The organism is Enterobacter sp. 2VL (assembly GCF_005503595.1).
GTDB classification, from domain to species: Bacteria; Pseudomonadota; Gammaproteobacteria; order Enterobacterales; family Enterobacteriaceae; genus Enterobacter; species Enterobacter cancerogenus.
The window spans coordinates 517,631-632,729 of record NZ_SCNE01000002.1 but is presented as its reverse complement, the minus strand read 5'-3'; the positions used below and the strand labels follow the sequence as shown (position 1 = coordinate 632,729).

At 57.0% G+C, this 115,099-nt stretch carries 108 protein-coding genes, 1 tRNA gene, 1 pseudogene and 1 other annotated feature (1 of these 111 only partly in view); of the genes and pseudogenes, 50 read left to right on the top strand and 60 right to left on the bottom strand.

Going from position 1 to position 115,099, the window contains the following annotated elements:
• Positions 1–43: 43 nt before the first annotated feature.
• From FFS28_RS07395 to FFS28_RS07355, 9 genes are all read left to right on the top strand, one after another.
• Complete coding sequence (locus tag FFS28_RS07395) at positions 44–421, top strand: DUF454 family protein (RefSeq protein WP_006176946.1); 378 nt, start codon at positions 44–46, stop codon at positions 419–421.
• Between the two features lie 151 nt (positions 422–572).
• A complete protein-coding gene (apt, locus tag FFS28_RS07390) occupies positions 573–1,124 on the top strand; it encodes an adenine phosphoribosyltransferase (protein ID WP_006176947.1) in 552 nt (183 codons plus the stop codon).
• 88 nt (positions 1,125–1,212) lie between these two features.
• The gene (gene dnaX / locus FFS28_RS07385) at positions 1,213–3,138 is read left to right on the top strand and encodes a DNA polymerase III subunit gamma/tau (RefSeq protein WP_137849186.1); all 1,926 of its coding nucleotides are present in this window, start codon (positions 1,213–1,215) and stop codon (positions 3,136–3,138) included.
• Positions 2,468–2,532: a sequence feature (DnaX frameshifting element), on the top strand. (Overlaps the previous gene by 65 nt.)
• A 53-nt stretch (positions 3,139–3,191) precedes the next feature.
• Positions 3,192–3,524: a YbaB/EbfC family nucleoid-associated protein gene (locus FFS28_RS07380; protein ID WP_003858972.1), complete on the top strand. Its 333-nt coding sequence runs from the start codon at positions 3,192–3,194 to the stop codon at positions 3,522–3,524.
• On the top strand, positions 3,524–4,129 hold the full coding sequence (gene recR, locus FFS28_RS07375) for a recombination mediator RecR (protein ID WP_006176950.1): 606 nt from the start codon (positions 3,524–3,526) through the stop codon (positions 4,127–4,129). Before FFS28_RS07380 ends, recR begins: the two co-directional genes overlap by 1 nt.
• Positions 4,130–4,240: 111 nt before the next feature.
• Positions 4,241–6,115, top strand: a complete 1,875-nt coding sequence (gene htpG / locus FFS28_RS07370; protein WP_137271698.1) for a molecular chaperone HtpG — start codon at positions 4,241–4,243, stop codon at positions 6,113–6,115.
• A 218-nt stretch (positions 6,116–6,333) separates the two neighbouring features.
• Entirely contained in the window at positions 6,334–6,978 is a 645-nt protein-coding gene (gene adk / locus FFS28_RS07365; protein WP_006176952.1) for an adenylate kinase, read from the top strand.
• A 124-nt stretch (positions 6,979–7,102) separates the two neighbouring features.
• Positions 7,103–8,065, top strand: coding sequence for a ferrochelatase (hemH, locus tag FFS28_RS07360; protein ID WP_006176953.1), 963 nt, complete (start codon positions 7,103–7,105; stop codon positions 8,063–8,065).
• Between the two features lie 62 nt (positions 8,066–8,127).
• Positions 8,128–9,432 carry an inosine/guanosine kinase gene (locus FFS28_RS07355; RefSeq protein ID WP_006176954.1) on the top strand — a complete coding sequence of 435 codons (1,305 nt, stop codon included), beginning with the start codon at positions 8,128–8,130 and terminating at the stop codon, positions 9,430–9,432.
• Positions 9,433–9,512: 80 nt separating this feature from the next.
• On the opposite strand, the gene ybaL is transcribed toward FFS28_RS07355, so the two are convergent.
• Both ybaL and FFS28_RS07345 read right to left on the bottom strand, forming a co-directional pair.
• A complete protein-coding gene (ybaL, locus tag FFS28_RS07350; protein WP_006176955.1) occupies positions 9,513–11,189 on the bottom strand; it encodes a YbaL family putative K(+) efflux transporter in 1,677 nt (558 codons plus the stop codon).
• Between the two features lie 232 nt (positions 11,190–11,421).
• The gene (locus FFS28_RS07345; RefSeq protein ID WP_006176956.1) at positions 11,422–12,642 is read right to left on the bottom strand and encodes an MFS transporter; all 1,221 of its coding nucleotides are present in this window, start codon (positions 12,640–12,642) and stop codon (positions 11,422–11,424) included.
• A gap of 164 nt (positions 12,643–12,806) precedes the next feature.
• On the opposite strand from FFS28_RS07345, the gene ushA reads away from it, so the two are divergent.
• A complete protein-coding gene (gene ushA, locus FFS28_RS07340) occupies positions 12,807–14,459 on the top strand; it encodes a bifunctional UDP-sugar hydrolase/5'-nucleotidase UshA (RefSeq protein ID WP_137849185.1) in 1,653 nt (550 codons plus the stop codon).
• 90 nt (positions 14,460–14,549) lie between these two features.
• Here ushA and ybaK read toward each other — a convergent pair whose 3' ends face one another.
• The 10 genes from ybaK to FFS28_RS07285 form a co-directional block, all read right to left on the bottom strand.
• Complete coding sequence (ybaK, locus tag FFS28_RS07330; RefSeq protein WP_058609274.1) at positions 14,550–15,029, bottom strand: Cys-tRNA(Pro)/Cys-tRNA(Cys) deacylase YbaK; 480 nt, start codon at positions 15,027–15,029, stop codon at positions 14,550–14,552.
• Positions 15,030–15,229: 200 nt separating this feature from the next.
• Positions 15,230–16,024: a TraB/GumN family protein gene (locus tag FFS28_RS07325; protein WP_137849184.1), complete on the bottom strand. Its 795-nt coding sequence runs from the start codon at positions 16,022–16,024 to the stop codon at positions 15,230–15,232.
• Between the two features lie 50 nt (positions 16,025–16,074).
• Positions 16,075–18,573: a copper-exporting P-type ATPase CopA gene (gene copA, locus FFS28_RS07320; protein WP_137849183.1), complete on the bottom strand. Its 2,499-nt coding sequence runs from the start codon at positions 18,571–18,573 to the stop codon at positions 16,075–16,077.
• 92 nt (positions 18,574–18,665) lie between these two features.
• Positions 18,666–19,436 carry a heme ABC transporter ATP-binding protein gene (locus tag FFS28_RS07315; protein WP_137849182.1) on the bottom strand — a complete coding sequence of 257 codons (771 nt, stop codon included), beginning with the start codon at positions 19,434–19,436 and terminating at the stop codon, positions 18,666–18,668.
• Positions 19,433–20,422: a FecCD family ABC transporter permease gene (locus tag FFS28_RS07310; RefSeq protein WP_249357429.1), complete on the bottom strand. Its 990-nt coding sequence runs from the start codon at positions 20,420–20,422 to the stop codon at positions 19,433–19,435. Before FFS28_RS07310 ends, FFS28_RS07315 begins: the two co-directional genes overlap by 4 nt.
• A gap of 49 nt (positions 20,423–20,471) precedes the next feature.
• Entirely contained in the window at positions 20,472–21,095 is a 624-nt protein-coding gene (locus tag FFS28_RS07305) for an SDR family oxidoreductase (protein WP_137849181.1), read from the bottom strand.
• A complete protein-coding gene (gene hutX, locus FFS28_RS07300) occupies positions 21,092–21,589 on the bottom strand; it encodes a heme utilization cystosolic carrier protein HutX (protein WP_137849180.1) in 498 nt (165 codons plus the stop codon). Before hutX ends, FFS28_RS07305 begins: the two co-directional genes overlap by 4 nt.
• 18 nt (positions 21,590–21,607) lie before the next feature.
• A complete protein-coding gene (gene hutW / locus FFS28_RS07295; protein WP_137849179.1) occupies positions 21,608–22,936 on the bottom strand; it encodes a heme anaerobic degradation radical SAM methyltransferase ChuW/HutW in 1,329 nt (442 codons plus the stop codon).
• Between the two features lie 18 nt (positions 22,937–22,954).
• Positions 22,955–23,770, bottom strand: coding sequence for a heme/hemin ABC transporter substrate-binding protein (locus FFS28_RS07290; protein WP_137849268.1), 816 nt, complete (start codon positions 23,768–23,770; stop codon positions 22,955–22,957).
• Between the two features lie 2 nt (positions 23,771–23,772).
• Complete coding sequence (locus FFS28_RS07285) at positions 23,773–25,923, bottom strand: TonB-dependent receptor plug domain-containing protein (RefSeq protein WP_212743969.1); 2,151 nt, start codon at positions 25,921–25,923, stop codon at positions 23,773–23,775.
• 309 nt (positions 25,924–26,232) lie between these two features.
• Here FFS28_RS07285 and cueR point away from each other — a divergent pair, with 309 nt between their 5' ends.
• On the top strand, positions 26,233–26,643 hold the full coding sequence (cueR, locus tag FFS28_RS07280; RefSeq protein WP_006176961.1) for a Cu(I)-responsive transcriptional regulator: 411 nt from the start codon (positions 26,233–26,235) through the stop codon (positions 26,641–26,643).
• Here the strand turns inward: cueR and FFS28_RS07275 are convergent.
• The 4 genes from FFS28_RS07275 to FFS28_RS07260 all read right to left on the bottom strand — a co-directional run bounded on the left by FFS28_RS07275 (position 26,640) and on the right by FFS28_RS07260 (position 30,992).
• The gene (locus FFS28_RS07275) at positions 26,640–27,092 is read right to left on the bottom strand and encodes an NfeD family protein (RefSeq protein ID WP_137849178.1); all 453 of its coding nucleotides are present in this window, start codon (positions 27,090–27,092) and stop codon (positions 26,640–26,642) included. The two genes, cueR and FFS28_RS07275, sit on opposite strands and share 4 nt — an antisense overlap.
• Positions 27,089–28,003, bottom strand: a complete 915-nt coding sequence (locus FFS28_RS07270; protein WP_006176963.1) for an SPFH domain-containing protein — start codon at positions 28,001–28,003, stop codon at positions 27,089–27,091. Before FFS28_RS07270 ends, FFS28_RS07275 begins: the two co-directional genes overlap by 4 nt.
• 157 nt (positions 28,004–28,160) lie before the next feature.
• Positions 28,161–29,015: a hypothetical protein gene (locus FFS28_RS07265; protein WP_137849177.1), complete on the bottom strand. Its 855-nt coding sequence runs from the start codon at positions 29,013–29,015 to the stop codon at positions 28,161–28,163.
• A gap of 354 nt (positions 29,016–29,369) precedes the next feature.
• Entirely contained in the window at positions 29,370–30,992 is a 1,623-nt protein-coding gene (locus FFS28_RS07260; RefSeq protein ID WP_137849176.1) for a hypothetical protein, read from the bottom strand.
• A 387-nt stretch (positions 30,993–31,379) separates the two neighbouring features.
• On the opposite strand from FFS28_RS07260, the gene fetA reads away from it, so the two are divergent.
• A complete protein-coding gene (fetA, locus tag FFS28_RS07255) occupies positions 31,380–32,057 on the top strand; it encodes an iron efflux ABC transporter ATP-binding subunit FetA (protein WP_137849267.1) in 678 nt (225 codons plus the stop codon).
• Positions 32,044–32,826 carry an iron efflux ABC transporter permease subunit FetB gene (gene fetB / locus FFS28_RS07250; RefSeq protein WP_058609956.1) on the top strand — a complete coding sequence of 261 codons (783 nt, stop codon included), beginning with the start codon at positions 32,044–32,046 and terminating at the stop codon, positions 32,824–32,826. The genes fetA and fetB overlap by 14 nt, the downstream gene beginning before the upstream one ends.
• Before the next feature lie 46 nt (positions 32,827–32,872).
• On the opposite strand, the gene FFS28_RS07245 is transcribed toward fetB, so the two are convergent.
• The 3 genes from FFS28_RS07245 to tesA are packed head-to-tail and all read right to left on the bottom strand — an operon-like array spanning position 32,873 to position 35,208.
• Positions 32,873–33,727: a co-chaperone YbbN gene (locus FFS28_RS07245; protein ID WP_137849175.1), complete on the bottom strand. Its 855-nt coding sequence runs from the start codon at positions 33,725–33,727 to the stop codon at positions 32,873–32,875.
• Between the two features lie 58 nt (positions 33,728–33,785).
• Positions 33,786–34,595, bottom strand: a complete 810-nt coding sequence (locus FFS28_RS07240) for an SDR family oxidoreductase (protein ID WP_006176971.1) — start codon at positions 34,593–34,595, stop codon at positions 33,786–33,788.
• The gene (tesA, locus tag FFS28_RS07235; protein WP_137849174.1) at positions 34,585–35,208 is read right to left on the bottom strand and encodes a multifunctional acyl-CoA thioesterase I/protease I/lysophospholipase L1; all 624 of its coding nucleotides are present in this window, start codon (positions 35,206–35,208) and stop codon (positions 34,585–34,587) included. Before tesA ends, FFS28_RS07240 begins: the two co-directional genes overlap by 11 nt.
• On the opposite strand from tesA, the gene ybbA reads away from it, so the two are divergent.
• From ybbA to FFS28_RS07220, 3 genes are all read left to right on the top strand, one after another.
• Complete coding sequence (ybbA, locus tag FFS28_RS07230; RefSeq protein WP_137849173.1) at positions 35,179–35,865, top strand: putative ABC transporter ATP-binding protein YbbA; 687 nt, start codon at positions 35,179–35,181, stop codon at positions 35,863–35,865. The two genes, tesA and ybbA, sit on opposite strands and share 30 nt — an antisense overlap.
• Positions 35,862–38,276, top strand: a complete 2,415-nt coding sequence (ybbP, locus tag FFS28_RS07225; RefSeq protein ID WP_137849172.1) for a putative ABC transporter permease subunit YbbP — start codon at positions 35,862–35,864, stop codon at positions 38,274–38,276. The genes ybbA and ybbP overlap by 4 nt, the downstream gene beginning before the upstream one ends.
• A gap of 182 nt (positions 38,277–38,458) precedes the next feature.
• Positions 38,459–39,604, top strand: a complete 1,146-nt coding sequence (locus FFS28_RS07220) for a porin (RefSeq protein ID WP_088207810.1) — start codon at positions 38,459–38,461, stop codon at positions 39,602–39,604.
• Between the two features lie 87 nt (positions 39,605–39,691).
• Here FFS28_RS07220 and mnmH read toward each other — a convergent pair whose 3' ends face one another.
• The 5 genes from mnmH to ppiB form a co-directional block, all read right to left on the bottom strand.
• Positions 39,692–40,762 carry a tRNA 2-selenouridine(34) synthase MnmH gene (gene mnmH / locus FFS28_RS07215; protein WP_137849171.1) on the bottom strand — a complete coding sequence of 357 codons (1,071 nt, stop codon included), beginning with the start codon at positions 40,760–40,762 and terminating at the stop codon, positions 39,692–39,694.
• A gap of 84 nt (positions 40,763–40,846) precedes the next feature.
• On the bottom strand, positions 40,847–41,914 hold the full coding sequence (gene purK / locus FFS28_RS07210) for a 5-(carboxyamino)imidazole ribonucleotide synthase (RefSeq protein ID WP_137849170.1): 1,068 nt from the start codon (positions 41,912–41,914) through the stop codon (positions 40,847–40,849).
• Positions 41,911–42,420 (bottom strand): 5-(carboxyamino)imidazole ribonucleotide mutase, encoded by a 510-nt coding sequence (purE, locus tag FFS28_RS07205; protein ID WP_137849169.1) that lies wholly within the window; start codon positions 42,418–42,420, stop codon positions 41,911–41,913. The genes purK and purE overlap by 4 nt, the downstream gene beginning before the upstream one ends.
• A 119-nt stretch (positions 42,421–42,539) precedes the next feature.
• The gene (gene lpxH / locus FFS28_RS07200; protein ID WP_137849168.1) at positions 42,540–43,262 is read right to left on the bottom strand and encodes a UDP-2,3-diacylglucosamine diphosphatase; all 723 of its coding nucleotides are present in this window, start codon (positions 43,260–43,262) and stop codon (positions 42,540–42,542) included.
• Between the two features lie 3 nt (positions 43,263–43,265).
• Entirely contained in the window at positions 43,266–43,760 is a 495-nt protein-coding gene (ppiB, locus tag FFS28_RS07195; protein WP_006176980.1) for a peptidylprolyl isomerase B, read from the bottom strand.
• 174 nt (positions 43,761–43,934) lie between these two features.
• Here ppiB and cysS point away from each other — a divergent pair, with 174 nt between their 5' ends.
• The gene (gene cysS / locus FFS28_RS07190) at positions 43,935–45,320 is read left to right on the top strand and encodes a cysteine--tRNA ligase (protein WP_137849167.1); all 1,386 of its coding nucleotides are present in this window, start codon (positions 43,935–43,937) and stop codon (positions 45,318–45,320) included.
• 90 nt (positions 45,321–45,410) lie between these two features.
• Here cysS and FFS28_RS07185 read toward each other — a convergent pair whose 3' ends face one another.
• The 5 genes from FFS28_RS07185 to folD form a co-directional block, all read right to left on the bottom strand.
• Positions 45,411–45,932, bottom strand: coding sequence for a metal-dependent hydrolase (locus tag FFS28_RS07185; protein ID WP_137849166.1), 522 nt, complete (start codon positions 45,930–45,932; stop codon positions 45,411–45,413).
• A 73-nt stretch (positions 45,933–46,005) separates the two neighbouring features.
• On the bottom strand, positions 46,006–47,022 hold the full coding sequence (gene malI / locus FFS28_RS07180) for a Mal regulon transcriptional regulator MalI (protein ID WP_088207805.1): 1,017 nt from the start codon (positions 47,020–47,022) through the stop codon (positions 46,006–46,008).
• An 83-nt stretch (positions 47,023–47,105) separates the two neighbouring features.
• Complete coding sequence (locus tag FFS28_RS07175) at positions 47,106–48,605, bottom strand: PTS transporter subunit EIIC (protein WP_042320878.1); 1,500 nt, start codon at positions 48,603–48,605, stop codon at positions 47,106–47,108.
• Between the two features lie 356 nt (positions 48,606–48,961).
• Positions 48,962–49,174, bottom strand: a complete 213-nt coding sequence (gene ybcJ, locus FFS28_RS07170) for a ribosome-associated protein YbcJ (RefSeq protein ID WP_088207804.1) — start codon at positions 49,172–49,174, stop codon at positions 48,962–48,964.
• Position 49,175: 1 nt separating this feature from the next.
• The gene (folD, locus tag FFS28_RS07165) at positions 49,176–50,042 is read right to left on the bottom strand and encodes a bifunctional methylenetetrahydrofolate dehydrogenase/methenyltetrahydrofolate cyclohydrolase FolD (protein WP_058609965.1); all 867 of its coding nucleotides are present in this window, start codon (positions 50,040–50,042) and stop codon (positions 49,176–49,178) included.
• 308 nt (positions 50,043–50,350) lie between these two features.
• Here folD and fimA point away from each other — a divergent pair, with 308 nt between their 5' ends.
• The 6 genes from fimA (at position 50,351) to sfmF (ending at position 56,380) form a co-directional block, all read left to right on the top strand.
• On the top strand, positions 50,351–50,914 hold the full coding sequence (gene fimA / locus FFS28_RS07160; protein WP_137849165.1) for a type 1 fimbrial major subunit FimA: 564 nt from the start codon (positions 50,351–50,353) through the stop codon (positions 50,912–50,914).
• Positions 50,915–50,982: 68 nt separating this feature from the next.
• Positions 50,983–51,525: a type 1 fimbrial protein subunit FimI gene (fimI, locus tag FFS28_RS07155; protein WP_006176988.1), complete on the top strand. Its 543-nt coding sequence runs from the start codon at positions 50,983–50,985 to the stop codon at positions 51,523–51,525.
• Positions 51,526–51,559: 34 nt separating this feature from the next.
• Entirely contained in the window at positions 51,560–52,252 is a 693-nt protein-coding gene (gene fimC, locus FFS28_RS07150) for a type 1 fimbria chaperone FimC (protein WP_137849164.1), read from the top strand.
• Between the two features lie 14 nt (positions 52,253–52,266).
• Complete coding sequence (locus tag FFS28_RS07145; protein WP_137849163.1) at positions 52,267–54,828, top strand: fimbrial biogenesis usher protein; 2,562 nt, start codon at positions 52,267–52,269, stop codon at positions 54,826–54,828.
• A 7-nt stretch (positions 54,829–54,835) separates the two neighbouring features.
• A complete protein-coding gene (gene fimH, locus FFS28_RS07140) occupies positions 54,836–55,846 on the top strand; it encodes a type 1 fimbria D-mannose specific adhesin FimH (RefSeq protein ID WP_390881727.1) in 1,011 nt (336 codons plus the stop codon).
• Positions 55,847–55,855: 9 nt separating this feature from the next.
• Positions 55,856–56,380, top strand: coding sequence for a fimbria assembly protein (gene sfmF, locus FFS28_RS07135; RefSeq protein ID WP_137849162.1), 525 nt, complete (start codon positions 55,856–55,858; stop codon positions 56,378–56,380).
• 51 nt (positions 56,381–56,431) lie between these two features.
• Here the strand turns inward: sfmF and fimZ are convergent, their stop codons facing one another.
• From fimZ to FFS28_RS07120, 3 genes are all read right to left on the bottom strand, one after another.
• Positions 56,432–57,064, bottom strand: a complete 633-nt coding sequence (gene fimZ / locus FFS28_RS07130; protein ID WP_137849161.1) for a fimbria biosynthesis transcriptional regulator FimZ — start codon at positions 57,062–57,064, stop codon at positions 56,432–56,434.
• 807 nt (positions 57,065–57,871) lie between these two features.
• Positions 57,872–58,591, bottom strand: coding sequence for a helix-turn-helix transcriptional regulator (locus FFS28_RS07125; protein WP_137849160.1), 720 nt, complete (start codon positions 58,589–58,591; stop codon positions 57,872–57,874).
• Between the two features lie 24 nt (positions 58,592–58,615).
• Positions 58,616–59,314 carry an EAL domain-containing protein gene (locus tag FFS28_RS07120; RefSeq protein WP_137849159.1) on the bottom strand — a complete coding sequence of 233 codons (699 nt, stop codon included), beginning with the start codon at positions 59,312–59,314 and terminating at the stop codon, positions 58,616–58,618.
• A gap of 277 nt (positions 59,315–59,591) precedes the next feature.
• On the opposite strand from FFS28_RS07120, the gene FFS28_RS07115 reads away from it, so the two are divergent.
• A tRNA-Arg gene (locus FFS28_RS07115) sits at positions 59,592–59,668 on the top strand.
• Between the two features lie 22 nt (positions 59,669–59,690).
• Here FFS28_RS07115 and FFS28_RS07110 read toward each other — a convergent pair.
• The 3 genes from FFS28_RS07110 to FFS28_RS07100 form a co-directional block, all read right to left on the bottom strand.
• Entirely contained in the window at positions 59,691–60,533 is an 843-nt protein-coding gene (locus FFS28_RS07110; protein WP_137849158.1) for an EAL domain-containing protein, read from the bottom strand.
• Between the two features lie 48 nt (positions 60,534–60,581).
• Positions 60,582–62,519, bottom strand: coding sequence for a methyl-accepting chemotaxis protein (locus tag FFS28_RS07105; RefSeq protein WP_249357428.1), 1,938 nt, complete (start codon positions 62,517–62,519; stop codon positions 60,582–60,584).
• Positions 62,520–62,660: 141 nt separating this feature from the next.
• Positions 62,661–63,101, bottom strand: coding sequence for a winged helix-turn-helix domain-containing protein (locus FFS28_RS07100; protein ID WP_137849156.1), 441 nt, complete (start codon positions 63,099–63,101; stop codon positions 62,661–62,663).
• Positions 63,102–63,675: 574 nt separating this feature from the next.
• On the opposite strand from FFS28_RS07100, the gene FFS28_RS07095 reads away from it, so the two are divergent.
• The 9 genes from FFS28_RS07095 to FFS28_RS07055 all read left to right on the top strand — a co-directional run bounded on the left by FFS28_RS07095 (position 63,676) and on the right by FFS28_RS07055 (position 75,031).
• A complete protein-coding gene (locus FFS28_RS07095; RefSeq protein WP_137849155.1) occupies positions 63,676–64,473 on the top strand; it encodes a winged helix-turn-helix domain-containing protein in 798 nt (265 codons plus the stop codon).
• Positions 64,460–64,924: a YqeJ family protein gene (locus FFS28_RS07090; protein ID WP_137849154.1), complete on the top strand. Its 465-nt coding sequence runs from the start codon at positions 64,460–64,462 to the stop codon at positions 64,922–64,924. The genes FFS28_RS07095 and FFS28_RS07090 overlap by 14 nt, the downstream gene beginning before the upstream one ends.
• A gap of 278 nt (positions 64,925–65,202) precedes the next feature.
• A complete protein-coding gene (locus tag FFS28_RS07085; RefSeq protein WP_137849153.1) occupies positions 65,203–66,282 on the top strand; it encodes a YncE family protein in 1,080 nt (359 codons plus the stop codon).
• A gap of 53 nt (positions 66,283–66,335) precedes the next feature.
• Positions 66,336–68,522 (top strand): TonB-dependent receptor, encoded by a 2,187-nt coding sequence (locus FFS28_RS07080; protein ID WP_137849152.1) that lies wholly within the window; start codon positions 66,336–66,338, stop codon positions 68,520–68,522.
• 100 nt (positions 68,523–68,622) lie between these two features.
• Positions 68,623–70,011 (top strand): phenylalanine transporter, encoded by a 1,389-nt coding sequence (gene pheP, locus FFS28_RS07075; RefSeq protein WP_137849151.1) that lies wholly within the window; start codon positions 68,623–68,625, stop codon positions 70,009–70,011.
• A 558-nt stretch (positions 70,012–70,569) separates the two neighbouring features.
• Entirely contained in the window at positions 70,570–71,808 is a 1,239-nt protein-coding gene (locus FFS28_RS07070; RefSeq protein WP_042321419.1) for an MFS transporter, read from the top strand.
• 15 nt (positions 71,809–71,823) lie between these two features.
• The gene (locus FFS28_RS07065) at positions 71,824–72,849 is read left to right on the top strand and encodes a sugar phosphate isomerase/epimerase family protein (protein WP_137849150.1); all 1,026 of its coding nucleotides are present in this window, start codon (positions 71,824–71,826) and stop codon (positions 72,847–72,849) included.
• Positions 72,842–73,984, top strand: coding sequence for a Gfo/Idh/MocA family protein (locus FFS28_RS07060; protein ID WP_137849149.1), 1,143 nt, complete (start codon positions 72,842–72,844; stop codon positions 73,982–73,984). The genes FFS28_RS07065 and FFS28_RS07060 overlap by 8 nt, the downstream gene beginning before the upstream one ends.
• A gap of 75 nt (positions 73,985–74,059) precedes the next feature.
• Positions 74,060–75,031 carry a LacI family DNA-binding transcriptional regulator gene (locus tag FFS28_RS07055; protein WP_006177011.1) on the top strand — a complete coding sequence of 324 codons (972 nt, stop codon included), beginning with the start codon at positions 74,060–74,062 and terminating at the stop codon, positions 75,029–75,031.
• Here the strand turns inward: FFS28_RS07055 and FFS28_RS07050 are convergent, their stop codons facing one another.
• Both FFS28_RS07050 and FFS28_RS07045 read right to left on the bottom strand, forming a co-directional pair.
• The gene (locus tag FFS28_RS07050) at positions 75,032–76,276 is read right to left on the bottom strand and encodes a mechanosensitive ion channel family protein (RefSeq protein ID WP_137849148.1); all 1,245 of its coding nucleotides are present in this window, start codon (positions 76,274–76,276) and stop codon (positions 75,032–75,034) included.
• A 66-nt stretch (positions 76,277–76,342) separates the two neighbouring features.
• Positions 76,343–77,779, bottom strand: a complete 1,437-nt coding sequence (locus FFS28_RS07045; protein WP_137849147.1) for an MFS transporter — start codon at positions 77,777–77,779, stop codon at positions 76,343–76,345.
• Positions 77,780–77,886: 107 nt separating this feature from the next.
• On the opposite strand from FFS28_RS07045, the gene FFS28_RS07040 reads away from it, so the two are divergent.
• The 4 genes from FFS28_RS07040 (at position 77,887) to FFS28_RS07025 (ending at position 80,523) form a co-directional block, all read left to right on the top strand.
• On the top strand, positions 77,887–78,756 hold the full coding sequence (locus FFS28_RS07040) for a helix-turn-helix transcriptional regulator (RefSeq protein ID WP_006177015.1): 870 nt from the start codon (positions 77,887–77,889) through the stop codon (positions 78,754–78,756).
• Complete coding sequence (locus FFS28_RS07035) at positions 78,753–79,787, top strand: glycosyltransferase family protein (RefSeq protein WP_137849146.1); 1,035 nt, start codon at positions 78,753–78,755, stop codon at positions 79,785–79,787. The genes FFS28_RS07040 and FFS28_RS07035 overlap by 4 nt, the downstream gene beginning before the upstream one ends.
• 138 nt (positions 79,788–79,925) lie before the next feature.
• The gene (locus tag FFS28_RS07030) at positions 79,926–80,264 is read left to right on the top strand and encodes a type II toxin-antitoxin system RelE/ParE family toxin (protein ID WP_137849145.1); all 339 of its coding nucleotides are present in this window, start codon (positions 79,926–79,928) and stop codon (positions 80,262–80,264) included.
• A complete protein-coding gene (locus FFS28_RS07025) occupies positions 80,236–80,523 on the top strand; it encodes a helix-turn-helix domain-containing protein (protein ID WP_137849144.1) in 288 nt (95 codons plus the stop codon). Before FFS28_RS07030 ends, FFS28_RS07025 begins: the two co-directional genes overlap by 29 nt.
• Positions 80,524–80,572: 49 nt before the next feature.
• On the opposite strand, the gene nfsB is transcribed toward FFS28_RS07025, so the two are convergent.
• The 3 genes from nfsB to FFS28_RS07010 form a co-directional block, all read right to left on the bottom strand.
• Positions 80,573–81,226, bottom strand: a complete 654-nt coding sequence (gene nfsB, locus FFS28_RS07020) for an oxygen-insensitive NAD(P)H nitroreductase (RefSeq protein WP_006177019.1) — start codon at positions 81,224–81,226, stop codon at positions 80,573–80,575.
• 120 nt (positions 81,227–81,346) lie between these two features.
• Positions 81,347–81,715, bottom strand: a complete 369-nt coding sequence (locus FFS28_RS07015) for an MmcQ/YjbR family DNA-binding protein (RefSeq protein WP_137849143.1) — start codon at positions 81,713–81,715, stop codon at positions 81,347–81,349.
• On the bottom strand, positions 81,705–82,295 hold the full coding sequence (locus FFS28_RS07010) for a TetR/AcrR family transcriptional regulator (protein ID WP_042320908.1): 591 nt from the start codon (positions 82,293–82,295) through the stop codon (positions 81,705–81,707). The genes FFS28_RS07015 and FFS28_RS07010 overlap by 11 nt, the downstream gene beginning before the upstream one ends.
• A 191-nt stretch (positions 82,296–82,486) precedes the next feature.
• On the opposite strand from FFS28_RS07010, the gene FFS28_RS07005 reads away from it, so the two are divergent.
• The 3 genes from FFS28_RS07005 to FFS28_RS06995 are packed head-to-tail and all read left to right on the top strand — an operon-like array spanning position 82,487 to position 85,590.
• Positions 82,487–83,590, top strand: a complete 1,104-nt coding sequence (locus tag FFS28_RS07005) for a RomA family MBL fold metallo-hydrolase (protein WP_137849142.1) — start codon at positions 82,487–82,489, stop codon at positions 83,588–83,590.
• Between the two features lie 33 nt (positions 83,591–83,623).
• Positions 83,624–83,965 (top strand): RamA family antibiotic efflux transcriptional regulator, encoded by a 342-nt coding sequence (locus FFS28_RS07000; RefSeq protein WP_088207746.1) that lies wholly within the window; start codon positions 83,624–83,626, stop codon positions 83,963–83,965.
• A gap of 56 nt (positions 83,966–84,021) precedes the next feature.
• Complete coding sequence (locus tag FFS28_RS06995) at positions 84,022–85,590, top strand: alpha/beta hydrolase-fold protein (RefSeq protein WP_137849141.1); 1,569 nt, start codon at positions 84,022–84,024, stop codon at positions 85,588–85,590.
• Here FFS28_RS06995 and FFS28_RS06990 read toward each other — a convergent pair.
• Positions 85,576–85,824 carry a DUF1158 domain-containing protein gene (locus tag FFS28_RS06990; protein WP_137849140.1) on the bottom strand — a complete coding sequence of 83 codons (249 nt, stop codon included), beginning with the start codon at positions 85,822–85,824 and terminating at the stop codon, positions 85,576–85,578. The genes FFS28_RS06995 and FFS28_RS06990 overlap by 15 nt on opposite strands.
• A 485-nt stretch (positions 85,825–86,309) precedes the next feature.
• Here FFS28_RS06990 and FFS28_RS06985 point away from each other — a divergent pair, with 485 nt between their 5' ends.
• The 3 genes from FFS28_RS06985 to FFS28_RS06975 all read left to right on the top strand — a co-directional run bounded on the left by FFS28_RS06985 (position 86,310) and on the right by FFS28_RS06975 (position 93,295).
• The gene (locus FFS28_RS06985; protein ID WP_102891296.1) at positions 86,310–89,018 is read left to right on the top strand and encodes a cation-transporting P-type ATPase; all 2,709 of its coding nucleotides are present in this window, start codon (positions 86,310–86,312) and stop codon (positions 89,016–89,018) included.
• A 107-nt stretch (positions 89,019–89,125) separates the two neighbouring features.
• Entirely contained in the window at positions 89,126–90,190 is a 1,065-nt protein-coding gene (locus FFS28_RS06980; RefSeq protein ID WP_006177027.1) for an efflux RND transporter periplasmic adaptor subunit, read from the top strand.
• Positions 90,191–90,199: 9 nt separating this feature from the next.
• Positions 90,200–93,295 carry an efflux RND transporter permease subunit gene (locus FFS28_RS06975; protein ID WP_137849139.1) on the top strand — a complete coding sequence of 1,032 codons (3,096 nt, stop codon included), beginning with the start codon at positions 90,200–90,202 and terminating at the stop codon, positions 93,293–93,295.
• On the opposite strand, the gene FFS28_RS06970 is transcribed toward FFS28_RS06975, so the two are convergent.
• From FFS28_RS06970 to FFS28_RS06950, 5 genes and pseudogenes are all read right to left on the bottom strand, one after another.
• A complete protein-coding gene (locus FFS28_RS06970; protein WP_088207743.1) occupies positions 93,285–94,406 on the bottom strand; it encodes a YbdK family carboxylate-amine ligase in 1,122 nt (373 codons plus the stop codon). The genes FFS28_RS06975 and FFS28_RS06970 overlap by 11 nt on opposite strands.
• A gap of 57 nt (positions 94,407–94,463) precedes the next feature.
• Complete coding sequence (locus FFS28_RS06965) at positions 94,464–94,898, bottom strand: hypothetical protein (protein WP_137849138.1); 435 nt, start codon at positions 94,896–94,898, stop codon at positions 94,464–94,466.
• A complete protein-coding gene (locus tag FFS28_RS06960) occupies positions 94,895–95,251 on the bottom strand; it encodes a tlde1 domain-containing protein (protein ID WP_014830982.1) in 357 nt (118 codons plus the stop codon). The genes FFS28_RS06965 and FFS28_RS06960 overlap by 4 nt, the downstream gene beginning before the upstream one ends.
• Before the next feature lie 10 nt (positions 95,252–95,261).
• Positions 95,262–95,753: an Hcp family type VI secretion system effector gene (locus FFS28_RS06955; protein ID WP_137849137.1), complete on the bottom strand. Its 492-nt coding sequence runs from the start codon at positions 95,751–95,753 to the stop codon at positions 95,262–95,264.
• A gap of 431 nt (positions 95,754–96,184) precedes the next feature.
• Positions 96,185–96,322: pseudogene (locus FFS28_RS06950) on the bottom strand (YbdK family carboxylate-amine ligase); the annotation flags it as partial.
• A 439-nt stretch (positions 96,323–96,761) separates the two neighbouring features.
• Between FFS28_RS06950 and FFS28_RS06945 the strand changes: the two are divergent.
• Both FFS28_RS06945 and FFS28_RS06940 read left to right on the top strand, forming a co-directional pair.
• Positions 96,762–98,270: a sensor domain-containing diguanylate cyclase gene (locus FFS28_RS06945; RefSeq protein ID WP_137849136.1), complete on the top strand. Its 1,509-nt coding sequence runs from the start codon at positions 96,762–96,764 to the stop codon at positions 98,268–98,270.
• Between the two features lie 73 nt (positions 98,271–98,343).
• Positions 98,344–98,661, top strand: coding sequence for a YebG family protein (locus FFS28_RS06940; RefSeq protein ID WP_006177030.1), 318 nt, complete (start codon positions 98,344–98,346; stop codon positions 98,659–98,661).
• Between the two features lie 109 nt (positions 98,662–98,770).
• On the opposite strand, the gene FFS28_RS06935 is transcribed toward FFS28_RS06940, so the two are convergent.
• From FFS28_RS06935 to FFS28_RS06925, 3 genes are all read right to left on the bottom strand, one after another.
• Positions 98,771–100,603 carry a glycoside hydrolase family 15 protein gene (locus FFS28_RS06935; RefSeq protein WP_227658149.1) on the bottom strand — a complete coding sequence of 611 codons (1,833 nt, stop codon included), beginning with the start codon at positions 100,601–100,603 and terminating at the stop codon, positions 98,771–98,773.
• A gap of 246 nt (positions 100,604–100,849) precedes the next feature.
• Positions 100,850–101,437 carry a DUF4142 domain-containing protein gene (locus FFS28_RS06930; protein WP_006177033.1) on the bottom strand — a complete coding sequence of 196 codons (588 nt, stop codon included), beginning with the start codon at positions 101,435–101,437 and terminating at the stop codon, positions 100,850–100,852.
• A 200-nt stretch (positions 101,438–101,637) separates the two neighbouring features.
• Positions 101,638–102,519, bottom strand: a complete 882-nt coding sequence (locus tag FFS28_RS06925) for a LysR substrate-binding domain-containing protein (RefSeq protein WP_137849135.1) — start codon at positions 102,517–102,519, stop codon at positions 101,638–101,640.
• Positions 102,520–102,622: 103 nt separating this feature from the next.
• Here FFS28_RS06925 and budA point away from each other — a divergent pair, with 103 nt between their 5' ends.
• From budA to FFS28_RS06900, 5 genes are all read left to right on the top strand, one after another.
• Positions 102,623–103,402, top strand: a complete 780-nt coding sequence (budA, locus tag FFS28_RS06920) for an acetolactate decarboxylase (protein ID WP_071599721.1) — start codon at positions 102,623–102,625, stop codon at positions 103,400–103,402.
• A 12-nt stretch (positions 103,403–103,414) separates the two neighbouring features.
• Positions 103,415–105,094, top strand: coding sequence for an acetolactate synthase AlsS (gene alsS / locus FFS28_RS06915; protein WP_042320919.1), 1,680 nt, complete (start codon positions 103,415–103,417; stop codon positions 105,092–105,094).
• Between the two features lie 20 nt (positions 105,095–105,114).
• Positions 105,115–105,885, top strand: coding sequence for a (S)-acetoin forming diacetyl reductase (locus FFS28_RS06910; RefSeq protein WP_137849134.1), 771 nt, complete (start codon positions 105,115–105,117; stop codon positions 105,883–105,885).
• A gap of 131 nt (positions 105,886–106,016) precedes the next feature.
• Complete coding sequence (locus FFS28_RS06905) at positions 106,017–106,490, top strand: cold-shock protein (RefSeq protein ID WP_137849133.1); 474 nt, start codon at positions 106,017–106,019, stop codon at positions 106,488–106,490.
• Between the two features lie 107 nt (positions 106,491–106,597).
• Entirely contained in the window at positions 106,598–107,293 is a 696-nt protein-coding gene (locus tag FFS28_RS06900; RefSeq protein WP_137849132.1) for a GNAT family N-acetyltransferase, read from the top strand.
• Between the two features lie 51 nt (positions 107,294–107,344).
• Here FFS28_RS06900 and FFS28_RS06895 read toward each other — a convergent pair whose 3' ends face one another.
• The 11 genes from FFS28_RS06895 to FFS28_RS21685 all read right to left on the bottom strand — a co-directional run.
• Positions 107,345–107,563 carry a YgdI/YgdR family lipoprotein gene (locus tag FFS28_RS06895; RefSeq protein WP_137849131.1) on the bottom strand — a complete coding sequence of 73 codons (219 nt, stop codon included), beginning with the start codon at positions 107,561–107,563 and terminating at the stop codon, positions 107,345–107,347.
• Between the two features lie 196 nt (positions 107,564–107,759).
• Entirely contained in the window at positions 107,760–108,719 is a 960-nt protein-coding gene (locus tag FFS28_RS06890; protein ID WP_137849130.1) for a glycyl-radical enzyme activating protein, read from the bottom strand.
• The gene (cutC, locus tag FFS28_RS06885; RefSeq protein ID WP_137849129.1) at positions 108,682–111,063 is read right to left on the bottom strand and encodes a choline trimethylamine-lyase; all 2,382 of its coding nucleotides are present in this window, start codon (positions 111,061–111,063) and stop codon (positions 108,682–108,684) included. The genes FFS28_RS06890 and cutC overlap by 38 nt, the downstream gene beginning before the upstream one ends.
• An 11-nt stretch (positions 111,064–111,074) precedes the next feature.
• Positions 111,075–111,398 (bottom strand): DMT family transporter, encoded by a 324-nt coding sequence (locus FFS28_RS06880; protein WP_283204941.1) that lies wholly within the window; start codon positions 111,396–111,398, stop codon positions 111,075–111,077.
• A gap of 18 nt (positions 111,399–111,416) precedes the next feature.
• Positions 111,417–111,752, bottom strand: a complete 336-nt coding sequence (locus FFS28_RS06875) for a DMT family transporter (RefSeq protein ID WP_171007392.1) — start codon at positions 111,750–111,752, stop codon at positions 111,417–111,419.
• 103 nt (positions 111,753–111,855) lie between these two features.
• On the bottom strand, positions 111,856–112,659 hold the full coding sequence (locus tag FFS28_RS06870; RefSeq protein ID WP_058610619.1) for a PhzF family phenazine biosynthesis protein: 804 nt from the start codon (positions 112,657–112,659) through the stop codon (positions 111,856–111,858).
• Positions 112,649–113,317: a helix-turn-helix transcriptional regulator gene (locus tag FFS28_RS06865; RefSeq protein WP_006177047.1), complete on the bottom strand. Its 669-nt coding sequence runs from the start codon at positions 113,315–113,317 to the stop codon at positions 112,649–112,651. The genes FFS28_RS06870 and FFS28_RS06865 overlap by 11 nt, the downstream gene beginning before the upstream one ends.
• 325 nt (positions 113,318–113,642) lie before the next feature.
• A complete protein-coding gene (locus tag FFS28_RS21950) occupies positions 113,643–114,002 on the bottom strand; it encodes a hypothetical protein (protein ID WP_058610620.1) in 360 nt (119 codons plus the stop codon).
• A 345-nt stretch (positions 114,003–114,347) separates the two neighbouring features.
• Positions 114,348–114,497 carry a hypothetical protein gene (locus FFS28_RS21690; RefSeq protein ID WP_171007391.1) on the bottom strand — a complete coding sequence of 50 codons (150 nt, stop codon included), beginning with the start codon at positions 114,495–114,497 and terminating at the stop codon, positions 114,348–114,350.
• A 107-nt stretch (positions 114,498–114,604) separates the two neighbouring features.
• Complete coding sequence (locus tag FFS28_RS06860) at positions 114,605–115,027, bottom strand: DUF2000 domain-containing protein (RefSeq protein ID WP_137849126.1); 423 nt, start codon at positions 115,025–115,027, stop codon at positions 114,605–114,607.
• Positions 115,028–115,072: 45 nt separating this feature from the next.
• Positions 115,073–115,099, bottom strand: the final stretch of a protein-coding gene (locus tag FFS28_RS21685; RefSeq protein ID WP_171007390.1) for a hypothetical protein. 138 nt of this gene lie beyond the right edge of the window; only the last 27 of its 165 coding nucleotides appear in the window; the start codon falls outside the window, past its right edge — the gene reads right to left on this strand; the stop codon is at positions 115,073–115,075.

Genomic DNA, 115,099 nt, shown 5'->3' with positions numbered 1-115,099 from the left:
TCCAGTGGTAAAGTAGCCGTTCAGTTTGATAACGATTCGCATTATGCAGCGTACTATTTTAATCATCATTGGCTGGCTCGCGGTAGTCCTCGGCACGCTGGGCGTGGTTTTGCCCTTGCTCCCGACAACGCCGTTTATCCTGCTGGCGGCCTGGTGCTTCGCCCGCTCGTCGCCGCGTTTTCACCACTGGCTGCTGTATCGCTCGTGGTTTGGCGGCTATCTGCGTCACTGGCAACAGCACCGCGCAATGCCGCCCGGGGCCAAGCCGCGCGCGATTGCGGTCATTCTTGTTACCTTCGCCATTTCACTGTGGCTGGTCAACATGCTGTGGGTGCGCATCCTGCTGCTGGCGATCCTCACCTGCCTGCTGATCTTTATGTGGCGGATCCCCGTGGTTGATGAAAAGCAACAAAAGCACTGAACCCTTATCCTGGCTGTTGCAATTATTGTCCGCAGCCAGTAAATTCGACCGTTTTCGAGCACAGGCACGCTTGGTTAAAGGTTAAACAATTGTTACCTTGACCGACTCTCTGCGCGCCGTGAGTAACACTGTTTCATTTAGGCACAAACCGATGACCGCAACTGCACAGCAGCTTGAATATCTGAAAAACAGCATCAAAAGTATCCAGGATTATCCAAAGCCTGGCATTCTTTTCCGCGATGTCACCAGCTTGCTGGAAGACCCGAAAGCGTATGCGCTCAGCATTGAACTGCTGGTCGAACGTTATAAAAACGCCGGGATCACCAAAGTCGTAGGGACTGAAGCCCGTGGCTTCCTGTTTGGCGCACCGGTTGCGCTGGCGATGGGCGTAGGCTTTGTGCCGGTACGTAAGCCGCGCAAACTGCCGCGTGAAACTATCGCAGAAAGCTACGAGCTGGAATACGGTACCGATCAGCTGGAAATCCACGTGGATGCTATCAAGCCCGGCGATAAAGTGCTGGTGGTGGACGATCTGCTGGCAACCGGTGGCACCATCGAAGCAACCGTGAAGCTGATCCGTCGTCTGGGTGGGGAAGTGACCGACGCGGCCTTCATCATCAACCTGTTCGATCTGGGTGGCGAACAGCGCCTGGAAAAACAGGGCATTACCAGCTATTGCCTGGTGCCTTTCCCGGGTCATTAATCCCGGTTCTCACAGCCTCGCTCAATGGGTGAGGTTGTGATAGCATTCCCCTCCATAAATCCACCTTCCAGCGTTGCAGAGCCTGCCCATGAGTTATCAGGTGTTAGCCCGTAAATGGCGACCACAAACCTTTGCTGACGTTGTCGGTCAGGAACATGTGCTGACGGCCCTGGCGAACGGCTTGTCGCTAGGTCGCATCCATCACGCCTATCTTTTTTCCGGCACCCGCGGCGTCGGTAAAACCTCTATTGCCCGTCTGCTGGCAAAAGGACTGAACTGCGAAACCGGGATCACCGCCACGCCGTGCGGCGTGTGCGATAACTGCCGTGAAATCGAGCAGGGACGTTTTGTAGATCTGATCGAAATCGACGCCGCCTCGCGCACGAAAGTCGAAGATACGCGCGATCTGCTGGACAACGTCCAGTACGCACCGGCGCGCGGTCGCTTCAAGGTCTACCTGATCGATGAAGTGCACATGCTGTCGCGCCACAGCTTTAACGCCCTGCTGAAAACGCTGGAAGAGCCGCCTGCGCATGTGAAATTCCTGCTGGCGACCACCGATCCGCAAAAGCTGCCGGTGACGATCCTGTCCCGCTGCCTGCAGTTCCACCTCAAGGCGCTGGACGTTGAACAGATCCGCGCCCAGCTCGAACACATTCTCGACGAAGAGAAGATCGTCCACGAGCCTCGCGCCCTGCAGTTGCTGGCGCGTGCGGCGGACGGCAGCTTGCGCGATGCATTAAGCCTTACCGACCAGGCGATCGCCAGCGGTGATGGCAAACTCTCGACCGATGCGGTCAGCACCATGCTCGGCACGCTGGACGACGATCAGGCGCTGTCTCTCATCGAGGCGATGATTGCCGCCAACGGCGAGCGCGTTATGTCGCTGGTGAACGAAGCCGCCGCGCGTGGCGTGGAGTGGGAATCGCTGCTGGTGGAGATGCTCAGCCTGCTGCACCGCGTGGCCATGCTGCAACTTTCTCCGTCGGCCATCGGGGCGGACATGGCGACCATCGAACAGCGGATGCGCGAGCTGGCTCGCACCGTGCCGCCTGCCGATGTCCAGCTGTACTATCAGACGCTGCTGATTGGCCGTAAAGAGCTGCCGTTCGCGCCGGACCGGCGCATGGGCGTTGAAATGACGCTGCTCCGTGCGCTGGCGTTTCACCCGCGCATGCCGCTACCGGAGCCGGACGTTCCGCGGCAGTCCTTTGCGCCCGTTGCCCCTACCGCGGTGATGTCGCCGCAGCAGGTGCCCCCGCAGCCGACGACGACGCCGCAAAACGTGCCGCTGTCGGATGCCACCAGTTCGGTACTTGCCGCCCGCAGCCAGTTGCAGCGTGCGCAGGGAGTAACCAAACCAAAAAAGAGTGAACCGGCAGCGCCTTCAAGAGCGCGGCCGGTGAACAACGCCGCGCTTGAACGACTGGCCTCGGTAACGGAGCGCGTTCAGTCGCGCCCTGTGCCGTCCGCGCTCGAGCAGAAAGCCCCGGTGAAAGAAGAGGCTTACCGCTGGAAAGCAACCACGATCGTGCAAGAGGTCAAGGTTGAGGTTGCCACGCCGAAAGCGCTGAAAAAGGCGCTGGAGCACGAAAAAACGCCGGAGCTTTCCGCGAAGCTCGCCGAAGAATCGATTGAGCGTGACGCCTGGGCCGCCGAGGTCAGCAAACTGCAGCTGCCGAAGCTGGTAGAGCAGGTCGCGCTGAACGCCTGGAAAGAGCAGGACGGCAATCAGGTGCGTCTGCATCTGCGTCCTGGTCAACGCCACCTCAATTCCCCTGGCGCGCAAAAAGCGCTGGCGGAAGCGCTCAGCGCATTACAGGGATCGTCGGTTGAATTGACTATCATTGAAGATGATAATCCGGCAGTAAAAACGCCGCTGGAGTGGCGACAGGCAATTTATGAAGAGAAGCTCGCGCAGGCGCGCGAGTCGATTGTTGCGGATAACAACATCCAGACCCTGCGCCGGTTCTTCGACGCGGACCTGGATGAAGAGAGTATTCGCCCCATTTGATCGTGAGTCTGACTTACGGTTTTAATCATTAATCGTGAAAGAGAGAGAAGCCTATGTTTGGTGGAAAAGGCGGTCTGGGTGGCCTGATGAAGCAGGCTCAGCAGATGCAGGAAAAAATGCAGAAGATGCAGGAAGAGATCGCTCAGCTGGAAGTCACGGGTGAATCTGGCGCAGGTCTGGTCAAAGTGACCATCAACGGTGCGCACAACTGCCGCCGCGTTGAAATCGACCCAAGCCTGCTCGAAGACGACAAAGAGATGCTGGAAGATCTGGTGGCAGCTGCGTTTAACGATGCTGCGCGCCGTATCGACGAGACCCAGAAAGAGAAAATGGCCTCTGTTTCCAGCGGTATGCAATTGCCGCCGGGCTTCAAGATGCCATTCTGATGCAAACCAGTCCGCTGCTCACGCAGTTAATGGAAGCGCTGCGCTGCCTGCCGGGCGTTGGCCCGAAGTCGGCCCAGCGCATGGCGTTCACGCTCCTGCAGCGCGACCGCAGCGGCGGGATGCGCCTGGCGCAGGCTCTGACCCGCGCCATGTCGGAAATTGGTCACTGTGCGGACTGCCGTACTTTTACCGAGCAGGACGTGTGTAACATCTGTACGAACCCGCGTCGTCAGGAAAACGGTCAGATTTGCGTGGTGGAGAGTCCGGCGGACATCTACGCCATTGAGCAAACCGGGCAGTTCTCTGGCCGCTATTTCGTGCTGATGGGCCATCTTTCCCCGCTGGACGGCATTGGCCCGGACGATATCGGTCTGGACAGGCTCGAACAGCGTCTTGAATCGGAAACGATCAAAGAGGTGATCCTCGCCACCAACCCAACGGTGGAAGGCGAGGCAACCGCTAACTATATTGCCGAGCTGTGCGGGCAGTATGGCGTTGACGCCAGCCGTATCGCCCACGGCGTGCCGGTGGGCGGTGAGCTGGAGATGGTCGATGGCACCACGCTGTCGCACTCTCTGGCCGGTCGTCACAAGATTAATTTCTGACCAAACGGAGGCGGCGTTCGCCGCCTTCGCTTGAAAATTCCCCCCCTTATCCCCATCTCTGACTCAACGTTTTTACAACCCCATTAAATGGCATTGTTGAGGTCGACTTAGATGAAAGGACAAGAAACCCGCGGTTTCCAGTCAGAAGTAAAACAGCTTCTGCACCTGATGATCCATTCCCTGTATTCCAATAAAGAAATCTTCCTGCGTGAGCTGATTTCCAACGCCTCGGATGCGGCGGACAAGCTGCGCTTCCGCGCGCTGTCCAACCCGGACCTGTACGAGGGCGACGGCGAACTGCGCGTGCGCGTCTCGTTCAACAAAGAGAACCGTACCCTGACCATCGCCGATAACGGCATCGGGATGAACCGTGACGAGGTGATCGACCATCTCGGGACCATCGCCAAATCCGGTACCAAAGCGTTCCTTGAGTCCATGGGCTCCGATCAGGCGAAAGACAGCCAGCTGATCGGCCAGTTCGGCGTGGGCTTCTACTCAGCGTTCATCGTGGCGGATAAAGTCACCGTGCGCACCCGCGCGGCAGGCGAAAGCGCTGAAAACGGCGTGCTCTGGGAATCTAAAGGCGAAGGCGAGTACACCGTTGACGACATTACCAAAGCGGATCGCGGCACCGAGATTACCCTGCACCTGCGCGAAGGCGAAGATGATTTCCTGAACGACTGGCGCGTGCGCTCGATCATCAGCAAATATTCCGATCACATCGCGCTGCCGGTTGAGATTGAAAAGCAGGAAGAGAAAGACGGTGAAACCGTTGTCTCCTGGGAAAAAATCAACAAGGCGCAGGCGCTGTGGACGCGCAACAAGTCTGAAATTAAAGACGACGAGTACAACGAGTTTTACAAGCATATCGCCCACGACTTTACCGATCCGCTGACCTGGAGCCATAACCGCGTAGAAGGCAAGCAGGAGTACACCAGCCTGCTGTATATCCCGGCGCAGGCACCGTGGGATATGTGGAACCGCGATCACAAGCACGGCCTGAAGCTGTACGTGCAGCGCGTATTCATCATGGACGACGCCGAGCAGTTCATGCCGAACTACCTGCGCTTCACGCGTGGTCTGATTGACTCCAACGACCTGCCGCTGAACGTCTCCCGTGAGATCCTGCAGGACAGCACCGTGACCCGCAACCTGCGTAACGCGCTGACCAAACGTACGCTGCAGATGCTGGAAAAACTGGCGAAAGACGACGCGGAAAAATACCAGACCTTCTGGAAACAGTTCGGCCTGGTGCTGAAAGAAGGCCCGGCGGAAGACACCGCTAACGTTGAAACGATCGCTAAACTGCTGCGCTTTGCCTCCACGCACAACGACTCCTCCGCGCAGACCGTGTCGCTGGAAGAGTACGTCTCCCGCATGAAGGAAGGGCAGGAGAAGATCTACTACATCACCGCCGACAGCTACGCCGCAGCGAAGAGCAGCCCGCACCTGGAACTGCTGCGTAAGAAAGGCATTGAAGTTCTGCTGCTGTCTGACCGCATCGACGAATGGATGATGAACTACCTGACCGAGTTCGACGGTAAATCTTTCCAGTCCGTTGCGAAAGCTGACGAGTCTATCGACAAACTGGCAGACGAAGTGGACGAAAGCGCGAAAGAAGCGGAGAAAGCGCTGGAGCCGTTCATTGAGCGCGTGAAAACCTTCCTGGGCGATCGCGTCAAAGAGGTGCGCTTCACCCACCGTCTGACCGACACCCCAGCGATTGTCACCACCGACGCCGACGAAATGGGTACCCAGATGGCAAAACTGTTCGCGGCAGCGGGCCAGGCGATGCCGGAAGTGAAATATATCTTCGAGCTGAACCCGGATCACCCGCTGGTGAAACGCGCGGCGGATACCCAGGACGAAGCACGCTTTGCCGAGTGGGTTGAGCTTCTGCTGGATCAATCCCTGCTGGCTGAACGCGGTACGCTGGAAGATCCTAACCTGTTCATTAAACGTGTGAATGCGCTGCTGCTGGCGTAACAATTTCCCTCACCCCCGCCATCTCCCACAGGGAGAGGGTGTAAAAGTTCCCTCTCCCTGTGGGAGAGGGGTAGGGTGAGAGCAACAGACCACACTCCGCCAAATAATCTCCCCCGTTAACCGTTTCAGCCGTCCCGCCTTCCTTGAGCCACATCCGTTCTGATGGTATTGTTTAGCGCTTTTGAAAAATTGAACCAACTTTTGAGGGGATTTTCGCAATGCGTATTATTCTGCTTGGCGCTCCGGGCGCGGGTAAAGGAACTCAGGCTCAGTTCATCATGGAGAAATACGGTATTCCGCAAATCTCTACCGGTGACATGCTGCGTGCCGCTGTTAAATCTGGCTCCGAGCTGGGTAAACAGGCGAAAGACATCATGGACGCGGGCAAGCTGGTCACCGACGAGCTGGTTATCGCCCTGGTGAAAGAGCGCATTGCGCAGGAAGACTGCCGCAACGGTTTCCTGCTGGACGGTTTCCCGCGCACCATTCCACAGGCTGACGCCATGAAAGACGCTGGTATCACCGTGGACTACGTTCTGGAGTTCGACGTACCGGACGAGCTGATCGTTGACCGTATCGTTGGCCGTCGCGTGCACGCTGCCTCTGGCCGCGTTTATCACATCAAATTCAACCCACCTAAGGTTGAAGGCAAAGACGACGTGACTGGCGAAGAGCTGACCACCCGTAAAGATGACCAGGAAGAGACCGTGCGTAAGCGCCTGGTGGAATACCATCAGATGACCGCGCCGCTGATCGGCTACTACTCTAAAGAAGCGGAAGCGGGTAACACCAAATACGCGAAAGTTGACGGGACTCAGCCTGTTGCTGACGTGCGTGCAGAGCTGGAAAAAATCCTCGGCTAAGTGCACTTTTCTCACCCGGCTCTCCGGGTGAGAAAAATTCTCATCCCACCTATTACAGCAATGGGTTTCGTTTACCCACATTTCCGCTACAATTGACCCCTATTCAAATGGTTAAGAGGCGTGAATGAGTCAGGCGAAAACCGGCATCCTGCTTGCCAATCTTGGCACTCCAGAAGCACCCACTCCGGACGCGGTAAAGCGTTACCTGCGCCAATTTTTAAGCGACACGCGCGTCGTGGATACCCCAAGACTGCTGTGGTGGCCGCTGCTGCGTGGTGTCATTCTGCCGATTCGTTCCCCGCGCGTGGCAAAGCTGTACCAGTCCGTCTGGATGGAAGAAGGCTCGCCGCTGATGGTCTACAGCCGTCGTCAGGAGAAGGCCCTGGCCGCCCGTCTGCCCGATATGCCCGTTGAGCTGGGGATGAGCTACGGCAAACCCTCCCTGAAAAGCGCCGTCGATGCGCTGCTGGCCCAGGGCGTTGAGCACATTGTGGTGCTGGCCCTCTATCCGCAATACTCCTGTTCCACGGTGGCTGCCGTCTGGGATGAGCTGGCGCGCATCCTGGCAACCCGCCGTCGCATTCCGGGCGTGACCTTTATTCGCGACTACGCTGATAACGAACTGTACATCAAGGCGCTTGCCAGCAGCGCGCGCGCGTCGTTTGAAAAACATGGCGAGCCGGACCTGCTGTTGCTCTCCTATCACGGCATTCCCCAGCGTTTTGCCAACGAAGGGGACGACTACCCGCAGCGTTGCCGCGATACCACGCGCGAGCTGGTTTCTGCGCTCGGCCTGCCGCCCGAGAAGGTGATGATGACCTTCCAGTCGCGCTTTGGCCGCGAGCCGTGGCTGACGCCGTACACCGACGAAACCCTCAAAATGCTTGGCGAGAAAGGCGTGAAGCATATTCAGGTGATGTCGCCGGGCTTTGCGGCGGACTGCCTGGAAACGCTCGAGGAAATTGCGGTACAAAACCGCGAATTCTTCCTTGAAGCCGGGGGGACAAAGTACGAGTACATTCCGGCACTTAACGACTCGCCGGAACACATCGAGATGATGGCCTCGCTGGTGACTCAAAGCCGCTGATCGCGCTGAAGGCCGGGTTTGTGCTACCATTCCCGGCCCATAATCCTTGCACAGTTCAGACCATGAAATTTCCCGGTAAACGTAAATCCAAACACTACTTTCCCGTCAACGCCCGCGATCCGCTTTTGCAGCAAATTCAGCCGGAAACCGAGACCAGCGCAGCCTGGGTGGTCGGTATCGATCAGACGCTGGTGGACATCGAAGCCAAAGTGGATGATGCGTTTGTCGCGCGTTACGGTCTGAGCGCCGGACACTCGCTGGTCATCGAAGATGACGTCGCCGAGGCGCTGTACCAGGAGCTGGTGCGTGAAAACCTCATCACCCACCAGTTCGCCGGGGGCACCATCGGCAACACCATGCACAACTACTCCGTGCTGGCCGACGACCGCTCGGTGCTGCTGGGCGTGATGTGCAGCAACATCGAAATCGGCGGCTACGCCTACCGCTACCTGTGCAACACCTCCAGCCGTACCGATCTGAACTATCTGCAGGGCGTCGACGGGCCGATTGGCCGCTGCTTCACGCTGATTAGCGACTCCGGCGAGCGTACGTTCGCCATCAGCCCGGGGCACATGAACAAGCTGCGCGCGGAGAGCATCCCGGAAGCAGTGATTGCGGGCGCGTCTGCGCTGGTGCTTACCTCCTATCTGGTGCGCTGCAAACCCGGTGAGCCTATGCCGGAAGCGACCATGAAGGCGATCGAGTATGCCAAAAAATACAACGTGCCGGTTGTCCTGACGCTGGGCACGAAATTTGTGATTGCCGATAATCCGCAGTGGTGGCAGACGTTCCTGAAAGAGCACGTCTCGATTCTGGCGATGAACGAAGAAGAGGCCGAAGCGCTGACCGGCGAAAGCGATCCGCTGCTGGCGTCGGATAAAGCGCTGGACTGGGTGGATCTGGTGCTCTGTACCGCCGGGCCGGTTGGGCTGTATATGGCGGGCTTTACGGAAGAAGAGAGTAAGCGTAAAACCCAGCATCCGCTGCTGCCGGGCGCGATTGCCGAGTTCAACCAGTACGAGTTTAGCCGCGCGATGCGTCACAAAGACTGCGTTAACCCGCTGCGTATTTTCTCCCACATCGCGCCGTATATGGGCGGACCGGAGAAAATCATGAACACCAACGGCGCGGGCGACGGTGCGCTGGCGGCGCTGCTCCACGACATTACCGCCAATGCCTACCATAAAACCAACGTGCCGAACTCCAGCAAGCACAAGTTCAGCTGGCTGACCTATTCGTCGCTGGCGCAGGTGTGTAAGTACGCGAACCGCGTGAGTTATCAGGTGCTCAACCAGCACTCCCCGCGCTTAACGCGTGGCCTGCCGGAACGGGAAGATAGCCTCGAAGAGGCGTACTGGGATCGTTGATTGCTAAAAGAAACCCCCGGTGGCGCTACGCTTACCGGGGCTACCTGTAGGCCTGCTAAGCGTAGCGCCACCAGGCTTTTTTAACCCGTCACCGCCTCTTCAATCGGCGGTTTCTCCAGCAGCGTGAACATCGTATTGGCAATCTCACGCTCGCCCATCACCACCTGATTAGCCCCGCGCTCGGTAATGTAATCCACTTCGTCGTCATAGTGGGCGCGCGCGATTATCTCGATGTTCGGGCATTTTTCACGGGCGGTGGCGACAATCTCACCTGCTTCATAGCCGTTAGGAATGGTCAGCAGCAGCCAGCGGGCGCAGTCCAGATGCGCCAGGTTCATGATCTCTTCATTGGCTGCATTGCCCAGCACGGCGCGGATGCCGCGCTCGCGCAGCTCATCAACCCGCGTGCGCGAGGTTTCAATCACCACCAGCGGAATGCCCTGAGCCATCAGCTTCTCGCCGAGCAGGCTGCCGACGCGGCCAAAGCCGACCAGCAGGGCATGGTTACAAATATCCACCGGGATCTGCTTCTCTTCTTCCGTGGCCTCTTCGAACGTCTGTTCTTCCAGCGTTTCGGTTTTCTCGAGGTATTTTTCGAGCAGCGCGAACAGCACCGGGTTGAGCATTATCGAGAGGATGGCCCCGGCCAGCACCAGATTTTGCCCGGCCTGCGGCAGCAGATTCAGCGCCATGCCAAGGCCGGCAAGAATAAAGGCGAACTCACCGATCTGCGCCAGGCTGGCGGCGATGGTCAGCGCCGTACGCGGCGAGTGGCCAAACATCCGTACCAGGAAGAAGGCAGCAACCGACTTGCCGAAGATGATAATCGCCAGGGTGCCGAGGACGGCCAGCGGCTGGTCAATCAGGATCAGCGGGTCAAACAGCATCCCGACGGAGACAAAGAACAGCACCGCAAACGCGTCGCGCAGCGGCAGCGTGTCATGCGCCGCGCGGTGGCTCAGCTCGGATTCGTTCAGCACCATGCCGGCGAAGAACGCGCCCAGCGCAAAGGAGACGTCGAACAATTCGACGGCACCAAAGGCAATCCCCAGCGCCAGCGCGAGCACGGAGAGGGTAAACAGCTCGCGAGACCCGGTTGCGGCGCTGCGGGACATGATCCACGGCACCAGACGGCGGCCCACGACCATCATGATGGCGATAAACGCCACAACCTTACCGATGGTAATACTCATATCCAGCGCCAGCGAGGCGAAGCCGACGTTATCTTTTTCCATCATTCCGGCGACGGCAGGCAGCAGGACCAGTGTCAGGACCATCACCAGATCTTCCACAATCAGCCAGCCAATGGCGATCTGCCCGCGCTGGCTGTCTATCAACTGCCTCTCTTCAAGCGCGCGCAGCAGCACCACGGTACTGGCGGTTGAGAGACACAGTCCGAATACAATGCCGGTCATCAACGACCAGCCAAGTACTGCCGAAAGCGCCATCCCCAGCAGCGTCGCCACCCCTATCTGGGCGATCGCTCCCGGTATGGCGATAGACTTTACCGCCATGAGATCTTTCAGTGAGAAGTGCAATCCCACGCCGAACATCAGCAAAATCACGCCCAATTCCGCCAGTTCAGGTGCCAGTTTGGTATCCGCCACAAAACCCGGCGTAAAGGGTCCCGCCAGCACACCCGCCAATAAATAACCTACAAGAGGAGAAATACGAAGTTTGTTGGCAATCATGCCAAGGATAAAAGCGAGCACAAGTCCACCTACAATGGTGGTGATAAGCGGTGTGGCGTGGTGCATTCCGTCTCCTTTCGTCGTGGGTGTTCCATTTCTGGCGTAAATACCAAAAAGCCGAGTAATAGTTTATGACAATTTTCGCGCTTATGTTTATGAATAATTGTTGAAATTTGAATAAAACAGCAATAAGCGTGAAAAAAAGCAGATTTTGATAAATTCGCCGGGGGGAGCAGGAGGGAAGCCTTACAACATCAGGAAGTGTGGCCGCCAAAGTTTAACTTTGGCGGCCGATAAACTACGCTTTGTGACGATTGTCAGGCAGGAATATGGTCAACATCCCCAGAAGTGGGAGGAAAGCACAGATTTTATAGACCAGGAAGATGCTGGTATGGTCCGCAACCATCCCCAGCACCGCAGCACCCAGGCCGCCCATACCGAAAGCGAAACCGAAAAACAGCCCGGAAACCATACCGATACGCCCCGGTAACAGCTCCTGTGCGTAGACCAAAATCGCCGAGAAGGCCGATGCGAGGATAAAACCAATGATAACGGTTAAAATCCCGGTCCATTCCAGGCTTGCGTACGGTAAAACAAGCGTAAAGGGCGCAACGCCGAGGATAGAGCCCCAAATCACATATTTACGCCCGATTTTATCGCCAACAGGCCCGCCAATTACCGTGCCGGCAGCCACCGCAAACAGGAAGGCAAAGAGGTGGAACTGGGCGTTTTGTACCGATAATCCGAATTTTTGCATCAGATAAAAGGTGTAATAGCTGCTGATGCTCGCCATATAGAAATATTTGGAGAATATCAGCACCAGAAGCACTGATACGGCCAGGATGACCTTATTGCGCGGCAGAGGGTTAACCACTTTCGCGACGGGCTTGCCCTTGTTCACGCGATGCTGAGCGGCATACCAGCGGCTGATCTGCGCCAGCACAACGATCGCCAGCAGCGCGGCGAGCACAAACCACGCCACGTTACCTTTACCGTAAGGGGCGATGATCACCGCGGCCAGCAGCGGGCCTAGAGAGCTACCAAAGTTTCCGCCGACCTGGAACAGCGACTGCGCCAGCCCGTGACGGCCGCCAGAGGCCATACGCGCCACGCGGGACGATTCCGGGTGGAAGACCGACGAGCCGGTACCCACCAGCGCTGCGGCTATCAGCACCGCCTCGAAGCTGCCCGCCATCGCCAGCAATACCAGCCCGCTTAACGTAAAGCACATGCCAATCGGCAGTGACCACGGCATCGGGTACTTATCCGTCCAGTAGCCCACCACCGGTTGCAGCAGCGACGAGGCCAACTGGAAGGTGAGGGTGATCATCCCGATCTGCACGAAGGTTAATGAGAACTCAGACTGCAACAGCGGATAGATCGCCAGAATCAACGACTGGATCATGTCGTTGAGCAGATGAGAAAGACTGATTGCGCCTAATACTTTAAAAGAGGTGCGCGAGGCTGGCGGCGACGCCGGAGCGCCCGTCGCGGGCTGGGTTGATTCACTGATTGCCATAAATACCACGTCGTTTTGTTATTAGAAATGCAGGGTGTAATTATTATCCGACTAACATACCCGTCCCCGACATTTGAAGAAAGTCGCAATTCTGAAAACATATTTGTCTATTCTGATTACTCATTGTAATTTTTGCGTTTGTCTATGGGTCAGGGAGAGAGAAGATGAAGTTTATTAAACGTGGCGTCGCGCTGGCGCTGCTTGCCGCGTGGGGCATGGCAAGCCTGCCCGCGCAGGCGTACGAACAAGACAAAACCTATAAAATTACCATCCTGCATACTAACGATCATCACGGCCATTTCTGGCGCAGTGAATACGGTGAATATGGCCTGTCTGCGCAAAAAACGCTGGTGGATGGCATTCGTAAAGAGGTGGCGGCTGAAGGCGGAAGCGTGCTTCTGCTGTCGGGCGGGGATATTAATACCGGCGTGCCGGAGTCGGATTTACAGGATGCCGAACCCGATTTCCGCGGCATGAATTTAATCGGTTACGACGCGATGGCCGTCGGTAACCATGAGTTTGATAATCCGCTGACCGTGCTGCGCCAGCAGGAAAAATGGGCGAAATTCCCGTTCCTCTCCGCCAATATTTACCAGAAAAGTACCGGCGAACGTCTGTTTAAACCCTGGGCGCTGTTCAAGCGTCAGGGTCTTAACATCGCGGTGATTGGCTTAACGACAGACGATACGGCGAAAATCGGCAATCCTGAATTCTTTACCGATATTGAATTCCGCAAACCGACAGACGAAGCGAAGCTGGTGATCCAGGAGCTGCAGCAGAACGAGAAGCCGGATGTGATCATCGCCACGACCCATATGGGCCACTACGACAACGGCGAGCACGGTTCCAATGCACCGGGCGACGTCGAGATGGCGCGCAGCCTGCCCGCCGGCTCGCTGGCAATGATTGTGGGCGGTCACTCACAGGACCCGGTGTGCATGGCATCAGAGAACAAAAAACAGGTGGATTACGTGCCCGGCACGCCGTGCGCGCCAGACCGTCAGAACGGCATCTGGATTGTCCAGGCGCATGAGTGGGGCAAATATGTGGGCCGCGCGGACTTTGAATTCCGCAACGGCGAGATGAAGCTGGTGCACTACCAGCTGATCCCGGTCAACCTGAAGAAGAAAGTGACCTACCCGGACGGGAAGAGCGAGCGCGTGCTCTACACCCCGGAAATCCCGGAAAACCAGCAGATGCTCTCCCTGCTGACGCCGTTCCAGAGCAAGGGCAAAGCGCAGCTGGACGTCAAGATCGGCACCCTCAACGGTCGCCTGGAAGGGGATCGCAGTAAGGTCCGCTTCGTGCAGACCAACATGGGCCATCTGGTGCTGGCAGCGCAAATTGCGCGGACCGGGGCAGACTTTGGCGTGATGAGCGGCGGGGGCATTCGTGACTCTATCGAGGGCGGCAATATCACCTATAAAGACGTGCTGAAGGTTCAGCCGTTTGGCAACATCGTGGTCTATGTCGATATGAGCGGCAAAGAGGTGACAGACTACCTGACCGCCGTGGCGCAAATGAAACCGGACTCTGGCGCCTATCCGCAGTTTGCCAACGTTAGCTTTGTGGCGAAAGACGGCAAGCTTAACGATCTCAAAATCAAAGGCGAGCCGGTCGACCCTGCTAAAACCTACCGTATGGCGACGTTAAGCTTTAACGCCACCGGCGGCGACGGCTATCCGCATATCGATAACAAACCCGGCTATGTGAACACTGGCTTTATCGATGCGGAAGTGTTGAAGCAGTTTATAGAGCAGAATTCACCGATTGACGTGAACGCGTACGAGCCGAAAGGCGAGGTAAGCTGGCAGTAGTTGAGATGTGTTGCCCGGTGGCGCTGCGCTTACCGGGCCTACGGGTGCAAATGTAGGCCGGGTAAGGCGCAGCCGCCACCCGGCTTTTTTTTACTCCCTGCGCGCAATATCCGCAAACTTCGCGTCGAGCATTTTTGCCAGATCGCTCGCGGCCAGTTCAATATCCAGCCCGCGCTTGCCGCCTGAAATGTAGATGGTGTCAAATTCCTGCGAAGGGGCATCGATCAGCGTGGGGAGGCGTTTTTTCTGCCCGAGCGGGCTGATCCCGCCGACCAGATAGCCGGTGGTGCGTTGCGCAACCATCGGGTCCGCCATATCAACCTTTTTGGCCCCCAGCGCTTTGGCGACTTTTTTGAGATCCAGCTGACCGGCCACCGGCGTCACCGCCACGGCGAGGTGCTTCATGTCGCCATTCATCGCGACCAGCAGCGTTTTGTAAACCTGGTCCGCGTTCAGCCCCAGTTTACGCACCACTTCATCACCAAAATTGGTTTCGTTCGGATCGTGATCGTAAGTATGGATCCGGAAAGTAATCTTGTTTTTTTCGAGTAATTTAACGGCGGGAGTCATAGCTATCCTTCTCACATCAGACATTTCATGCTGGCAGCATACGCCTGACGGTTGTCTAAAAAATAGCACCATCTTGCGCAATAGTGTTGGCAGTGATGGTCACTTTGAGCGACAATCGGCTCAACCGAAGGTCTCCTTCGGCATAATAAAAACGATGAAATTCCTCTTTGACGGGCCAATAGAGATATTGGCCATTTTTTTTATTTCAGCAGCGACGGCAAGTTTCCCTCACCGTATAAATGCAGCGCGCCGACCGCGACGACGTATCGCCCGGCGGGCAGCGCATGCAGCCTTTCGCGCCATGCCTGGTTACGCGCATTCATCAGCACATCGTACAACGACTCGCTGAAGGTCGAGGGCAGCGCCAGCGTGCTGTCCGCAGGCAGGGCATTAAGCCACCAGCCTATCATCGTTTGCAGCAGACGGGCGTTAGTGTGCCAGTGGGTCAGGGTATCATCCAGCAGCATCAGGCCATCATCGGGAAGCTGGCGAAGCAGGGCGATCTGGCTGTCCGTACCTTCCAGCTCGATAATGGCGAGACGGCGCGCGCGGGCCGCGTTCAACAGCTGATAATCGATGCCGTAATCCCCGCGCAAACCGAGACGCTGCGCCTGGGTAGCCTGAAGCACCATGGCAATTTGCCACAGCGGCAGCGTATCCAGCATCGTCAGCGACACGCCGGTTTCATTTGCGATACGCTCCAGTTCCGCCAGCTGCGTCGCATTCAGTCGCGCAGCCAGAGGGGTATCGCTTTCCAGCCCGGCAAACGGCGACTCCTGACCTGAGATATCCGCCTCAACGACCAGCGCGTCGGCATTTTTCAGCAGTTTAAGCAGGCCGGAAGGCAGGGGAGACATATCCTGCGTGCCCATATGAATACTGCCAACCAGGTGCAACAGTTGGCCGCCCGGGAGGGCAATATCCATACCGGGCCAGGCATAACGGCGGGGAAACAGGGCGCGAAACGATGCTTTTATACGATGAATCAGACTCATACGCGCTCCATGAATGGAAAGGTTCATGCTAGCGCGTACGAGTACAAGGTTCAATCCTTCGGTGTAAAACGCAGCAGCCGGTTGGCGTTGCTCACCACGGTGATGGAAGAGAGCGCCATGGCGGCCCCCGCCACGACCGGGTTCAGCAGCGTGCCGGTCAGCGGCCACAAAATCCCGGCGGCAATCGGAATGCCGAACGCGTTGTAGATAAACGCCCCGAGCAGGTTCTGCTTCATGTTGCGCAACGTGGCTTTTGATATCGCCAGCGCGTCCGCAACGCCGGTCAGGCTGTGACGCATCAGCGTAATTGCCGCCGTCTCAATGGCGACATCGCTCCCGCCGCCCATCGCAATGCCCACTTCCGCCTGCGCCAGCGCCGGGGCGTCGTTAATGCCGTCGCCGACCATCGCCACCTGACGACCCTGCGCTTGCAGCGCCTTGATAGCGTCGGCTTTGCCGTCCGGTAGCACGCCCGCAATTACCTCATCAATACCCGCCTCTTTGGCGATCGCATTGGCGGTTGTGGGGTTATCGCCGGTCAGCATCACCAGGCGATAGCCCGCGCGATGCAGGCGCTGGAGGGCTTCTACGCTGTCCGGACGCAGCGGATCGCGAACGGCAAACAGCGCCGCCGCTTTGCCATCCACCGCCAGCAGTACCGGAGTGGCCCCCTGAGATGCCTGCGCGTTCAGTTCACTCTCAAGCGCGGAGGTATCCACGCCGTTTTCATTCAGCAGGGCCTGATTACCCAGCAGCAGCGCGTGCCCCTCGGCTTCACCGCTCACGCCCAGCCCGCGCAGGGTGCGGAATTGACTGACGTCAGGCAGCGCGGCGCTTTCCGCCTTATCCAGAATGGCGCGGGCCAGCGGGTGGCTGGAGCCTTGCTCCAGCGCGGCGGCCAGGCGCAGCGCGTCTGTCTGGGCGAGTCCAGGGGTATGGACCGCCACCACCTGCGGTTTGCCCTCGGTCAGCGTCCCGGTCTTATCGAACACCAGGGTGTCGAGGGTGCTGGCGCGCTGCAGCGCATCGGCGTCACGCACCAGCACGCCAAATTCGGCGGCGCGGCCTACGCCGGAGATAATCGACATCGGCGTTGCCAGGCCCAGCGCGCAAGGGCAGGCGATGATCAGCACCGTGGTGGCGATGGTCAGGGTGTAAACAATCTGCGGAGCCGGGCCAAAGAGGTACCAGATGGCCCCGCTCAGCAGGGCGATACAGACCACCACCGGGACAAAAATGGCGGAGATTTTATCGGCAAGCTGCCCTATTTCAGGCTTGCTGCTCTGCGCCTGCCGTACCAGCCGAATAATGCGCGACAGCGTAGTGTGGTTGCCGACCGCACGGGCGCTGAACAATACGCTACCGTCCTGGACAACCGTCCCGGCGTGCACGACATCGCCCTGTGATTTTTGCTGCGGGATGGGTTCGCCGGTCAGCATGGCTTCATCCAGCCAGGCTTCTCCCTGTACGATCTCACCGTCGACGGGAACGCTATCGCCCGTAGTCAGGCGCAGCGTCATGCCGGGCTGCACCTCCGCCAGCGGTACGCTCCGTTCGCCGTCGTCGGTTACCACGCGTGCCGTCGGCGGGGTTAAATCAAGGAGTCGCTCCAGCGCTTTCGAGGAGCGCTGACGCGCGCGGGCTTCGAGCATATGGCCTAAGTTGATCAGGCCGATGATCATCGCGCTCGCTTCGTAGTAAAGGTGCCGGGCCTCCATCGGGAACCACTGCGGCCAGAGGTTAACGCTCATCGAGTAGAGCCACGCCGCGCCGGTGCCGAGCGCGACCAGCGTATCCATTGTTGCCGTACGGTTTTTCAGGCTTTTCCAGGCGCTGGAATAGAAGTGGCCGCCCGCAAAAACCATCACCGCCAGCGTGACCAGACCAATCACCAGCCATAGCGTACGGTTGTCGTCGGTGACCATCATGTTGTCGCCGAGCATGCCCCACACCATCACCGGAATACCGACCATCAGGGCGACAATCGCCTGCCAGCGGAAGCGTTTCATGGTGGCGATGGCGGTTTCCTGCTGGCGTTCGCGGCGTTCGGCATCGTCTTCGATCGCCTCTGCGCCGTAGCCCGCTTTTTCAACCGCCTGCACTAATTCTGCGGCGGAGGCACTGCCCATAACCAACGCAGTCCGCTCCGCAAGGTTTACCCGTGCCTGCGCAACGCCCGGTACGGCCTGTAAGGCATTTTGTACCCGGGAGACGCAGCTGGCGCAGCTCATGCCGTTGATCAGCAACTGCTGGCTGTCATCAACGTCATCCGCTACCGGAAGCTCAGGAGAGACCGCTGTCAGTGCTTCCGACGGGGTTGATGACTCTGTCAGCGGTTTAGCCTTTGGGTGGCTCAGCTCCGCCCCGTAACCGGCCTGTTTAATGGTGTCGATGAGCGCGTCGGCGCTGGCGCTGCCGATCACGGCTGCATGGTCGATGGTCACGTCAGCACTTTCCACATCAGGGCGCTGCTCCAGACTTTCTTTAACGCGTTTGACGCAGTGGCCGCAGGAGAGACCGTCCAGCGTCAGGTCGATTGTTTGTGACATACCCAGACTCCTTTTACCTCAGTGAATTGATTAACTGTCGTAAAGGTTAAACCTTCCAGCAACTGGAAGGTCAAGGTGTTTTGCAAAATGGATTAACGATCGAGCACGATCAGGGGAGAATTGTCGTCCTGCGGGGTGGTTACCGTCAGTTCAGCACGGTAGAGTCGGGTCAGCTGGCCCTGCGTCAACACAGTCTCTGGCGTGCCGTTGCCCACGACCTTGCCTGCCTCCAGCAGCAGGATTCTGTCCGCATAGCGTGAGGCCAGGTTTAAATCATGCAGCACGCAGCAGACGCTAAACTGCCGTTCGCGAACCAAAATACGCAACAGCCGGAATAACTGCTGCTGGTGGTGAATATCCAGCGCGGAGGTCGGTTCATCAAGGAACAGCCATTTTGGCGTGGGGTCAGGCTCCCAAAGTTGAACCAGCAGGCGCGCAAGCTGAACGCGCTGCTGTTCGCCGCCTGAAAGATGCCGGTAATCCCGCGAAGCGAGGGTCTCGCAACCGCAAAGTGTCATAATACGTTCCGTCTCATCGCGCGCATGACGTGCGCGGTGCGGATGTCGCCCCATTCGGATCACTTCCTGTACGCTAAAGGGAAACGCCATCTGGCTGTTTTGCCGCATTACGGCCCGGATTTTGGCCAGCTCGGCCGTCGGCCAGGCATGGATCGATTTGCCAAACAGCAGACACTCGCCCGCATCGGGTTTCAGGTAGCCGGTCAGTTGGCGCAGCAATGTCGATTTTCCCGCGCCGTTCGGTCCGAGGATCGCCACAATTTCGTTACCCGGAAGGGTAAACGAGACGTTATCCGTCAGCTTACGTCCCCGGATGCTATAGCTCAGCTCGCGTGCTTCAATCACATCACTCTCCTTGCGCGCAAAATCAGCCACAGAAAATAGGGGCCGCCAGTCAGGCTGGTGAGCAGGCCAACCGGCATTTCAGCAGGTTGAACCAGGGTACGCGCCAGCGTATCCGCGACCAGCAACAGGCACGCCCCGGCGAGCGTTGCGCAGGGAAGCAGCCAGCGATGGTCCGCGCCGATAGTCATACGCACAAGATGCGGGATCGCCAGGCCGATGAAGCCGATCACGCCGCTGACCGAGACCGCCGTCCCCACCAGTACCGAACTGAGCAACAGGAGCTGCTGGCGTTTGCGCCTGACGTGAATACCCAGGTAGTGCGCCTCTTCATCCCCCAGTTGCAGCAGGTTTAGTGTATTTGCCAGCCACAGCGTGCCGATAATCGTCGGCAGAATGACGCTCGACGCCACCGCCAGCGTCGACCACTGCGCCTGACCAAGACTGCCCATCATCCACAGCGTGAGTTGACGCAACTGTTGCTCATCCCCCACATAGCTCAGCACGCCAATAGTCGCCCCACAGAGCGCGTTGATGGCGATCCCCGCCAGTAACAATTGCATCATCCCGCCGTGGGTGTGGCGCAGGCCGATCAGAAAAATGACCGCGCAGACGACCAGGCTCCCGGCGATGGCGAAAATCATCTGCTCATAGAGCATCAACACGGCGGGCAAGGTGAGGGGGAAGACGACGGCGATGCCAACGAAAAGCGCCGAGCCACTGCTGACGCCGAGCAGGCCGGGGTCAGCCATCGGATTACGAAATAATCCCTGCATTAATACGCCTGACGCCGCCAGCGCACCGCCTACAACCACCGCCAGCAGCACGCGCGGCAAGCGGATATTGAGCCAGATATCGCGATACATTTCGTCCGCCAGGGACGATAAACCAATCTTCATCGCCCCCTGACTGGCGGCAACCAGCGTGAGCGCAACCAGCGTAAACGCCAGCCCGATACAGACGCTCAGCGATGAAAGTGAATCCTTCAAGTCACCCTTCTCCTTAAACGTGCGGCAGCCAGCGCTGCCGCGTGTGACATCACGCGGGCTTAAGACCCGGTTCAACGAGGCTATAAACCTGTTTATTAAGTGTGGGTTGCCCGGCAAGCTCGGCCACATGCGCGGCCACGTCGGCACGCATCACCAGACCATGCACTTCAACGCCCTGTGTGCGTTCCGCTTTGCCCGTTGGTGCGCCGTTAAGGAGGCCGCCTGGCCGGATAATGGCAAAATCCAGCGTGCTGGTCTGAAGCCAGCTCTCGGCCAGCGATTTTTCGCGCACCGCCTGACCAAACGCCGCTTTCGCTCGTTCAGACAACCAGGTCCAGCTGTCACCACAGCCCAGTGATGTCACCAGAATCATGCGGGTCATGCCGGTACCTTCAGCGGTATCGATAATCGTCCGGTTTGCCAGATATTCCGCCTGCCCGCCAAGGGTGGAGATGACCTGAGCGTGCTTTCCCGCCAGGGTACAAACTTCCTTCACGCGGTCCACATCACAGGCGTCACCGATAACAACCTGAACGCCTTGCTCCCGCAGACGCTCTGCGGCCTGCGGGTTGCGCACCAGCGCATATACTGGCCGCTGCTGTTGCAGCGCGATGTCTGCTGTCAGCGCACCGACGCCCGTACCACCCGCGCCAAAAATCAGCCATGGAGTCATACCGTTTCCTCATTAAGCGTTTGACCCAGGGCGCGAAACGCCTCCACCTGCGCTGTTAACAGCTGGCGATGGTCGTCGCGCCCCAGGAAAATTTTAAACATCGCGCTGCCTGCGGCATTAAAGAACAGAATCGAGGCGGTATCCATGGCCATAAATTTGCGTTCAACCAGCGCAATGTGTGTGCAGTTTTCCGCTTTGATATGGCCCGTCATCCCCTTTTTGCCGCGCAGGTTGAAGTAACCGTGGCGATGGAAACCGGAAGGCAGTTCGCCTGTAAATTCCAGAATCACGTCGGCGGTATGGACCAGCGTGGTCACATTTCCCCACTGGCATACGCTGTCCCACACCGCGTCGAATTTATCGCCGCTCACAAGTGTATGTGACGGCAGGTTTTCCACCACCTCCAGCAGCGTGACGCCATATTGCGATGCAATAGCTTCTAACGTGCCGTCCGGCTCGGTTTTCATGAATTCACGTAAAGAGACATGGCTCATGGACTACTCCTTTTATGGTTATTTCGCCACGGCGTGTGGCGTATTGAGTTGCTGAATCAGTTCCTGAAGGGACTGTAAAATATTGCTCGCCCAAAAACGGCCCTCACGGGTTAACCGAATGCAGTCCGAGGCATCCTTGACCAGCCCCGCCCGATGCCACTGCGCCAGCAGCGGGGCCAGTTCCTGCGCGCGCGGGGTAAGTTCACTCAGCGGGATGCGGGCGGTTTCGACGCCCGCCTGCAGAATGTGGCGCCACTGAAAACTGTGCTCTTGTGTACGCATCATCATCATGAGTGGTTTTTGCCCCGCGGCGATCGACGCATGCCAGGCCGTGAGGTTGCGCTCAACCATCCACGACCAGCCGTTAACCGACCCGCCTGCGCCTGACCCTAGCGCCAGGCAGTCTGCTCCTTGCTTAATGAGAAGATTGTAAAGATTGCGCTCGCGCGTGGTCCGCGCCCAATGGCTGTTGCTGATACAGCGCCAGCCCGCGCGGTCCATGAATTCGTAGCCCTGCAGATAGAGATCGCGTCGCTCTGTGGGCGAGGGGATGGTGACGCGTTCGGCGGCCACGGCCTTGCCGAGCGGGGTTTGTGGCAGCAGATTCAATGCGTACAGATCGACGCCGTCGAGGCCGATATCCCGCGCGATGGTGAGATCCTGTTCCCAAAGCCCGGCGTTTTGTCCGGGCAGACCAAACAGCAGATCGCACACCACCGCTGCGCGATCGCGGCGGATCAGCCCTTCCATAAAGGCTCTTGCTGTTGGGCCATCGGAGGTGCGGGCCATTTTTTTGCGGATTTGGCTGTTGAACGACTGAATGCCGATTGAAAAGCGGTTAGCTCCCGCGTCAAGACAGGCGTCAATGCGATTGTCATCGAAATTCAATACCCGACCTTCGACGGTAATTTCGCAGTCGGGAGCCAGCGGCAGTCGCTCGCGCAGCGCGGTGATAATACGGCCAAGGTCGCGCGCGGAGAGAGCAGAGGGCGTGCCGCCGCCGAAATAGACCGCGTGTACAGGCGCTGATTGATGCAACGCGCTGTCGGCCTCCATTGCAATTTCCTGCAACAGCGCGTCGGTGTAAGCAGCGCAACGGTCCTCTTCGAAACGGTTCTGGTAGAACCCGCAGAAGGTGCAGTGAGTGGCACAAAACGGGATATGCAAATACAAAAGCCGTTTGCGCGCGGGCATCTGCTGGCTGAGCAACGCCTGCCAGGTGGACTGCAGTTCTTCGCTGGCGACCGGTACCGCGCCGCGCCACGGCATAGTGGCATGACGATCGCGAAAGGGCTGCCCGCCTTCCTGCGCAAAATGCGGGGTGAGATCGAGTGGAGTTGAATTCATGACGACGTAAGATCCTTGTTACTTAAGCTGCTGATGCAGGGTTTCAACCGCGTCGGCAATGCGCGGACCCATACCCAGGATCAGCGCCTGGTCGAGGGTAATAATGCGCTGGTTTTTCCACGCGGCGGTGCGGGTGAGCCCCGCAACCGTGCTCAGGCGCTGGAGATCGCCCTGAACCATTTCGCGCGTGACGATAATGACGTCCGGATTGGCAGCGAGAAGGGCTTCCGCGCTGTAGCCTTTGTACTGCTGGTGGGTTGCCACGTTCTGCGCGCCTGCCAGTGTCAGAATGGCGTCGGCTACGCTGCCTTTTCCCGCAACCTGCGGCGCGCTGCCGCCAGCAGAGAGAATAAACATGGCGCGTACCGGCGATTTGCCCGCATTTTCCTGCCTGACCTTATCCAGCCTCTGGCGAAGGTTTGCGATCAGGGCGTGGCTTTTTTCCTCCGCGCCAAGGATATGCCCCAGCGTCTGGATATTGGCAAACATTTGCTCCAGTGTGGCGGGCACGCGTGGAAGCGTCACGACGTTGATTTTTTGCGCGCGAAGCTGCTCCAGCACCACGGCAGGGCCTGCGTCCTGCCAGGTCATAAAGGTGTCCGGATGCAGTGACAAGATGCCTTCGCTGCTAAGCTGCTTCCAGTAGCCAATGTGCGCCAGGCGGGCCGTCTGTGGCGGCCAGGAAGTCGTTTCATCCACCCCGACCACGCGATCGCCCGCCCCCAGGGCATAGATCATTTCCGTGAGCGACCCGCCGGCTACCACGATGCGGTCGCTGGTGTGGCCGACGGCGGTCACGCAGAGCAGCAGAAGTCCCGTGAGCGTTTTTTTCATCATCAGAATTTCCACGCAAAGCCAACGGCGGCGTTAAAGCCCGCAGCAGGGATGGACTCATGTGCGGTTTGATAGCGTTTATTGGTCAGGTTATTCAGCGCAAGGTTGATCAGGTACTGATCCTGCGGGCCAAACTCGGTGTTAAAGGCCAGGTTCAGTGTCGCCCAGCCGGGATAACGGGTATGGGTCTCGCTGGTGTTATCCGTGGCGCGCGAGGCGGCACGCACGAAGAGATCTGTCATGATGTTCAGGTTGTTGAACAAATGTGCGTGCTTCACGCCGACGCGGCCGTTGACCGTTGGCTCCCCGGTATCCCAGGTTTTAAGGGTGCTGCCTTCATACTGACGTCGCAGAATATTGCCGCTCAGATAAGGCGAAACAGCCCAGCCGTTGTACTCGGCGCTCAGTTCCATCCCCCACGTTTTCGCCCGGTCGACGTTATCGTAGAAGTAATACCCCGTGCGTGAGCTATTGCTGTTGCCGTTGCAAATGCGCTGACCGGAGCAGGCGACGGATGCGATGTAGTCCTTCGCTTCGGAGTAGTACACCGCGCCGTCTACGACCCACAGATTGCCGTTATAACGCGCGCCAATCTCGTAGTTGTTGGAATGTTCAGCCTTAAGATCAGGATTGCCATAGTTCACACCGCCGCCCGCTGATGTCTGCATAAAGAGCTGGCTCAGCGTCGGGAAGACGTATCCCTGGGCAAAGGCCATACGCAGCTCCAGATTATCGAATCCGGAATAACGCAGGCTGGTGGAGGTGACCAGTTCGTTATCACGGGTGCTGTCATGACCAGGCGAGGAGGTGGTTGTGCCCGTCAGCGAACTGGTGGTGGTTTCGTCGCTCCCCGTAAGCTTCGATGAAAGCCAGTACTGGCGCGCGCCCAGCGTCCAGGTCCAGTTATCGGCAAATGCCCAGTCGTTCTGGGCAAATACGGACCAGTTGGTTTGCTCCGAGCGGTTATGGGAAAGCGTGTTTTTACTGTAGTTCACCGCCGACGGGAAGCCGGTAGTGCTGGAGGCGTCGGTTGCGCTCCGGGAGGTTTGTTTTACCGTATCGCGCTGATACTGTGCGCCCAGCACCAGATTATTATTCGACGGCAGGCTGAAGTTAGACTGCAGCGTCAGGCCCTGAGTCTCCTGTTTATCTTCCGAACGCGTCTGATTTGCCACGCGCAGGTTACCGATCATCGGGCTGCCAGTGGGGGTGTTAACGGCGACGCTATTTTCAAATTTTCGTTTAATATTTTGCGTGTAGGCATCGACGTGCAGCGTTTTCAGGTACTCTCCCGCAACGTCAAAATCATAGAACAGGCCAATTTTTTCGCGCTTTAACTCGGGGATCCTGACGCTGAAATCTTCATAGGTTGGATCGTCGTACCACGTCTGTGTACTGAGATCGTAACGATCGACTGACAGGCCAAACTTGTGACGATCGACGGTATATCCCAGCCACACGCCCTGGCTGTTATTGCGAAAATGGGTATTTGGCAGGCGGCCATCCGGTGTATCACGGTTGCCCTGATCGGAGTAGCTTCCGTTGATGCGATAGTCGAACTGCCCGATGCTGCCCCAGGCGGCGGCAGACTCATCCCAGCCAGCGGTTGCCGAGTTGTAAGTGGCTTTTACCACGCCGCCCAGCGGCCTATCGCCCCCTTTTTTGGTGATAAAATTCACCACTCCGCCAATGGCCTGCGAGCCATACAGAACGGAGTAGGGACCTTTAACCACTTCTATACGCTCTAACGCAGATTCATCGATCAGCAGACCCGCGCCGTAGTTTTGCCCGGCGCGTTGATAGGTGACTTCCTGCCCATCAATCAGGATCAACACGCGGGACGATGCTTCGCCACGAATACGGATTTGCTTGCGCCCGGCCAGTGCGTTATCGGTCACCTCCACGCCGGGAATATCCTGCAAATCGTCGGCAATTGAGGTGCTGGTGGATCTCTCCAGCGTTTCACGGTCAATAACCTGAATCGTCGCCGGGCTTTTCCATAAGCTACTTTCTGAACGGTTAGCGGTGACAACCAGGGTATCGTCGTGTGTTTTATTCTGTGCTGTGGGTGAAGAGGCTGCCGTGGCAGTACCCGCCATCAAAAATGAAATTGCGGAGAGCATCACGCGCTCCTGGCAAGTTCTTCGCATCATAAACTTGAACCTTAATTTTAATGATAATTAATATCGTTCGCATTTATATAAAAGAGACGCGCCTTCGTCCACCGGCGAAGATGTAAAGCCAATGCATCTTTGATTTGAGTCAATTCGTCACGTGCGGTAAACACCAAATTGTGACGAGCATCACAGACGGAAGTCACACAAGAGAATACTAGCCATTTGAATCATATGAGATATATCTTCTAATGCGGTGCGTATGCCAGAAAGAGATGGGTTATTGCCCGGCCAGGCTTACAATATCAGAAGGCCGATGACTGAAAACACCAACAGCCGGAGGGGAAAATGAATATCAGTGATGTGGCGAAAAAAACCGGATTAACCAGCAAAGCGATCCGTTTTTACGAAGAGAAAGGGCTGGTGACGCCGCCGCTGCGCAGCGAGAATGGCTATCGCAGCTACACCCAGCGGCACCTTGACGAGCTGACGCTACTGCGACAGGCAAGGCAGGTAGGATTTAACCTTGAAGAGTGCGGCGAGCTGGTGAACCTGTTTAACGATCCGAAACGCCACAGCGCCGACGTCAAAAAACGCACGCTGGAAAAAGTGGCGGAGATCGAACGGCATATTGTTGAGCTGCAGACGATGCGTGAACAGCTGCTGCAGCTGGCGAATGCCTGCCCGGGAGATGACAGCGCCGACTGCCCGATTATCGACAATCTTTCCGGCTGCTGTCATCGCAAGGTGCATAGCTAGCAGGCCCTGACCCGCAGCGTTATCCCTTCTACTGCCATGACCTCTACCTGCGTTCCGGCAGTGAGGTCTTCATCGGCCACGACCGGCCACGAGCTGTCACCCACGCGCATGTGGCCGCGGCCATTCACCAGGGTGGTATCGAGCGTAAAACGCCTGCCGACGATCTGCTGCCCGCGCTGGTTGAGATGAGCATCCGCGGGTTTTTGCTCGCTCACCCGTTTGTTAAGCCAGCGCCACCACAGCCACGCGGCAACGAGAGTCAGAACCGCGAACAAGACGCCTTGTCCTTCCCAGCCAAACGGCAGCAGCCAGACGACAAGCCCGGTGATCACGGCAGCGATGCCGCTCCAGAGCAGATAACCGTTGCCCCCCAGCATCTCGGCGGCGAGCAATAAGCCCCCAAGGCTAAGCCAGAAGGCATGAGGATGGGCGACGATAAGCTCAATCATCTTTTACGCTCGTTTCCGCTGTCTTTGATCAGTTCGGTGATACCTGCGATAGAGCCCATCAGGCTGGTGGCATCCAGCGGCATCATCACCACCTTGCTGTTGTTCGCCGAGCCAATCTCTTTCAGCGCGTCCGTGTATTTCTGCGCAACGAAGTAGTTCACCGCCTGAATATCCCCGGCGGCAATCGCCTCGGATACCATTTGCGTCGCACGGGCTTCTGCTTCTGCCGAACGCTCACGCGCCTCGGCCTGCAAAAATGCCGACTGACGCTCGCCCTCGGCTTTCAGGATCTGCGACTGCTTTTCCCCTTCCGCTTTTAGGATTTCTGCCTGACGTACGCCTTCAGCTTCCAGGATATAGGCGCGCTTGGTACGTTCCGCTTTCATCTGGGCGTTCATGGAGGAAATCAGTTCTGCCGGAGGGCGAACGTCGCGGATCTCAATACGGGTGACTTTGATCCCCCACGGATTGGTCGCTTCATCGACAATGTGCAGAAGGCGGGTGTTGATGCTGTCACGCTGGGAGAGCATCTCATCCAGTTCCATCGAACCCAGCACGGTACGGATGTTGGTCATCGTCAGGTTGACGATAGCCAGTTCCAGGTTGCTGACTTCGTACGCCGCTTTTGGCGCATCGATCACCTGAATAAAGCAGACCGCATCGATGGTGACGTTGGCGTTGTCCTTGGAGATGACCTCCTGGGACGGAATATCCAGCACCTGTTCCATCATGTTGATCTTACGACCGATTCTGTCCATGAAAGGCACGATAAGGCTCAAACCTGGCGTCAGCGTATTGGTGTAGCGGCCAAAGCGCTCGACCGTCCACTGATAGCCCTGCGGGACAATTTTGACGCCAGCGCCGACGATGACCAGCGCAACGAAGATAAGAACTGGAATTACGATGAGCATTAAAACCTCCTGTTTTACATGCCAAAAAAAATGAAAAAAAACGCGTGTGTAGTATTCGTCAGTATATCGGCTATCGGATATAAAATCGCCTCTTTAAAGAGGTTGTTTACAGACTGGAAAAAGGAAAACGCCCCGCCGGATGGCAGGGCGCGAGAGGTCAGTTGGCGGGATGGGTATAGGTAAAATCGGCGATGAAACCGTCGCCCTCATCGGCAATGGCTTTAGAAAGCCCCTGATAGTAATTTTCAAGCCCCAGGGCTTCGATTTGCTGGATTTGCTCGCGGATAGGGGCGCAGAACAGGACCGCGTTCCCCGCTTCAACTCGCTTGTTGTTTGGTGGGAGGTCGCCTGTTATGGCTTTAAACCACGTTCTGATCCCTTGCTTTAAGTTCTGCGGGGCTTTGGCGAGATTTTCGCTGTCGGTCAGTACCTGCAGGGTCGGAAATTCATTGGCATAGACCGCGCGCTTCATGCGTTCAAAAAACTGGCTAAAAAGCTCGAATGAGTTGAGATCGGTCACGCGCGGCTTGGTGGTTTTGCCGTTTTTATTGCCCGGTTTTCGCGGCGATGTTACCGACGCCGGGTTCGCATTCACTTTTTCAAGATCAAGGCCAAACAGCAGATTGCAGTGCGCACGACGCTCTTTAAGCGGGTAGGACAGCAAAACATCAATAAACTGGGTGGCTTTTACCTTCGCGAGATTATGGTTAATCAGCCACTGTGTGCGGGAATACTCAGCCGGAGAGACGAACCAGTCCGGTATTTCGCTAAAGCGTTTCGATTTTCCCTTACTGTCAAATTCGATAAAGTGCGCGCCATCGTCGAAGGCAAAATAACAATTTTTAAAGCTGCCAATCGTGGTGTTCACGATCAGCGCCTTCTTAACAAAATCGACGACCTCTGCACCGATGACAAAACTCGTGAGTTCTGAAGAATTGATGACTTCCATTAATGTTTCAACATCAGGAACGCCTGGCTTCAGGGAAGAGAACTCATAAAAGATATGTGTCATGCCGCATACTTCCTATAGTTATAAGAGTGTCAATTTGTATGCTAAAAAGTTTAACACCGCGCAGTGGCATAGGCTATTAGCAGCGCGTGCGTGAACCTTTTAGCGATCACAAATGGAAGATATACGTTACTTTTTAATGTCAACATGTCAAATATGATTGACATTTTACTGACTAATGAAGGGTTGAATGCGTAAGGGTGGGGCAAGGGAGAGCGTAGTGTGCCTGACGCAACCCGCCAGGCTGCGGGTAATAAAGACCAGAACCGCGAACAGCGTTCATTTCATTGTGAGGTGCTAATTAATAAGAAAAAATTAACAGGCCGCTTTTAAGACGGCCCGCTGGATTAAATGAGATTAAAAATCGCCAGAAATACCCGCGCCTGCCATCCAGCCGCTGTCGAAGGAGCTTGATGCCTGCATGTTTACCGCAACGTGGCTGGTAACCCCTTTCTGGATCCCTGCTGCCAGCGCCGCCCCATCGCCGTTAGCGGTGCCGGTTGAGAGCGCCCATGCGTTATCTGAGTGATAGTGGAGGCTGGACATCGCCGCGGCGTTATTCAGGCCACGTTTCAGTTCGTCCCGGGTGTCATCAATCTCTCTCGCGTTGCGATCGATAGCCTTGCTGTTGCTCTCGATGCGCTGGCTGTTGTTCTCGATGCGCTGCGAGTTATCCGCAACCTGACGGTTATTGCTCTGGGCAACATAGTAATTGTTCACCTGATTGATCTCGGTGACGGTACCGGCAGAACCGTTTGCCTTCGCTGAAGGCTCTGTGGTCGTTGTCGTTTTCGTCGTGTTATCAATGTAAGTGACGCTACTGGTGCGAGGCGTTTGCGGATTGATCAGGGTGCTTTTTGGCAGGCCTGTCGTTGTAGTCAATACCGGGGTTTTAGCGATCAGCGTTGTAGAGGTAGACGTTCCGGTGTGAGGAAGCGGTGGTGTTTTTTGAGCAGGCAGCACGGGCTGAGGGGTTTTCTGCGACACAGACTCGACTGTCAGCACCGGGGCATTCTTCGGCTGCGGGATCGCCTGCGGCGTTGCCTGAGGAATAGCCTGCGGCACGGCCTGAACTTTCAGCACAGGGGCTTTCATCGGCTGCGGGATCGCCTGCGGCGTTGCCTGAGGAACAGCCTGCGGCACGGCCTGAACTTTTAGCACGGGGGCTTTCATCGGCTGCGGGATCGCCTGCGGCGTTGCCTGAGGAACAGCCTGCGGCACGGCCTGGACTTTCAGCACGGGGGCTTTCATCGGCTGCGGGATGGCCTGCGGCGTTGCCTGAGGAACAGCCTGCGGCACGGCCTGAACTTTCAGCACAGGGGCTTTCATCGGCTGCGGGATGGCCTGCGGCGTTGCCTGAGGAACAGCCTGCGGCACGGCCTGAACTTTCAGCACAGGGGCTTTCAACGGCTGCGGGATCGCCTGCGGAATGGCCTGAGGAACAGCCTGCGGCACGGCCTGAACTTTCAGCACAGGGGCTTTCATCGGCTGCGGGATCGCCTGCGGAATGGCCTGAGGAACAGCCTGCGGCACGGCCTGGACTTTCAGCAAAGGGGCTTTCATCGGCTTCGGGATCGCCTGTGGCGTTGCCTGAGGAATAGGCTGTGGCACGGCGTGGGATGTCGGAACGGCATCAGGGGTTGCCGTTTTTAATGCCAGACGCGCGGCGTCCAGCTGTGTTCTGCCGAATTTGTCCTCAAGGCGTGCAGCCTTGATCCGATCAATGGCATCGCTGTGTGCCTGAACGGCTGCTGTGGCCTCAGGGGAATAAACGCCGTATTGAGAAAATGCGGCATACATGGCCTGGCCGGTAACTCTCTCGGTCTGCAACGCCGTGCTATACGATTTTCTTGCGAGATGGGAGAATTGTGCAGCGCCCTGCAGATTGGTCGCGGCTTGCTCAGTACTGATGGCTAATGCCGCCGGCGCAACAAAGCACATCGCCATGCCAGAGGCCAGCATCTTAACGGTGGTTCTCATTTTTCACTTCCTGACTATCATCATTAGGCGTCATTTCACACGTAAAGTTATCGATGACTTCGTTGTGTGAGTAATAACAGTTTATTTAGGGATTAATTAAGGTTTGCATAGTCTTTGATTTGACTTTTGTGTGGCTGATTCTAGATTGTGTCTATGTGTTATTTTTTGACTTAAATCATTAAAAAGTGTTTGTTAAGTGACCGTTTACACTGCTGGTTTTTGCGATGCAGCGCGCGCTTTCGAACGAAATTTGCCATTTTTGTGATCGGAAGTGGGCTGTCATAACTGCAGGTATGCGCAGATACAGGTGTATAAAAGTCTTAATTAAAGTGTGGTTTTTGGGTTCGAATTAGACTTTTTATAGTCTTTTAAATAAAAGGGAGAATGATGGGAAACCATAACGTTCTATTGCAGATCAATGAGGTAGGCTATCGCGTGGGGGATGCCGCTATCCTGCAGCAGGTTAATTTCACGCTTTCAGCCGGGGAGTTCAAGCTGATCACCGGGCCGTCCGGCTGCGGCAAAAGCACGCTGCTGAAAATTGTGGCGTCGTTGCTCAGCCCGACAGAGGGCACCGTGATGTTTGAGGGAAAGGATATTGCCACCCTTACGCCGGAAAGCTATCGGCAGCAGGTGTCTTACTGTGTGCAAACGCCGTCGCTGTTTGGCGAAACGGTTTACGACAACCTGATCTTCCCCTGGCTGCTGCGTAACAAAACGCCCGATCCGCAGCGCTTTACCGACGATCTGGCGCGGTTCGGCCTGTCACCGGAGACGCTGACCAAATCGATTAATGAACTGTCGGGCGGGGAGAAGCAGCGCGTGTCGCTGATCCGCAACCTGCAGTTCTTACCGAAGGTGCTGCTGCTGGATGAAATCACCAGCGCGCTTGACGAGGTCAACAAACGCAACGTCAATGAAATTGTGCACGGCTACGCGCGTGAGCAGAACATTGGCGTGCTGTGGGTGACGCACGACGCAAACGAAATTACCCATGCGGATGACGTCATCACCCTTAAACCGCAGAGCGGGAAAATGCAGGAGGCAAACCGTGGGCGAGCATAACATTACCAACGAATCGCTGGCGTTTTCGATGCTGCTGGTGCTGGTGGCGATCGTGGTCAGCTACCGGGAAAAGCTGGGGCTGGAGAAAGATATTCTGTGGAGTATTTGCCGCGCGATTATCCAGCTCATCATTGTCGGCTATGTGCTGAAGTACATTTTCAACGTTAATCACGCGGTACTCACGCTGCTGATGGTGCTGTTTATCTGCTTCAACGCGGCATGGAACGCGCAAAAGCGCAGCAAGTATATTGATAAGGCATTTCTCTCGTCGTTTATCGCGATCGCCACCGGCACCGCCCTGACGCTGGCGGTTCTGGTGCTGTCCGGCTCGATTGAGTTCACCCCGATGCAGGTCATACCCATTTCCGGGATGATCGCCGGCAACGCGATGGTGGCGGTAGGGCTGTGCTATAACAATCTGGGCCAGCGCTTTAGCAGCGAGCAGCAGCAGATTCAGGAGAAGCTAAGCCTCGGGGCAACGCCCAAAATGGCGTCGGCGCGTCTGATTCGGGATAGCATTCGATCATCGCTTATCCCGACGGTGGATTCGGCCAAAACGGTCGGGCTGGTCAGTTTGCCCGGCATGATGTCGGGGCTGATCTTCGCGGGGATCGACCCGGTCAAGGCGATCAAGTATCAGATTATGGTGACCTTCATGCTGCTCTCGACGGCGAGCCTGTCGACCATCATCGCTTGCTACTTAACCTATCGGAAGTTTTACAACGCGCGCCATCAGCTGGTGGTGACGCAGTTGAAAGAGACGCGCTGAGAGAAAAGGTAGGCCCGGTAAGCGCAGCGCCACCGGGCTTTTTTTATCAGTAGAGCAGGGCATACAGCTGGCGGCGATAGGTTGATGCCAGCGCGTCGCCGGTACCCAGCGCGGCGAGGATCTCCTGGAACATCTTACGCGCCTGGCCGTCTGCGGCACCCAGATCTTGTTTCAGATGGCCGAACAGCAGCGCCAGCGCCTCTTCGTTACGGCCCACCTGATGTAACTGCAGCGCAAGCTGGCTGGCAAGCGCAGCATCGTCCGGGTTGTCGGCAACCTGCTGTTGAAGCTGCTGGATCTCAGGGGTATCTGCCGCCTGTTTCAGCAGCTCGATCTGCGCCACCAGTCCCTGATAGCGGGTATCCTGGTCCTGCAGTGGAATGGTTTTCAGCACCGCTTCGGCGTCTTCTGAACGGTGAAGGGCAATCTGCGTTTCCGCCAGCAGCAGGCCAATCTGGCTCTCCTGGTTCGATAACTGCCATGCCTCTTTCAGCAGCGGCAGCGCCTCGTCGTATTTGCCGTCCTGCATCAGCGCCATGGCTTCCTGCGCTTTCAGTTCTTCTTCACGCGGCAGCACTTTATCCAGCAGGGCGCGGATCGCCTCTTCTGGCTGCGGGCCCTGGAACCCATCAACAGGCTGGCCGTTCTGGAACAGATACACCGTTGGGATCGCGCGCAGGCCAAACTGTGAGGCCACCATCTGCTCTGCGTCGCAATCCAGTTTTGCCAGAATGAACTGACCGTTGTACTGCGCGGCGAGACGCTCAAGGACAGGCGTCAGCTCAAGGCAGTGCTGGCTGCGTTCAGACCAGAAGTAGAACAGCACCGGTTTCGTCATCGACTGTTCGAGCGTCTGGTGCAGGTTTGCTTCAGTAATATTGACGATATTCTGTACGGACATGCGGCATTCTCTTTTATCGGTTTGTACTTTACATGGGGGTCAGCGGCGACGCTTCAACTCAGCCGTGTAAAATTTTGTCCATCATTCGGCCCGGCAGCAGGCGTTTTAACCAGCCAACGGCGTGTGTCACCAGCGTTACCGGATAGCGCATTTTCGGTCTGTCACTCTCAAAAGCATGGCGCACTTTCGCGACGACCGCTTCCGGCCCGAGCGTAAAACGTGCGGCGATCCCGGGGTTTTCGACCGGTTTATCCGACTGCGTCTGGTTAACGTTATCGGTAAACCGGGTGCGGATGGGGCCTGGCTCGATCAGGCTGACCTTGATCCCGCTGTGGCGCAATTCCATGCGCAGCGCATCGGACCAGGCTTCCAGCGCATATTTGCTGGCGGCGTAGGCGCCACGTCCGGGGGTAGATATCAGCCCCATCACCGAGGAGGTCATCACGATGCGACCCTCCCCGTGCGGCAGCATTGCCGGAAGCAGGCGCATTGTCAGCTGGTGGATGCCGAAGAAGTTGGCGGAAAATTGCTGCTCGAGCTGTTCGCGGGAAATGGTCTGCAGCGGGCCGTAAACGCCGTAACCGGCATTATTGAACAGACCGAACAGACGGTTGTCGGTCAGGGCGATCACGTCATCTGCGGCACGTTCAATGCTCTCGGGGGAGTCCAGGTCCAACAGAATGCCGGTCAGTCCCATGCCTGTCATCCGTGCCACGTCCTCAGGTTTGCGGCAGGCGGCCAGCACCCAAAATCCCTGGCGCTTCAGTTCGAGCGCGCTTTCAAGGCCGATTCCGCTGGAACATCCTGTAATTAAGACCGATTTTTGCATAACTTTACCTGTCAGGATCTCCGCTGAATTAGGAGTCATGTTTAACTAAAGGAGCCAGTCGCGTTGCCATCCAGTCGGCAATAAACGGCTGAGCATCGCGATTGGGGTGAATACCGTCGTCCTGCATCCATTGGGGTTTGAGATAGACCTCTTCCATGAAAAATGGCAGCAGCGGAATATCAAACTCTTTGGCAAGCTTAGGGTAAATCGCGCTAAAGGCTTCATTATACCGACGACCGTAGTTTGCGGGCAGGCGAATTTGCATCAGCAGGGGTTGGGCGTTAGCCGCCTTGATGTCCTGCAGAATGGTGCGCAGGGTGTGTTCCGTCTGCTGAGGCTGGAAACCGCGCAGACCATCGTTGCCGCCCAGCTCCACCAGCACCCAGCGCGGCTGATGCTGTTTGAGCAGCGCGGGCAGGCGCGACAGCCCCTGCTGTGAGGTATCGCCACTGATGCTGCCGTTCACGACGGTGGTCTGACTCTGCCATTTGTCATTGAGCAGCGCAGGCCAGGCCGCACTGGCCGCCATACGATAGCCTGCGCTCAGGCTGTCACCCAGAATAAGTAATGTGTCCGCTGCCGCCGCGCGGAAGGTCAACAGAATCAAAAACAGGAAGGGCAAATGCCAGCGGAAAACATTGTTGAAGTTCATCGTCTTGAGAAGTCCGTCGGTCAGGGGGAACACGAGCTTTCCATCCTTACCGGAGTTGAACTCGTTGTCAAACGCGCTGAAACCATCGCGCTGATTGGCGAATCCGGTTCCGGTAAGTCCACGCTGCTGGCGATTTTAGCCGGGCTGGACGACGGCAGTAGCGGCGAGGTCAATCTGGTCGGGCAGCCGTTGCACCAGCTTGATGAAGAGGCGCGCGCCGCGCTGCGTGCCCGGCATATCGGGTTTGTCTTTCAGTCCTTCATGCTTATCCCGACGCTGAACGCCCTTGAAAACGTCGAACTGCCGGGGCTGCTGCGCGGCGAAAAGACCCGCGAGAGTCGCGATCACGCCAAAGCGCTGCTTGAGCAGTTGGGGCTGGGAAAACGTCTCGATCATCTTCCGGCCCAGCTTTCCGGCGGTGAACAGCAGCGTGTCGCCCTGGCGCGCGCCTTCAACGGTCGTCCGGAGGTGCTTTTTGCCGATGAACCGACCGGCAACCTGGACCGCAAAACCGGGGACAAAATTGCCGATCTGCTGTTTTCGCTCAACCGTGAACACGGCACGACCCTGATACTGGTGACGCACGATCCGCAGCTGGCCGCGCGCTGCGACCGACGCCTGCGTCTGGTGAACGGTATTCTTCAGGAGGAAGCATGATTGCCCGCTGGTTCTGGCGCGAATGGCGCTCGCCGTCGCTGCTGATTGTCTGGCTGGCGTTAAGCCTGGCGGTGGCGTGCGTGCTGGCGCTCGGCAGCGTCAGCGACCGCATGGAAAAAGGGTTAAGCCAGCAAAGCCGCGAATTTATGGCGGGCGACAGGGCGCTGCAAAGCTCGCGCCCGGTCTCCTCCGCGTGGATTGACGAAGCGCGCAGGACAGGGCTGAAGATTGGCGAGCAGCTCACTTTCCAGACCATGACCTTCGCGGGCGATACCCCGCAGCTCGCCAGCGTCAAAGCGGTGGATGATATCTATCCGATGTACGGCGAGTTGCAGACCAATCCGCCCGGGCTCAAACCGACGCCCGGCACGGTGCTGCTCGCCCCGCGCCTGATGGCCTTACTGAACCTGAAAATCGGCGACAGCATTGACGTGGGCGATGCCACGCTGACCATTGCCGGGGAGGTGGTCCAGGAGCCTGACTCCGGCTTTAACCCGTTCCAGCTTGCGCCGCGCCTGCTGATGAGCACCGCGGATGTGGCGAAAACCCACGCCGTTCAGCCGGGGAGCCGAGTCACCTGGCGCTACAAGTTCGGCGGCACGCCTGCCCAGCTTGAGGCCTATGAAAAATGGCTGTTGCCGCAGCTCAAGCCGGAACACCGCTGGTACGGGCTGGAGCAGGACGACGGGGCGCTGGGTAAATCCCTCGAACGCTCCCAGCAGTTCCTGCTGCTTTCGGCGCTGTTAACTCTGCTGCTGGCCGTCGCGGCGGTTGCCGTGGCGATGGGGCACTACTGCCGCAGCCGTTACGATCTAGTGGCGATCCTCAAAACATTGGGAGCGGGCAGGGCGCAACTGCGCAGGCTGATCGTCGGCCAGTGGCTGATGGTGCTGGCGCTGTCTGCTGTTACCGGCGGGGCAATAGGCCTGCTGTTTGAAAAGCTGCTGATGGTGCTGCTCAAACCGGTGCTGCCAGCCGCGCTGCCCCCCGCCAGCCTCTGGCCGTGGCTGTGGGCCATTGGCGCGATGACCGTAATTTCCCTGCTGGTGGGGCTGCGCCCGTACCGGCTGCTGCTTGCCACCCAACCGCTGCGCGTGCTGCGCCGCGATGCGGTGGCGAACGTCTGGCCGCTGAGGTTTTACCTGCCGGTGATCATCGCCGTGGCGGTTGGCCTGCTGGCCTGGCTGATGGGCGGCAGCACGCTGCTGTGGGCCGTTCTGGCGGGCGCGGTGGTGCTGGCGCTGCTGTGCGGCGTGGTGGGCTGGCTGCTGCTGAAGGTAATGAAAAAACTCACGGTAAAATCCCTGCCGGTGCGGCTGGCGGTTAACCGTCTGCTGCATCAGCCGTGGTCCACTCTCAGCCAGCTTTCGGCATTTTCGCTGTCGTTTATGCTGCTGGCGCTGCTTTTGGTACTGCGTGGCGATCTGCTGGATCGCTGGCAGCAGCAGCTTCCGCCGGAAAGCCCGAACTATTTCCTGATCAACATTGCCCCCGAGCAGGTGACGCCGCTAAAAGGCTTCCTGTCTGAGCATCAGATCGTGCCGGAGGCGTTCTACCCGATTGTTCGCGCGCGTCTGACGCAAATTAATGGTCTGTCGACCGACGGCAATAAGGATGAATCGCTTAACCGCGAGCTGAACCTGACCTGGCAGGATAAACGCCCGGACCATAACCCGATTACCGCCGGCGCCTGGCCGCCGAAAGCGGGCGAGGTGTCGATGGAAGAGGGGCTGGCGAAGCGCCTGAACGTGAAGCTGGGGGATCGCGTGACCTTCACCGGCGACACGCAGGACTTCAGCGCCAGCGTGACCAGCCTGCGCAAGGTCGACTGGGAAAGCCTGCGGCCCAATTTCTTCTTTATCTTCCCGACGGGTGCCCTCGACGGTCAGCCGCAGAGCTGGCTGACCAGCTTCCGCTGGGAGAATGGCAATGGCATGCTGACCCAGCTTAACCGGGAGTTCCCGACGGTGAGCCTGCTGGATATCGGTGCGATCCTTAAGCAGGTGGGGCAGGTGCTGGAGCAGGTGAGCCGTGCGCTGGAGGTGATGGTGGTGCTGGTGACGATTTGCGGCGTGCTGTTGCTGCTGGCTCAGGTGCAGGTCGGCATGCGCCAGCGGCATCAGGAGCTGGTGGTCTACCGCACGCTGGGAGCCGGTAAGCGGCTGCTGCGCGCCACGCTGTGGAGCGAGTTCGCCCTGCTCGGTCTGGTGGCCGGGCTGGTAGCGGCCATCGGCGCGGAGACGGCGCTGGCGGTACTCCAGACCAGGGTCTTTGATTTCCCCTGGGAGCCGGACTGGCGTTTGTGGGTCATCCTGCCCCTGAGCGGTGCGATCCTGCTTTCATTGTGCGGCGGCTGGCTCGGGACGCGGCTTCTGAAAGGCAAGGCGCTGTTCCGCCAGTTTGTCAGTTAGTTTAGCGTTGTGATGATTACGCACCGGTTTATATGCTGGTGCGTAATCATTTGGTAGCACGAAACGATAATACCCACGCATTTAGTAGCACAAATCATTAAAAACCTGCCCACACAGCCCGATTATTTCCGGTTAATATTCACCAGCTAAATATTTAGCAGCGTGTCTATCAAGGAAAAATAATGACTATAAAAAAATCAGCGCTGGCGGCAACGATCGGCGCGGCAGTGGCATTAACCACCTTCGCATCCCAGGCGGAAATCACCGTTCTTAAACAAGATCCTCAGGCGGGCGATCCGCTGAGCCGTCTGAACTTCACCGTGGGCGGCAGCATCCGTCCACAGTTCAACATGATGACCGGCGACGGTGACAAAGGTTCCTACAAGCGTAACGGCTTCGACGGCGGCACCCGTTTCCGCTTCGCAGCAGATTACTACCTGTTTGATGACATCAGCTGGGTAAGCTATTACGAGCTGGGCGTGAACATTCCTGCGCTGTTTAACTGGGACAACCACTACGCGGAAGGCGCGAACGACACCTCCCGCCGCATGCTTTACACCGGCCTGAAGAGTGATACCTGGGGTACGCTGACCTTCGGCCAGCAGAACAGCGTTTACTACGACGTGGTTGGCGCGAAAACCGATATCTGGGACTACGACATGATCGGTCAGGCACCGGGTAACGGTATCAATGGCGATTACGACGGCTCTTATCGTTCACGCAAAATGCTGAAATATAAGAAAACCGTTGGCGATGCGGATATCTATGCATCCTACCTGTTTGAAGACAGCGAATACCTGCCAGGCAACGGCCTGCGTTACAAACGTAAAGGCGGCGGTTCACTGGGTCTGGATTACCACCTGACCACCGACCTGACCTGGGGCGCGGCGTGGAACTATACCCGCGCAGATATGCGTAACCCGGACAACGGCGACAGCAAATCCTACGACCAGAACATCCTCGGCACCGCGCTGAGCTGGACGCCGGATAACTGGACCTTCTCCGCAGGCGGCGGCTGGTATCAGAACTTCCTGACCACCAAAAAAGTCTCTACCGATAACTATTTCGCGGGTGACGCGTGGGGTATTGAATACTTCGCAGGCTATAAATTCCCGGTCGGCCAGTATGCGGTGAAATCCATCCAGCCTTACTTCATGGGCGATCGCATCCAGTATGTGAATGGCCGCAACTACCAGCGCATCGACAACGGCGTGGGTATCAGCTTCCAGCTGGATTATGGTTTCCGCGTGGATTACGAGCACGTGTTCACCTCCAGCACCGACGACCTGGGCGATATGAACCTGGTGCGTCTGCGTTACGATTTCTAAGCCGTCTGTTCCCCGGTGGCGCTGCGCTTACCGGGGCGACAAAAGCAATCGTAGGCCGGGTAAGGCGCAGCCGCCACCCGGCTTTTTTCAGCGGTTCAACCAGTCCGCAACCTCTGCGAACGTGCCGCGATAAACAATCTTGTCCGCTTTCTTCTCAAGCTGATAGCTGTACATCGGGTCGTAATAGTCGTTAAGCAGGGGCGCAAGCCAGCTAAAGTGAACCTCAGTGCAGCCCGTCCGTTGCTGTTCAAGCAACGCGGAATCAAGCAGGGCAGTCAATTCGGCATAGCGCTGCAGCCCCAGACGACGGCGAATAGCGTAAAGGCCGTGATGCAGGTATTCGCTGTATTCTTTCCAGCCAGCTTCTTCGCCATAGGCGGCAGAGAAGTCCGCCCACATATGGTCGAAATACTCTTCGCGCAGCCGCTCAAGGCGAACATCAAACGGATCGTCCACGACGGCGATCGGGGCCTCAACCATGCGGTCGCGCAGGCACTCCGGCAGATGGTTGGAGCCAATCATCCGGCCTTCATCTTCCAGCACCCAGCGCGCGGCATCTTTTTTCAATAGCTCAACCGCAAGATGATTTTCAAAGCTCGCCTGGGAAAGCTGCGGCGTAAGGGTGCGGCCAAATGACGAGCCGCGATGATGCGCCAGCCCTTCCAGATCGATACCCTGCGCATGCTGTTTTACCAGCAGGGTTTTACCGTTTCCGGTACAGCCGCCGATAAGCACCATCAGTTTTTGTGACTGCTCGACCGTCGCCTGAATCGCGGCCTGACGCAGGGCCTTATAGCCGCCGCGGATCAGCGGGTAGTCGATACCCGCCTCTTTCAGCCAGGCCTGTGAAATATGCGAACGCTGGCCACCACGCGCGCAGCAAAAATAGCCGTCAGGGTGGGCAAGGCTGGCCTCACGCCAGGCGTTAATCCGCTCGTCGCGCGTTGCGCCCGCAACCAGACTGTGACCGAGTGCAAGCGCCGCTTCCGGCCCCTGACGTTTATAGCAGGTGCCGACGGCGGCACGCTCGTCGTCGTCCATCAAGGGCAGGTTGATGGCGGCGGGCATCGCGCCCTGGGCAAATTCGATCGGCGCGCGAACGTCGATTAAAGGGGTATCGGACGCGAGGATCGCGCGATAGTCCGTTCCATCGTTCATGGTTATTCCAGAAGAAAACTAAGCAGCAATGGGCGGGGATTGTACGCCGGGGAAGGGGAAGATCAACTCCCCGGCGCAGATGACTTACTTAAGCTTTGATTGCGCCCAGACAATGCCGCTCGCATAGTCCGTCGGCAACAGCGGGGTAATGGCTTCCAGCGTCGCGCGCAGGCGGTCTGTATCGGAATCATTAAGGTTCAGGTGACCGACCTTACGGCCCGGGCGAACCTCTTTATCGTACCAGTGCAGATGTACCAGCGGCAGCTTCAGCCAGTCGTAGTTAAGATCGGTACCGATCAGGTTGATCATCACCGAGGGGCTGTTCACCACCGGCTGCGGCAGCGGCAGGTCGGTAATGGCGCGCAGATGCAGTTCAAACTGGCTAATCGACGCGCCGTTTTGCGTCCAGTGGCCGCTGTTGTGCACGCGCGGTGCCAGCTCGTTGATCAGCAGACCGGACGGCGTGATAAAGCACTCCATCGCCATCACGCCCACGTAGCCCAGCTCGTGCATGATGGCAGAGAGCATCTCTTCCGCCTGCGCCTGCTGCCCGGCGTTAGCCAGCGGGAAGGCCACGCTGGTGCGCAGAATGCCGTCCTGATGCAGGTTATGCGTCAGCGGATAGAACACCGTGCTGCCGTCATGGGCGCGAGCCCCAACCAGCGATACTTCACCGATAAAGTTGATGCCCTGCTCAACGATGCACTCGCCGTAGCACTCTTCCGGCAGTTCAGCGGTTTCATGGGCGCGCAGTCGCCACTGGCCGCGCCCGTCGTAACCGCCCACGCGGCGCTTAACGATAGCCAGCTCGCCCAGCATCGCGAAGATGTCATTCCACTCACGTTTGTCAGACAGCAGCTGCCACGGCGCGGTCGCCAGACCGAGCTTATCGAACAGCTGTTTTTGCGTCAGACGGTCGGCGATGATCGGAAACACATCGCGGTTAACGAAGGCATTATGGCGCGCCAGTTCGCGGGTCAGGGCGGTTTCCGGCCAGCGTTCAATCTCGGCGGTAATGACGCTCTGGTGGAACGGCACGGCTTCCGGTTCGGCGTCCAGCCCGACGGGCCAGACGGAAATCCCCAGCGGCTCACCGGCCTGACGCAGCATACGGCCCAACTGACCGTTGCCGAGAACGCAAACCTGCTTCATGCCGCACCTCGTGGGTCCGGGTTATCCAGCACCTCGTCGGTCTGGGTTTTACGCCACGCAACCAGACGCTGATGCAGCGCTTTATCCTGGGTCGCCAGGATCTGTGCAGCGAGCAGGGCGGCGTTGGCCGCACCCGCTTTGCCAATCGCCAGCGTACCCACAGGAATACCGCGCGGCATCTGGACGATGGAATAGAGGCTATCGACACCGCTCAATGCCGCGCTCTGGACCGGAACGCCCAGTACCGGCACCAGCGTTTTGGCGGCAATCATGCCCGGCAGGTGTGCTGCGCCGCCCGCACCGGCAATAATCACCGCGTAGCCGTTCTCTTCTGCGCCTTCGGCGAAGCTGAACAGCTTATCGGGAGTACGGTGTGCGGAGACCACTTCAACGTGGTGCGGAACGTCCAGGATTTCGAAGATTTCGGCGGCGAACTGCATGGTAGCCCAGTCGCTTTTGGACCCCATCACGATGGCGACACGCGCCGGATTATTGCGGGAAGACATGCGTCTTAAAACTCCTGTGGTGCGGAACACACTGCTTTCGAGGGCACAGAGAATAGCATGTAATATCGGCAAGGAAAACGGTTGCGCGGGTAAACTTGCCGCAAAATTACGCGGGAAAATCAGAACGGAAAGGCGATCAGCTCAACGCCGTCGGGGGTGACCTTGACCATCGAACCTTCGCTGTGCCATGCGCCTAATACCACGCGATGCGCGGGTTCGCCGTTGGCGATAAGGTCGTGTACGTCAGGGCGATGGGTATGACCGTGGATCAACCACTGGACGCGGTGTTTTTCCATCATGTTAACCACTGCCTGCGGGTTAACGTCCATAATGGTCATCGATTTGCTGCTGTTGGCGGCTTTACTGCTCGCGCGCATTTTGGCCGCGATACGGCTGCGGATAAACAGCGGCAGGGCGAGGAACAGCGTCTGGATCCAGGGCGTATGCACTTTGGCGCGAAACGCCAGGTAGCCGGTATCGTCGGTGCAGAGCGTATCGCCGTGCATGATCAGCACCTTGCGGCCATAGAGATCGAGCACCTGCTCTTCCGGCAGCAGCGTCATGCCGGATTCACGCGCGTAGCGTTTGCCCAGCAGGAAATCGCGGTTGCCGTGGATAAAGGCGCAGGGAACACCGGAATCCACCAGCGTCTTAATGGCCTCAGCCACTTCACGGTGCAGCGGGGTGGGGTCGTCGTCGCCAATCCAGGCTTCAAACAGATCGCCCAGAATATACAGCGCATCGGCGCTTTTCGCTTCACCGCGTAAAAAACGCAGAAAACCGGCGGTGATCGCCGGTTCTTCTGTTTGCAGATGCAGATCTGCAATAAAGAGTGTCGCCACGAATTACTCGCTGACGGTCACGCTTGTGATGATAACGTCTTCTTTAGGAACGTCCTGGTGCATACCGCTGCGGCCAGTGGCAACGCCTTTGATCTTATCAACCACGTCCATTCCTTCAACCACTTCTGCGAATACGCAGTAGCCCCAACCCTGCAGGCTTTCGCCAGAGAAGTTCAGGAAGTCGTTGTCAGCCACGTTGATGAAGAACTGCGCGGTTGCAGAGTGAGGAGCCTGAGTACGCGCCATCGCCAGCGTACCACGGGTGTTTTTCAGCCCGTTGTTCGCTTCGTTTTTGATCGCTTCTTTCGTCTCTTTCTGGTTCATGCCAGGTTCGAAACCGCCGCCCTGGATCATAAAGCCGTTGATCACACGGTGGAAAATAGTGTTGTTGTAGAAACCTTCGCGGCAGTAGTCCAGGAAGTTTTTAACTGTTTCAGGCGCTTTGTCATCAAAGGTCTTGATTACGATATCGCCATGATTAGTGTGGAAAGTAACCATTTTTGCATCCTGTTCCGTTATTGTGGTACGTCGACCCGTGCTCGGGCCACATATAGGGGCTTGTTATAGCATAACCACAAGGCGCGATCACCTTGCATTGTGTGCTGCTTCGGGTTTGAATTACGGGTAGAATAGTCGGTTTTCGTCCACACACGTGTTTACATGGAATCTTCGATGTTAAAAATCTTTAATACAATGACGCGCCAAAAAGAGGAATTTAAACCTATCCATGCCGGGGAAGTCGGCATGTACGTGTGTGGTATTACGGTTTACGACCTCTGTCATATCGGCCATGGCCGTACCTTTGTTGCTTTCGACGTGGTTTCGCGTTACCTGCGTTTTTTGGGCTACAACCTGAAGTACGTGCGCAACATCACCGATATCGACGACAAAATCATTAAGCGCGCTAATGAAAATGGCGAAAGCTTTGTGGCGCTGGTCGATCGCATGATCGCCGAAATGCACAACGATTTTGATGCGCTGAACATCCAGCGCCCGGACAGCGAGCCGCGCGCAACGCACCATATTCATGAAATTATCGATCTCACCGAAAAGCTGATCGAACGTGGCCACGCCTATGTTGCCGACAACGGCGACGTGATGTTCTCCGTGCCGACCGACCCCACATACGGCCAGCTCTCCCGTCAGGATCTGGAGCAGCTTCAGGCCGGTGCGCGCGTTGACGTGGTTGACGTGAAGCGCAACCCAATGGACTTCGTACTGTGGAAGATGTCCAAAGCGGGCGAGCCAAGCTGGCCGTCTCCGTGGGGCGAAGGCCGTCCGGGCTGGCACATTGAATGTTCCGCGATGAACTGCAAACAGCTGGGCAAACACTTCGATATTCACGGCGGCGGATCGGACCTGATGTTCCCGCACCATGAGAACGAAATTGCACAGTCTACCTGCGCCCACGGCGGCGAATACGTCAACTACTGGATGCACTCCGGCATGGTGATGGTTGACCGCGAGAAGATGTCGAAATCGCTGGGCAACTTCTTTACCGTGCGCGACGTGCTGAAGTATTACGACGCGGAAACCGTGCGCTACTTCCTGATGTCCGGTCACTACCGCAGCCAGCTGAACTACAGCGAAGAGAACCTGAAGCAGGCGCGCTCGGCGCTGGAGCGTCTGTACACCGCGCTGCGCGGCACCGATAAGTCAGTACCGGCTGCGGGCGGCGAGGCGTTTGAAGCCCGCTTTGTTGAGGTGATGAACGATGACTTCAACACGCCGGAAGCCTACTCCGTGCTGTTCGACATGGCGCGCGAAGTGAACCGCCTGAAGTCTGAGGACATGGCCGCGGCGAACGCGCTGGCATCGCACCTGCGTAAGCTCTCCTCCGTGCTCGGCCTGCTGGAGCAGGAGCCAGACGCGTTCCTGCAGAGCGGTGCCCAGGCAGACGAGGGTGAAGTGGCTGAGATTGAGCGGCTTATCAAGGCGCGTCTGGAAGCACGTCAGGCGAAAGACTGGGCGGCCGCAGATGCAGCGCGTAACCGTCTGACCGAGATGGGCATAATTCTGGAAGATGGCCCGCAGGGCACGACCTGGCGCCGTAAGTAAGTTCGTCACGCCCGGTGGCGCTTACGCTTACCGGGCCTACAAATCCAGACCGTAGGCCGGGTAAGGCGTAGCCGCCACCCGGCTTTTCTTTTACCTCCGCTTCCACCACAGCACCCCCAGCACCACCGCCCCCGGCAGCCATACCCACAGCAGTTCTGAAAGTATCAACTGATGCCCGTACGGCGTGGCATAGCGCGATAGCGCAAACGGCGCGACCTTAATCACCTGCCACGGTGCGAAGAACCGTTCATCCGACCACGGCCACAGCCAGCCGACGCCTTTTCCGCCTGTGGTTATTGAATCCAGCAGGCTGTGCGACAGCAACGATACGGTGAGAAACAGCCAGCAGCGGGTCAGGCTTGCCCTGAACCAGCGTCGGCCAATGAACACGCAGAGAAGGGGCACCACAAAGGCAAACAGCAGTGAATGGGTAAAGCCGCGGTGGCCGAAGACGTTGCCATAGGCCACGCCGAACTTAAACGCCAGCACGTCGGCGTCCGGCAGCATGGCGAGGACAACACCCGCAAACAGCAGGCGCGGAGGGATAACCTTTGTTCCCAGCCCTAAGCCCAGGCACAGCGGAACGGCAGCGTGAGTGATAACGGTCGGCATCGGTATATTCCAGGCTAAAGCAGGGAAATATAGCAGCGAATGCCGACAAAAAGAGCGGGGTTAAATTCTGATTTTACGCCGATTCGCGGGCGATAAGCTGGCCGGAAAGGGTGATACGCTGGGTTTGCAGTTCCGGCTCTTTGAGCTTGCGGATCATCAGCCCGGCGGCCTGCCGTCCGGTCTCTTCGCTGGCCGAGGAAACATAGGTGAAAGACGGCGAGGTAAGGTTCACGTGCAGCATATCTTCAAAACCCACCAGCGCGACCTGCTGCGTCAGAAACACGTCTTTACCGACGGTACGCCCCACCTGGTGGATGCCGGAAACAGATCCGATCATCGCATCCGGCGAGTGGCAGAGCAGGGCGGTGATGCTGTTGTTTTTTTCCAGCAGATGACGGGTGGCGTAACCGGCCGCCAGCGTATCATCGCTGCAGGCCGGGGAGAACTCCTCCCGCCAGACCAGCCCGTTCTGCGTCAGCGCGCTGCGAAACCCGAGCAGACGCTGTTCGCGGATATGACAGCCTTCACGCCCGCCAATATAGGCAATAGCGCGATGACCACGCTCGATAAGATAGCGCGCGGCAAGGTTCGCCGCCTGGCGGTTGTCGCGCATCACCAGGTTGCATTTTTCATCCAGCAGAGACTGAGACACCACCACCAGCGGCAGCGGACACTGACGAATATGCTCCGGCAGAGCGGCGGTACGGGTATCGGAGGCAAGATAGATCACCCCCGCCACGCCCTGCTGCTTAAACGACAGCAGGCAGCGCGCCAGCCGATCGCCATCGTTCAGTGGCTGGCCGAGAAAAACCATGTAGCCCTGTTTCTCCAGCTCCTGAACAATGCTTGCCATCACCTTGATGGAAAAGCTGTCACTGAAGTCCCGCAGGATCAGGCCGATAAGATTGGAGGTGTTGGCGCGAAGATTGGCGGCAGCGACGTTATGAACATAGCCGAGCGCAGTGATGGCAGCATTGACCTTCCCGATCGTGGCCTCTGAGATTTTCCCTTTCTGGCGTAGCACCAGCGACACGGTAGAAACCGAGACCCCCGCATGCTTTGCGACATCAATAATGCTGACTTTCTTCAAAACCGCTCCCTGAAATTTACCGATTATCAGCCAGATATGACACGTCTCCCAGCGTACAGGAGACGTATCGTTCAGGCATCTTATTATTTGCCGATCATCGTGGACATGGTCTGGGCGATAAACTGTGCTCTGGCACCGAAAATCACCTGAATCCCGTTGTCGCCCACGAAGACAACACCGCGTGCGCCGAGTCCGTTCAGGCCGTCTTTATCCACCGCCTCGCTTTTCGCCACTTCCAGACGCAGGCGGGTGATACAGGATCCCACGGAGTTGATATTCTGCGCGCCGCCCAGCAGGCCGATGATATCGGTTGCCAGTTCGGAATCGGATTTGTCATCCGCATTGGCGGTCACTTCGGTACGGCCCGGCGTTTTCACGTCGAAGCGACGGATCACGAAGCGGAACGTGAAGTAGTAAATCAGGCCCATCGGGATGCCGATGATAATGGCGCTCAGGAAGTTGGTCTGGTAGCCGTTAAACGACGGCAAGATCCCGAACGACAGATAGTCGATAAAGCCCGCAGAGAACGACTTGGCAATATGGGCATGCATCAGGTACATGGTCATGTAGGCCAGGCCCGCCATGATGGCGTTAAAGACGTACAGAATCGGTGCCACGAAGATAAAGGTGAACTCGACCGGCTCGGTGATCCCCGTCAGGAAGCAGGTGAGTGCGGCGGAGAAGAGAATACCGGCCGCGATTTTCTTATTTTTGGTGTGCGCTTCGTGGTACATCGCCAGACACGCCGCAGGCAGCGCGAACAGCATCAGCGGGAATTCCCCCTGCATGAACTTACCGGCGTTCTGGTAGGTGTCGCTGCTAAAGGATTTCACCCCTTCTTCCAGCATCTTGAACCAGATGGTCTGGTCGCCGTGGATCACCTGGCCCGCCTGGGTGGTGTAATCCCCGAACGAGTACCAGAACGACGGGTACCAGATGTGGTGCAGGCCTAGCGGGATCAGCGCACGCTCCACCAGACCGAAGATAAAGGTCGAGGCCGCCTGATTATCGCCGTTTACCACCACCGAAAGCGCGTCGATGCCGGACTGGATATGCTGCCAGACGTACGGCAGCAGCAGGCCGAGCAGGAACGACAGGAACGCCGTCGCGATCGCCACAAAACGCTTACCCGAGAAGAAGCCGAGGAACTCCGGCAGTTGCATGGTGTGGAAACGGTTGTAACACCAGGCCGCGAGAATACCGCAGATAAGCCCGCCGAAGACGCCCATTTGCAGCGTCGGAATGCCGACCACCATGGCGTATTTCCCGCCCTGAGAGGCCATTTCCGGCGTGATGCTCAGCACGGTGCTGATGGTAATGTTGGTGACAAACACCGAGACCGCCGCAGATAGCGCGGCGATACCGGATTCGGACGCCAGACCCACGGCAGAGCCGATGGCAAACAGCATCGGCAGGTTATCAAAGATAACCCCGCCCGCGTTCATCATCAGCGGCAGATGAAACTTATCGCCGAAAGCCAGCAGCAGGCCCGCAGCGGGAAGCAGTGAAATTGGCAGCATTAAGGCGCGGCCAATCATCGATAACTTAGACAACGATTTAACAAACCCTGATATCAGACTCATGCTGACTTCCCCCGAGTAGCGCTTTTTTTAGCGCTGTTATTGTTAGTAGAACGTTTTAGTAGAACGTTCTACTTATCGTGAGGAAAGCCCGAAAAGCGCGCAACTTAAATTTCACAATTCGGTAAACGAAATAGTGATTCTTTGAAGTTGATCGATAATTAACCGTGATGGATGTGGGGGATAAAGTGAGAGAAGAGCGGTTTGTTCCCCTCACCCTAACCCTCTCCCCACAGGGGAGAGGGGACTGCCCGGTGCGGTCTTCTCCCTCGCCCCTGTGGGGAGAGGGCCGAGGTGAGGGGCAATATAAACTCAGTATGTAGGCCCGGTAAGCGTCGCGCCACCGGGCACCACACGGCTCAGGCGGTAACAGTCACGCTCTGGCCTTCAAAGCTCACGGTCTGGCCCGCAACGATTTTGCAGCGCTTGCGGGTTTCCACCACGCCATCGACCGTTACAAGTCCGTCGGCGATCACGATTTTGGCCTGTGCGCCGCTTTCGCTCCAGCCTTCCAGCTTCAGCAGATCGCACAGCTCAACGTGCGGGTGTTTACCTAATGAAAATGTCGCCATCTTACGCGTCCTCTACGTCGTGATACTCCTCGCAGGCCTGCAAGGTATTCTGAATTAATGTTGCTACGGTCATCGGGCCTACGCCGCCCGGAACTGGGGTAATGTATGACGCACGGGCTGCGGCATCTTCAAACACCACGTCGCCCACCACTTTGCCGCTTTCCAGTCGGTTAATCCCGACATCCACGACAATGGCGCCCTCTTTGATCCACTCACCCGGAATAAAGCCCGGCTTACCGACGGCCACGATCAGCAGGTCGGCATTTTCGACGTGATGGCGCAGATTTTTGGTGAAGCGGTGGGTCACGGTGGTGGTGCAGCCTGCCAGCAGCAGCTCCATGCTCATCGGACGGCCCACGATATTCGACGCGCCAATCACCACGGCGTTCAGGCCGTAGGTATCGATGTTATAACGCTCGAGAAGCGTCACGATACCGCGCGGGGTGCACGGGCGCAGGCGCGGGGCGCGCTGGCACAGGCGACCCACGTTGTACGGGTGGAAGCCGTCAACGTCTTTGTCCGGCGCGATACGCTCAAGCACTTTCACGTTGTCGATGCCCGCAGGCAGCGGCAGCTGCACCAGGATGCCGTCGATCGCTTTGTCGGCATTCAGGGTGTCGATAAGTTCCAGCAGTTCCGCTTCGCTGGTGGTCTCCGGCAGATCGTAAGAGCGCGAGACGAAGCCAACTTCTTCACACGCTTTGCGTTTGCTGCCGACATAAATCTGCGAGGCCGGGTTGCTGCCAACCAGCACAACGGCCAGCCCTGGCGCGCGAAGACCTGCCGCTTTACGCGCCATCACTTTTTCCGCGACCTCAGAGCGCACCTGCTGCGCAATCGTTTTACCGTCAATAATTTTTGCTGCCATCAGAGAGAGGATTCCGTCTGTAACGTTCAAAAGGGGGGATTGCCTGTATTTTGTCAGAAGCGAGCGCCGCTGTCAGTCACCCTTTGCGAGAATTCCCGATCCGCGAACAAAAGCCCTGATGACGACAGGGTCAATTTCTTAGGCGCGATTAGGATGTGACCTGGCGAAATGGCAGTGTTTTGACATGTTTTAATATTCGTTCCTCGGCTACTTTGTTTCCTCCGAAATAATCTTTCATTTGATTGATTGAGCATATTTCTTATTCCCGTTTTTGCGGGAAGGGTTATTTACATTTTAAAGGAATAGACATGAAACTTAGCAACATTGCTACGACCGTTATTGCTGCACTGGCCCTAATCGCGGGTGCCGCGCATGCAGAAGATACCACCACGCCAGTTTCCGTTAATGGCGGTACCGTGCATTTTAAAGGTGAATTAGTGAATGCGGCGTGTTCCGTAAATACCGATTCTTCCGAGCAGACGGTTAAACTCGGCCAGTACCGTACCGCGAAATTCACCAAAGTGGGTGACACCACCTCTAATATTCCTTTCACCATTGAGCTGAACGATTGCGATCCGCAGGTAGCGAAAACCGCTGCTGTTGCGTTCACCGGCCAAATCGATGCTACCGACAAAACCCTGCTGGCGGTGACATCCGGTAACAACGACAACTCCGCGAAAGGGGTAGGTATCGAAATCCTCGACAGCAAATCCACCACGCTGACCCCGGACGGTGCCACCTTCTCTGCGGCGCAGAACCTGATTGAAGGAACCAACATCCTGAACTTCACCGCGCGCTATAAAGCGACCGCCGCGGCGACCACGCCAGGCCAGGCGAACGCTGACGCCACCTTCGTGATGAAATACGAATAAGTCTTCTGCACAGGGATGTTACTGGCCTCAGGGAGGAGGCCCTCTAACGCTAACGGCGGGAATGAAGGATGAGAAGGACAGGGACACTGCTGTTAACCCTTGCGATGGCGCTGCCGGCATTCGCCCATACCGTCATCATCGACGGCGGCAAAGTGCACCTCAGAGGGGAGTTGGTCAACGGCGGTTGTGCCGTGGCACCCGACAGCCAGAATATGCGCGTAGACATGGGGCAGTATCGCACCAACGCCTTTTCCGGTGTCGGCAGTTACTCAACGGTGAATGTGCCTTTCACCGTGCGGCTGCTGGACTGCAGCGTGGATGTCTCCCGCATCGTGGGGATCCAGTTTCAGGGCGCGACCCCTGCTGAAGATCCGCAGGTTTTCCTGGCGACATCGCGGCCAGGCGAAGCCCCGATCAGCAGCGGTTTAGGGCTGGCCCTTTTCGACGAGCAACAGCGTCAGATTATCCCCAATGCAGCGGCGGTAAGCTGGCTGCCCATTAACACCAGTGAGCTGGCGTTTCATTTCAGCGCCCGCTACCGGGCTATTTCCGAACACCTCGTGCCAGGCAATATTCAGTCGGATGTCTGGTTTACGTTGATTTATCCCTAACGCCTGCGAACGCATAATTAAAGGTACGGTTGTGATGAACATCCTAATTAAACCAGGACTGATTTTATCTTTTATTTTAATGATGGTTTCCCCCTTCGCTCAGGCCTCCGGCGGTATTGCGCTCGGGGCTACGCGCGTTATTTATCCGGCGGATGCTAAACAGACGTCGCTGGCTATCACCAACAGTAATAAACAAGAGCGTTATTTAATTAACGCATGGGTTGAAAACGCCAGCGGGCAGAAAGAGAAGACCTTTGCCGTCACCCCGCCGCTGTTTGTCAGCGAGCCGAACAGTGAAAACACGCTGCGTATTATTTATGCCGGCCCGGCGCTGCCCGCAGACCGCGAGTCGCTCTTTTACATGAACGTCAAAGCCATTCCCTCGGTCAGTAAATCTCATCAGGATGGCAGCAACGTGCTGCAGCTGGCTATTTTGTCGCGCATCAAACTCTTCGTTCGCCCGGCTAACCTGGCGATGCCGCCGGAAGAGGCGCTCTCCCAACTGCGTTTTGAACGCGTCGGAAACCACCTGAAGGTCAGCAACGCCTCGCCGTACTACGTCACGCTGGTTAACCTCAGGCTGGGGGGAAAGACGCTGGATAACCTGATGATTGCCCCTAAAAATTCCGCGCAGCAGGTGTTGCCCGCAGCCGCAGGCGGGACGCTCTCCTGGCAGAGCGTGAATGATTACGGTGCGATTACCCCCGCGCGTAGCGTCAGTCTGTGAGCAGAGTCAGGGCGATGAACACTCAATGGCGTTACTGCCCGGTTGCACTGGCACTGATGACAACGCTCTGGCCGCACACCGGCTGGAGCGAAAGTTATTTCAACCCGGCATTTTTGTCCGACGACACCGCTAACGTGGCGGATTTGTCGCGCTTTGAGCAGGGTCACCAGCAGGCACCGGGCGTCTACCGCGTGGATATCTGGCGTAACGATGAGTTCATCGGCACGCAGGATGTTCGTTTTGAGCAGGCCGAGAACACGCCGCCCGTGGCGGGCGGACTGTCGGCGTGCATTACCCGCGCAATGCTCGATCGCTTTGGGGTTAACGTTGCCGCCTTCCCTGAGCTGGCTAACGTGCAGGGAGACACCTGTGTCCCGCTAACGACGGCGATTCCGGGCAGCGAAGCGGCGTTCAACTTTGCCTCACAGCGCCTCGACGTCAGCCTGCCGCAGGTGGCGATGCAGAACAGCGCGCGCGGGTACATTCCGCCAGATCAGTGGGACGAGGGGATCCCCGCCGCGCTGGTGAACTACAGCTTTACCGGCAACCGGGGAAGCGACGATGACAGCTACTACCTGAACCTGCAAAGCGGGCTGAATTACGGTGCCTGGCGCTTGCGTAACAACGGCGCGTGGCGCTACACCCAAAGCAACGGCCAGCGCCGCAGTGACTGGCAAAATATCGGCACCTGGGCGCAGCGCACGGTCATTCCTCTCAAAAGCGAGCTGGTGCTGGGCGACAGCAATACCGGCAACGATGTGTTCGACAGCCTCGGTTTCCGCGGCGGGCGGTTGTACTCCTCCGACAGCATGTATCCGGACAGCCTGCAGGGCTACGCGCCAACCGTGCGCGGTATCGCCCGTACCCCCGCCAAAGTGGTGATCCGCCAGAACGGCTACGTCATCTACCAAAGCTACGTGCAGCCGGGCGCGTTTGCCATTACCGACCTGAACCCGACATCATCCAGCGGTGACCTTGAGGTCACAGTTGAGGAGAAAGACGGCAGCAACCAGCGCTATACCGTGCCGTACTCCACCGTACCGCTGCTGCAGCGCGAAGGACGCTGGAAATACGATCTGGTGGCGGGGGATTACCGCAGCGGCAACAGCCAGCAGGATACGCCGTTCTTCACCCAGGGTACGCTGATTGCGGGGCTGAATGAGGGCTATACGCTGTACGGCGGCACGCAGCTGGCATCGCGTTACACCGCGCTGGCTATCGGCGCGGGGAAAAACCTGGGCGACTGGGGGGCGGTCTCGCTCGATCTCACCCACGCCCGCAGCCAACTGGCGGACGACAGTCGCCACGAAGGGCAGTCCCTGCGTTTCCTGTATGCGAAATCCTTAAACGGCTTCGGCACCAACTTCCAGCTGCTGGGCTATCGCTACTCAACCAAAGGCTTCTACACCCTGGACGACGTAGCCTGGCGCTCCATGGAGGGCTATCAGTACGGCGACAGCAAAGACAACGACGGCGTGCCGGATGTGCAGAGCTATCACAACCTGACGTGGAATAAAAAAGGGCGCTTCCAGCTCAATATCTCTCAGTCGCTGGGGGACTATGGCTCGCTTTATGTCTCCGGCAGCGAGCAAACCTACTGGGGCACCGATCAGTCGAACCTCTGGTATCAGCTCGGCTACTCGGGCGGGATGAAGGGCGTGAGCTACTCCGTCTCCTGGTCGTGGAATAAGGCCGTCGGTATCGACGGGACGGACCGCATCGCCTCGTTTAACGTTTCTGTGCCGTTCAGCCTCTTTACCCGCCACGGCTATCGCCGCGATAGCGCACTAGACCGCGCTTACGCCACGGCGTCTGCCAGCCGCAATAGCGACGGCGATACCAGCTGGCAAACCGGGATCAGCGGAACCTTACTCAAGGATCGCAACCTCAACTACAGCGTGAGCCAGGGCCACACCAGCCATAACGGCTCAAGCGGTAGCGCCAGCGCGAACTGGCAGGCGACCTACGGCACGCTGGGCGTTGGCTACAACTACGCCCGCGACCAGCACGACCTCAACTGGCAGCTGTCGGGCGGCGTGGTCGGGCATGCCGATGGGGTGACCTTCAGCCAGCCGCTGGGCGACACCAACGTGCTGATCAAAGCGCCGGGTGCGACGGGCGTCAGCGTGGAGAACCAGACCGGGGTCAAAACCGACTGGCGCGGCTACGCGGTCATGCCGTACGCCACCGTCTACCGCTATAACCGCGTGGCGCTGGACGTCAACTCCATGAGCAACAACACCGACATCGAAAACAACGTGTCGAGCGTGGTGCCGACCAAAGGCGCGCTGGTCCGCGCCAGCTTCGATACCCGCATCGGCGTGCGCGCCTTGCTGACCGTGAAGCGCAACGGCCAGCCGGTACCGTTTGGTGCCGTGGTGCGCGAAACGCAAAGCGGCGTGACCAGCATGGTCGGCGATGACGGGCAAATTTACTTAAGCGGCCTCCCGCTCCAGGGACAATTGCTCATTCAGTGGGGCAACGGCGCAAGCATGCAGTGCCGGGCGTCTTACAGCCTGCCGGAAGAGAGCCTGCAACAGGCGATTGCACAACAGGAGATCTCTTGTGATCGATAAACGAACTATTCGCCGCGGCCTGCTGGCGCTCGTGCTGGTAAGCCTTCCGGCTACACACGCGCTGGCGACGGTGTGTGTAAATGAAAACGGTGTGCCGACGGATATTTTTTACGACCTGACCGATACCTTTAACAGCTCAAATAACCAGGTGGGTCAGATCGTCACGCTGGGTCAAAAATCGCAGTGGGTAGGGGTAAACGCGGTGTGTCCTAAAGGCACGACGGGCACCACGACCAAGCGCAGCTATGTGACCCGATTCACCCCGACCTCGACCATTGATGGCTACAAGTATCTTAAGCTGAATGACTACCTCGACGGCGCGATGAAGATAACCGACAGCTATGCCGGGGCCTTTTATCCCCCGCAAAATTTTATCCAGATGGGCAGCCACCCTAATGTGGCTAAAAATAAGCCGTTTCCGGTAAAGGACTCCAACCTGGTGTTCCGGCTCAAGGTGACGCGCCGCTTCATCAATATGGTGGAGATCCCGCGTGAGACGATGTTCAGCGTTTACGTCACGACATCGTCATCGGACCCCATCAACGGTACGCCGGTCTACACCATCAGCTACAGCGGTACCATTCAGGTGCCGCAGAGCTGCGCCATTAACGCAGGGCAGATTGTGGAATTCGACTTCGGCGATATTGGCGCGTCGCTGTTCAGCCAGGCGGGGGCAGGCAACCGGCCGCAAAAGGTTTCGCCCCAGAGCAAAACCGTTGCCATTAAATGCACCAACGTTGAGGCGAACGCCTACCTGACGATGCGTATCGAAGCGGATAGCGGCAGCGTGAACGGTAATATGCTGGTGTCCGACAACAAGGACGTGGGGTTTATCATTGCCAACGACAGCGGTACGCCATTAACGCCTAACAGCCTGAGCAGCAAAATTCCGTTCCGTCTGGACGACAACGCGCAGGCGCAGGTGGGGATCCGCGCCTGGCCGGTAAGCGTGACGGGCAATAAGCCGGCGGAAGGCCGCTTCACCTCGCGCGGTTATCTGCGCGTGGATTACGATTAAGGAGGCGTGATGCGGAGTGTCACCCGATATGCGGCAGCGGCAGCGCTGCTGATGTTCCACGCCAGTGCAGGGGCAAACACGGCGCTGGGGGAAATTAACATCCAGCTTTACGGCAATATCGTCGATTTCACCTGCGTGGCGGAGGGCAGCGACAGCGACAAAACTGTGCCGCTTGGCACCTGGCCGACCAAACAGCTCCGAACCACCGGCAGCCGCACGCAGCCAATGCCGTTTACGCTGAAGTTGACCGGTTGCCCGCCGGGGGCGGCGTCCATAACCTTTTCGGGCAAAGCGGACGGGAGTGACAACAGCCTGCTGGGGTTAAACGAGGCGAGTGATGCCACACATGTCGCGGTGGAGATCCGCGATCGGGATAAAACGCGCCTGGCGCTGGAGCAGGCCAGCCAGCCTGTTAGTGTGGATGCGCTGGGAAATGCTGAGCTGGCGTTCTATGCCAATTATATTGCCACGGCCGATAATCCCCAGCCCGGTCGGGCGGATGCCGATGCGACCTTTATGATTAATTATAATTAGCGCTGACCGCACTCCCTGCAACTCACATAAGTTGCAGGGAGTGAATTCAGGTTACAGCAATTCGTGCGCTTTCGCGTAATCAATTAACTCAACAATACTTTGCACGCCCAGCTTGGAATAGATATTGGATTTGTGGGCGCTTATTGTTTTGTTGCTTAATAATAACTGCTCGGCAATCTCCTTATTCGATAATCCATTCGCCAGATAACGAAGTACCGTCACCTCACGATTTGATAATGGCATATCCACGGCAGCGCCGGTGCGCGAGCCCAAATGATTTATAAAGCTCAACGTCTCTGAAGGGAAAAACGAATAGCCGTTGAGGATCATTTCCACCGCGTTGTAAATCTCACCTAAGTCTTTTCGTTTACTGACAAAACCGTTTGCTCCGGCGCGAATGGCGCGACCGGCATAAAAGGCCTCGGATTTGGACGAGAGAAAAAGCACTTTGATGTTTTTGTTTAAGTTCCTGATTCTCTTAAGTAATGCGAAACCATCTGTCCCTGTAAGCTCAATGTCGAGGATCACCAGATCGATATCATGGTTACGCACGCAGTCCAGCACTTCATGGCTGTCTCCTGATTTGAGTTTGATGATGATATTACTATTCTTCTGTAGCAGGACTTCTATCGACATTCTGACGATAGGGTGTTCGTCCATAATGATAACGGATGCCGGTTTCATTTTTTATGCCTCAGATTGTTAAAAGCGTTATGCTGAGTTTTGCTAAAACTCTCGAAAAGCCGGAAGGATAAGTGTGCAGATCCTTATACGGTAGTATTTCCCTGGAAAGAGCGAAAGCATCCTTGTTAACGTAGTAGAAGAACAATTCCTCCGTGTCGGTATCTCATTTAATGGATAATGGCAAAGAGGTTTTTCTTATTCATATTTGAAACGCGTCCTATTATACCGTGTAAGTTTTCTCCGAAAAGCCTGTAAATTAATTCCGGCATATTGATGGATATTATGTTCTGGAGAGCAAGGCCAGAGATTTTAATTTTAGCGGAAATGTCCTGTTATTCCCTTTACTGCAATTTTTCATCTGTATGTAATAACAAAAAATAAAAGATACCACTATATGTTGATCGTTTGTTAAATTATCAGGTTAAAAAACAGACCCCCTCCCGCCTCCGTCAAACTCAGATTTCTTCACTTTCTGCACCGCTTACCTTCATTTGAAATAGCGAACGCCACGCCCGTAATCACGGCGCAGGGCGCAGCAGGATCTGCTGATTTGTTAATCTCCGGCTCTCCCGGTATTACGCTAAGCTGCTTGTTTTTACATCATTATCAACTTTTTAACGTTATATCGAATAGGTTAACGCATGGATTAAAATGCTCCTGTTTAACATTTTGGCAGTATTTAACAGTGTTTAAAGGCGTAGATTAGGAATAGTTGTAATTATTGCTCAATAGTTAAAATTAAACATTTTATTAACATGTGTGTTAAGTACTTTCTTAAAGGTCTTTAGGAATGAAGAGCTTAGTGCGTCAGTTAATAGTAACGTTTGTGAGGTTGTTAAGAAGATGCAAAAGCTGCTGACGGTGATTTAACCCCAGTTTTGTCAGGATGCAGCTGAGACGATAAACAATGCGGCTGTAAGGGCGATTGTGCAGGAGTGCAATCTGGCGCAGCGAAAGACCTCGCGCGAGATCCTGCAGCAGGGGCCATTCACTGCGGGAAAACCACTCTTTCTTGCTGCCGGAGAGCGGGGAAGGCTCCAGTAATTGTTTGTGCAGGGCGGTAAGCGAGAGCTGACGTTCCAGAATGTGAAAAGGGCCGGCGGCCTGGCAAAACAGACGGGCATCGTAATCATCAGCGCGGATCAGCAGGTACGGCTTAATAAAAGGCGGGTAGAGGCTCAGCCTGCGCAACGGGTCCAGTCTGTCGATAAGCGTCGAGGTTTGGCTATAAATATCCACGACCAGGCGTGCGGAAGGCCAAAGATGAAGCGCGTTCAGCGCTGCGTCCAGCGTGGTGTACTCACAGCAGTTGCTCACAGGAGACTGGCCGTGCAGAAACCCCGCGCGCAGAAAGTTATCCTCGGTGACCAGAAGCATAAAAGGGGCGTCAGTTTTGCGAGCCTGATGAATAGACTGACTCAAAAATTCGAGGCGATCGAAAAAGGGGGGAGCAAAAGGTGAGAGCGTAAATCCCAGTGAATCACTTCCTGTCCGACGACGCCTGTAGCGGCGTACTGTCATTCGCATAGCATCCCTCTCGGCGATGACCGCTTAGTCCTCCGGCCATTTCCAGGACGGCCAGCGATACCCCTGACCGAATCTCGCGCCTGCCTGTAATGCACATGCTTGATCCCTGTCTGTCTCAATCCCTTCGATAAGCACGTTGGCGGCAAGCTGCGAACACTGTGCCACCAGCGCGGCCAGCGCGGGCTTTTCCCGAAGCCGCCAGAAGGCGAATTTATCGATTTTGACGCCCTGCAACGGTAGCCGACAGGATAAAAATGACCGGACTAACGCTTCATCAACGTCATCCAGCCAAATGCGGTGGCCTAGACGCCTCAGCCGCTGCAGGCGTCGGCGGACATTCTCACGTTGCGGATCCGACAGCGTGAGGACGGTTGCCGGGTCGACGATCTCGATATTCAGGGGCGGACATCCCAGCGCGAGTAAACGCTGATATGTTTCTGCCACGGTTATGACACTTATCGGCAAATTGACGAAAAGATTGTGACAGCCGACCGCGTTTTTTAGCGCCGTCAGCTGCGCTTCCAGCAGCATAAGCGACTGCTCTGCGGTTTGATCGCGAAAAAAGGACTCATTTTGCCGGTCTTCCGCCAGTATGCTGAGCACCTCAGCGCCGACCTGACGCGAAGAAGAGAGGGCAACAACAGGCTCAAGCTTGATGCCGATGATGCAGTGGGAAAGAGGCTGAAAGCAGGAAGGGTTACGTACCGGGTTTTGCGTTGTCACTCCATTGTCCTGTTCTCTGCCTGCCACCCTGTGGCCGTGATACTGATGAACAGTGTGACGAGGTGAGGCAGTGGAAAACAGCGGGCGTTACTTAATTGCGGCCAGGACTTTTCGCAGTGATAAAAGGGGCGAAGCGCGGAGGGAAATGTTGAAAAAACAGCCTTATTTACAAACCACTACGGGTTATCGGCGGATATGAGGGAAAAGGCATTGACTCACCTGCCATTGACCGTATAATTCCACGCGTTTCACCACCACGACGTGCACGCGTCTCCGTGCGCCCTTAGCTCAGTTGGATAGAGCAACGGCCTTCTAAGCCGTAGGTCGTAGGTTCGAATCCTACAGGGCGTACCATTCTCACTCAGCATTTTCCCCCTTACACCGTCTCTGCCGCCCGGCTGACCAAACTCACCAGCTCATCTATTTGCACCGGTTTGCAGAAGTAATAGCCTTGCAGGTAATCACAATTTTTTACGCGCAGATAATCGGCCTGAGCCTGCGTCTCGACCCCTTCCGCAATGATCCGCAGATCCATATTTTTAGCCAGATTGATGAGGCTATCCAGAAGGCGGGTGTCGCCGTTCTCGCGGACCTGACCGACGAACAGTTTGTCGATCTTGATGAACTCCGGTTGCAGGGCGTGGATGTATGACAGGTTCGAATAGCCCGTGCCGAAGTCATCCAGCGCGATAGCGATACGGGACTGTCGCAGCGTGGCAAACCACTCGCTTAGCTGCGGGGTGAAATGCAGCGGATGCCTTTCGGTGATCTCAACCACCACCTGCACTTGGCTGGCGGCGAGGGCATTTAACAGATCGAGCGAATCCGTTTTGAAATGCGGGTCGAGGCAGTTATGCGGGCTGAGATTAAGGCTGATGTAAAGCCCCTCAGGGAAGAGAGGGATCGGCTGGCGAAGCTCGGCAATGACCTGCTGGATCAGATAATGGGTCAGAGGGGCAATCAGATCATGCTCCTCCGCCAGCGGGATAAAAATGTCCGGCGCAACGTTGCCGTACAGCGGGTGCCGCCAGCGGGCCAGCACTTCTACGCCCGCGATGTTGCCCGTCTGGCTGTCGAAGAAAGGCTGATAAACCGGCACGATCTGGCGCTGATGAATGGCGACGCTCAGCGCTTTCTCGGGCGCCGGAGGAAAAAGTCGGGCCAGCAGCGTGCTGACCCCGGAGAGCAGGGTAGAGGGTGATTTAGTTACGGTAGTCATGGTGGCCTTCAATGCGCGGTTGCCCTCAGGGCAACCGCGCGGGAGTTATCAAAATTTGACCCAGTCGTCCTGGTCGCTGGCTGCGGGACGTTTCATCGTGGTCGCGGTGGCGGTACTGGCGCCATTTACCCGGCGTTTTTCCGCATGCCCGGCGTTATCTTTCGAGACGCGGAAAATCGACACCACTTTCTCCAGCTGTACGGCCTGGTCTTCCAGCGAACTTGCCGCCGCGGAGGATTCTTCCACCAATGCAGCGTTCTGCTGCGTGGTGGTGTCCATCTCCGCCATGGCTTGTGCAATCTGCGAAATACCGCGGCTTTGCTCATCGGTGGCGGCGGCGATTTCGCTCATGATGTCGCGCACCTGCGCCACGGAGGTCTCAATGCGCGACATGGCATCGCCCGCGCTTTCTACCAGGTTAAAGCCAGTATCGACGTGCACCACCGACTCGTGGATCAGGTTTTCAATCTCTTTGGCCGACTGCGCGCTGCGCTGGGCGAGCGTGCGCACTTCGGCTGCCACCACCGCAAAGCCTTTGCCCTGATCGCCCGCGCGAGCGGCTTCCACAGCGGCATTCAGCGCCAGGATGTTGGTCTGGAAAGCGATGCTGTTGATCACGGTGGTAATCTCAGAAATACGGTGCGAACTGCTGCGCACGTTTTTCATGGTATCGATCACCTTTTGTGAGATGGCGCTGCCTTCGGTCGCATTTTGCGATGCTTCATCAGCCAGCAGCCGCGCGTGGTTGGCATTTTCCGCGTTAAGCGCGACGGTCGAGGTCAACTCCTCCATGCTGGCGGCGGTTTCCACCACGGCCGCGGATTGTTGCTCGGTGCGCGCCGAAAGATCCATATTGCCGGCCGCGATTTCCGACGAAGAACGCGCTACGCTATCCACTCCATCCCGAACGTCGTTAATGATGTTTTTCAGGTTGGTGTTCATGGTATCAACCGCCTGCATCAGCAGGCCCGGTTCGTCACGACGTGTGCTGGTCAGGGTGCTGGTCAGGTCGCCTTTGGCAATCTGCTCTGCCACGCGCAGGGTTTCGTTCAGCGGACGCGTAATCGAGCGGGTAATGGCGAGAGCCAACAGCATACCTAGCGCGATCCCAATGGCTGCGACCAGGACCATCTGCATCTGAATATGATCGACGGTATCAAACACTTTCTGCTGCTGACGGGTGAACATCGTCTGTATAGCCTGCGTTAACGTAGCGGCCTTCAGGTTCAGTTCATCCGACAAAGTAGATTGATCCGACCAGACGTCTTTATAGTGATCCAGTTCGCCACCGATACGCTTCGTATCCGAAAGACTGGCGAGTAACCAGGCTTTCTGCTCTTCAGGCACGAACGGCATCAGCTGTTCAGCGTCGTTTTTAGCGCTTTGGAGGCGTGAAACGATCTCCTGCTTAAGCCCATCACTCGGATGCTGTTTGAACAGCGTCACCTGCGAATCGATATCGCTCATGGTGAAGGCCACCTGAGCAGCCGTCAGCGCCTGCTGCGGCGGGAGGATACCGTTGCGGCTCAGGGCAGAGGCAAGCCCTGAGTTATCGCACAGGCTTTGGGTGTTGAGCTTCGCCTCGCTCGCCTTCTTTTCAACCAGCGCTTTCGTAAACAGTGACAGCGTCTCAACGTAGCTGTTTACGGCGTTGGCGGTGTTATCAACGGTCGATTTACCGTCGGCCGTCCAGTCGTACTTTTCCAGCTGAGCAACCGTCGCCTGCATGCTCTGCGCGGCGGCGTTGGTCTGGTCGAGATATTTTTGATCCAGCGTATATTGATAGCTGGTCCGGTTGAGGCGCACGGCCGACAAGGCGTTAAAGAGATCCGTGGTATGCCCGTTTTTTTCTACCTTGTCCTGGACGTTAAACAAGCCAAATAATCCGGTGGTCAGAATGGCTGCTGTGATCAGCAGGACAGCGGAGAATCCGAAGAATAATTTTTTACTGACTTTTAAATTAATAAAGCTATTTAATATCTTCATATGTTTTTTCCAGCGTCGGTTATAACCGAACAACAGTGCTATCATCACCAGCATTAATGGGGGTAATTTATAATTATGAGGGAGTAAGATAAAAAAATGCCCCTCACACTTGCGTGTTCAGGGCAAACACCTGAAGTGACATCACTCATTCAGGGTATCTGTCTTCTCCTCTTTTTTAACAGAGTGAGCCGGGAGTTCGCTCATTCTGTAATAAACGGGGATTACATCAGGGTAATTAACGATGTAACCGCACCCTTTAATATTGCGAATAAAGTCGTCTGGCAGGCCAAGCAGGCGTAGCTTATTATTGAGATTGTGCAGAACCTGCCATAATCGCTGTGTGGAGGGGCTGAGATTATGCGCCTCCCAGATTTCTTCAAAAAGTTCTTCTTTGCTGACCGGTTTCTCTCTGCCATTTTGCAGCAGATACAGAAACAGTCGTAACATCGTTTCGTTAAAATAGATTGATGCGAAAGCGATGCTCTTCTCGGTATGACTGCCCGTAAGCCGGTATAGCCTGCGGTTGGCAATGTCGAAATGAATTTCATCACCAATCATAAATCCGTATAGACGATAGCCCATATCATATACCTGTATTAAATGAAGACGAGCACGCACTCCTACATATAAGTGTCGAAATTATCCATACCGTTTGTGTGGAGGATTATATGGCTGCTATGAATGCTTTCCAATACACAACCCTATGCGCTATGTAAAACCAACGGGAAGCCCCTCTGTCATAGAGTATTTGTCGAGATAAGTCATATTTTTGGTGCAATATTCTAATTAATGGCTTTGTGGCGTTGTTTTGGCCTAAAATTGCATATCCGATCTACGCCTCAAGATTTAAATGCATATTTTGACTTATACATAGCATATTTCTCTGTCGTGGCCTGCCGTAAAAGCCCGCTGCGACAGGTTTAATTCCATGACCCTGACATTACGGTTTCGCGGCAAAAAACAGGAGTGAAGTTAAATGATTTATACTGATTCAGGAGAGGGCGCCCGGTGCGCTGAAAAACGAAACAGCCGCGCGCTATAAAATGCAGTTTGTTGATTAATAACAATTAAATTCTGAATCAGATAATTCTAACGGAAAGGGCAACATAACGTTGATGAATGTATCGCACGTTTTTTTACCCGTTGTGGGGTCGCCATGAGGCCAGTTTTTCTGATCAATGGCTCGGTGCTGTTTGAGCCAGACAAACGTCGGCTTGGCCCGCGTGATGGCTATCCCAATCGCGCGGTGCTGCTGCACGGCCCGGTCAGTGAGTGCCTGCTCCTGCTGCTGGAACACAACGGCGATGTCCTGACACAGCGTTATCTGTTTTCGGCGGTGTGGGAAAAGCAGGGGGCGATTGTCACCACTAATGCGCTCTACCAGACGATTGCCTCCATCCGTAAGGCGCTTAAATCCGTGGGCCTGGCAGAAAATATCGTCCAGACCGTGCCAAAGGAGGGATTTAAGGCAGTTGCAGATCTGCAGTCCGGTACGCTCGAAGAGTTTATTTTGCCTGCTGTATCGGCCCCGAAAGACGGCCAGCCTGAGGAAGAAAAGGCGTATTTACCCGCACCCGTTGTGCGCCCGCGCAAAAACCTGTTTTCATCCAAATTAGCCTACGGCATTGCCGCGCTTCTTTTTCTGATGAGCGGTTTCGTGCTCTATCAGCAATTAAAACCGGGTGATGCGCCGTTTGCAGACTATCATTTTATCGGCAACGTCGAGGGGTGTGACGTATATTCCTCACTGCATGACAAAATGCAAAGCCAGAATAAATTCACCTCGCTGGTTAAACGCTACCCGGTTCAGTGCAGCGCCGGAGGGCGGGTTTATATCACACTCAATCATTATCAGCAGGGCACGTCGGTAATTGTCTGCGATAAAATGGCTGAGGCGGCAGGGGCACAGTGTGAATCGATATTGTACCGGGAGCAATATTATGAAAATGACTAACCTCACCGCGCGCTGGTTGGCCATTATGCTGGCGATTGTTGCCCCGCTGCTTTATGCAGGTTATTTGCATTATCAGCAGAATAACTTTTCCTGTGAGGGGCATTTAATTATCGTGGAAAACAGCGCATGGGTAGACACCGTGATGACGTTTTCTTTTCATAATGGTACGGGCGATTATGATTCCACGGGAGAATACCGGCAGGCAGGGCAGGCCCCAATAACCGTCAGTAATAAAGTGGCTTTCCGTTTCTGGCGTGAAGATGGACGCGTTATCCTTATCTCCAGCGATACGAATGAATTACCGAAAAAAGACGAAGCCTATCGTCATTATATCCCCGATTTCTTCCATCACCGCGATCGCGGCATTAGTCTGGAAATTGTTCCGATGAATGCCTCCAGCTATCTCTTTCGTTTCGGCAACTCGCCGGCGTTTTACTGCACAAAAAACTGAGGGGGAATACCCCTCATCCCGGCGTTCCTTTTAATTGAAGACGTTACGCAGATTTACACTTGATCATAAAAGTATAATGAGTATAGTTCTCATTCTCTTTAGTGTTTGCGGGCGCAGACGGACTCTTCCCGCATAAACAGTGAGCAGGCCTCACACGGAACACTGAGTACAACGGTGGATCCTGCTCTGGCCTTACAGCCTGCCTTCATCACCCAATCGCAGCCACATGCGACGCAGATCCCCGCCCGCTAATCTTTGAACGGTAAAGGATGTTCCTGATGACCAAAAAAATGTCTGCGCTGGCGCTGCTCGTCGCTGCTTCTCTTTCCGGCTGTGCAGCGCAGAAAGCGGCCACACCCGCCCCGGCTCCTGAGAAAACCGTTACCGCCCCGGCGCAAACGGACGTGTTAAAACGCGACCTGGCTGATGGCCTGTACGAGATGGTGCTTAACCCGAAAGGCGATGCGCTGTTCGTTGCCAGCGCGGAAGGGTTCAAGGATGTGCAGGGTGGGGTGATCTATAAGCTTGATCCTGCCACGCTGAAAACCCTCGGGCGCAGCCATACCGATCTGAAAAACTTTGCGATGACGATCTCCCCGGACGGGCAGACCCTGTATGTGACCAACTCGCTGGACGGTGGCATTAGCGCCATCAGCACCGCGGACGGCAAAATCCAACAGCGCCTGATGTTCACCGAGCGCAACAAAGAGGGATTCCCGTTCGGCGCGCGCGAAATCATGCTCCACGACGGCACGCTGTACGTTGGCGGCGTGGGCGATCCGGGCGTGATTTGGGTGGTTGATGCGAAAACGCTGAAGCTGAAAAAAACCATCAAGAATGCCGGACAGTGGGTGACCGGGCTGCTGTGGTCTGAACAGACGGACCGGATTTACGCGGCTAACGGCGGCGGCGAGATCCTCGTCATCAATCCGCGCAGCAACAAAATCGAAAAACGCTGGAAACCGCTGGGCGACAAGCCTGCGCTGCTGCTGAACCTGGCGGAAGATACTGCCACCGGTCATCTGTTTGTCACCGACAATTCCAAAGCCAAAACCACGCTGGTGGTGAATATCCGCACCGGTGAGCTGATCAAACAGCTGGAAGTGGGCGATTCGCTGGCGGTGAAATTCAACGCCAAACGCAATGAGCTGTACATCACTCAGCGAGAAAGCGGAAAACTACTAAGCCTGGACGCCACCACTTTTGCCGTGAAGCATTCGTGGGATCTGCCGCCGAATCCGAACAGCCTGCTGCTCTCGGCCGATGGCCAGACCCTGTTCGTCACCGTTAAACAGCCTTTCAATAAAGATCACTCCACTAACGGGCCGGACAGCGTCGTTCGCATTTCGCTTAACTAAATTCTAAGGCCCGGCGACGGGCCAATCTTGCGCGCACTTTTGATGAGTTATTTATGAACAACACCACAATGCATAAAACGCTGCTGGCGCTCGCTATCGGCGCGGCTACGCACTCCGCCCTGGCGGCGGATACCAAAAAAGAGGACACCATCGTCGTCCAGTCATCCGCCGCCAGCAATTTTAAGCCCGGCGGCGACCAGCTGGTGCCCGCCTTCCTTGACGGACAGGTTGCCAACGGTGGACGCATGGGGATGCTCGGCCAGCAGAACGCCATGGACGTACCGTTCAACATCATCAGCTACACCTCGAAGCTGGTGGAAGACCAGCAGGCGAAAACTATCGCCGACGTGGTCGCTAATGATGCGGGCGTGCAGTTTGTGCAGGGTTACGGCAACAGCGCGGAGAGTTTCCGTATTCGCGGGCTAAAATTCGACGGCGATGACATGACCTTTGGCGGCCTCTCTGGCGTGCTGCCGCGCCAGGTTGTCGACGCGCAGATGGTTGACCGGATTGAGATCTTCAAAGGGGCCAACTCTCTGATGAACGGTGCCGCCAGTTCCGGCGTCGGAGGGATGATCAACCTTGAGCCGAAACACGCGGGCGACACGCCGCAGGCCAAAGTCGGCGTGGACTACACCTCGGATTCCCAGGTAGGGACAACCCTGGACGCAGGCCGTCGCTTTGGCGACAACGATCGGTTTGGTGCACGCGTAAACCTGGTTCACCGTGAAGGGGAAACGCCTGTCGCCAACGATCGCCGCCGCACCACCTTGCTCTCGACCGGGCTGGATTACAAAGGCGACCAGTTCCGCACCTCGCTGGATCTGGGGTATCAGAAGAAAACCTTCCACGGCAGCCCGACCAGCGTCAACATCTCGGCGGTGGATTTCGTGCCGGAGCCGCCGAAAAACGACCGTAACTTCTCCCAGAAGTGGGCCTACAGCAATATCGAAAACGAATTCGGCATGTGGCGCAGCGAGTACGATATCACCGACAGTTGGACGGCCTACACCGGCCTGGGCGCACAGCACGCGCATGAAGAAGGGCTTTACAGCGCGCCGAAGCTGCTGGACAAGAGCGGCACGGCCACGGCCAGCCGGCTCGATACCAATCGAATCAGCGATTCCGTCAGCGGGATGGCGGGCATTCGCGGCAACTTTGATACCGGCTTCGTGTCGCACAAGGTCAACGTCGGGTATTCCGCGATGACCAAAAACGAGAAAATTGCGTGGAAAATGTCGGCGGCGGCAGATAACCCGTACACCAACATCTATCACAATACCGGCGTCGACGCGCCGGACAGCACTAACTTCAACGGGTCTGGCGGGAAATACAGCGATCCGTTGACCAGCGGGCGCACCCGCACACAGGGCTGGCTGCTGAGCGATACGCTGGGCGTGCTGGACGACAAACTGCTGTTCACCGCCGGAGCGCGTCATCAGAAAGTGGTTATTCGCGGCTACAACAAAATCACCGGGGCGGAAAATGCGGCAGACAGTTTCGACGGCAGTCGCTGGATGCCCACCTACGGCGTTGTTTACAAACCCTGGGATGAGATCTCTCTTTACGCCAACCACACCGAAGCGCTGCAGCCGGGCGAAACCGCGCCCAACACCGCCGTTAACTACGGCCAGAGCACCGGTATCGTGCACTCTAAGCAGAACGAAGTGGGCGTGAAGGCCGACTTTGGCCGCGTGGGCGGCTCCCTGGCGTTGTTCGAAATCAAAATGCCGTCGGCGATCCTCGACAGCGAAACCAAACGCTACGGGCTGGATGCAGAGCAGCGCAACCGCGGCGTCGAGCTGAACGTCTTCGGTGAGCCGATGCTGGGGATGCGCCTGAACGCCAGCGCCACCTGGCTGCAGGCGGAATTAACCAAAACCAACAACGGCCTCAACCAGGGCAACGATGCGATCGGCATTCCAAACTTCTATGCCGTACTGGGCGCGGAATACGACATCAAGCCTATCGATGGCCTGACCGCGACCGCGCGCGTGAACCACTCCGGCACGCAGTACGCCGACCTGGCTAACAGCAAAAAGCTGGACAGTTACACCACGCTGGATCTCGGCATGCGCTATCGCTTCGCCGTTAACCACAATGAAAACCAGATGACCGTTCGTGCGGGCATCGACAACGTGACCAATGAAAATTACTGGACCAGCGTTGACGATTCCGGCACTTACGTCACTCAGGGCGAACCGCGCACCTTTAAGGTGTCGGTGGGCTATGAGTTCTAGGTTCCACCTCGTTATCGGGGCAGGGATGCCCCAATCCCTTGCTACCTCCAGCATGAAGTGTTAAAACGTGCCCCTTCTAAAAAAGAGACAGGGGTAGGACGTGAAAGACGCGTCATCCGCTTCAGGCAACGACAGCCCTGAAGCCCCGTCGGATCAGCATCCGACGCTGCAACGTGGTTTGCAAAATCGACATATACAGTTAATTGCCCTGGGCGGCGCGATCGGCACCGGGCTGTTCCTCGGCATCGGTCCCGCCATTCAGATTGCAGGTCCTGCGGTATTGCTGGGCTACGCCATCGCCGGGATCATCGCCTTCCTGATCATGCGCCAGCTCGGCGAGATGGTTGTCGAAGAGCCGGTTTCTGGGTCGTTCGCCCACTTTGCCTACAAATACTGGGGGCCGTTCGCGGGGTTCCTCTCCGGCTGGAACTACTGGGTGATGTTTGTGCTGGTAGGCATGGCTGAACTGACCGCCGCCGGCATCTATATGCAGTACTGGCTCCCGGACGTCCCGACGTGGATTTGGGCCGCCGCCTTCTTCATCATCATTAATGCGGTTAACCTGGTTAACGTGCGCCTGTACGGTGAAACCGAGTTCTGGTTTGCGCTGATCAAAGTACTGGCGATTATCGGCATGATCGGCTTTGGCCTGTGGCTGCTGTTCTCCGGTCACGGCGGCGAGCGCGCCACGATCGACAACCTCTGGCAGCACGGCGGCTTCCTGGCGACGGGCTGGAAGGGGCTGATCCTGTCTCTGGCGGTGATCATGTTCTCCTTCGGCGGGCTGGAGCTTATCGGGATTACCGCCGCCGAAGCGCGCGACCCGCATAAAAGCATCCCGAAAGCGGTCAACCAGGTGGTGTACCGTATCCTGCTGTTTTACATCGGCTCGCTGGTGGTGCTGCTGGCGCTCTATCCATGGGTGGAAGTGAAATCTGACAGCAGTCCGTTCGTGATGATTTTCCACGATCTGAACAGCAACGTGGTGGCGTCTGCGCTGAACTTCGTGATCCTTGTGGCATCCCTGTCGGTCTATAACAGCGGCGTGTATTCCAACAGCCGTATGCTGTTTGGCCTCTCCGTCCAGGGTAACGCACCGAAGTTCCTGACTCGCGTCAGCCGTCGCGGCGTGCCGGTGAATTCGCTGCTGCTCTCCGGCGCGATTACGTCGCTGGTGGTGCTGATCAACTACCTGCTGCCGAAAGAGGCGTTCGGCCTGCTGATGGCGCTGGTGGTTGCCACGCTGCTGCTGAACTGGATCATGATCTGCCTGGCGCACCTGCGTTTTCGTGCGGCAATGCGACGTAAGGGCCGCGAGACGCAGTTTAAGGCGCTGCTCTACCCGGCGGGGAACTACATCTGTATCGCCTTCCTGGCGATGATCCTCGTGCTGATGTGCACCATCGACGACATGCGTTTGTCCGCCATGCTGCTGCCGGTGTGGGTGGTCTTCCTGTTTGTGGCGTTCAAGCTGTCACGTAAAAAGTGATGCGTGTTTTCTCCCTCTCCCTGTGGGAGAGAGTTGGGGTGAGGGCATCAGACCGCACGTAATCCTTTGCCCGGTGGCGCTACGCTTACCGGGCCTATACGTGGTAGGGTTTTCTCCCTCTCCCTGTGGGAGAGGGTTGGGGTGAGGGCACCAGACCGCACGTAATCCTTTGCCCGGTGGCGCTGCGCTTACCGGGCCTACACGTGGTAGGGGTATGCCTCCCCCTCCCTGTGGGAGAGGGTTGAGGTGAGGGCACCAGACCGCACGTAATCCTTTGCCCGGTGGCGCTGCGCTTACCGGGCCTACACGTGGTAGGGGTTTGCCTCCCTCTCCCTGTGGGAGAGGGTTGGGGTGAGGGCACCAGACCGCACGTAATCCTTTGCCCGGTGGCGCTGCGCTTACCGGGCCTACACGTCATTACCCAACCAGCAAACGCGTCTTCTTTATCGTGACCCCTCTCCCAAATCCGTCTCGATCCCCAGGATCTTTGTTTTGTAATCGATTACTTTTTAATTGAACCGTTTTGTAATCGATTACTTTCTCTGGGTGAGGCTTATCATGGTGTCAACAACCGAAAGTCGTGGACAGGCGATAGGGCAGCACCGGCTGCTGGTGCCGCGTTTGTCGCTGATGATGTTTCTGCAGTTTTTTATCTGGGGCAGCTGGTCGGTCACGCTCGGCCTGGTAATGACCCAGCACAACATGTCTTTGCTGATTGGCGATGCGTTTTCCGCCGGGCCAATCGCCTCCATTCTCTCGCCGTTTGTACTTGGTATGCTGGTGGATCGCTTCTTTGCCTCGCAGAAGGTGATGGCGGTGATGCACCTCGCGGGCGCGGCGATCCTGTGGTTCGTTCCCGGCGCGCTTATTGCACAAAACGGCGCATTGCTGATTGGCCTGCTCTTTGGCTATACGCTCTGCTACATGCCAACGCTGGCGCTGACCAACAACATCGCGTTTCACAGCCTGGCGAACGTCGATAAAACCTTCCCGGTGGTGCGCGTGTTTGGCACCATCGGCTGGATCGTGGCGGGGATATTTATCGGCGTGACCGGCGTGGCTTCAAGCGTCACCATCTTTCAGGTGGCGGCCGCCAGCTCCGTGCTACTGGCGCTTTATAGCCTGACGCTGCCGCACACGCCCGCGCCGGCGAAAGGCCTGCCGGTTAAAGTGCGCGATCTCTTCTGCGCGGACGCCTTTGCGCTGCTCAAAACGCGCCACTTCCTGGTCTTCTCCGTCTGCGCGATGCTGATCTCCGTACCGCTCGGTACCTATTACGCCTATACCGCCTCGTATCTCGCAGATGCGGGCATTGCCGACGTCAGCACCGCCATGTCCTTCGGGCAGATGTCCGAGATCTTCTTCATGCTGGTGATCCCGCTGCTGTTCCGCCGTCTGGGCGTGAAATACATGCTGCTCATTGGCATGCTGGCGTGGTTCGTGCGTTACGCCATGTTCGCGATGGGCGTCAGTGAAGAGGGGCGCATCCTGCTCTACCTCGGCATTCTGCTCCACGGCGTCTGCTACGATTTCTTCTTTGTGGTGGGCTTTATCTATACCGACCGCGTGGCGGGCGAAAAGGTTAAAGGCCAGGCCCAGAGCATGATCGTCATGTTCACCTACGGTATCGGGATGCTGCTCGGCTCGCAGATATCCGGCGCGCTGTATAACCGTCTGGTGGCGGGTCAACCTGTGCCGCAGGCGTGGGTCACATTCTGGTGGATCCCGGCGGTGGCTGCCGCGGCGATTGCACTCATTTTCCTTTTCACGTTCAGGTATGACGATGACAAGGCGTAAGGTTCAGGAGGTGGTATGAGGACGATAAAAGGACCCGGGATTTTTCTGTCGCAGTTTATCGGCGGGGACGCGCCGTTTAACTCGCTGGACGGGCTGGCAAGCTGGGCAGCAGGGAAGGGCTACAAAGCCCTGCAAATTCCCTGTAACCATCCGCACATTTTTAACGTGGAGAACGCGGCAGAAAGCCAGGCCTACTGCGACGACATTACCGGTAAGCTGGCGGAACACGGGCTGGTGATAAGCGAACTGTCGACCCATCTTGAAGGCCAGCTGGTTGCGGTGAGCGATGTTTACAGCGACGCGTTTGACCACTTCGCCCCGGTCAGCGTGCGCGGTAACGACGCGGCGCGCCAGGCCTGGGCAACGGAGAAACTCACACAGGCGGCGGTGGCCTCCGCCAGGCTGGGGTTAAAGGCGCACGCGACGTTCTCCGGCTCGCTGGCCTGGCCGTTTTTCTATCCGTGGCCGCCGCACAACGCGCAGCGGTTTCAGGCGGCGTTTCAGGAACTGGCAAGCCGCTGGCGGCCCATTCTCGACGCCTTCGATGAACAGGGCGTGGACGTCTGTTTTGAGTTGCATCCGGGGGAAGACCTGCACGACGGCGTAACCTTCGAGCGTTTTCTGGCGCTGCTTGATAACCATCCGCGCTGCAACATTCTCTACGATCCCAGTCACATGCTGTTGCAGCAGATGGATTACCTGACCTTTATCGACATCTACCACGCGCGCATCAAAGCGTTCCACGTCAAGGATGCGGAATTTCGCCCCAACGGGCGCAGCGGCGTATACGGCGGCTACCAGCCGTGGATCGATCGCGCCGGGCGTTTCCGTTCGCTCGGCGACGGGCAGATCGACTTCAAGGGTATCTTCAGCAAGCTGACCCAGTACGACTACGACGGCTGGGCGGTGCTGGAGTGGGAGTGCTGCCTGAAGGATGGCGATACTGGTGCCCGCGAAGGCAGCGAGTTTATCCGCCGCCATATCATTCCGGTTTCCGGGCGGGCGTTTGATGATTTCGCCGCAGGAGGCAGCCATGATTAACGTCGGTATTATCGGCAGCGGCTTTATCGGCCCGGCCCATATTGAGGCGCTGCGCCGTCTCGGTGTGGTGCAGGTTGTCGCGCTGTGCGACAGCTCGCTCGCGCAGGCGCAGGAAAAGGCGCGCGCGCTTAACGTCCCCCACGCTTATGGCCGCGTGGAGGATCTGCTTGCGCACCCGGATCTGCACGTGGTGCACAACTGCACGCCAAACCACCTGCACGCCGCGATTAACCGCCAGATTTTACGCGCTGGTAAGCATCTGTTTTCCGAAAAACCGCTGTGTATGACGCCGGACGAGGCGCGCGAGCTGGTGGCGCTGGCGGAGCAGGCGGGTGTAATACACGGCGTAAGCTTTGTCTATCGCCAGTTTGCGATGGTGCGTCAGGCGGCGAGCATGATGCGCGCGGGTAGCCTCGGGCGACTGTTTGCTGCACACGGCAGCTACCTGCAGGACTGGATGCTGCTGGAAACCGACTACAACTGGCGGGTGGATGCCGCGCTCGGCGGCGCATCCCGCGCGGTGGCGGACATCGGCTCTCACTGGTGTGATACCGTACAGTTTGTGACCGGGCGGCGTATCACCGAGGTGATGGCCGATCTCTCTATCGTCTGGCAGACGCGCAAGGCCAGCGTGGCGGGAAATCAGACCTTCAGCCACGATCCACTCGCGGCGTATGAGGACAAACCGGTCACTACCGAAGATTTTGGCTCCGTGCTGATCCGCTTCGACGACGGCAGCAAGGGCAGTTTTAGCGTCTCGCAGGTCAGCGCCGGGCGTAAAAACCGCCTGACGCTGGAAATCAACGGCAGCGAGATGTCGGTGGCGTGGGATCAGGAGGTGCCGCAGCAGCTGTGGGTGGGGCATCGCGCGCAGGCAAACGAGATCCTCACCGACGACCCCGGTCTGATGAACCGCGACGCGGCCGACAGCGCCCACTTCCCCGGCGGCCATATCGAGGGCTGGCCGGATGCCTTCAAAAACATGATGGCGCAGTTCTACCGCGCCGTGCAGGCGGGCAGCATGCCCGTGCAGCCGCTGTTTGCGACCTTCCACGACGGCGCAAACGTCATGTACATCATTGATGCCATTGTAAAAAGCCATCAGCAGCAGCGCTGGGTGAGGGTGGAACGATGACGTGCTGCCCGGTTCGCCGGGCCGCGAAATTATGATAGCCTGCATAAAACGCTAACCGCAGGATGTGTCGTCGCTATGTCAATTCAGAAAATCGCTCAACTGGCCGGGGTGTCCGTGGCGACGGTTTCTCGTGTGCTGAACAACAGCGACACGGTTAAAGCGAAAAACCGCGAGCGCGTCCTGCAGGCGATCCGGGAGAGCAACTACCAGCCGAACCTGCTGGCGCGCCAGCTGCGCACCGCCCGCAGCTATATGATTCTGGTGATGGTTTCGAACATCGCCAACCCGTTCTGTGCCGAGGTGGTCAAGGGCATCGAAGAAGAGGCCGAAAAGAACGGCTACCGCATTTTACTCTGCAATTCCGGCTCGGACATCGAACGCTCCCGCTCGGGGTTAAGCCTGCTGACGGGGAAAATCGTCGACGGGATTATCACCATGGATGCGTTCTCGAAGCTGCCGGAACTCTCCGCGCTTATCGGCAACGCGCCGTGGGTGCAGTGCGCGGAATACGCCGATGCCGGGGCGGTGTCCTGCGTCGGCATTAACGACGTCGATGCTTCGCAGCACGTCGTCAGCCAGCTTGCCGAACGCGGGTGCACGCGCATTGCGCTGATCAACCACGACCTCAGCTACAAGTATGCCCGCCTGCGCGAGCGCGGCTACAAGAGCGTGATCCACCTGCGCGATCTCGATTATCAGGCGGTTGAATACGCCAGCGATCTCAGTTCCGGCGCCGGGATGGCGGCGATGCAAAAACTGTTGAAGGAGGATCCGCCGGACGCGGTATTCGCGGTTTCCGATACTCTGGCGGCAGGTGCGCTGCGCGCTATTCAGCAGGCAGGGCTGCGGGTACCGGAGGATATTGCAGTGGTGGGGTTTGACGGTACGGAGCTGGCGGAGATGATCTCGCTTACCACCATTGAACAGCCGTCGCGGGATATCGGGCGCAAGGCTGTCGATCTGCTGTTAAATAAGATCGACAACCCCGATGCGCCCACGGAAAGAGTGATGATGGACTGGCGCTTTATTTCCCGCGCCAGCGCCTGATTAGTTTGCTGAAACAACCGCCAGCGAGCGAATATCGTTCCCGGTTGGCGACTGATGGATCCGCAGACCAAACTCATCCACCACGGCAAAAATATGGTCGAAGATATCGGCCTGGATATCTTCATATTCCGCCCAGACCACCGTATTGGTGAAGGCATATATTTCAACAGGCAGACCGTTGGCATCCGGCGCGAGCTGGCGCACCATCAATGTCATATCTTTACGGATACGCGGGTGGTTGCGCAGATATTCATTCAGATAGGCGCGGAAGGTGCCGATATTGGTCATCTTGCGCAGGTTTAATACCGATTCCCCTTCGCCGTTTTGCTGATTCCACAGGTTAATTTCCTCATGACGCGCGGCCAGATAAGGTTTCAGCAGCTTCGCCTGAATCAGTTTCTGCTGCTCCTGCTCGTCGAGGAAATGAATGCTGGTGGTATCAATATTCAGGCTGCGCTTAATGCGGCGACCGCCCGAAGCTGACATGCCGCTCCAGTTGATGAACGCGTCGGACACCAGCGCCCACGTCGGAATGGTGGTGATGGTGTTATCGAAATTACGCACCTTCACGGTGGTCAGGCCGATGTCCGTCACCGTGCCGTTAGCGCCATATTTCGGCATCTCCAGCCAGTCGCCGAGCTTGAGCATATCGTTAGCCGAAAGCTGAATGCCCGCCACAAGGCCAAGGATCGGGTCTTTAAACACCAGCATCAGGACCGCGGCCATGGCACCCAGGCCACTAATCAGAATCGCGGGAGACTGACCGATCAGCAGGGAGATAATCAAAATCCCGACCAGAATGGCGCTCACCAGCTTAACGCCCTGGAAAATGCCTTTCAGCGGCAGCTGGGACGCGGTCGCCATTTTTTGCGACAGATTAAAGATCACGTCCAGCAGCGAGAAGAAGGACAACAGGGCATACACCATCACCCACAGCTTCGCGCAGGTGGTGAGTATTTCCGCCGCTTCACTGCCTTTTTGTAACCACAGCGCCGCCTGAACGTTGACGATTATCCCCTGAATGGTAAAGGCCAGACGGTGAAATAACTTATTCTGGGTAATGATTTGCAGCCACAAATGGCTGCTGGCCTGCGCACGCTTTTCAAAGGCGCGCAGCACCAGTTTGTGCAATATAAAATGCACGATAAGGGCAGTCAGAAAAATAATACCAAAGATAATCACCAGCGATGTGGTGTGATTAATTTCAATCCCTAACTCTTCAACCTGAGCAATTAATTCCTGCATAACATCTCCTGTATTGTTGCAGCCCCATAATGGCGGCTGCGGATATATTATGCAAATTCTGGCGCATTACTTCGTCGCGTGGCAGGTCGTGATCACCGGCAGGCACAGGCGATGGCGCATACGCACCGTTGCCAGCGCAAGGGCAATCATCATTGCCGTTTCCACCATCAGGAAGACGTTGACCGCCTGCGTGTAATCCCCGTGGTGGCTTTGCAGCGCGTGCAGCAAAATCGCACCGAAAATCGCCGGGCCAAGCCCCAGCGCCGCCTGTTGAAGCGTACTCAAAATGGCGCTTGCTGCGCCCGCGTCGTCCGGCTGGATATCGCGCATCCCGATACGGTAGAAGCTGTTCACAATTAACGCCTGCCCGTAACCGACCAGCCCGGTCGCCGGTGCCAGCGTCAGGGCCGTATTGTTCATCCCCCAGTGGCGGAAGGTGGCGATCAGCGCCAGCAGGCCGAGGATCTGGATCGCCAGGCCGCCCAGCAGAAGGGTGCTGGTGCGGTAACGGGCAATCAGGCGCGGGGCAAACCACGCGGAGACAAAATAGGTCACCCCCAGCGCGATGAAGCTGTTCCCCGACTGCCACGGTGCCATGCCAAGACCGGTCTGCATGGTCAGCGCCATACAGAACATAAAGCCGGACCAGACGCTGAAAAAGAGCATCGCGATCAGCACGCCAAAGCGGATGCTCGCAAGCTGCATCAGGCGCGGCGGGATCAGCGGGTGGGCATCTTCGCGCTCTTTTTTACGCGCATTCAGCACCATCAGCCAGGCCAGCGGGATAATGGCAATCAGTGCAGCCTTCAGCGGCCACGACCAGTGCCACTGCGGACCGAGCGCCATCGGGAACAACAGGCAGCAGAGGATCATCGCCAGCAACGCGGTGCCCGTCCAGTCGATGCGCGACGGCGTTTCGCGGCGGGTTTCCGGTACATAGCGGCGGCTTAACGCCAGCACCACCAGACAAATGGGGACGTTGATGAAGAAGGCGTTGCGCCAGCCCAGCCCGGCGATATCCGCCGATACCAGCCAGCCGCCGCCCATCTGGCCGACGATAAAAGCTATTCCGCCGATACCGCCGAACAGGCTAATGGCTTTGGCGTGCGACGGCCCTTTTAACGTCACATGCAGCGTGGCGAGAATTTGCGGCACGATCAGCGCCGCCCCGGCACCCTGAACGATGCGCGCGGCAAGCAGTTGTTCGATGTTGCCCGCCATCCCGCACAGCAGCGAGGCCAGTCCAAAGCTCGCCACGCCCCACATAAACAGACGACGGCGACCGTGGTTATCCCCGAGCTTGCTGCCGAGCGCCAGGCAGACGGCGAAGGCCACGCCGTAAAGCGCGACAATCAGCTCCAGTTCTGTGGCGGTGGCGTGTAGCGAATGGGTGATGGAGTCCAGCGCGACGTTGGTGATTGAGGTATCGATAAGCGGCAGCATCTGCCCGGTTAACAGCAGTATCAGGCCTGCACGACCTGGTGAAATAACTGACCTGTTCATGGTAACTCCATTGCGTCAAACGGCGTAGAGACGTAGCATCGTCTATCTGATAAACGGGTACCAGTTCTTGCTTATACTGGTACTGGCACTACCATGCAGGGGGATTTATGGCGCTGATGTCTGAACCTGTCACCTCGCTTCAGGATGACACCCGAAAACAGCTCGGGGCATTTTTACGCGCACGGCGCGAAAGCCTCGACCCGCAGCGTCTCGGCTTGCCGCGCAGCGGGCGTCGCCGCACGCCGGGCTTGCGCCGTGAAGAGGTGGCGATGCTCGCAGACGTGGGCGTAACCTGGTACACCTGGCTGGAGCAGGGCAGGGACGTCAATCCGTCGAGCGCGGTGATGGCAGCTGTTGCTAAAGCGCTGCAATGCACCCCGACCGAAGCCCGCCATCTTTTCGTGCTGGCCGGATTACCGCCGGGTGAAGCACCGCAGGCGGTCTGCTGCGAGGGGATCAGCGAAGGCACGCGCCGCCTGCTTGATACCCTGATGCCAAAGCCCGCCAGCATCCAGAAACCAAACTTTGATATCGTGGCGTGGAACGATAGCTTTGGTCATTTGATGGGCGTCGATTTCAACGACATCCCGCCGGAAGATCGCAACTGTATTTACCTGTTCCTCACCCATCCGGCGTGGCGCGCAAGGCTGGGCAAGCGCGACGACGTGCTGCCGATCTTCGTCTCCTACTTCCGCGCGGCAATGGCTGAGCACCGGGGCGATCCGCAGTGGGAAGCCAAACTGGCGCGCTTTTTTGCGGTTTCAGATGAGTTTCAAACCCTGTGGCACCAGCGCAACGACGTGCGCGGTGTGGAAAACCAGCTCAAGCTGTTTACCCATCCTGAGCTGGGGGATTTTCATTTACAGCAGATGTACTGGTACTCAGCGCCGCGCAACGGCTCGCGGCTGCTGGTGTACCTCCCGGTGGACGAGGCAGGGGAGAGAGTCATGGACTGGCTGGCGGAGCAGGCAAAATGAACGTGACGCGCAAGCAGGAGCGGGTTTTACGCCGGGCGCTCGCGGCGTGGGAACAGGATGGGGCATTAACACCCGACGAACATCAGCGTCTGGCCGGAACCCTGAGGCGCGTAACGATGGACTGGCAGCGGCTAAGCCGCTACGCCTTCTGGACCGCGCTCGCCTGCGTGATCATCGCCATCGGCAGCCTGTTTGCCGATAGCGAGTTGATGGCGCGCATTATCGCATTTTTCTCTTCTTCCTTTATCGCCCGCATCGGTCTGCCTCTGCTTGCCGCCGTGCTGTTTTACCTGTGGGGCTTCAGCCGCCAGCGGCGAGAAACCCCGTGGCACTACAGCACGGAAGCCATCCTGTTCCTCGGGGTGTTCTTTACCGCCATTGCCCTGTGGCAGCTTGGTGAACGTCTTGATAACGGCAGCGGCCACGTTGCGCCGTTGTTCCTGGCCGGGTGTGCGGTTTACGGCCTGGTTGGCTATTTCGGGCGCTCGGGGCTGGTCTGGCTCTTCTTTTTGCTTTCGCTCGGCAACTGGTTCGGTGCCGAAACGGGCTATATGTCCGGCTGGGGAGCGTACTGGCTGGGCATGAGCTACCCGGTGCGCTTTATCGTCTTCGGCGGCGTGCTGCTGGCGCTGTGCTATGTCCTGCGCGGCGTACTGCAACCCCGCCACCTCTATACCACCAGTAAGGCGATGGGGCTGACGTATCTGTTTGTCGCCCTGTGGATCCTGTCGATTTTTGGCAACAACGATATCGACAGCTGGTACGGCGTCACGCAGTCATCGCTGCTGCCGTGGGCGCTGCTCTTCGCCGTGGCGGCGGTGCTGTGCATTTTCATCAGCCTGAAAACCGACGACGGCATGCTGCGCGGTTTTGGCCTGACCTTCCTCGCCATCAATCTCTATACCCGCTATTTCGAATATTTCTGGGAGGGGATGAACAAGGTCGTGTTCTTCCTGATTCTAGCGGCATCGCTGGCGGTGATTGGTCGCTATGCGGAAAAAATCTGGCATGCCGGGAGCAGGGAAAAATAGTTTTTTGCGAGGGGCTTTCAGGGAATAAGCGAGAGTCCAGCATCTCCTGAATGATGCAGGTAAGGTAAATAACGAAAGGCAAAATTAGCCTTTAATGCAAATTGCCTTATATGTTAATATTTTCAGGGATGAATAAAGATGTTCAGATTCATCGTCCATGAGGCCGTGAGGGAAGAGATCCTCGCGTTGCCCGCCGTGGTTCAGGCGAAACTGATTCGCCAGCTTGATAAATTACGCGCTAATCCGACGGTTTTGCGTGAGCCTGACAGCAAGCCATTGCCGCATGGCTTGTTTGAAATACGCACCGTCGGGCTTATGCAGAGCCGTGGGATATACGTCTACCAGCGTGAGAGAACCCTTTTTCTTTTGCGCGTGTTTATCAAGAAGACGCAGAAAACGCCGTCTGCGGAGATAAGTCTGGCACTGAAACGGCAACAGGAGATGTTGGATGAGCAAGAAAATAATCGACTGGGATGAGTTGAGAACCGAGCTGTTAAGCCACGCAGACGTGCAGGCCGCATTTAACTCAGAAGAGCGCAAAGCGCGTCTGCAGGAGATGCTGGCGCAGTGGCGAAGCCATGCAGGCCTGACGCGTGCACAGGTTGCGGAACGGATGGGGGTCAGTGCGCCAACGGTGTCACGAATGGAAGCCAATATCACGCGAGCAAGCCTTGATACGTTAACGCGTTATGCGCTGGTATGCGGGGTGAAGCATCCGCAGATTACGCTGTATTGAACCCTGTTCAACCTACTTGTAATGGGCCGCTACGCGCGGCCCATGGTTACTAGCACTCGGTCACAATGGTGCTCAGCGGCAGGCGAGATTTTGGCAGCGTGGCGTTGAAATCTTCCACGCTGTGGTGGCCAACCGGTACCACCACCAGGCTGGTGAAGCCTTTCTCTTTCAGGCCAAACTCTTCGTCGAGGATCGCCGCGTCGAAGCCTTCAATCGGCACCGCGTCCAGACCCATCGCGGCCACGCCCAGCAGGAAGTTACCCACGTTCAGGTAAACCTGTTTTGCCATCCACTGGTCGTCATCTTTCAGATCCACGCGGTGCATGTCTGCGAAGTAGCAGCGGCCTTTGTGGTTTGCGGCTTTCGCTTCCGGCGTGGCGAAACGCCCGTCAGCTTCTTCCTGATCCACCACGCGCTCCAGCCATGCATCGTCCATCGCGGTTTTGGCGCAGAACACCACCACGTGAGAGGCATCCAACATTTTGCGCTCGTTGAACACATAGGTACCCGCAGCAGATTTCGCCACGCGCGCTTTGCCTTCCTCAGTGCTGGCAACAATAAAGTGCCACGGCTGGGAGTTCGTGCTGGACGGGCTGTACTGCAGCAGGGTTTTGATTTTCTCCGCTTCTTCTGCGGTCAGTTTTTTGCTTGCGTCGAACGCCTTGGCAGAGTGGCGTTTCAGGGCGACAGAAATGATATCCATAACAACTCCTGGTAGTAAAAATCGCCCGCATGTGGGCGCGAAAGGAAAGCAGATTACAGGGCGACGCGGAAAAAGATAAGTGCGATTCGAGCGCTTATTCTGTTCGTCTCAGACGAACAATCAGACGGGGCGTATCCGCTTCTGGTCCTTTTTCGCCAGCTTATCGACGACCAGATTCCACGAATCGTGGATGAAATCGGTCACCACGTCGGGCGTGATATCGTCGGTGCCGTAGAGCGAAATCCAGTGCTTTTTATTCAGGTGATAGCCCGGCTCTACGCCGCGGTAGATCTGCTGATTGAGCAGCGATTTTTCCGGATCGGATTTCAGACTGACGTGCGGACGCCCGTGAGCGACCGCGACAAGCATAAAAATCTTGCCGCCGACTTTAAACACGTCGAACTCCGGGCCGAACGGCCAGCAGTGCTCGGTGAACGGCAGCGCCAGCGCCACGCGCATCGCGTGTTCCTGTAATGATTTACTGTCCATCGGTGTTCTCTATGGCGAGCGCGCGCCACATGGCCTCAAAGCCGAGGGCTTTAAAATCCACGGCACGGGACGGATCGCGGGTGGCGAATTCCATGGTGGTCTCGGCCAGCGACAGGAAGATGGCATCGCCGAAGGTTTTAAATTCGTCGGACATAAATACCGGGCGCACCGAGCGGCGGCACAGTTCATTCAGCTCCGGAAACATGTCGTGAACGGCCTGTTCGGTCTCAGTAGAAATTTTCTCGCTCACACCAAGCTGGCGGATCGCCCCGTGAGCCGCCGGGTTACGAATCCCCCAGTCCACATAGCTGTTCCAGATGTTACGGGTATGCTCTTTTGGCAGGGTGATCGAGCGGTCAAGGTTCGCCATCATGGTCTGGCAGAGATCCTGCTTCAGGTGCAGGTAGAGGGCATTCAGCAGATCGTCTTTGGTAGCAAAGTAGCGAAACAGAGTGCCTTCGGCGACCCCGGCACTACGGGCGATGGTCGCCGTTGAGGCGGCAATGCCTGACTGTGCAAATGCAGCGGTTGCTGCCTCCAGTAAGGCCTGTTTTTTATCTTCACTCTTCGGACGTGCCACCAAATTCTCCTCTTTGTCAATTGTAAAAAAACGTATTGAATCATGCGCGTCAGGCTGCTGCAACGCGGAATGTCAAAGTTCGAAAACATCTTGACGATATATTCATCGTATCTATAATGAGTGCTTACTCACTCATAATCAAGTGTCATCCGCGCAAACCATCGGAAGGGGCGCGTCGGCGAGTCGGGAAAATGAAAAAGCCTCTATTCATCTGCGTGGTGTTTGTCATGATTATTGCTTCAGCTGCAAGTTTACCCTTTGTCCTGAACGCCGGATTTGGCCAGCCGCCGCAGGGAGAACAGCTCTCCGGGTTGCAAGCTTCGCCCCAGTATCGCGACGGGGCGTTTCACAATGCACTGCCGACGCCGGGCTACAACGGCGACAAAAATATGCTGGTGGCGATGTGGGAGTTTCTGACGAAAAAAACCGAAAACGCCCGTCCCGCGCAGCCGTTGCCGCTGGTCAACACCGATCTCGCCAGCCTGCCGCTGGCGCAGGACACGCTGGTGTGGCTGGGGCACTCGTCCTGGTATCTGCAGTTAGCGGGGAAGCGCATCCTGATCGATCCGGTCCTGGGCAACTACGCCGCGCCGTTCTCGTTCCTCAACAAAGCCTTTGAGGGGGACTACCCGTGGCGTGCCGAGAGCATGCCCGAGATCGACCTGCTGATCATTTCGCACGATCACTATGACCATCTGGATTACGCCACCATCAAAGCGCTGCTGCCGAAGGTGAAGCGCGTGGTCACGCCGCTTGGCGTGGGTTCACATCTGCGCTACTGGGGGATGAACCCGACGATTATCGACGAGCGCGACTGGAACCAGTCGATACGCATCAGCGAGGCGCTGACCGTGCACGTTCTGCCTGCGCGCCACTTCTCCGGGCGCGGCATCAAACGCAACCAGACGCTGTGGGGCAGCTTTATGTTCGTCACGCCTGAACAGAAGGTGTACTACAGCGGTGACTCCGGCTACGGGCCGCATTTCCGGGATATTGGCGAGCAGTTTGGCGCAGTCGATCTCGCGATCATGGAAAACGGCCAGTATGACCAGGACTGGAAGTACATTCACATGCTGCCGGATGAAACGGCGCAGGCCGCAGCGGATCTCAATGCCAAAGCGGTGGTGCCGGGCCATAACGGACGGTTTGTGCTGGCGAAACATACCTGGAACGATCCGCTGATCCAGCTCGCAAAAGCCAGCCGCGACAAAGGCTATCGGCTGTTAACGCCGGAACTGGGCGAGCCGGTCCGCGTGAATGATACCGCTCAGCAATTTCGCCCGTGGTGGGAATAAATGATGAATCAAAGAGCAGAAGGAGAGCGCAACATGACTATTTCCGCTCAGGTTATCGACACTATCGTCGAATGGATCGACGACAACCTGCATCAGCCGCTGCGCATAGAAGAGATCGCCCGCCACGCGGGTTACTCGAAGTGGCATCTTCAGCGGCTGTTTATGCAGTACAAAGGAGAGAGTCTGGGGCGCTATATTCGCGAACGCAAGCTGCTGCTGGCGGCGCGCGACCTGCGCGAATCCGACGAGCGGGTGTATGACATCTGCCTGCGCTACGGCTTTGACTCGCAGCAGACCTTTACGCGTATTTTCACCCGCACGTTCCATCAGCCGCCCGGCGCTTACCGCAAGGAAAATCATACCCGGGCGCATTGAAAATAATTCCCATTTGCATTAGCGTGAGTGCAAATTTTATCGGGGAACACGCGGTAATGAAGAGCGCATGGAGTGGATTGTTATTAGGGATCGGCGCGCTGCCAGCGATGGCGGCGACGTGCGAACACACTTCCCTGCAGGGAGAGGTTGAGGGGAAGTTTGATGCCAGCGGCGAAGTCTGTTTTATGCTGCCCGAGCTTGCTGAAAATTACGTTTCCGCCACGCTACAGGGCGTAACCGACGCTCGCCTGCTGGACGGGCAAAACCGCCGCATCCGCACGCTGGTGGAAAACGGGCCTGCGGATGGTGAACATACGCTGCTCTTTGCGCTGCCGGTAAAGCAGAACACCTCGCTGGTGCTGCACGGCGAAGCGGGCAAGCCGTGGCGCTTTCAGTGGCGGATGAAAGAGACATCTGCCCTGGCGCGGGTGCAAATGCTGGCGCCTGAAAGCCCGACGCTGCAGGCGCTGGCTAAAACGGTGGCGGCGGGCGGAACTACCGAGGCGTTCTGGGCGCTGCAGCGCCAGCAGGGTACGCCAATGGTGGAGCCGGTCGATGCGGAGCACAAGCGGATCACCTTCCTGTGGCGCGGTGCGCGCGAAAATGTCTTTCTTTTCGGCTCTCCGTCGGGCGAACACGACCCGCTGTTCCGCCTGGGGACGACCGACGTCTGGTTTCGCAGCTACGTAGTGCCCGCCGACACGCTTATGCAGTACAAGCTTGCGCCGGATGTCCCCGCAGTGGAAGGCTCTGTGCACGATCGCCGCCGGGCAATCCTGGTGAGCGCTCAGGCCGATCCGCTCAACCCCCATACCTTTGGTGAACAAAAAGCCGACCGCTGGAACCGGTTTTCACTGCTCGATCTCAGCCCGGCGCGCTACTGCTCCGTGCAGGCGATGGCGCAGCCGGTGATAAACGGCACGCTCACCCGCCAGAAAATCACCAGCCGTATCCTCGGCAATACCCGAGACGTCATAACCTGGCAACCACGCGGCGCGCAGCCTGCGCGGTGGACGCTGATTCTTTTCGACGGGCAGATTTATCAGGACGAATACCATTTCGCCAGTGTACTGGATGGCCTGATTGCCCGACACCATCTTCCGCCCGTCAACGTGGTGTTTATCGACAGCCTCGATCACGCCCGTCGCGGTAAAGAGCTGCCGCCGAACCCCGATTTTGCTGATTTTATGGCGCATGAGTTGCTGCCGCAGCTTCGTGCGCAGGGGATCGCCACGCAGCGGCAGAAAACGGTGCTGGCAGGTTCAAGCTACGGGGGCATTGCCTCGTCATGGGTGGCGCTGCGCTATCCGCGGCTGTTTGGCAATGTTCTGAGCCTGTCTGGCTCCTACTGGTGGGCACCGAAAGGGGAAGCGCCCGGCTGGCTGACGCGTCAGTATCAGCAGTCGCCGCTGTACCCGGTGCGTTTCTGGCTTCAGGCCGGCAAGTTTGAACAAGCGGGGCCGGGCGGGGGGAACTATCGCACCACGCGGGAGTTTGAAAACGTCCTGCGGGAAAAGGGCTACCGCGTGAGCTTCCACCCGTGGTCCAGCGGCCACGACTACGCGGCCTGGTGTGAAGCGCTGATCCACGGCATGCGCGATTTCACCGGCTTACGACGCCAGTGAAAACCAGCGGCGCCAGACGAAACGCAGGATAACGAATTCGATGGCGCCGAGCAGCAAGAACCACAGACAGAACAGAATGGTGTACAGCTGGTTCAAATCGACCATGTGGAAGGTGATCACCAGCTTCTGCGCCAGCACCATCCCCAGTGAAGGCGCAGGCAGCAGCAGGCAGGAGAGCAGGGCCAACAATAAAATGCCGCCTGCGGTGAGCAGCGATTCTAACGGGTGTTTCATGATAATGTTAATCGTCAGTTAAAAATGTCATTGTCCGGCATCCTCGAACGTAAAGCAATATAAACCCCGTCAGCGATTTTTATTTAAAACGCTGCTTTTAGCCGCAAATAAATTCCTCTGGCAAAATACATAACGGCCCGCACTTCAATTATTATCGCGTTCTGTAAATAAACGTCTGTATTACGCAAATAATTTTACAAAGCTATAGGTGCTGTAGCCAATTAACGTAGCAATAACAATGGCTGCGACAATGTATAACGCCAGGCGGCGACCGCGATAAATACCAAACATGCTTCCTCCTCGTTTAATGTTGGTTTAGAAATATTTTGTAAAAATCAGCTTATCGAAATAGTTTTAAACAGTTTTGAATAACCCGGCAGTAATTATATTGCGGTAGAACAAATTAACCCGCAAGCATTAAAAATGAATTTATTAAGCCAGAAAGGAATTCAGGCTTCCGTCCACCGGAAATTAAAGGAAAGAAAATGACCAAAAAAAATATTTCTCAGAACATGCCGCCCGCGGGCAACAACGCTTTTCAGCAGACCGTTGAGCAGGTGCTGGCGCACCAGCAGACGCAGCCACAGGGGCTGGATCGCGCTGAAGCGCAGGCGCGCCTGCAGAAAGTGGGGCCAAACGCGCTGCCTGAGAAAAAGGGCAAGCCGGGCTGGCTGCGTTTTCTGGCACACTTTAATGATGTCCTGATCTATGTCCTGCTGGCGGCAGCCGTATTAACGGCGGTCATGGGCCACTGGGTCGATACGCTGGTTATTCTGGGCGTGGCGGTCATCAATGCCTTAATTGGCCACATTCAGGAAAGTAACGCGGAAAAATCCCTGCAGAGTATTCGAAATATGCTCTCCAGCGAGGCGCGCGTTATTCGCAATGGTAATCACGAAACCATCCCGACCACCGACCTGGTGCCGGGCGATATTGTTGTGCTGCGCGCAGGCGATCGTATTCCGGCGGATATGCGTCTTATTGAAGCGCACAACCTACGCGTTGAAGAGGCTATTCTCACCGGTGAATCAACGGTGGTGGATAAACAGACCCAGCCGCTGAGCGGCGAATTACCGCTAGGCGACCGCACCAACCTGGTCTTCTCGGGGACAACCGTTAGCGCGGGCGGTGGCGTCGGCGTGGTCATTGCCACCGGGCAGGAGACCGAGCTTGGTCACATCAACCAGATGATGGCGGGCATTGAAAAACACCGCACGCCGCTGCTGGTGCAGATGGACAAGCTTGGCAAAGCGATTTTCGTCATTATTCTGGCGATGATGGCCGCGCTGTTTGTCTTCAGCCTGGTCTTCCGCGATATCCCGATGGGCGAGCTGCTGCTCTCCCTGATTAGCCTGGCGGTGGCCTCTGTACCGGAAGGTCTGCCGGCGATTATCTCCATCATCCTCTCCCTGGGCGTGCAGGCGATGGCGCGCAAGCGGGCAATTATCCGCAAACTGCCAACGGTGGAAACCCTGGGGGCAATGACCGTGGTCTGCTCGGATAAAACCGGCACCCTGACCATGAACGAAATGACGGTGAAAGCGATCATCACCGCTGAGAGCTGCTACCGCGTGGACGGCAACAGCTACGAGCCGGTAGGTAACATCTATCTGGAAGGCAGCGACGAGCCGGTGCAGATCCAGCCGGGGACCGTGCTGGAGCAGTACCTGCGCACCATCGACCTGTGTAACGACAGTCAGATGATTCAGGACGAGCGCGGCCTGTGGGCTATCACCGGGGGGCCAACCGAAGGCGCGCTGAAGGTGCTGGCGGCGAAAGCCAACCTCGCGCCGGTAATGACGACGCTGGTCAACAAAATCCCGTTCGACTCGCAGTACAAGTACATGAGCACCCACTACCAGATTGGTAGCGAGGAGCAGATCCTGATCACCGGTGCGCCGGACGTGATTTTCGCCCTGTGTGAGCAGCAGCAGACCCGCAACGGGACCGAAGCGTTCAACCGCGCGTACTGGGAAACCGAAATGGAGCGCTATGCCCGTCAGGGGCTGCGCATGGTTGCCGCAGCGTTTAAGCCAGCCAACGGCGAAACGGCGCTCACGCACGACGACCTGAATACCGGCCTGATCTTCCTCGGTATCGCCGGGATGATGGATCCGCCGCGTCCGGAAGCCATCGATGCCATTCATGCCTGCCAGCAGGCGGGGATCCGCGTCAAGATGATTACCGGGGATCACCCGCAGACGGCGATGAGCATCGGCCAGATGCTGGGGATCACCAACAGCGAGCAGGCGGTTACCGGCTATCAGCTGGAGAAAATGAGCGATGCCGAGCTTGCCGATGCGGCGGTGAAATATGACATCTTCGCCCGTACCAGCCCGGAGCATAAGCTGCGCCTGGTGCAGGCCCTGCAGGACAAAGGTGAGATTGTCGGCATGACCGGCGACGGTGTAAACGATGCCCCGGCGCTGCGTCAGGCGGACGTCGGTATCGCGATGGGCATCAAAGGGACGGAAGTCACCAAAGAGGCGGCGGATATGGTCCTGACGGACGATAACTTCGCCACCATCGCCAGTGCGGTGAAAGAGGGGCGTCGCGTGTACGACAACCTGAAAAAGACCATTCTGTTCATCATGCCGACCAACCTGGCGCAGGGGCTGCTGATTGTGATTGCGCTGCTGGCGGGGAACATTATTCCGCTGACGCCGGTCCTGATCCTGTGGATGAACATGGCGACCTCCGCCACGCTCTCCTTCGGCCTGGCCTTTGAAGCCGCCGAGCGCAACATCATGCGCCGTCCGCCGCGTCAGACCGGACAGCACGTGATGGACGCCTACGCCGTCTGGCGCGTGGCCTTCGTCGGCACCATGATTGCGATTGCGGCGTTTGCCCTGGAAGCCTGGCTGGCCCCGCGCGGCCACAGCGCGGAGTTCATCCGCACCGTGCTGCTGCAGATGCTGGTGTGTGCGCAGTGGGTGTACATGATTAACTGCCGTAACACCGAAGGGTTCTCCCTGAACCGCGGTCTGCTGGCGAACAAAGGCATCTGGCTGGTCACGGGCGTGCTGTTCCTTCTCCAGGCGGCCATCATCTACCTGCCGTTTATGCAGATGCTGTTTGGCACCGAAGCACTGCCGCTGCGCTACTGGTTCGTGACGCTGGCGGTTGCAGGGGTGATGTTCTTCATCGTTGAAATCGAGAAGCGACTGACCCGCAGGTTCCGTAAGGCTGCATAATCTTTTGCCCTCACCCTACCCCTCTCCCACAGGGAGAGGGGACTCTGACCTCCCTCTCCCTGTGGGAGAGGGCCGGGGTGAGGGCGGACACATCTGAGGTACTCCCCATGAAACTCCCACTCCTGTTCGCGCTTCTCGCCTGCACCCTGCAACCCGCTTTTGCCGCCGCCATTCCCGTGCGCGTGGCCGCCGTAGAGCAGACCGCCCACGCCGCCGAGCGGCAGATCCCCGGCCGCATCGAGGCTATCCACACCGTGGAACTGCGCGCCCGTACGGAAGGGGTGATCACCAACATCCACTTTCGCGACGGGCAGTACGTAAAAAAAGGTGACGTGCTGTTCGAGCTGGACGATGCCGAGCCGCGCGCCGCCGTGCGTCTGGCGCAGGCCGAGGTGACCAGCGCCGAAGCCACGCTGCGTCAGGCGCAGCAGCAGCTTTCCCGCTTCGAAAGCCTGGGCAGCAGCAACGCCATCAGCCGTCACGACGTGGATAACGCCCGCATGCAGCGCGACGTTGCCCGCGCGGCGCTGGAGCAGGCAAAAGCCCGGCTCGAAACCCGCAATGTCACCCTGGCCTACACCCGCATCATCTCGCCGATTGATGGCCGCGTGGGCCACAGCCAGTTCCACGTGGGCAGCCTGGTCAACCCCGGTAGCGGCGTTCTGGTGGAGGTGGTGCAGCTTGACCCGATCCGCATCGCGTTTGCGCTGGAAGAGGGGGCGTTTGCCACCAAGGCCGGGCAGCACGCCGATATCAGCGCCATGAAGCGTGCCTGGCAGGCGCTGATCGACAGTAACGGCCAGCGCGTTCTCGGGGAATTAACCTCCGTGGACAACCGTATCGACCCGCGGACCGCCAGCGTGATGCTGCGCGCCGAGTTCGCCAACCCGCGCCATCAACTGCTGCCCGGCGGTAATGTGAACGTTTACCTGCGCCCGGCAAGCGTTCAGCCGGTTATGACGCTGCCCGCCGCGGCGGTCCAGCAGAACGGTGACGGATTCTTTGCCTGGGTGATTAACGCCGACGGCAAAGCCGAAAAACGCCCGCTGACCATCGCCGGGCAGATGGGCCAGCAGTTCCAGATTACCTCCGGCGTTAAGCCGGGTGAGCGAGCGATTACTGACGGCGCGCAGCGCGTACAGCCTGGCGCTGCCGTCCAGATACTGAACTAAGGAGCCATCATGCTGACGTTTTTCATCAAACGCCCGCGCTTTGCGATGGTGATTGCGCTGGTCATCACCCTGCTTGGCGCCATTGCGCTGCGCATTATTCCGGTGGAGCAGTATCCGCAGATCACGCCACCGGTGGTGAATGTCTCCGCGAGCTGGCCCGGCGCCAGCTCGGCTGACGTGGCGGAAGCCATCGCCACGCCGCTTGAGACCCAGCTTAACGGCGTGGATCACATGCTTTACATGGAATCCACCAGTTCGGACGAGGGCAGCTATAGCCTGAACATCACCTTTGCGGCAGGCACTGACCCGGATCTGGCCGCCATCGACGTACAAAACCGTGTGGCGCAGGCCCTGGCGCAACTGCCCGCCGAGGCGCAGCAAAACGGCGTGCAGGTGCGCAAGCGCGCCACCAACCTGATGATGGGGGTAAGCCTTTACTCACCGAACAACACCCACACGCCGCTGTTCGTCAGCAACTACGCCAGCACCCAGGTGCGCGAGGCGCTGTCCCGCCTGCCGGGGGTCGGTCAGGTGCAGATGTTTGGCGCGCGTGACTACAGCATGCGCATCTGGCTGCGTCCGGATCGCATGAACGCCCTTAACGTCACCACCGACGACGTGGCGCAGGCATTGCGCGAGCAAAACGTCCAGGGCGCGGCGGGCCAGGTCGGCACGCCGCCGGTGTTTAACGGCCAGCAGCAGACCCTGACCATCAACGGGCTGGGGCGCTTAAGTCAGGCCGGGGATTTTGCCGACGTGATCATACGCGCGGGGGAGATGGGGCAACTGGTGCGCCTGAAGGACGTGGCGACCATCGAGCTTGGCTCGCGCAGCTACAGCTCCGGCGCGCAGCTCAACGGGCATGACTCCGCCTATCTCGGTATTTATCCCACGCCGTCCGCCAACGCCCTGCGCGTGGCCGACGCGGTACGCGCCGAGCTGGAGCGGCTCTCCACGCGCTTCCCGGACGACCTCACCTATGAGGTGAAATTCGATACCACCTCCTTTGTGGCCGCCACCATCAAGGAGATCGGCGTCTCGCTGGCGCTGACCATGCTGGCCGTGGTGGTGGTCGTCTCCCTGTTCCTGCAGAGCTGGCGCGCAACGCTGATTGTTGCCCTTGCGATTCCGGTGTCGCTGGTGGGGACCTTTGCGGTGCTCTACACGCTCGGTTACTCCGCCAACACGCTGAGCCTGTTCGCCATTATTCTGGCGCTGACCATGGTGGTGGATGATGCCATCGTGGTGGTTGAGAGCGTCGAAACGCTGATGGCGGAAGGGCAGAGCCGCACGGCGGCGACCGCGCTGGCGCTGCGCCAGATTGCCGGGCCGGTGATTGCCACCACCCTCGTGCTGCTGGCGGTATTTGTGCCGGTGGCGCTGCTGCCGGGCATCGTCGGCGAGCTGTACCGTCAGTTCGCGGTCACGCTCTCTACCGCCGTCACGCTCTCAAGCCTGGTGGCGCTGACGTTAACGCCCGCCCTGTGCGCCATGCTGCTGCGTCCGCGCCCGGCGCATCCGGCCGCAATTTTCCGCGGCTTCAACCGCGGGCTGGACGCCACGCGCAACGCTTACACCCGCATGGTGAGCGCGCTTAACCTGCGCCCGTGGCTGGCGCTGCTGGCAACCGCAGGGGCGGCGGCCATCGTCGTGTTCAGCTTTATGTCGATGCCAAAAGGCTTCCTGCCGCAGGAAGATCAGGGGTACTTCTTCGCCAGCGTCCAGCTGCCGGAGGCGGCGTCGCTTGAGCGAACCGAGGCGGTGATGACCACGGCGCGCGAGCTGATCGCCAAAAACCCGGCGGTGGAGGATGTGATTCAGGTCTCCGGGTTTAACATTCTCAACGGCACCAGCGCCTCTAACGGCGGCTTTATCTCCATCATGCTGAAGGACTGGAGCGAGCGCCCGCCGCTGGACGAGGTGATGGGCACTTTGCAGCGCCAGCTTCTGGCCCTGCCGGAAGCAACCATCATGACCTTCGCGCCGCCGACGCTGCCGGGGTTGGGCAACGCCTCCGGTTTCGACCTTCGTATTCAGGCGCAGGCGGGGCAAAGCCCGGCGGAGCTGGAGCGCGTCACGCGCGAGGTGCTGGCGAAAGCGAACCAGCACCCGCAGCTGAGCCGCGTGTTCACCACCTGGAGCAGCAACGTGCCGCAGCTTACGCTGACGGTCGATCGCGAGCGCGCGGCCCGTCTCGACGTGCCGGTCTCGCGTATCTTCAGCAGCCTGCAAACTGCCTTTGGGGGGACGCGCGCCGGGGACTTCAGCGTGAACAACCGGATCTACCACGTGGTGATGCAAAACGAGATGCAGTGGCGCGAGCGCGCAGAGCAAATCAGCGAGCTGTTTGTGCGCAGCAACGGCGGCGAACGCGTGCGCCTGAGCAACCTCGTCACCATCACGCCGAGCGTCGGCGCGCCGTTCCTGCAGCAGTACAACCAGTTCCCGTCCGTGTCGGTGAGCGGCTCGGCGGCAGACGGGGTGAGCAGCAGCACGGCGATGGCGGTGATGGGCCAGATCCTGGCCGCGAACCTGCCCGCCGGGTATGACTACGCCTGGAGCGGCATGTCGTATCAGGAGCAGCAGACCGGTAATCAGGCGATCTGGATCGTGCTGGCGGCGGTGGTGATGGCGTGGCTGTTCCTCGTCGCCCAGTATGAGAGCTGGACGCTGCCCGCGAGCGTGATGCTGTCGGTGCTGTTCGCCATCGGCGGAGCGCTGGTGTGGCTGTGGATCGCCGGATACGCTAACGATGTGTACGTGCAGATTGGCCTGGTGCTGTTGATCGCGCTGGCCGCCAAGAACGCCATCCTGATCGTTGAGTTTGCCCGCGCGCGGCGCATGGACGGAATGGCGATTGTCGATGCGGCGCGGGAAGGGGCATCACGCCGCTTCCGTGCGGTAATGATGACCGCCGTGTCCTTTATTATCGGCGTTCTGCCGATGATGCTGGCGAGCGGGGCTGGTGCCCAGAGTCGACGCATCATCGGTACCACGGTGTTCAGCGGCATGCTGGTGGCGACCGTGGTCGGCATCCTCTTTATTCCGGCGCTGTTTGTGCTGTTCCAGCGCCTGCGTGAGTGGGGGCATCGCCTTACGGGCTAGTCGCCCACAGTTCGCTGTGTTTCTGCACTAAGGAGATGAGCGAGCCACCGTCTGCAATGAAGTCCCGCATGCGCTGCGCCTCGCTCTTGCCCTGTTTCAGCATCAGGGCAATTTCTTTTATCGCGCTGGTCGCGCCGAGCTTCTCGGCCGACGGCGCAACCTGCTCCAGCAGCCAGGCAATATCTTGCGCCACGGTTTTGTGCTCCCCGGTATGCACGTCCGTCAGGATCCCTTCCAGCCCGTAACGGCACGCCTGAAAACGGTTGAAGCGGTACAGCAGAAAATCTTTTTCCTGATGCTTATAGGGCCGCGTGGTCAGCAGCCAGTGCGACGTCGCCTGAATCAACCCGGCGATGTTGATCGCATGACCGAGCGTCAGCGGCGTATCCATCACCCGCACCTCCACCGTGCCAAAGTGCGGGCTGGGGCGGATGTCCCAGTGCAGATCTTTAATGCTGTCGATCATGCTGGTGCTGCTCAGACGGCGGAACAGCCCTTCAAACTCCTGCCAGCTGTTGACCCAGGGCATCTGACCGTTGTCCGGGAAGCCCGAGAAAATGTTCAAGCGCGATGACGCAAATTTGGTGTCCGTTCCCTGCATGTAGGGCGATGAGGCCGCCAGCGCGATAAAGTGCGGCACAAAACGCGACAGGCCGTGCAGCAGGTAAATGGCGTCATCCCCGGTCCGGCAGCCCACGTGAACGTGCTGGCCAAACACCGTGGCCTGCAAAATCAGATAGCCAAAGCGCTCCAGCGTGACGTTATAGCGCTCGTCGTCGCACACCTCCTGGCGCTGCCATTTCTGAAAAGGGTGCGTCCCGCCGCCGCAAATCTGAATGTGCTGTTCTGCCGCCGCACGCAGAATGCTCTGCTGCATCACTGAAAACTGCGCCGCCGCCTGGTCGATGTTATGGCACACGCCGGTGGCAATCTCGAGCATGCTCTCGGTGATGTCGTGCTTCACTTCACCGCCTTTGATGTCGTGCTCAACGGCGGCGATAAGGGCAGAGGAGTCCTGGCTCAGGTCGTAGCCCGGCGGGTTGACCACCTGGAGTTCAAGCTCAATGCCAAGGGTATAAGGATCAGAGGAATGAAAGTCGGGTAAAGGCATGGTGCACTCCGTTGTCTGGTTTTCAGTGAGTATAGACAACGGGCGTGGCGTGCTCTCTTATTCAGCCTGACGGGATTTCTCTGCGTTTAGCTCTTCCATTGTTGCCTCCAGAATCCAGAGGCACTGAGCACCCTCAAACGTTTCCAGCAGCGCCTGCCGGGTGCGCTGATAGAACGCGTCGACTTCAGCGGGGGATTTCTCTAAAGGCGGAGTGCAGACGATATCGCTGCCTACCATGTGCGGCCACTTTCCGGCGTCAAGGGTGCGTAGCGCTTTCAGCGTGGCGTTGGTGTTTGTTGTGAGCGCTGCGGCAAGCGCATCCTCCAGCTGCTGCGCCTGGTTACCGTCAGCCGTGGCTGCCAGCGCTGGGGCTTGCTCAATCCAGCGTGCATCTCCTGATGCGATTCCCTTTAGTGCTGAAGACCAGTCAGTGCTGGCTGCAATGGCTGGGACAGTAAGAGCACAAAGTAGCAGAGCGATCGGGTATTTCATCGCACAACCTCAAGCTCACCGCCGTCGCGAAGTATCTTACGTCTCGTTGACGGTGAAAGGATAATGCATCCCTCGGACGCAAAACCGGCGGGACCATATTTGTGATCACCATGAATACGGAATTCTGAGCGACCAAAACTTTCTCCCGAGGTTTGCTCAAGAATGATGGTAATTGGTCCTTTTGAATTCGAATGACCTGCAATTTTATACGTCCCGCGAGGTAATGGCCCCAGGCCCTTCACATGCTGACGGTCTGGGTTGTTTTTATTCGTCAGAGCGCCGGAGTACCCGGTCTCAATTAATTTGCCGTCTTTATACATCTTGCCGGTAGACTGCTCATACTTCCATCCCATATCGTTCTCCTTATGCTGTCTTACGCTCATTCCAGCTATCTGAATGCATGATGTTACCGTCGACATAGCGCCAGGTAATTTTTTCGTACAACAGTTCCACAAGTTCCAGATGATTATGTTTCTCATAGTCAGGGGCTTTAATGTCAAGCATCATTGGGCAGACGCTGACGATCGTCACGCCCTCCATAAGCATGGAAAAATATTCCACTTCCTGGCCGGCATCGTTGATATGGTAAAATTTAATCTCTGCAGACTTAAGCTTCTGGCCCGTGCTGACAGCCTTGTACAAGTAGGGGCTGGAGGCATCAATCTCTTTATCGAAAGAAAAGGGGGAATGGACGCGAATACCGGTCGCCTTGCCGTTATGCTTGTCGGTGGGCTGCATCACGCCGTGATTGAATCCGATAACCTCGATACTTCCTTCACGACCGTATATATCGACAGAGCCTTTGATGTCGGCACCACCGTCGTCTTTAAGCCATAAATAAGCGGGAATAGCCATTTTTTTGAAACTCCGTTTAAGAAAATCCTAAAAAAGACCTTTAATTCAGTTTTTTCACGTAACGAGCACAACGCTAGCGCTTACAAAATAATACGTCAATTTATGTACGGTGTGGATATAAAAAGATCTGCGTTTTCGTTGACGTAAATTAAGAAATGATGGGGTCTCAAGGTTTGGAACGGGTTTATTGTTAATGAATGGTACGGTGGTTTTACTTAATTCTTGATTAAGTCAATGTTAATTGAATATGTAATAAATAGTGGGGCGGTTATTAGATTTATAGTAATTTGACGATTTATTAGATGATTAAAAGCACATAACGGCTTGTCGAAATACCCGCCATCCCTTGGCGACACGCCTGAAAACGGTTGAAGCAGTACAGCAGAAAATTCTCCTCCTGCTGCTTTTATGGACGGGTGGTTTGCTGCCAGTGTGATGTCGTGCTCAACGGCGGCGATAAGGGCAGAGGAGTCCTGGCTCAGGTCGTAGCCCGGCGGGTTGACCACCTGGCGTTCAAGCTCAATGCCAAGGGTATAAGGATCAGAGGAATGAAAGTCGGGTAAAGGCATGGCGCACGCCGTTGTCTGGTTTTCAGTGAGTATAGACAACGAAGCCGTTTGCCTTAGCAACGTGCTGGCACGCTCCCGCGCAGAAGCGGCAAAACCGTAAACAGAGTTGATATATTTCGTCTGTTTTTTAACCCAGGAAAACGATTGCAGAAAAATAAAGGCCTTTAATCACGAACGGCTAAGCGCAAAATTTATCAATTTCACCTTTTAAATCTAAATAGCTAACGATTTATGAACAAATAAATTACCTAATACATCAAATTAAAATAGTCATCTAAATCAATTAGTTTGGTGAATGATTTAAAAGCGTCAACCGGCGGCGTGGGTTGGATATTGACTCTTAAATTTACCTTTTGTAATGTGCTGCGCAATACGTCACTGCGTATCGCCATTCCCTTCGAATTTAGTAAATTTAACGATTTTGCTATGAAATAATATAATGAAGAACAAGCTTAACTTTACCAAGCCATTAAATCTTATCTTTATGGGCATCATCACCGCCCTCGTTGTTATCTGCTTATTTGTCACCCGGGGGCAATGGCGAGAAATCTACGACTCTTATCATGATAACAATGAAACGCATTTGCATAATATCAACAGCTATTTAAACGATATCTTTGATAACTACAAATATTCTCTGTATGGCGTGGTGAAATCAACGACCGGTCTGTCAATGGCGTCGCCTGAGCAAAAAATCAAATTACGTAAAAGATTAATGGACCAGCTGTACTCCATTCCGCATATCAGCGGCATCAGCCTTGGCGACCTTTCCGGTAATTATATTCGTGTTCCCCAGCCCGGAGTTAACCCGGAAGAACTGGCGAACTTCGACCCGCGCACGCGCCCGTGGTTTAGCAATCCGTCCAACAACTCCAATGAGATTGCGTTTACGGACCCGTACAAAGATTTAGCGCTAAAAAAGAAAATCATCTCGCTCTCCCTGCCTGTACTGGATGAGAACTCCACCACGCAGGGCGTTATCGCGCTGGATATCGACTACACGTTTTTGCTCGGCTTTTTTAATCGTCTGGAGCATCCGGTGGAAGGTTCGGTGTTCATTCTTACCAGCAACGGCCAGGAGGTTCTGAAAGACATCAGCCTGCAGTCGCCTAAAATCATCAAAAAGATCTTTAATAAAGTCAGCACCAGCGATGGCTATTTTTATCTGGAAGACAATGATTCATATTACTACCATAAAACCTTAAGTAACCCGGACTGGGTCATTTTTTATCGGGTCAGTAAAGAGAAGCTCGACAACATCGTGTTGAATGAAACGCTCAGAGTGACCTACGGGGCAACGTTTGCGCTCATTATCGCGCTGTTTGCCTGGTGGATTATCAATACCAAAATTAATAACATTTACTTAGCCATTGCCAATGGCCTGCGTTATGGCGACCTGAAAAATAAAAAAGCCTCGGATATGCTTTTGGATGAAATTAAGCATACCGCTGAGCATATCGTGCATATGACGGAAGAGGTGCAAATAGATGGCCTGACCGGGCTGCTTAATCGCCGGGCGTTTGATAAAGACCTCAAACGCATTAACGCGTCTGAAGATTGCTTTATTGCTATGGTGGATATCGACAATTTCAAATCCGTTAATGATACCTACGGCCACCAGACAGGCGATGCGGTGTTAAAAAGCGTGGCAACGCTTGGAATGATTCATGAGAGTGATGATATCACCCTGTATCGCTACGGCGGGGAGGAGATCGCTGCGATCATGAAAGGGGTCACACGCGACGAGGCCTTCACGATTATTGATGCATGGCGAAATGACGTTGAGAAACGTAAGTATCGCGAGCCTGGCCTGAAAACCACCTTCAGCGCAGGCCTGTGCGACATGGCGGGCGGTACCGCAAGTGAAGCCTTAGCGAAAGCCGATGCGTTACTGTACGCGGCCAAACGCGCGGGTAAAAACCGGGTCTGTACCCGCGTTGATTCCTGAGGTCAGCACATTTTAGCTGCAACAAAAATCCAGAACTGTTATACTGTATATAATTACAGTGTGGAGGTGCAGAATGGCTGTTGAAACAAAATTCGTTGTCGTTAGAAAAGGTGAAGAGAAAATGACATTTGCCAGTAAGAAAGAGGCTGACGCTTACGACAAAATGCTCGACATGGCAGATGCGTTCACCGACTGGCTGTTACAAAGCGAAATGCAGTTGGATGAAACGCAGGCTGAAAATCTGGGGCTGTATCTTGCCGAGCAGAAAGAGGCCGTGCAGCATATTCTGCGTACCAGCAAGCTGCCCGACCTGAAGGCTGCCACTGCAACAGATAACCCCGAGTCAGAGGCGGCTGGCAGTAAAAAAATCAGAGCCGTGAAAGCAGCCTGAGCGCCAGACCAAAACGCTGAACCTGTCGCCGCGAGCTGCTAACCGCTCGCGGCGTTTTGTTGCGCGCCGGGAGCCACCACGGCGTTGTCTGCGCCCGGCATGACGTCGGTTAATCGGAACCGTGATGCTCGCTGATGGCCTGCGCCGCGCAGATAAGGGCGAGATGGCTCAGCCCCTGGGGCATATTGCCCACCCACGCGCCGGTGCGGGTATCAAACATCTCATTGAAGGTTTCGACATTGCCGCGATGGCACAGCGTCTTCAGAATCTCCTCCATGATCTCTTCGGCCACCGCCGGATCGCCCATCGACGCCCAGGCCTCTGCCAGCCAGAATGAGCAGGCGATAAAAGTGCTTTCCTCCTGCTCAACGCCACTGTAGCGGTAGACCATCGCGCTGTTATGACCCAGCTCGCGCGCAATAGCCTGATAGGTCAGCTTCATGCGTTTCGGGTTGACCTTCACACCGTAGCGCGAAACCAGGGCAAGCGAGGCGTCCAGCTTCCCGCCGTCCCCGACGTAAAAGCAGTAGGACTGATGGGCTTCGGACCAGCAGTGCTCTTCAACCCAGTCGCGGATGCGGTCCCGCTCGCGTTTCCAGCGCGCCTTCCAGGTGGGTTCGATGTGGCTGGCCTCCGCCAGCACCACGGCGCAGTCCAGCGCCAGCCAGCAGGACATTTTAGAATGGGTATAATGCTGCTCGTCCGGCAACTCCCAGATCCCGGAGTCCTTCATGCGCCAGCGGTCGGCGCACTGATTGGCAAGGTGCCCGAGGAAGCGTGACGTGCCCGTATCCAGAATATGGCCCGCCTCAACAAACAGCTTTGCCACCCCAAGCATATCGGCATACATGCTCAGCTGGCGCTGGTTGCGGGCGTTATTGCCAATGCGCACCGGCTGCGAATTGCGGTAGCCCTGCAGTTCTGCGTACTGCTCCTCCGGGACCAGTTCGCCTTCGAGGGTGTAACAGGCCCGCATCTCCGGGCCGTGTTTGATAATGGTTTTCGACAGCCAGGAAAACGCTGCCTTACACTCTTCAAGCGTGCCCAGATAGGTAAAGGCTTTGATGATCAGGCAGGCATCCCTGACCCAGGCAAAGCGATAGTCATAGTTTTTTTCGCCGCCGATCCCTTCCGGCAGGGAGGTGGTGGCCGCAGCGGCCAGCGCGCCGGTTGGCGAATACCAGAGGAACTTCAGCGCCAGCGCAGAGCGGATAACATGATCTTTATACAGACCGTCATATTTAAGCCCGTTCACCCAGTCCTGCCAGGCGGTGTGGCTGGTTTCGATGCGGTTATCAATGGCCTGAATGTCCGGCACGGCCAGCGGTTCGCTCTGGGTCACGAGCAGGGCGACTACCTCCCGGCTTCCCTTCTTCAGGGTGATCTCCGCTTCGATCTCCTCGTCATCGGCACGGGTGATGACAACGTTTTCGCTGGTGTGCAGCATCGCCATGAGATCGCCGATATGGTAAACGCTGCCCTTAAAGGTGTCTGACCGCCAGGGCGATCGCGTTTCGATCATCGTGCCGAACCGCAGATGCAGCCGGAAAGGGACAGTCCCGCGCACGCCCTCGAGCCGCCGCGCCAGTTCACTCCAGGGCAGTCGTCCTGCCAGGGTGCTGTTGATCGATTCCGTTAACAACACCGCGCCGTCATCCGTCTCAAAGCGGGTTTCCAGCACGTTGCTGTCCTCGCGATAAGCGCGGGTGACGGTGTAATCAACCGCGGGTGTCAGGCTGAAAAAGCCGCCAATGGTCGGGTCCAGCAGGCGATCGAAAAGGGGCGGCGAGTCGAGATTCGGTGCGCCCCACCAGTCGATCGAGCCATCCGGCGCAATGAGCGCCACGGAGCGGCCCTCACCGATCGCGGCATAATCCCCCAAACCAATAAACCCTTCCTCGCGTAACGGCATTGTGTATTTTGCATTTTTCAAATGAGTCATCCCTTATGTCCGGCACAGCAGACCGCGTTGTCGTCACGTTGTGATGGTGCCCATAAAGCCTGGCATACTGTGATGAATATCGCGCTTTCAGGAGGAGGATTTGAGCATTGAGCGGGGTGGAGAGGGGGAGAAGACAGCATGTACCCTGGGCCTGGCGGTAGCCAGAAGCGGTCCTTCGCATTGTGCGCGCCATGCTGCCTGGTGGGCGCTCAGGACGCAGCACCCTGCGCCCGGTGAACGACCCGTTTACTTATCTGCGGACAACTTCATCTTTTCTGCAGACTCGAGATGCTGCTCAACAACCGGGGTGTGCGCGTCGGCCAGAGCCTTCACGTCCGGGTCCTTGATATTTTTGGCGTCGCTCTGCAGTTTTGACAGCACCATCTTGTGGTCTTTGGTACCGGCGTTTTCCATATACATTTTGTCAAAGGCGTTGCCGCTCTCTTTTTCCAGCTTGTCGGCCATCGCCTTGTGGCTGGCATCCGGCTCGGTTGGCAGGGTGACGCCTTTTTGTTTAGCGACCGTCTCTACTTTTTCCAGCGCGCTGCCGTGATCGTCAACCATCTTCTGCGCGAAGGCTTTCACCTCGCTGCTCTGGGCCTTGTCCAGCGCGATTTTGGCCGCGGCGACCTCATTGATATTGGCCTGCGCCATGTCCTTGAGCGCTTTTTCGTCGCCGGAACTGAGCTTAGCCATCGATCCCGTTGAACTGGTCTGGGCGGAGGCGTCACTCTGCGCGGCGCTCGTTGTCTGGGCATACGCGCCGAAAGTGCTGAACATCGCGGCTACAGTTGAGGCAACGAGCAGCCCTTTTACGGTTTTACACTTTTGCATGTCGTTCTCCTGATGGTCATGGGTAGGGTTGATGTCAGGTAAAGAGTCGTGCAATGGTCAGTATAGTGTATTGACAGGGGGCGGCAGCAGATTGCGCTTTTATCCTGGTCGGAGGGCAGAAGAAATGACTGATGCAGGGGAGCTTTCGCTATACCCGATGCGGCGAAACAAACCCAGTTCATGCAAGCGCCGCGCCGCCGTTACGCCGCGCTCAGCATCGCCAGGAATCGTTTTACCGTGCGGGAACGTTCAAACCGCCGCCAGCAGATGGCGATATCGGTAAACAGGTCGGGGGTGGACAGCGCGTGATAGGTCACATCCGGCGGAGAAATTGCCGCCATTGACTGTGGCACCAGCGCGAATCCGCCGCCTGCCGCAACCATACTCAGGGAAGAAGAGAGCTGCGAGGCCTGCAGCGTGGTGTGCATATTGATGCCCGCGCGTGCGCAGTAGTTGTAAACCCGGTCGTACAGCCCCGGCGCGACCTCCTGCGGAAACAGAATCACCGGCGTGTCCCGCAACGCCTCCAGCGCCAGCGCATCACGGTCTGCCAGCGGATGGGCGCGATGCAGCGCCACCACCATCGGCTCCCGATCGAGGATTTTCAGGTCAAACGCCTTGCTGCTGTCGCACGGCAGACGCACGAAGGCGATATCCAGTTCCCCCTCCGCCAGCATCGCCATCAGCGATGCCATATTGGCTTCCACCTGGTGAACCGTCACCGCCGGGTTCTGCACCTGATACTGGCGGATCAGGGTGAAGATTTTGGGGTGAAAGGCATCTGAACTGGTGATGCCAATCGACAGGCTGCCGTTCAGCCCGCGTGCGATCCCCCGTGCTTTTTCCAGCGCGGCGTCGCTCATCGCCAGAATTTTACAGGCGTCCTCGTAGAAGGCTTCCCCCGCCTCGGTCAGCTCAACGCCGCGCGTGAGCCGCCGGAACAGCGGGGTGCCCACTTCCTCCTCCAGCCGCTTGATCTGCTGACTCAGCGGAGGCTGCGAAATGCCCAGCGCGTTGGCCGCTTTGGTGAAGTGTCGCTCGCGTGCAACCGCGACAAAATAGCGCAGATATCGAAGTTCCATATCAAAAACGTCTCAAACCAGCATGGTTTCTATATTGGAACTCTCTGCTGAATCGGGTCAACATTTATTTAACCTTTCTAATAAAAGTTGAAGAGGACGCATGATGACCCATTCATCTGCCTGCGACTGTGAGGCCAGCCTGTGCGAAACCCTGCGAGGGTTCTCCGCGCAGCATCCTGACAGCGTGATCTATCAAACATCGCTCATGAGCGCCCTGTTGAGCGGCGTTTATGAAGGGGAGACCACCATCGCCGATCTGCTCCGGCACGGCGACTTTGGGTTAGGGACCTTTAACGAACTGGACGGTGAAATGATTGCCTTCAGCAGCCAGGTCTACCAGCTGCGCGCCGACGGCAGCGCCCGGGCCGCGAAGCCCGAGCAAAAAACGCCGTTCGCGGTGATGACCTGGTTCCAGCCGCAGTATCGTAAAGTCTTTGATACCCCCGTGAGCCGTCAGCACATTCACGACGTCATCGACCAGCAAATCCCCTCCGATAACCTGTTTTGCGCCCTGCGTATCGACGGCAATTTTCGCCACGCGCACACCCGTACCGTGCCGCGCCAGACGCCGCCGTACCGCGCAATGACCGACGTGCTGGACGACCAGCCGGTGTTCCGCTTTAACCAGCGCAAAGGCGTGCTGGTCGGGTTCCGTACGCCGCAGCATATGCAGGGCATCAACGTGGCGGGCTATCACGAGCACTTTATCACCGACGACCGCCAGGGCGGCGGCCATCTGCTGGACTACCAGCTTGAAAACGGTGTGCTCACCTTCGGGGAGATCCACAAGCTGATGATTGACCTGCCCGCCGACAGCGCGTTTTTACAGGCCGACCTTCACCCCAGCAACCTTGATGCAGCGATCCGTTCCGTCGAAAACTAACAGGAGAACACCGTGAACAGTGATAAACAGTCACGTCAGTGGGCGCATGGCGCCGATATGATTGTCGCCCAGTTGGAAGCGCAGGGCGTGAAGCAGGTTTTCGGCATCCCAGGCGCCAAAATCGACAAGGTTTTTGATTCTCTGCTCGACTCCTCCATTGAGATCATCCCCGTTCGTCATGAGGCAAACGCGGCGTTTATGGCCGCGGCGGTCGGGCGGCTTACCGGCAAAGCCGGGGTGGCGCTGGTCACCTCCGGGCCGGGCTGTTCGAACCTGATCACCGGTATTGCCACCGCGAATAGCGAAGGCGACCCGGTGGTGGCGTTGGGCGGGGCGGTGAAGCGTGCGGACAAAGCGAAGCTGGTGCACCAGAGCATGGACACTGTCGGCATGTTCAGCCCGGTCACGAAATATGCCGTTGAGGTGAACTCGTCCGAAGCCATTGCCGAAGTGGTCTCAAACGCCTTCCGCGCCGCCGAGCAGGGCAGGCCGGGCGGGGCGTTCGTCAGCCTGCCGCAGGATATTGTCGATCAGCCTGTTACCGGGGCGATTTTACCTGCCAGCACCGCCGCGCTGATGGGGCCGGCACCGGCGTCTGCCATTAACGACGTGGCGAAGCGTATTCAGAGCGCCAAAAATCCGGTGATCTTGCTGGGCCTGATGGCCAGCCAGCCCGCCAACAGCGCCGCGCTGCATAAGCTGCTTGAGAAAAGCCGTATCCCGGTCACCAGCACCTATCAGGCCGCCGGGGCGGTAAATCAGGAGCACTTCACCCGCTTCGCGGGCCGCGTGGGTCTGTTTAATAACCAGGCGGGCGACCGGCTGCTGCATCTGGCGGATCTGATCATCTGCATCGGCTACAGCCCGGTGGAATACGAGCCGTCGATGTGGAACCGCGGCGACGCGACCCTGGTGCACATTGACGTGCTGCCTGCTTATGAAGAGCGCAACTACGTGCCCGACCTCGAACTGGTGGGGGATATCGCCGAAACGCTGAACCTTCTGGCCAGCCGCATCGATCGCAAGCTGGAACTCAGCCCGCGCGCGACCGAGATCCTCGTCGATCGCCAGCATCAGCGCGATCTCCTCGACCGCCGCGGCGCGTCGCTCAACCAGTTTGCCCTCCATCCGCTGCGCATCGTGCGTGCGATGCAGGACATCGTGAATAACGACGTGACGCTCACCGTCGATATGGGCAGCTTCCACATCTGGATCGCCCGCTATCTCTACAGCTTCCGGGCACGTCAGGTGATGATCTCCAACGGCCAGCAGACCATGGGGGTGGCGCTGCCGTGGGCGATTGGCGCCTGGCTGGTCAACCCGGGCCGCAAGGTTGTTTCCGTCTCCGGCGACGGCGGGTTCTTGCAGTCGAGCATGGAGCTGGAAACCGCCGTGCGCCTCAACGCCAACGTGCTGCACATTATCTGGGTGGATAATGCCTACAACATGGTGGCGATCCAGGAAGAAAAAAAATACCAGCGGCTTTCCGGGGTCGAGTTCGGCCCGGTCGATTTTAAAGCCTACGCCGACGCCTTTGGTGCGAAGGGCTTTGCCGTCGAAAGCGCCGACGCGCTGGAGCCGACGCTGCGTGCAGCAATGGATGTCGAGGGGCCAGCCGTGGTGGCGATCCCCGTCGACTATAGCGATAACCCGCTGCTGATGGGCCAGCTCCATCTCAGCCAGATTTTGTGAATCACGATAAGGATACAGATATGCAAAAAGTGGCTCTCGTCACCGGCTCCGGCCAGGGGATCGGTAAAGCAATCGCGCTTCGTCTGGTGAAAGACGGTTTTGCCGTTGCCATTGCGGATTACAACGAAGAGACGGCGAAAGCCGTCGCCGGAGAGATTGTCCGCAGCGGCGGGAAAGCCGTCGCCGTGAAGGTGGACGTGTCGAACCGCGAGCAGGTCTTTGCGGCGGTGGAAAAAGCGCGTACCGCCCTGGGCGGATTCAACGTTATCGTTAACAATGCGGGCGTGGCACCCTCGACGCCGATTGAGTCCATCACGCCGGACATTGTCGACAAGGTTTACAACATCAACGTGAAAGGGGTGATCTGGGGCATCCAGGCCGCGATTGACGCGTTTCGTAAAGAGGGGCATGGCGGCAAAATTATCAACGCCTGCTCGCAGGCGGGCCACACCGGGAACCCTGAGCTGGCGGTCTACAGCTCCAGCAAGTTCGCGGTGCGTGGGCTGACCCAGACCGCCGCGCGGGACCTCGCGCCGCTCGGGATCACCGTTAACGCCTACTGCCCGGGCATCGTCAAAACGCCAATGTGGGCCGAAATCGACCGTCAGGTTTCCGAGGCGGCGGGTAAACCGCTCGGCTACGGAACGGAAACCTTCGCCAAACGCATCACCCTTGGCCGGTTGTCCGAGCCGGAAGACGTGGCGGCCTGTGTCTCCTACCTTGCCGGGCCGGATTCCGACTACATGACCGGCCAGTCGCTGCTGATTGATGGCGGAATGGTATTCAACTAATAAAAAATAAGCTCTGACATGAGTTTCCCCTGCCTGAAGGCAGGGGCTTTTTTTTGTCTGTACGGCCATTGTGCATTACACTGCGCGCTGCAAAAATTGAGTTAACGATCGACAGACAGGCGGAAGCAGCAATGAACGGTACAATCACCACGTGGTTTAAAGATAAAGGCTTTGGATTTATCAAAGATGAAAACGGCGACAACCGCTATTTTCACGTGATTAAGGTTGCCAACCCCGATCTGATCAAGAAAGACGCGGCGGTGACCTTCGAGCCGACCACCAACAACAAAGGCCTTTCCGCCTATGCGGTGAAGGTGATCCCGGAAAGCAAACACCTCTATATCGCGGGCGAGCGCGTGAAGCTCACCTCGATCAAATCCTTCGTGGTGTTCAGCGAAGAAGAGCCGGTTGCGACCAAAATCGACAAAGAGAACGCGGTGCTATCGGTAGGGCTGCTGATGAACAGCATCAAGCCGAAATCCGACAAAAAAACGGGCGAGATGCGTTCGGTGAAGAAGCTGGCGATCACCACCTTCCAGAACACGACAATGATTTTCACCGAAGATGAAATTGACATCGACGCCACGGTGAAACTGCTGAAGTAATCTTTTTGCCGGGTGGCGATAGCGCTTTACCCGGCCATTTTTCGGGTCTTTTCGTTCTCTTTTTAACCTGCTATAACCATTCCCTTACCTTTCAGGGAGTCAACGCCGTGCCCGAAATCAATCAATATGGTCAAACCGTTAACGATATCGTTCCCGACTGGAAATGTGCGCGGGCGCTAACCCGCACGCCGCTGGTGGGCCAGTATTGTCGCCTGGAGCCGCTGGATGTAGACCGCCACGCGGCGGATCTGTTTGAGGCCTACGCGCTGGGGGATGAAAGCGACTGGACGTGGCTTGCCAGCACCCTGCCTGCCAGCGTGGAGGCCACCGCCCACTGGATCCTCGGTAAAGTGCTAGATGACGACCTGGTGCCTTTTGCCGTCATTGATTTACACACCGGGAGCGCGGTGGGGCTGGTGAGCTATATGGCGATTGAGCGTATGCAGGGGTCGGTGGAGATCGGCCACGTCACCTGGTCGCGCAAGATGAAAGGCACTCGCATCGGCACTGAAACGGTGTGGCTGCTGCTGAAAAACGCCTTCGAACACCGCTACCGACGGCTGGAGTGGAAGTGTGATTCGATGAATACCGCCTCGCGCCATGCGGCTGAACGGCTGGGCTTCGTCTGGGAAGGACGACTGCGCCAGAAGCTGGTGCGCAAAGGACGCAACCGCGACAGCGATATGCTTTCGATCATTGACCGCGAATGGCCGTCGCGTGACGCGGCGCTGCGCGCGTGGCTGGCGGCCGAGAATTTTGACGCGCAAGGGCGGCAGCGTCAAAAGCTGGAGACGTTTCGCTAGCTTAGGGTGAGCCGGGGGCAGCGCAGTAATCGCCTGCGCTGCCCGTCGGGCTTATTTCTCAATCATCTGCACAATCTGGTCCCGGTTAATAGCGTGCTCATTACCGGCGACGTCTTCATAGGTAATTAATCCGTTGTCATCATCCACCTCGGGTTTCCCGTGGGTGATAATCATCTCCCCGTTTTTTTTCTGTAAAACATAATCGCTGGAACACCCTGCAATGGTGAGGGTGATAAATGCCAGACTCATAATTGCGACTACTTTTTTCATCTTAATACCTGTTGTAATAAGGCCGGTCGTGGCCGAATGCGTGATTAACTTTCTGGTTAGGGAAATTGCGTGAACAGCAATACGCCATAGATGACCAGGATAAAAAACAGCGAGCCTGCGACAACGCGCCGCTCAAGTGTAGTGACCTCTTTTTTTGGATGACTTTCTGATGTTGGTAACACAGACATTTTCCCCTTTATCCGGCCAGCGTACCCGATACCCGTACGGGCAGGCCGATATGTTGAGCAATGCGCAGGACGTTATCCAGATTTGCGGAATAACAATTCCACGCGTATTCCCTGTTGAGTAATGTGTATTTCCCTGTTCCAAAGCGATGGTAAGGCAATAATTCAACGCCCAGTACGTTGTCCCGTCCGTGGATTAAAGAATAAATAAGTGTCAATAATTGCTCTGCTGATTCCGGCGCGTCATTAAAATCGGGGATGACCGGGATACGAATAATTATCTTGCGCCCCTCGTCAATGAGCCGGATCAGATTGCGCACGATGATTTTATTGCTGACACCGGTAAAGCGCTGGTGCAGCGCGTCATCCGCGCTTTTAAGATCGTACAGAATAAGATCGCAGCCCGACGTGACCTGATGGAGCGCACGCCAGGAGGCATAACCCGCCGTTTCAATCGTGGTGTGAATATCTTCAGCCTTGAGCCGGGCGATCAGCGCCTGGGCAAAATCCGGCTGGGTAGCCACTTCGCCGCCGCTCAGCGTTACGCCCCCGCCAGACTGCCGAAACCAGATCTCATCAGCCATCACCCGGTCAAACACCGTTTCAACGCTGAGCGGTTCGCCAACCACGTTGAGGGCGGCGGCGGGGCAGCGTTCTTCGCACAGCCCACAGCCCGTGCAACTGCGGTCGCGGTTCAGGCTGTGCAGCCGGTCCTGCCAGCTGTGCAGCCCTGTCGGGCACAGCTGCGCGCATTGTCCGCAGTGCAGGCAGCGTTCGGCATGGAAAAAGATCTCCCGACCGGGGTGAAGCCCTTCGGGATTTGCACACCAGGCGCAGCGCATCTGGCACCCCTTGAAAAAGACGATACTGCGGATCCCCGGCCCGTCATGTAATGAAAACCGCTGAATGTGGGTGATCCAGCCGGTGACCTGTTCAGAAGTGCCGTTGCGTGGTTCGGCTGATAATTTCATCCTGCACCTCCTTACTCAGCTCCACGAAGAAGGCGCTGTAACCCGCCACCCGAATCATCAGATTGCGATAGTCGCCGGGGTTCTGCTGGGCCTGGCGCAGGGTGTCGTCGTCCACATAGCTGAACTGCAGCTGGGCGTTCCCGAGGATGCTGGCCGTGCGCAGCAGGTGGATGAGGCTGTTCTGGCCCTCCGGTGTTTCCAGCATGCCGTACATCAGCTTGATATTGTGCACCATGCCAATATCCATCTCCTCGACGTTGATCCGGCTGACGGAGTTGATGATGGCCGTCGGCCCCAGATAATCCGTCTGTTGAGAGGGGCTGATCCCATCGGCCAGCGGCTTGCCCGCCAGTCGGCCCGAAGGCAGCGCACCGGTGATAAGGCCAAACGGCGTGTTATTCGAGATAGAAAGCGTGCCGAAGGCAAAAGGTGCATACAGCATCCGGTACTGACGGTGCTCCTGCTCCAGGAAACGCACCAGCTCGCGGGCGATCTCATCCACCGCGCGATTGTCATTACCGTATTTGGGCGCCCGCAGGCAGGCGGTCAGAATGTCGTCGTGGCCGACAAAGTTGTGTTCGAGCGCGTCCACCACCTGCTGCAGCGTAAAGCGTTGGGTCTCAAAAACCAGCGTCCTGATGGCCATCAGCGAGTTAACGCAATCTGCCAGCCCGGTCCAGATCAGCCCCGGCCCGGCGTTGAGCGCCGCGCCGCCCTGGGTGACGTCTTTGGCTGTCGCCATGCAGCCGTCGATCAGGCTCGACATCAGCGGTTTTCGGGCGTAATCGGCATGCAGCTTTTGCACAATCAGCGTGGCCTGCGCGGCTTTCCTGACGATGGCGGAGAGTTGCGTGCGAACGGCACGCTCCACGTCGTCATAGCAGCTGAACGCGGACACCTCGCCCGTTGCCGGACCACAGGGTTTACCGGCTGACGATCGCCCGTTACGCAGCGCCAGTTCGACGGCGGCGGTGAAGGTGGTGTAACCCACCGACGTCCACTGATACATTTTGCCTGCCTTCTGCGGCTCAACGCAGCCCATCAGGCAGTAGTCGCGGGCATCCTCATAGCTGAAGCCTTTGTGCAACATCATCCGGATATGCGCATCGTCGAAATGGCAGGCCGGGAAACCCATTCCGCTGCGCACCACATCGACCACCTTGCGCATAAAGGGCTGAGGCGACTGGTTGTGGATCCGCACGGCCAGGCCGGGCTGATAGATTTTTAACTGCGCCGAGCAGTCCATGATCATCAGGGTCAGCGGATTGGTGGCATCGCCGCCCTCACGCTTCTGGCCCCCGACCACGAGGTTGATAAACGGCTGATAGCCGGCGAAATACATCGCCGTAGGTTCACTGCAAATCCACAGGATCTCCGCCATCTTGATCAGCCAGCAACAGAGCAGCTCTTCTGCCTGCGCGAGTGTCATTACGCCGTCATTAAGATCCCGCTCCAGCAACGGCCAGAGGTATTGATCGACGCGGCCCAGGGAGATACCGGTTTGGTTTTCTTCCAGGGTAAAAAGAGAGTGGACGAACCAGATAGCCTGCAATGCATCGTGAAAATGGCGCGGCGGGTGTTCCGGTACGCGACGGCAGATGTCCGCCAGATGCCGCAGCTCGTCCTGGCGAAGCGGGTCGCCTTCGGTTTCAGCCAGCTCGCTCAGCCGGGCCGCGTAACGGTGGGCATAGGTCAGCACGCCATCGCAGGTGTGCAGCATCGCCGTGTAAAAGTTGAACGCCTCTGCGCCTTCCGGCGATGCCGGATCAACCGCGGCAAGCCGGGCTGCCGCCTCTTCACGGATCCCTTTTATCCCTTTAGTGAGCAGGATATTGTCGTACCCGGGGCAGGAGTCACCCCCGCCGTTTTGCGTCTTGATGGTCACATCGCAAATGCCGTCGTCGTGACACCACTCCCACAGCCCCAGAACCTGTAGCTGCGTTTGCGCCATCTCATCCAGCGAGCGGCCTTCCCAGTAGGGGAACACCTCTTCGCGAAGCAGGCGCTTTGTTTCGTCATCAATCTGATACGGGTCCTGCGCCCGCTGCGGGAGGGTATCCAGCTCGTCGGCGACCCAGCGCCAGCTGATTTCCGGCGATATCTCGCCGCCGCGTGCTCCTCCGGCCGGATGGCTCACGATCAGTTCATTATCGGCCACATACAGGGGCGCATTCTCACAGGCGCGGCGAAAAGCCAGCGCCCGGAGGAGCGTGTTATCCATGCCCGGGTTTTCTTTATAAACACGGGTGACGCTGATCGCCCGCCAGGCAGAGACAAAGGGTTTGGCCTGCAGGTAGTTATCACGAAGCTGGCGCACCCGAAGTGAAAGCGCATCGATTTTCATATTTTCTCCCGTTAAACCGCTATCACAATCAGACCGGCCACGATGCAGCAGATCCCCACCTTTTCCAGCACGCTGCTGCGCATCTGATAAAAGATGCTGCTCATCAACGCGATCATGACAATGCCAAAACCTGACCAGACGGCATAAGCGACTACCGGTGTCACCGCATCCATCAGCATTGACAGGGCATAAAAGGACATGACGTAACAGACCATGCATAAAAGCGTCACGGATTTATTTTTAAAGTTATTCGTTTGGGGTAGCAGTAGCGTACCAATAACTTCCATAGTGACTGAAATAATCAGCCAGAAGAGGTAAGTCAATAGTGTAAACATCATGATTCGTCGCGTGAGTTATTTTTGTTTAATGGCCAGGTTTAAAATTACCGTGCCGCTTATCACAAGGCAGACGCCGATCCATGCGCTCTGCGTCAGAATATAATCGAAGCAGCGTGTCTGAATATAGGTAATACTGAGTATGCCCACCGCAGACCAGATGGCATATGCTACGCCAATGTGAATTCTGCGTAACGCAACGGATAAGAAATAATAGCTTATGCCATAAAGCAGTATCGCCGTCATGCCGATAACAGGGCGCTGAAAACTATTGGATAACGACAATAACGTTGTGGCTATAATTTCAATGGATACCGCAGCAATAAGCGCGGTAACGCTTTTGGATAACGTCACGGAATAATTCTCATGCTGGTTAATAATGGGTTATGTCTTTTTTGCTAAAAAAATAGTAATTCGTCTTTGATAATAATAAAGATAAAAACACACGTCCGTGTGTTTACAGAATATACGCGCCTTCGATAATCAGACATGCCTCACCGGAGAGTGCGACGCGTCCATTGTCTTTTATCTCGCAGGTCAGCTCACCTTTGCGGCTGCCGCCCTGCTGCGCATGCAGCGTTTTTTTCCCGAGCTTCTCACTCCACAGCGGGGCGAGGAAGGTGTGTGCAGAACCCGTGACCGGATCCTCGTTCACGCCAACCTGCGGGCCAAACCAGCGGGAGCGGAAATCGACGTCGCGTGACGCTGCCGTGACCACAACGCCGCGGGTATCGAATTTTTCCAGCGCGTTGAAATCCGGCTTCAGCAAATCCAGCGAGTTTTCATCATTAATAACCACGATAAGGTCGGATGCCTGCCAGACTTCGCCCGCGTCCTCGTGAAGCCCCAGCGCCGCGAACAGGCCTTGCGGTGGGGCGATCCTGACGGGCGTCACAAGCGGAAAATCGAGTGTATAAACGCCGTTGCAGGCGGTGACGGTCAGCACGCCGCTGCGCGTATGAAAGCGCATCCGCTCGCCCGCCTCGTTACGGCTCAGCAGGACACTGGCCGCCGCGAGCGTCGCATGACCACAGAGATCCACCTCTACTGCGGGCGTAAACCAGCGCAGCCCGAAATCGTCGCCCTGTTTAATGACAAACCCGGTTTCAGAAAGATTGTTTTCCGTGGCGATGCGCTGCAGAACTTTGTCATCCGGCCACGCATCCAGCAGGCAAACCGCCGCCGGATTGCCCGTAAAAGGCCCGTTAGAGAACGCGTCTACCTGGTAAAACGGAATGCGTTGCTGCCCGTTATTTTTCACCCAATACCTCGAGATCGTTATAAACCGTATAACGTGTTATGCCCAGGGCCTGGGCCGCGTGCTGAACGCCGCCCCGCATTTTGAAAATGCCTTTAGCGTGCATTTCAGCAACGATTTTAAGCCGCTGCGCTTTCTGGATTTTCTTACCCGGAACCGAATGCTTATCAATAATTTCCTGAATAGACTGCTCAATCAGACCGCCGAGATTAATATCCTGAGCGTCTGAATCGGGACGCGTGCAGGCCATCACGGCGTCCAGGCTTTTGCGCATTTGTTCATACGGCGAGGTGTCCACGTTGATGCAGAAGGCCATCAGGGGAATACCGTCTTCGCTGAAATAGAGCGTCGAGGCGCTGTTGAGGATCTTTCCTGATAACGTCGCGGTTTTATAATCTTTTACCGTGACCGGGGTACTGTCCTGGCGGTTTTTAAGCAACAGAGCGAACCCTTTGTCCTTCTCAGGGCCGGACAGGAGATTGTCACCGGCCTTTCTGCCGCTAACGTGGCCGTTGATGATTTTGACAACCGAGCACTCCGGCCTGGTGAGGTTATGCAGCACCACCTCCTGATTGGCCGATAATGTGCTTGCCAGCGCATCCATTGCCGCTTCCAGCGGCCCGGAAATCAGTTCAATCTCTTTGGCGTAATCTGATTTCATTTTTACTCCCTCGTATGCAGCGTTGTCAGATGACAGTGTAGACCTTCATGTTGATCGCCATCCCGTACGGTTGAAGGAAATCAGAAAAGCCTGGTCAGGGTAAACTATACGCTCTATGTGTAATAATCAACAAAAAGTTGTATTTGGATATTGCGGCATAAAGCCTTACGGCAAGGGCATGTCGATGGGGGACAGAAGGGCGTAAACAGAGGCTGAAGGGCAAACGCGGGACGAATTGTTGAATAATGCTAATCAATGCATTGAGGAGGCCAGAAGAAACAGGCCTCTGCAAGAGAGGCAGACTGATGAACAGGTTGTGATTAACCTATGCGCTTACGGGCTTCACTTTGCCGTGAGGGCAGGTAGTAAAGATACATCGCGCTGTGGAGGTACAGTGCATGTTCTCGGGTTCGGTGTCGCCTGGGCAGCTGGACATGTTCTGCATTACCCGCCAGAGCGTGGCGCTATGCTTATCTATCTGGATGATATTGATTTGCCGTAACTGGTCGGCAATAAGAAAGCCGCTGTTACAGACTTTAATCAAGTCGCCGGTTTTAATGAGATAGTCGCCCTTGTACCAAAGTACATATTTATGATTATGCTGAGTAATGATTGTCGTAAAAAATGTTCCTGTAATTGGACTGACAATGGTACCTAATGAAATCCAATTTTTCGACGTTACCATTAATTTACCTTTTATTAAAAACATGCTCTTTTTTAACAGGTTATCTATATTGGTAAAACGTGCAAAATAGTTATCCCCTATCAATTTGATTCTATTGTAAAAGCATCTGGCGGGCATCCTGTCAAATATTTACTGCCAGAAATGCAATAATAAAAAATAAAGTGGAAAAATTAACAAAATGAAGAGCGTATTCACAACATTTCGTTGGTTTTTTTACATGATGGAATAGGTTCACCGACCCGGGCGGATAATAAATGATCAGTGCAATGTGCTTCTTTCTTTCGGGTAGTGCAGCGTTATCGTTGCAATGTCGAGAGCGCTTAAACGAGAAATGCTCTAGCCTGGTTAGTTTTCATCCCAAATTGTTAAAACTTCCTCAACATTCCTCACGCCGTCCCGGAAATAATTGACGTGGTTTTTTTCCATAAGCACGATTTCAATGCAGGCGATGATCAGGACGATCAGCAGAGAGAAGGTGACAATCTTTTTAATCATAGTGGTGTTCCGTAAAACAAAATCGGTTTATCAACTGAAGTACGGTGCCGCATGGCGTAACCTATGGCCCTGTGCGCCATGCACAGGGCCACATTGTTTCTGGCGACTTAGGCCTGCTTATAGAGAGAGAATTTTTTGGTCACACATGCCATTGAGTCGGTATCGCCGTAAAGTGCGATAGCCACAAACTCGAGCGAATCCAGGGCGGCTTTTTGCGTGTCGCGGATCTGAATTTCGCTGGAAGGCCCCAGCATGGTGGTGGTAAAGAAATTGGTTTCTATGCCCGCCTCCTGACACTTAAGCAGCGCTGTTTTTAATTGATTGCTATTTTTTGCCTGCAGGATCACCACCGGATAGTGGCTAAGCGAGGCACGCAGCCCGCTCTCTGCATTCGGATAATCATTAAACAGCACGTTTTCGGCTTTGCGCATGATACCGGCCGCGACATGGGCGGTGGCATTCAGAAGCAGTGCCGGATCCTGTTGACGATTGACAATGACGTAGAGCTTTTTTTGGTTGTCTTCAAACATACTCCATCCCCGATAACGATATTCTGATACACACTGGCCTGGCCATCAATGATGGTGATGGTAGCCATGATA

Coding starts and splice junctions, on each gene's coding strand:
- FFS28_RS07145 (WP_137849163.1), top strand. CDS start 52,267: ATGAACACTCAATGGCGTTACTGCCCGGTTGCACTGGCACTGATGACA.
- FFS28_RS06975 (WP_137849139.1), top strand. CDS start 90,200: ATGCTGACGTTTTTCATCAAACGCCCGCGCTTTGCGATGGTGATTGCG.
- FFS28_RS07185 (WP_137849166.1), bottom strand. CDS start 45,932: ATGCCGACCGTTATCACTCACGCTGCCGTTCCGCTGTGCCTGGGCTTA.
- FFS28_RS07050 (WP_137849148.1), bottom strand. CDS start 76,276: ATGCAGGAATTAATTGCTCAGGTTGAAGAGTTAGGGATTGAAATTAAT.
- FFS28_RS07100 (WP_137849156.1), bottom strand. CDS start 63,101: ATGGGCTATCGTCTATACGGATTTATGATTGGTGATGAAATTCATTTC.
- FFS28_RS06880 (WP_283204941.1), bottom strand. CDS start 111,398: ATGTTTACACTATTGACTTACCTCTTCTGGCTGATTATTTCAGTCACT.
- adk (WP_006176952.1), top strand. CDS start 6,334: ATGCGTATTATTCTGCTTGGCGCTCCGGGCGCGGGTAAAGGAACTCAG.
- fimZ (WP_137849161.1), bottom strand. CDS start 57,064: ATGAAACCGGCATCCGTTATCATTATGGACGAACACCCTATCGTCAGA.
- FFS28_RS07085 (WP_137849153.1), top strand. CDS start 65,203: ATGACCAAAAAAATGTCTGCGCTGGCGCTGCTCGTCGCTGCTTCTCTT.
- FFS28_RS07345 (WP_006176956.1), bottom strand. CDS start 12,642: ATGGCAATCAGTGAATCAACCCAGCCCGCGACGGGCGCTCCGGCGTCG.
- FFS28_RS06965 (WP_137849138.1), bottom strand. CDS start 94,898: ATGAAATACCCGATCGCTCTGCTACTTTGTGCTCTTACTGTCCCAGCC.
- FFS28_RS21690 (WP_171007391.1), bottom strand. CDS start 114,497: ATGATTAAAAAGATTGTCACCTTCTCTCTGCTGATCGTCCTGATCATC.
- FFS28_RS07395 (WP_006176946.1), top strand. CDS start 44: ATGCAGCGTACTATTTTAATCATCATTGGCTGGCTCGCGGTAGTCCTC.
- FFS28_RS06960 (WP_014830982.1), bottom strand. CDS start 95,251: ATGGGATGGAAGTATGAGCAGTCTACCGGCAAGATGTATAAAGACGGC.
- FFS28_RS07175 (WP_042320878.1), bottom strand. CDS start 48,605: ATGAGTCTGATATCAGGGTTTGTTAAATCGTTGTCTAAGTTATCGATG.
- FFS28_RS07285 (WP_212743969.1), bottom strand. CDS start 25,923: ATGATGCGAAGAACTTGCCAGGAGCGCGTGATGCTCTCCGCAATTTCA.
- FFS28_RS07055 (WP_006177011.1), top strand. CDS start 74,060: ATGTCAATTCAGAAAATCGCTCAACTGGCCGGGGTGTCCGTGGCGACG.
- FFS28_RS07245 (WP_137849175.1), bottom strand. CDS start 33,727: ATGTCCGTACAGAATATCGTCAATATTACTGAAGCAAACCTGCACCAG.
- ybbA (WP_137849173.1), top strand. CDS start 35,179: ATGCCAGCGGAAAACATTGTTGAAGTTCATCGTCTTGAGAAGTCCGTC.
- FFS28_RS06930 (WP_006177033.1), bottom strand. CDS start 101,437: ATGCAAAAGTGTAAAACCGTAAAAGGGCTGCTCGTTGCCTCAACTGTA.
- purE (WP_137849169.1), bottom strand. CDS start 42,420: ATGTCTTCCCGCAATAATCCGGCGCGTGTCGCCATCGTGATGGGGTCC.
- FFS28_RS07110 (WP_137849158.1), bottom strand. CDS start 60,533: ATGACTACCGTAACTAAATCACCCTCTACCCTGCTCTCCGGGGTCAGC.
- FFS28_RS07290 (WP_137849268.1), bottom strand. CDS start 23,770: ATGAAAAAAACGCTCACGGGACTTCTGCTGCTCTGCGTGACCGCCGTC.
- FFS28_RS06955 (WP_137849137.1), bottom strand. CDS start 95,753: ATGGCTATTCCCGCTTATTTATGGCTTAAAGACGACGGTGGTGCCGAC.
- FFS28_RS07090 (WP_137849154.1), top strand. CDS start 64,460: ATGAAAATGACTAACCTCACCGCGCGCTGGTTGGCCATTATGCTGGCG.
- FFS28_RS07355 (WP_006176954.1), top strand. CDS start 8,128: ATGAAATTTCCCGGTAAACGTAAATCCAAACACTACTTTCCCGTCAAC.
- ybaK (WP_058609274.1), bottom strand. CDS start 15,029: ATGACTCCCGCCGTTAAATTACTCGAAAAAAACAAGATTACTTTCCGG.
- mnmH (WP_137849171.1), bottom strand. CDS start 40,762: ATGAACGATGGAACGGACTATCGCGCGATCCTCGCGTCCGATACCCCT.
- tesA (WP_137849174.1), bottom strand. CDS start 35,208: ATGAACTTCAACAATGTTTTCCGCTGGCATTTGCCCTTCCTGTTTTTG.
- FFS28_RS06860 (WP_137849126.1), bottom strand. CDS start 115,027: ATGTTTGAAGACAACCAAAAAAAGCTCTACGTCATTGTCAATCGTCAA.
- sfmF (WP_137849162.1), top strand. CDS start 55,856: ATGCGGAGTGTCACCCGATATGCGGCAGCGGCAGCGCTGCTGATGTTC.
- FFS28_RS07240 (WP_006176971.1), bottom strand. CDS start 34,595: ATGACTCCTAATTCAGCGGAGATCCTGACAGGTAAAGTTATGCAAAAA.
- FFS28_RS06935 (WP_227658149.1), bottom strand. CDS start 100,603: ATGACTCATTTGAAAAATGCAAAATACACAATGCCGTTACGCGAGGAA.
- FFS28_RS07070 (WP_042321419.1), top strand. CDS start 70,570: ATGGTGTCAACAACCGAAAGTCGTGGACAGGCGATAGGGCAGCACCGG.
- hemH (WP_006176953.1), top strand. CDS start 7,103: ATGAGTCAGGCGAAAACCGGCATCCTGCTTGCCAATCTTGGCACTCCA.
- folD (WP_058609965.1), bottom strand. CDS start 50,042: ATGGCAGCAAAAATTATTGACGGTAAAACGATTGCGCAGCAGGTGCGC.
- purK (WP_137849170.1), bottom strand. CDS start 41,914: ATGAAGCAGGTTTGCGTTCTCGGCAACGGTCAGTTGGGCCGTATGCTG.
- FFS28_RS06995 (WP_137849141.1), top strand. CDS start 84,022: ATGAAGAGCGCATGGAGTGGATTGTTATTAGGGATCGGCGCGCTGCCA.
- FFS28_RS06940 (WP_006177030.1), top strand. CDS start 98,344: ATGGCTGTTGAAACAAAATTCGTTGTCGTTAGAAAAGGTGAAGAGAAA.
- FFS28_RS07015 (WP_137849143.1), bottom strand. CDS start 81,715: ATGGACAGTAAATCATTACAGGAACACGCGATGCGCGTGGCGCTGGCG.
- fimC (WP_137849164.1), top strand. CDS start 51,560: ATGAACATCCTAATTAAACCAGGACTGATTTTATCTTTTATTTTAATG.
- FFS28_RS07260 (WP_137849176.1), bottom strand. CDS start 30,992: ATGAGAACCACCGTTAAGATGCTGGCCTCTGGCATGGCGATGTGCTTT.
- FFS28_RS06890 (WP_137849130.1), bottom strand. CDS start 108,719: ATGAAATTATCAGCCGAACCACGCAACGGCACTTCTGAACAGGTCACC.
- FFS28_RS07035 (WP_137849146.1), top strand. CDS start 78,753: ATGAACGTGACGCGCAAGCAGGAGCGGGTTTTACGCCGGGCGCTCGCG.
- ybbP (WP_137849172.1), top strand. CDS start 35,862: ATGATTGCCCGCTGGTTCTGGCGCGAATGGCGCTCGCCGTCGCTGCTG.
- FFS28_RS06910 (WP_137849134.1), top strand. CDS start 105,115: ATGCAAAAAGTGGCTCTCGTCACCGGCTCCGGCCAGGGGATCGGTAAA.
- budA (WP_071599721.1), top strand. CDS start 102,623: ATGACCCATTCATCTGCCTGCGACTGTGAGGCCAGCCTGTGCGAAACC.
- ppiB (WP_006176980.1), bottom strand. CDS start 43,760: ATGGTTACTTTCCACACTAATCATGGCGATATCGTAATCAAGACCTTT.
- fimA (WP_137849165.1), top strand. CDS start 50,351: ATGAAACTTAGCAACATTGCTACGACCGTTATTGCTGCACTGGCCCTA.
- FFS28_RS07275 (WP_137849178.1), bottom strand. CDS start 27,092: ATGATTGAGCTTATCGTCGCCCATCCTCATGCCTTCTGGCTTAGCCTT.
- FFS28_RS06990 (WP_137849140.1), bottom strand. CDS start 85,824: ATGAAACACCCGTTAGAATCGCTGCTCACCGCAGGCGGCATTTTATTG.
- ybaL (WP_006176955.1), bottom strand. CDS start 11,189: ATGCACCACGCCACACCGCTTATCACCACCATTGTAGGTGGACTTGTG.
- FFS28_RS07045 (WP_137849147.1), bottom strand. CDS start 77,779: ATGAACAGGTCAGTTATTTCACCAGGTCGTGCAGGCCTGATACTGCTG.
- FFS28_RS07125 (WP_137849160.1), bottom strand. CDS start 58,591: ATGCGAATGACAGTACGCCGCTACAGGCGTCGTCGGACAGGAAGTGAT.
- hutX (WP_137849180.1), bottom strand. CDS start 21,589: ATGAGCCATGTCTCTTTACGTGAATTCATGAAAACCGAGCCGGACGGC.
- FFS28_RS07005 (WP_137849142.1), top strand. CDS start 82,487: ATGAAAAAGCCTCTATTCATCTGCGTGGTGTTTGTCATGATTATTGCT.
- apt (WP_006176947.1), top strand. CDS start 573: ATGACCGCAACTGCACAGCAGCTTGAATATCTGAAAAACAGCATCAAA.
- FFS28_RS06980 (WP_006177027.1), top strand. CDS start 89,126: ATGAAACTCCCACTCCTGTTCGCGCTTCTCGCCTGCACCCTGCAACCC.
- recR (WP_006176950.1), top strand. CDS start 3,524: ATGCAAACCAGTCCGCTGCTCACGCAGTTAATGGAAGCGCTGCGCTGC.
- FFS28_RS07040 (WP_006177015.1), top strand. CDS start 77,887: ATGGCGCTGATGTCTGAACCTGTCACCTCGCTTCAGGATGACACCCGA.
- FFS28_RS07220 (WP_088207810.1), top strand. CDS start 38,459: ATGACTATAAAAAAATCAGCGCTGGCGGCAACGATCGGCGCGGCAGTG.
- FFS28_RS06985 (WP_102891296.1), top strand. CDS start 86,310: ATGACCAAAAAAAATATTTCTCAGAACATGCCGCCCGCGGGCAACAAC.
- FFS28_RS07380 (WP_003858972.1), top strand. CDS start 3,192: ATGTTTGGTGGAAAAGGCGGTCTGGGTGGCCTGATGAAGCAGGCTCAG.
- hutW (WP_137849179.1), bottom strand. CDS start 22,936: ATGAATTCAACTCCACTCGATCTCACCCCGCATTTTGCGCAGGAAGGC.
- dnaX (WP_137849186.1), top strand. CDS start 1,213: ATGAGTTATCAGGTGTTAGCCCGTAAATGGCGACCACAAACCTTTGCT.
- FFS28_RS21950 (WP_058610620.1), bottom strand. CDS start 114,002: ATGGTAACGTCGAAAAATTGGATTTCATTAGGTACCATTGTCAGTCCA.
- nfsB (WP_006177019.1), bottom strand. CDS start 81,226: ATGGATATCATTTCTGTCGCCCTGAAACGCCACTCTGCCAAGGCGTTC.
- cueR (WP_006176961.1), top strand. CDS start 26,233: ATGAATATCAGTGATGTGGCGAAAAAAACCGGATTAACCAGCAAAGCG.
- FFS28_RS06945 (WP_137849136.1), top strand. CDS start 96,762: ATGAAGAACAAGCTTAACTTTACCAAGCCATTAAATCTTATCTTTATG.
- FFS28_RS07060 (WP_137849149.1), top strand. CDS start 72,842: ATGATTAACGTCGGTATTATCGGCAGCGGCTTTATCGGCCCGGCCCAT.
- fimI (WP_006176988.1), top strand. CDS start 50,983: ATGAGAAGGACAGGGACACTGCTGTTAACCCTTGCGATGGCGCTGCCG.
- FFS28_RS07105 (WP_249357428.1), bottom strand. CDS start 62,519: ATGAAGATATTAAATAGCTTTATTAATTTAAAAGTCAGTAAAAAATTA.
- FFS28_RS07095 (WP_137849155.1), top strand. CDS start 63,676: ATGAGGCCAGTTTTTCTGATCAATGGCTCGGTGCTGTTTGAGCCAGAC.
- FFS28_RS07325 (WP_137849184.1), bottom strand. CDS start 16,024: ATGAGTCTGATTCATCGTATAAAAGCATCGTTTCGCGCCCTGTTTCCC.
- cysS (WP_137849167.1), top strand. CDS start 43,935: ATGTTAAAAATCTTTAATACAATGACGCGCCAAAAAGAGGAATTTAAA.
- FFS28_RS07080 (WP_137849152.1), top strand. CDS start 66,336: ATGAACAACACCACAATGCATAAAACGCTGCTGGCGCTCGCTATCGGC.
- FFS28_RS07025 (WP_137849144.1), top strand. CDS start 80,236: ATGAGCAAGAAAATAATCGACTGGGATGAGTTGAGAACCGAGCTGTTA.
- htpG (WP_137271698.1), top strand. CDS start 4,241: ATGAAAGGACAAGAAACCCGCGGTTTCCAGTCAGAAGTAAAACAGCTT.
- cutC (WP_137849129.1), bottom strand. CDS start 111,063: ATGAAAATCGATGCGCTTTCACTTCGGGTGCGCCAGCTTCGTGATAAC.
- FFS28_RS07265 (WP_137849177.1), bottom strand. CDS start 29,015: ATGACACATATCTTTTATGAGTTCTCTTCCCTGAAGCCAGGCGTTCCT.
- FFS28_RS06895 (WP_137849131.1), bottom strand. CDS start 107,563: ATGAAAAAAGTAGTCGCAATTATGAGTCTGGCATTTATCACCCTCACC.
- copA (WP_137849183.1), bottom strand. CDS start 18,573: ATGTCACAAACAATCGACCTGACGCTGGACGGTCTCTCCTGCGGCCAC.
- FFS28_RS07030 (WP_137849145.1), top strand. CDS start 79,926: ATGTTCAGATTCATCGTCCATGAGGCCGTGAGGGAAGAGATCCTCGCG.
- FFS28_RS06865 (WP_006177047.1), bottom strand. CDS start 113,317: ATGAAATCAGATTACGCCAAAGAGATTGAACTGATTTCCGGGCCGCTG.
- FFS28_RS06970 (WP_088207743.1), bottom strand. CDS start 94,406: ATGCCTTTACCCGACTTTCATTCCTCTGATCCTTATACCCTTGGCATT.
- FFS28_RS07305 (WP_137849181.1), bottom strand. CDS start 21,095: ATGACTCCATGGCTGATTTTTGGCGCGGGTGGTACGGGCGTCGGTGCG.
- FFS28_RS07000 (WP_088207746.1), top strand. CDS start 83,624: ATGACTATTTCCGCTCAGGTTATCGACACTATCGTCGAATGGATCGAC.
- FFS28_RS06925 (WP_137849135.1), bottom strand. CDS start 102,519: ATGGAACTTCGATATCTGCGCTATTTTGTCGCGGTTGCACGCGAGCGA.
- FFS28_RS07065 (WP_137849150.1), top strand. CDS start 71,824: ATGAGGACGATAAAAGGACCCGGGATTTTTCTGTCGCAGTTTATCGGC.
- FFS28_RS06905 (WP_137849133.1), top strand. CDS start 106,017: ATGAACGGTACAATCACCACGTGGTTTAAAGATAAAGGCTTTGGATTT.
- ushA (WP_137849185.1), top strand. CDS start 12,807: ATGAAGTTTATTAAACGTGGCGTCGCGCTGGCGCTGCTTGCCGCGTGG.
- fetA (WP_137849267.1), top strand. CDS start 31,380: ATGGGAAACCATAACGTTCTATTGCAGATCAATGAGGTAGGCTATCGC.
- ybcJ (WP_088207804.1), bottom strand. CDS start 49,174: ATGGCGACATTTTCATTAGGTAAACACCCGCACGTTGAGCTGTGCGAT.
- FFS28_RS07270 (WP_006176963.1), bottom strand. CDS start 28,003: ATGCTCATCGTAATTCCAGTTCTTATCTTCGTTGCGCTGGTCATCGTC.